Raw genomic sequence first — 115343 nt, forward strand, 5'->3', positions numbered from 1 at the left:
CGGATCTCCCCGGCCAGCAGCTTCTTGGCGAGCTGGTCGCCTATTGCCTGCTGGATGAGCCGGCGCAGCGGACGCGCACCGTATTGCGGGTCGTAGCCACGCACCGCGAGCCACATCCGTGCCGCTCCGTCCACGTCGAGCGTGAGCCGTCGCGCCTCGAGGCGCTTCGCCAACTGGTCGATCTGGATGTCGACGATCTTCTCGAGCTGTTCTTCGGACAGCGGGTCGAAGATCACGACGTCGTCGAGCCGGTTGATGAACTCCGGCTTGAACGCCATGCGCACCGCCGCCATCACGTGGTCCTTGTCACCACCCGCACCGAGGTTCGAGGTGAGGATCAGGATGGTGTTGCGGAAGTCGACCGTGCGGCCCTGGCCGTCGGTCAGGCGCCCGTCGTCGAGCACCTGCAGCAGCGTGTCGAACACGTCGGGATGTGCCTTCTCCACCTCGTCGAACAGCACCACCGTGTACGGGCGACGACGCACCGCTTCGGTGAGCTGACCGCCGGCGTCGTAGCCGACGTAGCCGGGAGGCGCACCGACGAGCCGCGCGACGCTGTGCTTCTCGCTGTACTCCGACATGTCGATCCGCACCATGGCGCGTTCGTCGTCGAACAGGAAGTCGGCGAGCGCCTTGGCGAGCTCGGTCTTGCCGACGCCGGTGGGTCCGAGGAACAGGAACGATCCGGTGGGACGGTTCGGGTCGGCGACACCGGCCCGAGCGCGGCGGACCGCGTCCGAGACGGCCTGCACGGCCTCGGTCTGGCCGACGACGCGATTGCCGATCTCGTCTTCCATCCGCAGGAGCTTCTCGGTTTCACCTTCGAGCATGCGACCGGCGGGGATGCCCGTCCATGCTGCGACAACCTCTGCGACGTCGTCCGGGCCGACTTCCTCCTTGAGCATCACGTCGCCATCGGATGCGGCCCCCGATGCCTTCGCTGCAGCCTCGAGCTTCTTCTCCAGTTCGGGGATGCGGCCGTAGCGCAGCTCCGCGGCCTTGCCGAGGTCGCCGTCGCGTTCGGCGCGCTCCTCTTCACCACGCAGCGCTTCGAGTTGCTCTTTGACCTCTCGGACGGAGTCGATCGCGGTCTTCTCGTTCTGCCAGCGCGCAGTGAGCTGGCTGAGCTTCTCGCGTTCGTCCGCGAGTTCGCCGCGCAGCTTGTCGAGCCGGTCCTTCGAGGCAGCGTCGGTTTCCTTCTGCAACGCCATCTCCTCGATCTCGAGGCGACGGACTATGCGTTCGACGGTGTCGATCTCCTCGGGTCGCGAGTCGATCTCCATCCTCAGCCGCGACGCGGCCTCGTCGACGAGGTCGATGGCCTTGTCCGGAAGGAACCGCGACGTGATGTAGCGGTCGGAGAGGGTGGCGGCGGACACCAGCGCGGAGTCGGTGATGCGCACACCGTGGTGCACCTCGTAGCGCTCCTTGAGCCCACGCAGGATGCCGACGGTGTCCTCGACACTCGGCTCACCGACGAGCACCTGCTGGAAGCGGCGTTCGAGGGCGGCGTCCTTCTCGATGTACTTGCGGTACTCGTCGAGGGTGGTGGCGCCGACCAGTCGGAGTTCACCGCGCGCGAGCATCGGCTTGATCATGTTGCCCGCATCCATCGCCGACTCGCCGGTCGCGCCGGCACCGACGATGGTGTGCAGTTCGTCTATGAACGTGATGATCTGCCCGGCAGATGCCTTGATCTCGTCGAGCACGGCCTTGAGGCGTTCCTCGAACTCGCCGCGGTATTTCGCGCCCGCGACCATCGAACCGAGGTCGAGGGAGATGACGGACTTGCCGCGGAGCGATTCGGGGACGTCGCCTGCGACGACCCGCTGTGCGAGCCCCTCGACGATGGCGGTCTTGCCGACTCCGGGTTCACCGATGAGCACAGGGTTGTTCTTGGTACGGCGCGACAGGACCTGCACGACGCGACGGATCTCGTTGTCGCGGCCGATGACCGGGTCGAGTTTGCCTTCGCGGGCACGCGCGGTCAGGTCGGTCGAGTACTTCTCGAGAGCTTGGAAGGTACCTTCCGGGTCGGCGCTGGTGACGCGGCCGGTGCCACGCACCGTCGTGAACGCCTCACGCAGAGCCTCGGGGGTGGCCCCCTTTCCTGCGAGGAGCTTCGCGACGTCGGAGTCGCCGGCAGGAGTGGAGCCTGCGGAACGACCCGTGTACCCCGCAAGTCCGACCAGGACGTGCTCGGTCGAGACGAATTCGTCGTTGAGTTCGGTGGCGAGCTTCTGCGCCCCCGACAGCGCGGCGATCGCTTCACGGCCGAGCTGCGGTGTGGTGGTCGCGCCGGTCGCGGTGGGCAGCTTGTCGACGAGCTCGTGCGCTTCGTTCCTGATCTGCGCGGGGTCGACGCCGACCGCCTTGAGCAGCGGGCCGGCGATGCCGTCGGTCTGGTCGAGCAGTGCAACGAGCAGGTGCGCAGGACGAATGTCCGGGTTGCCCGCAGCGGATGCCGACTGCAGTGCCGCCGTCAACGCCGCCTGGGTTTTCGTCGTGGGATTGAACGAGTCCACTACGGGCTCCTTCCGTTCTCGAGTGAGTCTGTATCAATTCTGTACCCGCAGACTCCGGTCCGCGGGCACTCGGTCGATTCAACGACTCCAAAGTTGAGTTTGTTCCACTCAACTTTCAATCTACACGTGAGTCACATCACACCATTCGGCGCTCGCTCGCATGCCCGCAGAGCGCATGTGGCCGACCCACAAGGAAACGACTACAGTGGCGGCGTCCGAATCAGCGCATTACGTGGGAGGATGGCGTGGAGGCGTTCGCCATCGCCCGAGTGCAACTCAGCTTCGCATCGATCACCGCAACCCCGACCGGGCCCGAGCGGTTCGCCACGGCGTTCTACACCGCCCTCTGGAGCGAGACTTCGGGGACCCGCGAGCTGTTCCCCGCCGGTATGGAGAACATGCGGCAGCGGTTCACGACCGCGGTCGGATGGGCGGTCGACAAGCTCACCGATGTCGATGGTCTGGACGCCTTCCTCGGCCAATTGGCACGCGATCACCGCAAATACGGGGTACGGCCCGAGCACTTCCGCGCCGCCGGGCACGCACTGCTCGTCGCGGTGCGCGAATGCACGCCGCTGATCCTGTGGACCGCAGCACTCGAACGCACCTGGGCCGAGGTGATCTCGCACTTCACCGAGACGATGGCCGTCGCCGCAGCCGAGGACGATCTGCCGGCCGCATGGGGCGCCACCGTCGTCGGCCACGAACGCGTGCTCGCCGATCTTGCGATCATCCGGCTCGAAACCGACACACCCATCCCGTATCACGCGGGCCAGTACATGAGCGTCCAGATCCCGCAGCGTCCCCAGATGTGGCGATACCTGTCGGCGGCCATTCCCCCGAATCCCCAGGGGCAGATCGAATTCCACGTCCGACGCGTGTCGACTGGATGGGTCAGCGGCGGGCTCGTCAGCGAGGTCGTGGTCGGCGATCGGTGGACGATCGGTCCGCCGCTCGGGGGTTTGCAGGTCGACCAGGACAGCGGCCAGGACGTGCTGATGATCGCGTCGGGCACCGGCCTGGCGCCGCTGCGCGCCCAGATCATGGAAATGGCGATGCGCGGCACGAATCCGCGCACCCACCTGTTCTACGGCGGAAACTACCCGTGCGATCTCTACGATCTGGAAACGTTGTGGCAGATCGCCATGACCAATCCGTGGCTCACCATCACCCCTGTTACCGAGGAGCTCGAGAACCCGTACTGGCATCCTGTCCCCTTACGCGAAACACCCCGGGGTCTGCAGGAGCCGATCCAGGGGAAGCTGGGTAAGGTCGTCGCGAGTTTCGGATCGTGGTCCGATCACCAGATCCAGATCGCAGGGTCGCCGTCGATGATCCGCACAACGCTGTACGCCTTGTCTGCCGGGGGCACGCCCCGGCAGAACATCAGCTTCGACCCACTGTAGATCAGGCCCGCGAGCTGACAGCGCGCGCGAAGTCCGGGTGCGCGTCGCGCACCACGAGCGCCGAACCATCTTCTGCAAGAGTCACTCCTACGCCGGCTCGCCGGTGCTCGATCATCCGCAGCGCGACGTAAAGGGGGATGAAAGACACCGCGAACACCCCGATCAGTGCGAACCCGTAGGGACGAGGCGCACCCTGCAGCAGCGCGAACACCAGCCCGAGGAACAGAACCGCGAGCGCGGAGAACAACGCCGCCGCAGCGATCTGCCAGCGCAGACGCGCCGTGACACACCGAGCACAGACAGGCCATTCCACTGCCGCCACCTGCACCGTGTAGGCCGAGGCGAGCGCCGAACCCAACCGGCTCTCACTGTGCTGCGGCTGCGAGCGATCCGACTTGATCGTCACCCGCACCCGATCGGACTCGGGGTCTCCGTGTCGCGAGCAGATCGGCGGCACCGGTTCCGCCGGCCGCAGTGCGCCTTCTCCGCTGAATGCCGACCCGAAGAGAGCCTCGTCCGCGCTCTGCACCGGCACTCGCACTTCCACCCGCTGGGGTTCCCCGTTCGCCATGCGAGGCAGTATGTCAGGCGAGTCCCTCCCCCGGTAGATCAGGCATATCGGGCGCGTGCTCGATCCCGCCGCAACCTTCCTCCAGTCGTGCGGGTTTCCGTTGTCTCACGACCCACGGAAACCCTTGCGAGGTGGGGAAAGTTCCTCTAGACCTCGTCCCATGCCGCCCCGACCTCTGCGGTGACGGCGTCTCCGAGCACCTCGACGATCGCGTCGAACAGATGCTTGTGAACGATGTCGTATTGGTCGGCGATGATGCCCAGCGACGCGTGTTTGTTCGCGATCCGGGAGAGCAGATCGTCGGGCTCGGCGACGTTCTCGGAGACCAGCAGGGTCGCGTACGCGGTGATCGCGCCGGCGAGAGCACGCTGCTGATCACCCTGCGCCTGATTTCCGCGGTTGAACAGATCTTTCTCGAGCTCGGGATGCGCGGCGAACATCCGGCGGTAGAAGATGGGAGTGATGTCGCCGATGGCGGCCCCGACGACGGGAAGCGTCGCGCGCACGACCTCGACGTTCTGTGCAGACAACATGGTCCAACGGTAGGCCTGCCGCTCCCACGGGGACCCGGCTTCGGGCGTTTCACCAGCAGAAACGAGCATGCAGGATGGTTCTCGGCGGCCGGCCGTGCGGCGTGGCCACCGAGAACCGTCCGGAATCTCCGGCGTGTATCCACCGATCTGTCGATGTCGGCGGCGCCCATCACGCTGCCGACGAGATCCCGATCGAACAATCCTGTGCAGGACCTACTCAGCGGATCCCGACGAGATCAGCTCCAGGATGACGCCCACGAGCACGTCGGTGAGCAGCGATGCGATGGAACCCATTCATTCCCCCTCGGATGGTTGATGCCGTGCACCGCTGGTCGATGCACAGCGGTGATTCAGGGTGATTCGAAATCCCCCGACCACCGGCAATAATCGTCACTCGAGTCGACGGACTTCGCTCGCCACGTGACCGATATCACCTCGCGAACCGGGGAAAGTCGTTTCCTCGCAAAACTTTTCGTGCGTGAACTATCGGTACGACGCGCGCAGCGTCTTCTTGTCGAGCTTGCCCAGCGGCGTCAGCGGCAGCGACTCGAGGAAGTCCACCGACTTCGGCGCGTGCACGGAGCCCTTCGCCGCGCGCACCTTCTCGATGAGTTCGTCGGCCGGCACGTCCTGCCCGTCGCGCAGCACGACGCACGCCTTCACCGCCTCGCCCCACTTCTGATCGGGAACACCCACGACCGCGACCGATGCGACCGCGGGATGCGCCGAGATGACGTCTTCGATCTCGCGGGGGAACACATTGAATCCGCCGGTGACGATCATGTCCTTCTTGCGGTCGACGATGGTGAGGAATCCGTGCTTGTCGGCGCGGGCGACATCGCCGGTGTGCAGCCATCCCCCGCGCAGCGCCTCGGCGGTCTCCTCGGGCTTGTTCCAGTAGCCCTTCATCACCAGCGGTCCCCGCACGCAGATCTCGCCGAGTTCACCCTGGGGCACCTCCTGCAGGTCGTCGTCGAGGAGGCGCACGTCGAGCCACGGCACCGGGCGGCCGCACGAGGCGAGGCGTTCGGGGTCGTCGGCGAGGTGCTCTTCCTTGCGCAGCACCGCGATGCTCATGCCGCATTCCGACTGGCCGTAGAACTGGAAGAAGACCTGACCGAGACGCTCGATGCCTTCGCGCAGCCGTGCCGGCGACATAGCGGAGGCGCCGTAGAAGAGGGTCTGCAGGCTCGACAGGTCGCGGGCGTCGAAGTCCGGATGGTCGAGCAGCATGTAGATCATCGTCGGGACGAGCATCGTGGCGTCGATGCGGTGCTTCTCGATCGCCTCGAGGACGAGTCCCGGTTCGAAGTAGGGCAGCACGTAGAGGCAGCCGCCGCGCAACAGTGTGGGAATGAAGAATGCGGCGCCCGCGTGGGAGAGAGGCGTGCAGATCAGGAATCGGGGCTGGTCCGGCCACTGCCACTCGGACATCTGGATCTGCGGAAGTGCGACACCGGACCGGAACGAGCCCATCACGCCCTTGGGCTTTCCGGTGGTGCCACCGGTGTAGACCATCGACGAGGTGTCCTCGGCATCGACATGCGCTGCGACGAGTCGCTGCTCGGTGAAGGTGTCGGCGAGGGCGAGAATGTCGGTGGCGATCTCCGAGGGACCGAGCGAGAACAGATTCGTCAGGCTCGGCACCTGCGCCTTCAGTTCTGCGGCGCGCTCCTCGAAGTGCACGGGGTCGAATACGAGGGTCTCGATCTCGGCATCGGCGGTGATGTACAAGTGGTCGTCGAGCGACCCCATGGGGTTGAGTGCGCTGTTGCGGCACCCGGCGATCATCGTCGCGCCCATGTTGATGAGGACCTCGGGACGATTCTTCGACAGCACCGCGACCGACGAGCCCTGACCGACCCCGACCGACGCGAGTGCCTGCTGGTAGCGGCTGATGGCCGCGCGCATCTCGGCTCCTGTGAGGACGACGTCGCCCAGGTGCAGTGCGGGGCGGTCGGCGCTGCGGTCGAGTGCGGTGATGAGCAGATCCGGGTTGTAGACGGGGCGATGCAGCTCTGCGTACTCCCCGGACTCTACGGAGTTCTCAGTCATCGGCATCCTTCCGATCGTGGTGGCGGCGACGGTGCGATGGCCGAGACGGGTCGTTATGGCGGCCATCACATGCTGACCGTCACGATAACTGCTCCAGGCCCAAAACTGAAACATGTTCCATTCTGTGACATGTCCGAATTCTGGCCTAGAGTTCATCGAAGCACCGAGCCCTCAGCACCATCGCGCGCCCACCACCCAAGAGGATTCCCACATGCAGTCGGCCACGTCGCCAGCATCCGAAACAGAGATCGCCGTGTCGGCGACCGTCGTCGAGCACCATCGGCTCCGCCACGATCTCGCTGTCATCCGCCTCGAATGCACCGAGGGCATCGTCCCGTTCCGCGCGGGTCAGTACGTCGACGTGACGGTTCCCCAGCGCCCGAATCTGCCGCGACGCCTTTCCCCCGCACTGCCACCGTCGAGGGACGGCAAGCTCGAATTCCACGTGCGCACCGTCCCCGGCGGCTGGGTCAGCGGCGCCATCGTCTCCGACACCCAGCCGGGTGACGTATGGACCATCACCTCACCGCGCGGCGGCGACCTCCATCTCGACGACACCGGACGCATCGCCATCATGGTTGCGGCAGGCACCGGTCTCGCGCCGATGCGCGCACTCGTCCTCGACGCCGCACGCCGCGAGAACCCTCCTCGCACATTCCTGTTCATCGGTGCGCGCACGCCGCGCGACCTGTATGCGGCCGACATGCTTGCGTTGCTGGGCGAGGCGTTGCCATGGCTCACAATTGTCCCCGTCGTCGAATCGGTGGAAGACCCTTCGGTACCCGACCCGTGGCACCAGCGCATTCTCTCGCGCATCGGCGACATCGGCGCCGACCCCGACGATCTGCTCGAGGGCAGCCTCGACGAGATCGTCACGTCCTACGGGGCGTTCGGCGATCACCAGGTACTCGTGTGCGGGCCGGGCGCGATGGTGCAGACGACGGTGCAACGCTTGACCGAAGCGGGCACCCCGATCGAGAACATCCGCTTCGACCCGTACTGACCGCTCTCCCGAGGCCCGCGGTCTACATGCCGATGACGCGGCGGTCGCCCAGTTCGGCGCGGATCCGGACGGTCCGCGCCGCAAGCCGCCACCCGTCGGAGGTGCGGCACCATCGGTCGTCGTAGTCGCCCATGCATTCGTAGGTGACGCCGGTGAGGTCGCCGATCCCGGTGTGGAACGCCCGGAAGCTGCTTCGCACCACCGCATCCGATTCGCCCTGGTCGATCCGGACGTTACCGATCACGTGCTGGGTGGCACCGCACACGTCGAGGCAGTACCGAACGCGTGCAACGGTGTCCGCGACGCCGACGCACCCGTACGAACGGGTGTCATCGGTGAGCGACGCGGCAAGCGTCGCCCAGTCCTTGTCGTCGAGGCAGGTCGCCAGCGCGAACAGGCTGTCCGCGATGGCGACCCGGTCCATGTTCGTCACTGTCACGACGAGACGGTCGAGTTCGCGGCGTCGTGGGCGGCGATGTAGCCGTACACGAGACCCTGACCGATCGTGGCGCCCGCACCCGGATACTTGTCGCCGAACGCGTTGGCGGCGGTGTTGCCGACGGCGTACAGGCCGTCGATGACTTCGCCGTCCTCACGCAGCACGCGACCACGCTCGTCGGCGCGCAGACCGCCGCAGGTACCGAGATCGCTGAGCGTCATCTTCACCGCGAAGTACGGGCCTTGATCGAGCGGCCGCAGGTTCGGGTTGGGCTGCACCGTCGGATCGCCGTAGTACCGGTCGTACGCGCTTCCGCCGCGGGAGAACTCGGAGTCCGTACCGGCTGCAGCGTCGTCGTTGAACCGGCGGAACTGCTCGGTGAACGCGTCGACGGGCACACCCATCGACTCTGCGAGCTCGGCTGCCGACGCCCCCTGATGCGCGATACCGGCCTTGTACCAGGAGCCCGGAATGGGCTGCCGCGGGAACAGCCCGGCCGCGAACATGTAGCTGTTGCGGTACTTCTGGTCGAACACGATCCACATGGACTCCACCGGATCACCCGTGCGCTCACGCTCGAGAACTAGCTGGCCGAAGGACATGTAGTCCGACGATTCGTTCGTGAAGCGGCGACCGGTCTGGTCGACGATGTACGAACCCGGCAGCGACCGCTCGGCGAGCATCACCAGGGGCGCCCGTCCGGACTTCGTCGGTGCGACCGCGGGGAACCACCAGGCCTGATCCATCAGGTCGACACCTGCGCCGATCTCCTGCGCAATCTTGATCGCGTCACCGGTGTTGCCTTCGGCACCGAGGCTCTCGCCCTCGGCGAGCGACTCCGACTGGAACTTGTGCCGCCATGCCATGTCGTGGTCGAACCCGCCGGCCGCAAGCACGACACCACGACGCGCGGTCACCGTCACCTCGCGGCCGTTCTGCTCGAGCACCGCACCGGTGACACGTCCGCCGTCCTCGAGGAGCCGCACGAGTGACGTCTCGGTCCACACCGGGATCTTCGCGTTCAGCACACCCGCGAACAGTCCCGCCGCGATCGCCTGACCACCCGCGACGTACTCCCGCTTGACCGCCAGGCCTGCGACCCCCTGCGCGAGGCGACGGAAGATCCGTGAGAAACCCTTGACGGGAGTACGCGCCATCAGGTTCATCCACTTGTAGTCGGCACCCGTGGTGGGCATCGGCAGACCGGCGTCCATCAGGCCGGGGCGCAGCCGGCCCCGCTCCTCCCCGAGCTGGGAGAGATTGAACGGACGGCACTCACAGGTACGACCGACGGCGGCACCACCCGGCTTCTCGGGGTGGTAGTCGGAGTAGCCCTCCGCCCAGAAGAACTTCATCGGGGTGGTGCGCTGCAGCATCGCCACGGTCTCGGCACCGTTGTCGACGAAGGCGTCACCGCGTTCGACCGGTGCGGTGCCGTCGACCACCGCGCGCACATAGGTGCGGCCGCGCTCTTCCGTATCGCCAGTCCGCGCCTGCTTCAGGACCGGGTTGGCCGGCATCCAGAACGCACCGCCCGACCGGGCCGTGGAGCCGCCCACGTACTTCGTCTTCTCGATGACGAGCGAGGACAGGCCGAGTTCCTTCGCGCTCAACGCCGCAGCCATGCCCGTACCCGAGCCGATCACGAGCAGGTCCACGGTGGTGTCGTGGGCGGGAGTCAGGGGCGGTACTGCGCGTTTCGCCATCGAGGATTCTCCTTCAATTTTCGGTGTCACCGGGACGGTAGGTCGCTGCCGAAAACTCGGATGCGCTCCGTCCCGCCCAACGGGATTCGTACTCGCCGCCGCTATCCGCGATAGCTGTAGAACCCCGGCGTGTGATCGACCCGCAGCCTCGTGAGGTTGCGGTAGCTGATCAGCCATTTTCCGTCGACCCGTCGGTATTGTTCGTGGTAGTGCCCCCAGCCGTGCAGGTGTTCCTCCACATCACCGTTGGTCCACCACAGCACGTCCTCCATCGCCCAGATGCCGGTGGCGGTGGTGTCGGAGGTGAGGGTGATCTCCGGGTTGTGCCCGTGATGGGCCGAAGTGACGGTGACCGCGCCGTCGAGGAACTCCCGGATCATGTTCTTCAGCGGTTCACGGCCCACGACCGCACCGGGACGCTCGGCGGGCGGCAGATGGCTGTGGTCGCCGCCCTCGAGTCGGAATGTCTCACTGACGACGTCCTCGGTGTGCAGCGTCGGGTAGAGCTCCCACTGCTTGGTGTCCATCACCCGGAGCCGAGCCGCGAACAATCGCTTGATCTCCTCGACGGCAAGTGCCTGCTCGGCCGGTGTGAGGGTCGGTTCGGTACCGGACATCAGAGCTGCCGCATATCGGCGGGCGACCAGAACGCACGCATCGAGGTGATGCGGCCTCGGTCGTCGAAGGTCATCACATCGATCGGCTCGACCTCGTAGGTGGTGCCGCCCATCGGGGTGGTGACGCGGAAATGGAATGCGGCGTTCGCCCCGCTGATCTTCACCGCGAGCAGTTCCGTCTTCTGCGAAGTACCGTCGAGTGCGCTGTAGAAGGTCGTGATCGCCTCACGGCCGACCTTCGGCTCGCTGCCGACCGGGTCCTCGAGGGTCGCATCGTCGGCGTACAGCGCGGCAATGGTCGTCGACGAACCCGACTCCAATGCGGCCATGTATGCGGTGACGGTGGCGCGGACTGTATCGGCAGAGGGAATGCTCTCGATTGTGGACATGTGCGCGACGCTACGACGGTCCGATCACCGCACGGATACAGTTTCCCGTTGAGCGAGAGACCGGCGCTTCGCACCGTGTTCGACCACTGATCGGGAGCCCTGTCCACGGTTGTGGGTCGAGTACCGGACACTGGAGGAACGACGATCTCGGAAACGGAGCTGAGTATGACCGCGGAACATGCAGTGCTGGATCCACGCACGATGCGCGATGTGATGGGCAACTTCTGCACGGGGGTCACCGTGATCACCGCGCTCGACGGTGACGAGCCGCTGGGCTTCGCATGCCAGTCCTTCACGTCGGTGTCGCTGGAGCCGCCGCTGGTGTCGTTCTGCCCGGCTCGCACGTCGACGACCTGGCCCAAGATCCGTGAGGTGGGCACACTCGCCATCAATGTGCTCGCAGAGAGCCAGCGCACGCTGTGCGGCGCATTCGCGACGAGCGGCGGAAACAAGTTCCGCGGCGTGCGCTGGTCGCCGGGCGACAACGGTGCGCCCGCCATCGACGGCGCACTCGCACGCGTGGAAGCGACCATCGAAGCCGAGCACGACGCCGGCGACCACACCATCGTCGTTGCCCGCGTCACCGGATTGACCACCCTGGATCCGAACAGCCCGCTGCTGTTCTACCGCGGCAGTTACGGCACGTTCGAGAACATGTGACCTCGAGGCGGAATAGCGGTCGCCGGGAACGGGTTGCACCGAAGGTGTGCCCGGCGGCGGTGCCGGGCCCCGACGCGAAGGATCTCTCGGTGACAGTTCCTCTCTCCATTCTCGATCTGGCACACATCGGCAAGGGCAAGACTGCACGCGACAGTTTCGAGGCGAGCGTGAAGATGGCCCAGCTCGCGGAGAAGTGGGGCTACCGCCGGATCTGGTACGCCGAGCACCACAACATGCCGACCATCGCGTCGTCGGCGACCAGTGTGCTCATCGCGCACGTCGCCGCGCATACCTCGACGATCCGTCTCGGCGCGGGCGGCATCATGCTTCCCAACCATTCGCCCCTCACCATCGCCGAGCAGTTCGGCACCCTCGAGACGCTGCACCCGGGGCGTATCGATCTCGGTGTCGGTCGCGCACCCGGCAGCGACCAGAAGACCATGCGGGCCCTGCGCCGCGACCCGTCGTCGGCCGACAGCTTCCCGCAGGACGTACTGGAACTCCAAGCGTATCTGCGTGGTGATTCCCGCATCCCCGGCGTCGACGCGGTCCCCGGTAAGGGCACCGACGTGCCGCTCTACATCCTCGGATCGTCCCTGTTCGGCGCGAAGCTCGCCGCGCTCCTCGGGTTGCCGTACGCGTTCGCGTCGCACTTCGCGCCACAGGCACTCGAAGAAGCAGTGCAGCTGTACCGGAACGAGTACCAGCCGTCGGAACAACACCCCGAGCCGCACGTCATCGCAGGCGTCGGCGTCATCGCGGCCGACACCGCCGACGAGGCCGCGGAACTGTTCGAGCAGACCAAGCGTCAGCGCGTCGTGCAGATGGTAGGGCGGGGCCGCACCTTCACCGACGAGGAGATCGACATGCTGCTCGACTCCCCCGCCGGAATGCAGGTGCTCACGATGCTGCGCTACACCGCCGTCGGTACCGCCGATGAGGTGCGTGACTACCTCGACCGGTTCACCGAGCGCGCGCAGGCCGACGAACTGATCGTCGTGTCGTCGGCACCGGGTCGTGCGGCGTGGCTGCGGTCGCTCGAACTGGTGGCGCAGGTCAGTGGGCTGGTCCCCGCCTGACCCTGGATCGGATCGGCCGAATGTCACCTTCATGCACCTCGAGTTGCCGAAGGTGACATTCGTCTGTCAGGGGCGGGAAACGGGAATGGGAAGGTGATCCCGCAGAAATCTACTCGCGGGTACACTTTGTCGGCCGGCCGGTCGCCGGCAGCAGGCACCGAGACAACCGCAGGAGCACCATGAGACTTCGCACCCGCGTCATCGCCGCTGTATTCGCCACCGCGACCCTCGCCGCCCCCGTCACGGCGAGCGCCGACGGACTTCCCGACGACGGCCCCACCATCACCATGACCGTCACGAACAACAGTGACGCGCCGATGATCTACGCCGGCGACAGCAACGACTACGGGCAGTGGGTCGACAAACCTGCCACAGTGATCGCAGCGCACGCGACCGAGACGATCAGCGCTGTCGCAACCGACCGGCGTGGGCTCGGAATCCAAGTGGCCTACACGATGCCGGGCGACGGGCAGGTAGCGCTGATGTCGAACAACTACGGCACCGGTCCCGCGAATGCGGACGGCACGCGGATCGACGGCGCCAACCGGCACGGGTATTCCATCGCGCCGCACGTAGAGACAGGCTTCCCGTTCATGAAGGTGACCTACACGGTCGCTCATCCCTGAAACTCCCCCGGCGAGACGACACGGGCCGAACGCCTCCCTCCCGATGAGGGTGAGTGACGTTCGGCCCGTGCTTTTTTGCTGGTAACAGGTCAGCGTGTCGCGGCGTCCTTGACGGCCAGGTGCGCGAACAGGGCGCTCGTACCGATGGGATTGCCACCGCCCGGGTAGACGGTGCCGCTCGGCGCAGCCATCGTGTTCCCCGCCGCGTACAGGCCGGTGATCGGCTTGCCCGCGGTGTCGAGGACGCGACCCACCGTGTCGGTCTTCAGGCCGCCCTTGGTGCCCAGATCGGAAATCCCGAACTGTGCGGCATGGAACGGCCCCTTCTCGATCGGGACCAGTGCCGAGCCCCCACCGGTGAAGGCGAGGTCGTAGGGCTCGTCGCCGCGACCGAAGTCCTTGTCGACGCCCTCGGCCACGAAATCGTTGAATCGTGTGACCGTCGCCTCGAGAGCAGCTGCCGGTACACCGATCTGCTCGGCGAGTCCGGCGAGGGTGTCGGCGGACTTCCACAAACCTTTCTCGACGTACTCCTCGGTCGGCGAGAACGGAACGTTCGTCGCACCGACCGGGGGGACCTCGCCCTTGCTGTCGTCGTAGATCATCCAGAACGGCAGCGTCATCTTCCCGGCGTTCATGCGGTCGATGACCTCGCGACCGAGACGGTCGTAGGGCGCGTACTCGTTCGTGAAACGGTGACCGTCCTGGTCGACGAAGATGCCGGCCGTGAAGCACAGTGCGAACGCGGAGCGGCCGTCCGGATGGGTGAGGCCGGGCGACCACCAGGCCTCGCCCATCAGATCGACGTCGGCGCCGACGGCAATACCGGCCTGGTGCGCCTTGCCGAGGTTGGACCACGGACCCATCGAATCGCGCGCGGCGCCGGGAACACCGTATTTGCTGCGCATCTCGTCGTTCTGATCGAAGCCGCCGGCCGCGAGGACGACTCCCTTACGGGCCCGGATCGCGCGACGCTCCTGTCCGTTCGACACGATCGCACCGACCACCACGCCGTCTTCGACGACGAGCTCTTCGAGCGGGGTGTTGCGGTGCAACTGCACGTTGGGGTACTTGCGCAGCGCGATGAGGAACCGGCCGACGAGGGCGCGACCACCGATGAGCATGTCGGGCAGCGCGTCGCCGTTGCGTTCGCGTCCGAGCGGACCGCGGATCGACTCGTTGAGTTCGGGGTCGCCGGCGATCGGCAGCGGCGTCGGCACGATATGGCGTCCGCCCGCGCGCGCCTTGGGCGCCTTACCGAAGTAGTCGGGCCACGGGTACGGCGTGAACGCGAGATCTTCGTCGGACTCGAGATAGTCGATCAGGGGCGCACCGCCGCGAACGTAGGCGTCCTGCAACTCTCGGGGAGTCCGGTCGCCGACGACGGCATGGTAGTACTCGAGTGCGTCCTCGATGGTGTCGTCGTCACCGGCACGCTTCAATACCGCGTTCGTCGGGAACCAGACACCGCCACCACCGGAGTACGAGGTGGTGCCGCCGAAGTACTCGGAGGCTTCGACGAGTGTGACGGAGAGTCCTTCACGTGCTGCCGTGTAGGCGCCGCAGCACCCTCCGGCTCCCGATCCGACGACGAGTACGTCGCATTCTTCGGCCCAATCCACCATGCTTGATGCCTTCCGCTGCTTCGGTCCTGTGGAACACGCCACAGTGTGCCCGTGCGGAAGACTCTCCGTTCGCGGAATTCCGCTGATCGGGAGGGCGTCGAGGGAGGCGATCGACGTGTCAGTTGTCGCGCTTGCCGCGCGGCTTCCACACCACCAGCGCATTGCTGCGTGGGAGGGGAACCAGGTCGCGCCGGGCCGAACGCAACTGGGCGATCTCCACCGACATCTCCGAGACCCGCTGCTGCAGAGCCTCGACCTGGTTGGTCAGTTCGATGATCCGCTTGATACCGGCGAGGCTCACACCCTCGTCCTGCGACAGCCGCTGCACCTCGCGGAGCAGTTCGACGTCGCGCGGCGAGTACCGGCGACCGCCCCCGCTGGTGCGGTGCGGGGTCACCAGTCCGAGCCGATCGTAGTTACGCAGCGTCTGCGCGTGCATCCCCGCGAGTTCGGCCGCGACCGAGATGACGTAGACACGTGCATCCGGGTCGGGTGAGTTGCGAAAACCTGGCGTCTCGCTCATCGTGCACCTGCCCATCCTTCACGCGGATCGAATCCACCGGCCTCTTCGGCCTGAAGATATGTGCGCAGCGCCTCGGTCGCCTTGTCGTCGAGGTTCTGCGGGATAGCCACTTTGAGGGTCACCAACAGATCGCCCGAGCCGCCGCCGCGCTTCGCGACACCACGACCGCGGACACGCATGACCCGGCCGTCGGCGGTGCCCGGCGGAATCTTCAGCCCGACACGACCTTCCAGCGTCGGCACCGATACGGTGCCGCCCAACACGAGTTCGCCGTAGCTGACCGGAAGCACGAGGGTCAGGTCGTCGCCTTCGCGACCGAACACCTTGTCGGAGCGCACATGTACCGTCACGAACAGGTCGCCCGACGGCGCGCCGCGCAGTCCGGCCTCGCCCTGCCCGGCGAGACGGATCTTGGATCCGTCCTTCACGCCGGCGGGAACGCGGACCGTGATGGTGCGCGTGCGGTTCTGTACTCCGGATCCGTGGCAGTCGTGGCACGGGTTGTCGATGATCGAGCCGCTGCCGCGGCAGTCGTCGCACGGCTCCGAGAAACCGAACGCGCCCTGGTTGCGCGAGACGATGCCACTTCCGTTGCAGCGCGGGCAGACACGCGGGCTGGTGCCCGGTTCGGCGCCGCTGCCGTGACACGTGGTGCACGGCGCGGGGCTGGTCATGCGCAGCGGAACGGTGACGCCCAGAACGGCGTCACGGAAGTCGAGTGTGGTTTCGGTTTCGACGTCGGCGCCGCGACGCGGACGCGACCGGCCGGCACCGCCGGCGCCTCCGCCGCGATTGAACACGCCGCCGAAGAGGTCGCCGAGGCCGCCGTCGCCGGCTGCGCCCCCACCGAAAAGGTCGCCGAGGTCGAAGGTGCTGCCCCCGGAGAATCCGCCACTGCCTGGCTGGAAGCCACTGCCGCCGCCGGGGAAGCCCCCGGAGGCGAACAGGCGACGGGTCTCGTCGTATTCCTTGCGCTTGGCAGGGTCGGACAGCACAGCGTTTGCTTCGCTGACCGCCTTGAAACGTTCCTCGGCGGCGGTGTCGCCGGGATTGGCGTCGGGGTGCAGGTCCCGCGCCAGCTTGCGATAGGCCTTCTTGATCTCGTCGGCCGATGCGGACGAGGAAACGCCCAGATCCTTGTAGAAGTCCTTCTCGATCCACTCCCGTTGGCTCACTGGGCGCCTCCTCCTTCCGTTGTTGTTGTTCTTACTCTGCGCCGGACTCGTCCGACGGCTTATCTTGCGGTGTGTCCGACGGATCTCCGTCGGTCACGGTCACCATCGCGTGTCGCAGGATCCGCTCGTTGTAGCGGTAGCCCTTGCGCAGGACCGTCCCGAGAACGGGATGGTTTCCGTCGCCCTCCATCTGGACCGCCTCGTGGAGTTCGGGGTCGAAGGGGTCGCCCTCGGCTCCGAATCCGGCCAGCCCGAGCGAGTCGAACACGGTGGTCAACTTGTCGGACATGGCCTTCAGCGGGCCCGACTCGAGATCTCCGTGTGCTCGCGCACGGTCGAGGTCGTCGAGCACGTCGAGGAACTTCGCCGCGACCGAGGCCTTGGCTTCCTCCACCGCTGCGGTGCGCTGGGAGTCGGACCGGCGCCGGTAGTTGGCGTACTCGGCCGTGACGCGCTGCAGATCTGCAGTGCGCTCGGCGAGTTCGTCCGATCCCGGCGCCTCCACCGACGCCTCGGCGGCCAGTTCTGCGTCGCCCTCCGAGTCAGGAGCAGGCTCCACCACGTCGCCTTCGAGAGGCTCGGCGTCGCGAACCTCGAAGGTTTCCGGGTCGATCCGTCGCTTGTCGGTGACGGTGACCGGCTCCTGCTCGGGGGTACCCGAAGTCACTTCTTCTCCGTGTCGTTGGGCTCGTCGACAACCTCGGCGTCGACGACGTCGTCGGCACCGGCGGCCGCGCCGTCATCGGCTGCCGCACCCTCGGCGCCCTGCGCCTCGTAGATGGCCTGGCCGAGAGCCTGCGACTCGGTCGCGAGCGTCTCGACGGCAGCCTTCACAGCGGCGATGTCGGATCCGGCGAGAGCGTCGTTGGCTTCCTTGATGGCTGCCTCGACCTTCTCCTTGACGTCGGCCGGCACCTTCTCCTCGTTGTCCTTGATGAACTTCTCGGTCTGGTGCACGAGCGACTCGGCCTGGTTGCGAACCTCGGCCTCCTCGCGACGGGTCTTGTCTTCCTCGGCGTGGGCCTCGGCGTCCTTGACCATCCGGTCGATCTCTTCCTGGGACAGGCCGGAGCCGTCCTGGATCTTGATCGTGTTCTCCTTGCCGGTGCCCTTGTCGCGGGCGGTGACGTGCACGATGCCGTTGGCGTCGATGTCGAAGGTCACCTCGATCTGCGGGACGCCGCGAGGAGCCGGTGCGATCCCGCCGAGCTCGAACGAACCGAGCAGCTTGTTGTGCGCTGCGATCTCGCGCTCGCCCTGGAAGACCTGGATCTGTACGGACGGCTGGTTGTCGTCGGCTGTGGTGAAGGTCTCGGACCGCTTGGTCGGGATCGTGGTGTTGCGCTCGATGAGCTTGGTCATCACGCCGCCCTTGGTCTCGATACCCAGCGACAGCGGGGTGACGTCGAGCAGGAGGACGTCCTTGACCTCACCCTTGAGCACGCCGGCCTGCAGGGCTGCGCCCACAGCGACGACCTCGTCGGGGTTGACACCCTTGTTGGGCTCACGGCCACCGGTGAGCTCGCGCACCAGGTCGGTGACGGCGGGCATACGGGTGGAACCACCGACGAGCACGACGTGATCGATGTCGCCGACAGCGATGCTTGCATCCTTGACGACCTGCTGGAACGGCGCACGGGTGCGCTCGAGGAGATCGTTGGTGATCTTCTGGAACTCCGAGCGGGTGAGCTGCTCGTCGAGGAAGAGCGGGTTCTTGTCCGCGTCGACCGTGATGTACGGCAGGTTGATGGACGTCGACTGCGAGCTCGACAGCTCGATCTTCGCCTTCTCCGCAGCCTCACGCAGACGCTGCAGGGCCATCTTGTCCTTGGTCAGGTCTACGCCGTGCTGCGACTTGAACTTGTCGACGAGCCAGCTCACGACGCGCTCGTCCCAGTCGTCGCCACCGAGGTGGTTGTCGCCGGAGGTGGCACGCACCTCGACGACGCCGTCGCCGATCTCGAGGAGGGACACGTCGAACGTGCCGCCACCGAGGTCGAAGACGAGGATGGTCTGTTCCTTCTCACCCTTGTCGAGGCCGTATGCGAGCGCGGCCGCGGTGGGCTCGTTGACGATGCGCAGGACGTTGAGCCCGGCGATGGTGCCGGCTTCCTTCGTTGCCTGACGCTGGGAGTCGTTGAAGTACGCGGGGACCGTGATGACCGCGTCGGTGATGTCCTCACCCAGGTACGCCTCGGCGTCGCGCTTGAGCTTCATCAGCGTGCGAGCGCTGATCTCCTGCGAGGTGTACTTCTTGTCGTCGATCGCGACGGTCCAGTCGGTGCCGATGTGGCGCTTGACCGAGCGGATCGTGCGGTCGACGTTGGTGACCGCCTGGTTCTTGGCGGGCTGGCCCACCAGAACTTCGCCGTTCTTGGCGAACGCAACAACCGACGGGGTGGTGCGTGAACCTTCAGCGTTGGCGACCACAACGGGTTCGCCGCCCTCCAGAACGGAGACGACCGAGTTGGTGGTCCCGAGGTCGATACCGACCGCACGAGCCATGATTTCCTCCAAATGCTTCGAGAATGTTCCTTGCTCAACCTGAGCCTGTCCGACTCACACTGAGCGCGGTCGACTCGACTTTGCACCCGCAGGACCCTGCAAGTCAAGCAAGTTGAGTCTCATACGCTCAAGTTGTCTGATGGATCCAACGGCAGGTATAGGCGGATTGTTCCGAATGTGATTCAAATCACTCGAAGTATCGACGGAAACGGACACCTACACCATTTCCGAAGCGCGGTATCTGTCTCGACGACGAAGCCATCAGCCACGTCTCGGCTGCCGTCCTACACGGATTCGACTTGTGGGACATCGATCCGACGTGCGTTCACGTCACCCGCGACCGCGCCTCCGGTGGTAGCCGCCGCGCCACCCGGCATATCCACACGACGCCACTACGGCCCGACGAGATCTGCCACGTCGACGGCGTACCCGTGACTTCCGTCGCGCGAACGGTCGTCGACCTGGCACGTACCCTGCCGATCGACCAGGCGGTGATCGCTGGAGACTCCGCGTTGCGGATGCATCCGGCCGCCGCACCGTCGTTGCCCGAGACAGTGGCCGCGGGACGGGCGCGGCAAGGGATCGCGAAAGCCCGTCGAGCAGTGGAGTTCCTCAACGGCCGCAGCGAAAGCCCCGGCGAGTCACCGAGCCGGCTCCGGATCCACACTGCGGGCCTCCCCGCTCCCGCACTTCAGCACGAACTCCGAACCGACTCCGGAGTGTTCGTCGCCCGGCCCGACTTCCTCTGGAAGGACCCCCGGCGTGGTCGGCGAGTTCGACGGACGCGGCAAATACGGCTCCGACGAACCCGGCGCGACCCGCCGAGACGGTCCATCGCAAGAAGCTCCGGGAGGACGCGATCCGGTCGCTCGGCTACGAGGTGGTGCGGTGGACGTGGCGGGAGTTGTTCGAGTTCGATGCGGTGCGCGCACGCCTGGTCGACGCAGCCGGCAGAGCACGTCGACGGTAGTGACAAGAACAGACGGTAGTGACAAGAACAACGGACGGATACAGACCTTCGCGAAGGTTGTATCTGTCCGTTCTTCCGCTTCTACGCCGGCGGAGTCCTACGCCGACCGAGCCTCGTTCGCCTTCGCGATGAACTCGATCTGCTCGGGACTCGGCCCGCAGAACTCCTGTTCGATCCGTTGCGCATTGTCGGTGTGCATGCGGTAGAGGCTCTCCCGTAGGCCGTCGTCACCACCATGGAACTGTTCGAGCAGCCCCATCCACTGCGCCGCCATCTCCTGCGCTTCGGCGCACGTCGGGTCCATCCCCGCGCTCAATGCGGCATCCACGCGTGGGATGAGCACCTTCCACGACGTTTCCGCCGCCGCGATCGTGTCCTCGCCCAGCTCTGCGCGCCGCTCTGCAAGATCGGCGAGCTGAGATTCGTCGAAGTACTGCTTGATCGTGTCGTCCACGTCGATCACTCCTCTGATCACTTCGAGGAAGTCGGCGACCGAGGCGTCCGGCGACGTGCGTACCTTCCGGCCGAGCATCTCGACGTGCGCGCGCAGCATCCGCGTCGCGGCGAGTTGCTCGTCCAGATAGGCGCGGTGCGCATCGAGGATCTCCGACAGCGACGCACCCCCGTCCGTGACCGCGGCGATGGCATCGAGCGACAAACCCAACTGGCGCAGAGCAAGCACCTGATACAGCCGGTGCACGTCCCGGTCCTCGTACAACCGGTGCCCCGTCGAAGTACGTCCCGACGGACGTACCAGACCGATGTCGTCGTAGTGATGCAGCGTCCGCACCGTCAGACCGGTATCCGCCGCCAAGCGACCGACCTTCCACTGCCGGCCGGAATGTGTCGTCGGCATCGTTCACCCACTTCCACCGGCGCTCTCTGCGCCGGCACGCTCGACGCTAGGACCTCACGTGGCGTGAGGATCAAGCCCGGAATCGCGAGGACTTCCCCGTCGGACCTACCACAAAATGGGCAATCTTCTGTACATTTCTGCGAAAACCAGGAACGATCGTCTCGCTCGGTCTCCGGGTGCGATGGCGGAAATCGACATCGAGACACGTCCTGTACGAATGGGGGAAACTCGGCATGTCCGTAGGCGTAGGCCTGAGGGTCGGCACCACTGTGTCATCGGTTGCCGTGACGTCCCCCTCCCCCGGACGGCCCGACCCGGAACCCATCGAGCGGCGCACCGCAGTGCACCTGCACTCCGACGGCACCGCCACACTGGGCGAACACCACGTCGTCGACGGCAGCACCAGTTCGTTCACCGACTTCGTCGACCGGCTGGGACGATCCAACGGCGTCCGCGCCAACGACGGCGCCCTGTCCCGCGCGGAAGATCTCGTCGCAACCGCGATGGAATGCCTCATCGCCGACGCCGGGACCATGATCGGCGACGAGAACTACACCGTCGTCGCCTCCCACCCCACCGACTGGCCGCCGTCGACCGTCGCGCTGCTTCGCAACGCCCTCGACTACGTGGGCCTGCGACACGTCTCCCTCATTTCCGACGCCGAGGCCGCCGCCGCGTGGTTCGAGTCGCAGGTGGCACACCAGACCGGTCGCCTCGTCGCGGTCTACCACATCGACCCGCACGGATCGACCGTCACGCTCGTCCGCTCCGGTGTCGTCGCGGGCAAGGCCTTCCGCTTCGCCGAAGGTGACGCCCCGTCGGTGTCCGCGCAGTTGTCGGCAGCGCTCGGAGCGTTCGGCTGGCTCGTGACCAACCTCGACGCGATCGTCGTGACCCTCGACGAAACTGTCGATACCAGCGCGGCGCAGATCGTCACCCAGTCCATCAAGGCCGGTCTCGGCGTGCGATGCGCACTTGCACCCGACCCCCACCAGACGATGGTTCGTGGCGCTGCGCTCGCTGCCGCCGCGGGGTCGGTGGATCTCCTCGGATCCACACAGGTTCTGCCCGCCACTCGCCCGACCGGCCCGAAGCGCGCCGACCTCGATCCCGAGACCACCGCGGTGATCGCCAAGATCTCGCCTACCGCTGTGTCCGGAGCCTCACCGGCAGCGGTCGGCAGGGACACCGCCCCCGTGAACGCGGCAACATCCGGAAAGGTGGGTCCGACCAAGACCACCGATCCGGACTCGGATACCGATGATCCCGGCAAGAAACCGAAGATCGGCGTCTGGGCCGCAGCCGCGGCAGTCGCGTTGATAGTCGGCGTCGGCGTCCTCGTCTTCACGCTGCGCGACACCTCCACCGCGAGCGCGAACCCGCCGACGACGACCGCGCCGAGCGCAATCATCCCGACCGCCACACAGCCCGAGCCGCGATCGACATCGGCGATACCCACGACCTCGGAAACCGCCGAGACCTCGACGACCGCAGAGGTCCAGGAGGCCGAGTACACGGCGCCCGGGTACATCGCCACGGACGTCCCGCAGACGCAATACGAGACGGAGACCTCGAACAGCGGGTCTTCGACGACCCCGAAAGAGAACACGTCGACGACCACTGCGCCGACGAGCAGCAGCACCGGTTGGTCACGCCGGAACCCGCCGAACGAGCCGAGCAGTGGTTCGGGTGGCGGCGGCTCCAGTTCGTCATCACAGTCTTCACCAGCGCCGACGACATCGCCCGAAGAACCGGGAGAGCCGGTGGAGCCCGAGGACCCAGAAACCACATCCGCAGCCCCCTCTTCGGAGACCACCGCTACAACCTCCGGGGAGATCTAGCCGAATCGGTACTTCCGGCCTATTCAAGATCAACGGCCGGTGCCGTACGCTATCCGAGGACCACACGGACCTCACGGCCAGGGTTTGCAAAACACCAGTTCAGACACAAGATCGACCAATTATGAAGGGCCTTCATGCGTCACTCGCCGGCGTCGCGCGCCGCAGTCCGTACCACCATCCGTCGTGCCGCCACAATCGTGGCTTCAGCGGTGCTGCTGGTCGGACCGCTGACCTCAACCGCGCACGCCGCTCCCGCGGAGACGCCCGAACTTCCGGCGGAACTCGTCGAGGCCGTGCAGCGAGATCTCGGACTCACCCCTGAGCAGTACCTCGAGCGCGCAGCCCGCGCCCAGGAGCTGAACACCTATGCTCGCGACTTCCGCGCCGAGCGCCCCTCCGACTTCGCCGGAGCATGGATGAACTCCGACGGGAAGCCGGTCGTCGCCGTCACCAACCATGACGCAGCACGCCAGGCCGAGCAGGACGGCTACCAGGCCACGGTCGCGCCGATCTCGGCCGACGGGCTCGAGCAGGCACTCGCAGAACTCAACCGCTGGGTCGCTGCACTGCCGCGCGAGGTGTCGTCGCAGGTCAACAACACGTCGATCGATGTGCTCAACAACCAGATCGTCGTCGACATCGTCAACTCGCCCCTCGGCCGCGCGCTGAACCTGCCGTCGCTCATCGCGAACATCCAGGTGCAGCTGTCGCCCGGCTTGCCGGCCAACGACCCGGCTCCGCTCGGCGGCGACACCTACATCACCGCCGACGGCGACGTGCGCGACACGCCGCTCGAGCGCATCGGCATCTGCTCGTTCGGGTTCAACGGTGTCGACGCGAACGGCGACCCCGTCAACATCACCGCCGGCCACTGCGACGCGGTGGCCCGCGAAGACGGCGGTTCCACCGTGTACCTGCCCAACCGCGGGAACATCGACGAGAGCGTGCAGATCGGCTCGTTCACGAACTCGACGGCAGGCACCGACAGCAGCCTCGACTACGGCATCATCTCGCTCAACGATGCGGGTGTCGACGCAGGCCTCAACCGCCCGACGGTCCGTGGCGGAAACGGATCGACCCTGACAGTCACCGGTACCGCACGTCCCGTGGTGGGCGCTCCCGTGTGCAAATCGGGACAGTCGTCGTCGTTCACGTGCGGTGTTGTTGCAGCCGACCACGTCGAGACCCAACTCCTGTACGCCAACGGCAGTGCAACCACCATTCGTGGCTTCGCGACCACCGCGTGCACCCTGTCGGGCGACAGTGGCGGCGCGATTGTCACAGGCACTCTCGCGCTCGGCGTGATCTCGGGGTCGAACAGTGCCGGTGCGCCCGACTGCGTCGAGGCCAACCTCGTGCTCGCCACCACAGGCGGGACGTCGAGCCTCGGGATCGCGGTCGGCGACATCGCAGACGCCACCGGAACCCGTGTGCGCACGGAATCCGCACCCGAATAATCACAGAAGTCACATGCGACACACTGGTAACCAGGAAGTCCGGCTCGGTTACCGGTTTCAACCCATATGATCGTGTCGCCGATCCGCTCCGATCGGCATCTCCACGTCACGCGTGGAGGTCACTGAGAAAGGTATCCATGCGACGCTCCTTCGCACGTCGGGCAGCCGTCCTCGGCTCAGCCGCTGCGCTCCTCATCGGACCCGCAGCACTGGTGGCCCAGGCCGACCCGGCTCCCGTCCAGACCACGGACCTGCCCGCCGAACTCGTCGAAGCGTTGGATCGAGACCTTCAGATCAGCCCTGAGCGGTTCCTTCAGGACGCCGCGCGCAGCCAGGACCTAGCACAGTTCGCAGAGAAGGCCCGCGAGCAGTTCGCGGCCGTGTTCGCCGGTGTGTGGCTCGACGACCACGGCACCCCCACCGTCGGACTCGCGGAAGGTGAGCAGTTCGACGAGGCCCGCACCTCCGCCGAGGACGCAGGCTTCGCAGTGCAGCGGACCGAGGACAGCGAGCACGCCCTCAACGACGAACTGAAGGCCCTCAACGACTGGCTCGAGACGCAGCCGCCGGCCGTCGCCGATGTGGTTCGCGGTGTCGCCATCGACGTCATCAACAACGACGTCATCGTGCGCGCCGAGAATGTCGCCGGATTGGAACTGCCCGAGTTCCTCGCGGGTGTGCGAGTGCTGTTCGCCCCCACCGATCTCACTCCGCAGCCTGCCGCAGACCTGCACCCCGTCGCCGGCACGGCCGCACCCGACGCCCTGCTCGGTGGCGACGCATACGCATCGCTCGGGCAAGGAACGGGTCTGCGCTGCTCGCTCGGCTTCAACGCCGAAGACCGCCGCGGTCCCGTCAACATCACCGCCGGACACTGCGATCCGAACCGCGCTCAGGCCGGCACCCAGTGGGCGTCCGATGTGTACCAACTGAACGGTGAGGCGCTCGGTCAGCACCTCGGCAAGTTCGAGAAGACCAGCCTGGACGACAGCGACTACGCGATCATCCGGCCCACCGGTGAGGCCGAAGGCCGGTTCGAGAACAACGGTGTCCGCGTGCCGGGTGCCGCTCCCCTGCCGATCACCGGCACCGCCGATCCGATCGTCGGAACGCCCGTCTGCAAGTCCGGCCTGCGTACCGGCTACAGCTGCGGCCTCGTGACCGCGACGAGCCAGAACGTCGAGATCGGCCAGCGTGTCCTGCAGAACGGCTTCTCGACCAACCTGTGCGCCCTCCAGGGCGACAGCGGCGGCACGCTCGTCACAGGCACCCTCGCCATGGGTATCTCGAGTGCGTCGAACGTCGGCCAGTACGGCCTGTGCGAGATCGCAACCATCGTCAGCGGCTTGCTGGGTGAATCCCCCGAACTGTTCGCGACGCCGATCAACTCGATCCTCGCCGAGAACCCGGGCCTGACGATCCGCACCGGATAGTCCTCGCGAAGCAACCGCGTAACCAACACAGTGCCCGCCTTCCACACGGAAGGCGGGCACTGTTGCATTCAGCCTCTGGCTGCGCCTCAGCCCTGCCCGCCGTTCCGAGCGAATGAATCATTCGTCTCCGTCATCGACCCCAGTGGCACATTCGCTCAGTCGTGGAGAACGGTGAGACGGGGGCGACGGCGGATGCAGGTGCGGAGTGTCGACGCGGCATCAAGATCGAAGCGGGATACGCTCCTGAAATCTCGTTCGGCCGCGAAACGAACGATGACGGGAATGGTTCCGCTCATCGTCGGCGAACTACAGGGAGGACATGCAAATGTTCGGATCGGTTACGGGTAGCGCTGATTTGGTAGCAGGTTGGGTCAACCTCTTGGTCCGGTTGCTCTGGATGAGCTGACGTTGAACGTCGAACGGCCTCGCCGTCCTATGGATGGCGAGGCCGTTCGTCGATTGAAGAATCAGTTCGCGTACACCGTGGTTCCCGGGGGTGCCGTAAGAGTCTGGATCAGGCCGATTCCAGCGATGGCAAGAGTCGGGCCGCCAACGACGATCGTGCCGATGACGCCGCCGATGCCCGCACCCGCAACAGTGCCGACCGCAGGCATCACGAACGTACCGATGATGGCACCGATGATCGTGCCGGTCAGGCCGCCAACAGCAGTCGCAATACCGAGCTGCGACGCGAAGTTCTGCTGAGCCTTGAGGTTCTCGTCGGGCGAAGCAACGTCGGTGACCTTGAGTGCAACCGGCGTGATCCCCTGGGCGACCTTGTCCTCGGGAGCAACCGGAGTTGCCTGCGAGAGGTCGGTGACCGGCGTCAGCGTCAGAGTCTTGCCGTCTTCGCTGATCTCACGCTCGAACGGCAGCTGGATGTCGCCGAGCTGAACCGCGAGCGGCAGGCTGACGACGGTGTTGCCAGCGTTGTCCTGCAGTTCGACGCTCTGGCCGTCGCCCGAGACCTGGAATGCACCGGCGTCGATGACGGTGACGACGGAATCGCCGTCGACCTTCGACTCGTAGTTGATCTCGTCCGGGGCCGCCGGGGCCGCGTAGGAGGTTCCGGCCGTGATTCCCATAGCGGCGATGGTCATCGTCGCCACGGCGGCAAGCTTCCTGAGCTTCATGTGTTTCCGTTCTGTGACATGGCGCACGCCCCGAGGACGCCCCCAATTTTCCCTAGTACGCGTGCGACTTCCGAACCCCCGACGACATTCCATTTGTCCGAAAGTCACATCCGGATCAGAAGCATAACCGACCTCACAGCAATTTGTTATCCGGGTAAGGCCTGATAGATGCCGAATCGTGTCCTGAAGCGCCACCAAGTCACACATTCGACGAATTGCAGTTAGGGCATCCTGGCTCGAATTGGCGAATTGCCCGACTATACGGTGACTGCCGCACCAGCCCTCAGCACCGCAGCACCTAGTTACTCACCAGTAATTCCCTCCTAGTTACCAGTGGGTAACTTAGCGTGCGTTACGATGCGGAGGCTTATACCAGGCGGGCTGTCCGCCCCCGACACGAAAGGCCACGTATGAATGCCCTGACGATCACGTTGGGCACGATCGGCGTGCTGCTCAGCCTCGTGTGTTGGTACTCCTTCATCGGCGGCGCGTGGAAGATGGTCAGCGCGATCCGGATCGGCCAACCGGCCCCGGATCGCTGGCGTCCGTTCTTCCCGCGCTTCAAGCAGATGGTCGTCGAGTTCCTCGCCCACACGAGAATGAACAAGTTCCGGACCGTCGGCTGGGCTCACTGGCTCGTCATGGTCGGTTTCCTCCTCGGAGCCATCGTCTGGTTCGAGGCATACGGACAGACCTTCAACCCCGAGTTCCACTGGCCCCTCATCGGCGGCACCGGCGTCTACCACTTCATCGACGAGATCCTCGGCCTCGGCACGGTGATCGGCATCGTCGCGCTGATCATCATCCGCCAGCTGAACCACCCTCGTAAGCCCGCAGGGCTTTCGCGCTTCACCGGTTCCGACTTCAAGGCCGCGTACTTCGTCGAAGCCGTCGTGCTCATCGAGGGCCTGGGCATGATCTTCGTGAAGGCCGGCAAGATCGCCACCTACGGCGGCGGCCACATGTCGACCGATTTCTTCACGATGAACCTCGCCAAGCTGCTGCCCGCGAGCACCACGATGGTCGCCATTTTCGCGTTCGTGAAGCTGATGTCGGGCATGATCTGGCTCTACGTCGTCGGCCGCAACATCACGTGGGGTGTCGCATGGCACCGTTTCGCTGCGTTCTTCAACATCTACTTCAAGCGTGAGGACGACGGTGGCGTCGCTCTCGGTGCAGCGAAGCCCATGATGTCGAAGGGCAAGCCCGTCGATATGGAAGACGCCGATCCCGACACCGACACGTTCGGCGCCGGTCGCATCGAGGACTTCTCGTGGAAGGGCTGGCTGGACTTCAGCACCTGCACCGAGTGCGGCCGCTGCCAGTCGCAGTGCCCCGCCTGGAACACCGGTAAGCCGCTGTCGCCGAAGCTGCTCATCATGTCGCTGCGCGACCACGGCAACGCCAAGGCCCCGTACCTGCTGGCCGGCGGCCGCACAGACATGGGCGGCGACGAGGTCGGTCTCGTCGACAGCGAGGGCAACGTCAACGAAGCGGCGCTCGCCAAGATCCCCGAGGCGGCACGTGCCGAAGCGGGACGCAAGCTCGTCGGCGAATCGGCCGAACTCGTCGAGGCCGGCGAGCTCACCCCCGTCATCGATGCCGAGACCCTGTGGAGCTGCACCAACTGTGGCGCATGCGTCGAGCAGTGCCCGGTGGACATCGAGCACGTCGACCACATCATCGACATGCGTCGCTACCAGGTGCTCATCGAATCGGACTTCCCGTCCGAGCTCGCTGGTCTGTTCAAGAACCTCGAGAACAAGGGCAACCCCTGGGGTCAGAACTCCAAGGACCGTCTCAACTGGATCAACGAGATGGACTTCGAGATCCCGGTGTTCGGTCAGGACGCCGACAGCTTCGACGGCTACGAGTACCTCTTCTGGGTCGGCTGCGCCGGCGCCTACGAAGACCGCGCCAAGAAGACGACGAAGGCCGTCGCCGAGCTGCTCGCCACCGCCGGTACCAAGTTCATGGTCCTCGGTGCCGACGAGACCTGCACCGGCGACTCGGCTCGCCGTGCGGGCAACGAGTTCCTGTTCCAGCAGCTCGCGCAGCAGAACATCGAGGTCCTCGACGGAGTGTTCGAGGGTGTCGAGCAGAGCAAGCGCAAGATCGTCGTCACGTGCGCGCACTGCTTCAACGCGCTGAACAACGAGTACCCGGAGGTCGGCGGCAACTACGAAGTCGTCCACCACACCCAGCTGCTCAACCGCCTGGTGCGGGCGAAGAAGTTGATCCAGGTCACGTCGGTCGGTGAAGACGTCACCTACCACGATCCGTGCTTCCTCGGCCGCCACAACAAGGTGTACAACGCGCCGCGTGAGCTCATGGCCGCATCGGGCGCGAAGCTCGTCGAGATGCCTCGCCACGGTGAGCGGTCCATGTGCTGTGGTGCCGGTGGCGCCCGCATGTGGATGGAGGAGCGCATCGGTAAGCGCATCAACGTCGACCGCGTCGACGAGGCGTTGAGCACCGATCCCAAGAAGATCGCGACCGGCTGCCCGTTCTGCCGCGTCATGCTCACCGACGGTGTCACGGCACGTCAGGAAGAGGGCAAGGGCGAAGGTGTCGAGGTCGTCGACGTCGCGCAGCTGATGCTCGAGTCGATCTCCCGTGTCGAGCCGGAGAAGCTCACGGAGAACCTGAAGGTGATCCAGGAGCCGAAAACTCCCGTCGAGGTCGAGGCTGTTGCCGAGGCTGTCGAGGAAGAGCGTGTCGAGGAGGTTGTGGAGGCCGCTGCAGCCCCGGCAGCCCCCAAGACGACGGGTGCTCCGAAGGCCGGTGGACTGCAGATGAAGGGCGGACTCAAGGGCCCCGGCGCCAAGAAAGCAGCCGCACCCGCTGCCGCAGCGGCACCTGCGGCCGAGGCAGCGGAGGCTCCGAAGGCGAAGCCCGGCGGACTGCAGATGAAGGGTGGGCTCAAGGGACCGGGCGCCAAGAAGGCAGCGGCACCGACGGCAGCGGCTCCCGCGGCCGAGGCTGCACCGACCGAAGCTCCGGCCGTCCCGAAGGCCAAGCCCGGCGGACTGCAGATGAAGGGCGGACTCAAGGGCCCCGGCGCCAAGAAGGCAGCGGCACCGGCCGCTTCGGAAGCTGCAGTTCCCGAAGCCGCTGCACCCGCAGCCGAGTCGGCACCTCCGACCGCCAAGCCCGGCGGACTCCAGCTCAAGAGCGGACTCAAGGGCCCCGGCGCCAAGAAGGCAGCTCCGAAGGCTGCGCCTGCACCCGAGGCAGCTCCTGAGGCCGAGGCTCCCGCCGACGCCGCACCCGCTGCAGAGGCCCCGAAGGAGACTGCGATCCCGAAGGCGAAGCCGGGCGGACTGCAGCTCAAGAGCGGACTGAAGGGGGCTGGCCCGAAGAAGGCAGCACCGGCCGCAGCGCCGACGCCTGCAGCGGAGCCGACTTCCGAGCCGGAAACTGCACCTGAGCCCGTCGCCGCCGAGCCCGCGTCGGACGCGCCGGCTCCGCCCAAGGCGAAGGCCGGCGGACTGCAGATCAAGGGTGGCCCCAAGCCTCCCGGCCGCAAGTAGGTAAGCAACGAAGAAGTGAGGCTCGCAACGCCGGTGGTTCGCCACCAGCATTGCGAGCCTCACTTTTGCGTTGCGAGCCTTCTGACTTTGAAGGTTCCCGTCGGACCGCTCCCCCGTTGCGCCAACGCAATCGCACCGCGAATCTTCGCCGCGACCGCACCGGGCGTCTCCACATCTGCCCACGTCCACCGCACCACCACCCAGCCCGCGTGACGTAGCTGATCCTCACGCAACTTCTCCCGATAGACGACGTCCTCCGCGTCGGTCGTAGCGACACCATCGCGCCGATACTTGATCCGCCCGTCGAACTCGCCTATCACCCCGTGTTGAGGTAGCAGAAAGTCGACGCGTGCCAGCCATCGGCCGGCTGAGTCCAACACGTCGACCTGTGTAAGAGGAGTGGGCAGTTGCTCACGGGACATCAGCACTCGGCTGCGCGACTCGCCGACGCTGTCGCTTCGATCGCTCATGCAGCGCACCGCTCGCAACACGCGAGGACGGCCCGGACGGCTGCCCATTCGCCCGGCAGCATGTTCCAGCTCACCGATGTCGACGAGCCCCTGGCGCAACGACTGGTCGCCTAGCACCACGGCCTGCTCGAGCGGCTCCGACGCCGCAAGATCGAGGACGGTCCGAGCCACACCCAGGACACGGGCCCCGTATTTCTCCCTCAGGTCGCACTCATCCACACGCGCCGCGTGCATCACCCTCCCGCGCGACCTCTTGCTTCCGCTCGGCCGGTTCCGGGTCAGGTGGACGTCGTCGAGTGATATCCGCCAGGGTCGCAAGCCGTGGAGCACCGCAGCCGACACGTGGCTGAGTGCGGTGTCCGAAGACGCCACCTGCACTACGGCCAGCGAATGAAAAAGATGGCGGCCGTAATCGTCGGCAGTGTCGTAGGTGTCGCGGGGAAGGAAGATTCCGGCAGCCAACCGCACCCATCGGCCGGTCGAGACGAAGCCGCGGATCTCCCCCGGTGTGTAGCCGAGCGCGAGCGCTTCGCTGCGATGGATGAGTGGTTCGTGTCCCATGCACAACAGCGTCGCGTACCCGTTGGACCACACACCTCGAACGTCTTGTCGCAGCCCGAATCTGTGGATGGATCGACCGCCTGTGGAGAAGTTCCATACAGCCCCCATGTGGAGGACCGGATTTAGGATGGGTCTCTGTGTTCTCTCGTGCCTTACCTGTGCTCGGAGCGACGGCCATCGCCCTCGCGATCACTCCCACCGCACTCGCTCAGGATCCGCTTCCCGTGCCGTACGACCACCACAACGGGGTCGTCGTCGAACTGACGAACCCTGGTGGCTCACCTGCGGGAGCGAACATTCCGTGCACCTCCGCACAGGAACCCGTCGTTCTCGTGCACAACACGAGCGGAAACAAGCAGATCGGCTGGCAGACTCTCGCACCGCTCCTTGCGAACGAGGGCCGCTGCGTCGTCAGCTTCACGTACGGCGAGGTCGATGGTCCGTGGCCGATCGATGCCGTCGGCGGGCTCGGACCCATCGACGAGGCCGCGCACGAGCTGGCTGTATTCGTCGACGAAGTGCTCGCACAGACCGGCGCCGAACAGGTGGATGTCGTCGGCCACTCGCAAGGCACACTCGTCCCGTCGCAGTGGGTGCAGTTCCAGGGCGGCGCCGACAAGGTCGCCGACTACGTGTCGCTGGCACCGATGTGGCATGGCACCGACGTGTTCGGATCCGAGACACCGGACGCCGTCCGACCCGCATTGGAGGCGGCGTGCCCGGCATGCGCCGACATGTTGCCGGGTTCGCCTTTCCTGGAACGACTCCGCAATACGGGGATCTTCGATCCGTCGATCGACTACACGAATATCCTCACCAGCCACGACCAGACCGTCGTGCCCTACACGAGCGGGTACGCGGAGGCACCGAACGTCACGAACATCGTGCTGCAGGACGTGTGTCCGTCGAGCACCGCAGGGCACCTGGGCCTATTGGCGGATCCGACAGCAGCCGAGCTCGTGCTGAGGGCGCTGGACGATCACAGCCCCATCGACTCAGCGAGCTGCGGCCAGGAACGCTGAAGCTCGTCTTCCCAATAGCCCCACGAGTGGGTGCCGTCAGGTCGGAAGTGGAACGTCGCGGGGATCTCGAGTTCCTCCAACCGTTCCTGGAGTCGGTGGGTGCAGATGTTGGTGGCTGCCTCGATGACGCCACCGACGACGACCTGATCGAGTAGCGGCGGGGCCTGCGGCGTCCGCGGAAGTGACGGATCCTCGTACGGTCCGGGCAGGCCGGTTCCGTTGGAGATGTACAGAGATAGACCGCGTAGGCCTTCGGCGTTGACCGTAGGGTCGTTTTCCACCCAGCCGTCACCGTCGTACGGACCCCACATGTTGGTCGCGTCGGTCTCCCCCATGCCCTCGATCACCGACCGCAGGTAGGCCTGGCCGAGCGGATCGCTGGTCTGCGCGCACCCGCTGTACGACGCGACACCACGGTAGAGGTCCGGAGCATGGATCGCCAGCGAGAGCACCGACGTCGCCGCCATCGACAGGCCCGCGATCGCGTTGACACCCGTGGTGCCCAGGGCATCGTCGATCACCGGGGGCAACTCCTCTGTCAGGAATGTCTGCCACTTGGCCACTCCGACGACCGGATCTTCCTCGATCCAATCGGTGTAGTACGTGAACATTCCTTCGGCCGGGATGACGACGTTGACGTTCTTGTCCTCGAGGAAGTCGAGGATCTTGGTCTGGTTGAGCCAGTTCGCTCCGTCCTCGCCTCCACCGGCACCGTTGAGCAGGTACAGCGTCGGGCGCGGAACAGACGTATCTGCAGGCTTGATGACCTGCAGGGGAATGTTTCTGTCCATCGACGGCGAGTACACGTACATGTCCGTGTGTCGATCGTCGATCTGCTCGGTACTGTCCACGTGGGCCGCCGGCGCGGCGGACGCGGGCACGGCCGGCACCGCCAGGGCGACCGCGACCGCGGCGCACACGACCGCTCGACGCAGAACGTTCTTATTCATGTAGCGGATTCGCCCTTATCGGTAGTCGGATGCAGTTCGACGACTCTACGCACTGTCGGGCCGACGACCGCAAGGGCCTCGGGTGACGTCATGTGCCAATGAGTCACGGGCACTGAATGATCATGGATCTCGCCGGTGACGGCGTCGGTCCAACCCGTGGCTCCACGACGACCGTCGGCTGCCGCGGTGAAGTACAGGACGTCGCCGTCGAACACCTCCGGCCGGTGCCTGCTGAGCAGCATCGAGTTGTGCTCTGCCGTGGCAATCAGTCGCTGCACCATCTCTTCGGTGTCGTCGACCGAGTTACCGGTCAGCTCTGCGACGGTCGCGACGAGCCCGGCGACATCCTGCGGCTCGGTGCCGTCGAAGCCGAAGCCCGCAAGCAGGTCTTCCATGGACACCGTTGCCCGTTCGTCGGTCGGAAGCTCCGACGAGCCGCCCACGAAGCTGTCGAGCATCACGAGATGGTCCACCGATTCACCGGCGGCCTGCAGCTGCACCGCCATCGCATGGGCGATCACACCGCCGAGTGACCAGCCCAGCAGACGGTACGGCCCGTGCGGCTGAACGCGGCGAAGCTCTTCGACGTACCGTACGGCGAGGACGTCGAGGGTGGCAGGCACGAAGTCGGCCTCGATACCGGCCGGCGTCTGCAGACCGTAGACATCGGTATCGAGCTGCTGGGACAGGCCGGTGTAGCACCACGACAGCCCGACGATCGGGTGCACGCAGAACACGGGTGTGCCCGAACCCTCCGTGCGCAGCGGCAGCACCGGACGGAGCGCGTCCGACATACTCGCGTCGGAGCCCTCGGAGACCAATCGAGCGAGGCCTTCGACGGTCGACGCCTGGAACAACCACTGCAACGGCACCTGGGTGTCCAACTCTGCACGCAGACGCGAGACGAGTTTCGTCGCGACGAGGGAAGTACCGCCGAGCGCGAAGAAGTCGTCGTCCAGACCCACCTGCTTGACGCCCAGTACCTCGGCGAACACCGCCGCCACCGATTCCTCCACCGGCGACACCGGCGCACGGAACTCACGAGCCTCGAACACCGGCTCCGGCAACGCCTTCCGATCCAACTTGCCGTTCACATTCAACGGCAACGCCTCGAGCACCACGAACGCCGACGGCACCATGTACGACGGCAGACCTGCCGCCAATTCGACCTTCGCGGCCGCCACATCGAACCCGGCCACATCGCCCTCGACACTCGACTCCGGCACCACGTACGCCACCAACTGCGCACCGGTCCGTTCGTCCTTTCGAGCAACCACCGCCACGTCACGGACACTGTCCACACCACGCAGCGCGGTCTCGATCTCACCGAGCTCGATCCGGAAACCACGCATCTTGACCTGGAAGTCGGTGCGGCCCAGGTAGTCCAGTTCGCCGTCCGCGGTGAACCTCACAAAATCACCCGTGCGGTACAGCCGCTCCCCCGCCGCAAACGGCGACGCGACGAAACGCTCCGCGGTCAGATCCACCCGACCGTGATAACCCCGCGCCAACTGCACACCCGCCAGATACAACTCACCCGCGACACCCACCGGCACCGGATGCAACCGCTCGTCGAGAACATAGACCCGGGTATTCCACTCGGGAACACCGATCGACACCGACGCACCCGACGACTCGACAACGTCACCCGCGGTCACCGACACCGCAGCCTCGGTCGGGCCGTACAGGTTCACCAACCGCGCCTCGTTCGACGCCATGAACCGCTGCGCCGTCGACGGCGGCAACGCCTCACCGATCGCCAACACCCGACGCAACGACGACGACAACTCGCCCGACGACTCGACCAGCAACGCCTCGAGCATCGACGGCACCACATGCAACGTCGTTACGCCCTGCTCGGCAATCAGCGCATTCAGATACGCCGGATCACGATGCCCATCGGCAGACGCGATCACCACACGACCACCGGAAACCAGCGCCGACCAGAATTCCCACACCGACAGGTCGAACGTCGCGACGGTCTTGAGCAGCACGGCGTCGCCAGAGCCGATGTCGAAATACGACCGCTTCCACAACATCTGGTTCACGATCGCTGCGTGCGGCACCGCGACTCCCTTCGGGCGGCCGGTGGACCCCGATGTGAAGATCAGATATGCGGTGTTCGACGACCGCAAAGGTGCATGTCGCTCCACGTCCGACACCGGAGTGTCTGCGAATTCCGACAGGTCTGCGATGTCGATCTCGAGATTGGGGACAGAGCCTGCTCCGGGAACAACCACTGCATCACGTTCCGTGGTGAGAACAACCACCGGATCGGCCGCTCCAAGGATGTACGCGTTGCGCTCATCCGGCTGATCCGGATCTACCGGTACATACGCGCCGCCGGCCTTCACTACGGCGTACATGCTCACCAACAGTTCCACCGACCGGCGCATCATCAATACCACGGTCGACTCCGGCCCCACACCGAATGCGATCAGGCGACGGGCCACTCGGTTGACACGCGCATCGAACTCGCCGTAGGTCAGCAGCTCACCCTCGAACACCAAGGCCGTCGCGTCGGGATCGCGTCGGACCTGCTCCTCGAACAGGTCCACCAACGTCGTCACGCTGTCCGCCATGTGTGCGGTGTCGTTCCAACCCTCGAGTATCCGGGACTTCTCTTCCGGTTCGAGCAGCTCGATGTCGCCGAGCGGAACAGTCGCGTCCGACATGATGGCGTCGAGCATCCGAACGAAACGCCCGACAAGTCCCGCTGCGGTCGCCTCGTCGAACAGGTCGGTCGCGTACGTCATCGTGCCGGACAAGCCGAGTTCTGTCCCGTCGGCGTCGTAGAGATCCGACACGATCAAATGCAGATCGAACTGCGAGACATGCGTATCGGCCTCCACTGCCGACAGCGTCAGCCCCGGAAGCTCGAATGTGGACTGAGTCAGATTCTGGAACGACAATCCCACCTGGAACAACGGATGACGCGCCGTCGACCGAGCCGGGTTGAGTACCTCGACGAGACGCTCGAACGGCACATCCGCGTTCGCAAAGGCGTTCAGATCCGTCTCGCGCGTTCGCTCCAAGAGCTCCGCGAAACTCTGATCCGGTTCCACCCGTGTCCGGAACACGAGAGTGTTGACGAACATTCCGATCAGGTCGTCCAACTCGCGCTCGGAACGACCGGCGATGGGGCTACCGACCGCGATGTCATCGGTGCCGGTCATCCGCGCAAGGAATGCTGCCCACGCCGTGTGCACCACCATGAACAACGTGGCGTTCGACCGGCGACCGAGTTGCGCCAACCCACGATGCAGGTCGGCATCGATGGAGATGTCCACGCTCGCGCCACGGAGGGACTGCACGGCAGGACGCGGGCGATCGGCCGGCAGATCCAGCTGATCCGGCAGTCCGGCGAGCTCGCGCTTCCAGAATCCGATCTGGTGTCCTGTGACCGATTGTGGATCGTCCTCCGAGCCGAGAACCTCGCGCTGCCACAACGTGTAGTCCGCGTACTGCACCGGCAAGGCCGCCCATGACGGTTCTTCACCTGCAACCCGTGCGAGGTATGCAGTCATGACGTCACGCGCCAGCGGCCCCATCGAGAAGCCGTCGCCCGAGATGTGATGGACGACGAAAACCACGACATACTCGGATCGGTCGAGCTGGAAAAGCCTTCCTCTCAAAGGGACCTCGGCTGTGACGTCGAATCCGACTGTCACCACGTCGCTCACGACGGTGATCAGCTCCGCTTCGGTGAGATGAGTCGGAGTGAGATCCAAATCGATGTCTGACGTGGGGAGAACCTTCTGGATTCCCACGCCGTCGATTTCGGGGTATACAGTCCGAAGCGATTCGTGCCTGTCGATCACGTCGCGCACCGCAGCCTGCAGCGCGTCGACGTCCAGTTCACCAGACATCCGCAACGCCATCGGGATGTTGTAGGCGGCCGACTCCGGGTCGAATCGGTTGATGAACCACATCCGTTGCTGGGCGAGCGACAACGGAACCAGCTCCGGACGCGACTGTGGAATCAGCGGCGCCGCCCGCCCCGAACCGGCACTCGCCTCAGCACGAGCAGCAAGTTCCGCGACCGTCGACGCCTCGAACAGCGCCCGCACCGAAACCTGCGTGTCGAGCGCCTCACCGATCCGCGCGACGATGCGCGTCGCGATCAGCGAATTGCCACCGAGTGCAAAGAAGTCGTCGTCAAGACCCACCCGCTCGACACCCAGCACCTCAGCAAACACCGACGCCACCGCGTGCTCAGCCGCAGTAACCGGCGCCCGGAACTCGTGTGCCTCGAACACCGGCTCCGGCAACGCCTTACGATCCAACTTCCCGGACGCATTGAACGGCAACGACTCGAGCGTCACGAAATGCGACGGGACCATGTAGCCCGGCAGAACCCGTGACATCGCAGCGCGCAGACCTGAAACATCCGTCTCTCCGGCCGGAACCACATACCCGACCAACTGATCCGACCACACCGCCACCGCGCCCGCGACGACACCCTCGGACCCACGCAATACAGCTTCGATCTCACCGAGTTCGACGCGCTGACCACGCAGCTTCACCTGCTGATCGTTACGACCCACATACTCGAGCTCACCCGCACGGTTCCACCGCACCAGATCCCCCGTGCGGTACATCCGCTCACCAGCAACACCGAACGGATTCGCCACGAAGCGGTCTGCTGTGAGACGTGAATCGACATATCCACGAGTCAGCTGTGCACCTGCGACATAGAGCTCCCCGGGGACCCCGGCCGGGACGAACTGCAAGCGGTCATCGAGAACGAATACCTGGGTGTTCGACACCGGAGCACCGATCGGGACGATCCCGCCCTCGCCGTCGATGCTGAGTCGATGGGTGACCTGGATGGTTGTTTCCGTGGGCCCGTAGAGGTTGTGGACGTCTGCGCCGAGCAGGCTCCGGGCTCGCCGTGCGGTCGCAGCCGACAACGCTTCTCCGCCGGAGAACACCAACCGCAACACATCCGTCGGGTCGTCCACCACGTCGAGGACCGCATCGAGCACCGATGGCACGAACTGCGCTACCGTGACCTCGCCCGAGACCAGCACACCGGCCAGGTACTCCGGATCACGATGGCCCTCCGCTCCCGCGATCACCATACGAGCACCAGAAATGAACGGCAACAACAACTCCCACACCGACGCATCGAACGTCGCCGGCGTCTTCAAGAACACCGAGTCGGATGCGTCCACACCGAACTTCGACTGCATCCACAACAACTGGTTCACCACCGCGCCGTGCGAAACAGCAACACCCTTGGGCCGGCCGGTAGATCCGGAAGTGAATAGAACATAGGCCGTGTTCCCTGGATGCAAAGGCACACGACGTTCGATAGCCGCGATCGGCTCACCCGAGTACCCGGCGAGGTCGATGTCATCGACCTTCACCACGACACGGTCGGCCAGGACCCGTTCACCCGACACCGGCACCGACACCGACAGCACGAGCAGAGGATCAGCCGTATCGAGAACATACGCAATACGGTCGTCCGGCTGCTCCGGATCGATCGGCACATACGCACCACCCGCAGCGAGCACCGCATGGATAGCAACGACCATCTCGATAGAACGGCTCATCGCCACCGCAACCAGCGTTTCCGGGCCGACGCCCAGCGAGATCAGGTGCCGAGCGAGTCGGCCGACTCGCTGATGGAGCTCCGCGTAAGTCTGTGTCAGTCCATCGATAGAAACCGCCACCCCACTGGGTGCACGCTCGACCTGCGCTGCAATCAAGTCCGGAACGACATGCCCGAAGTCCGGCACCACGTCACCGCAACCTGCCTCCACGAGACGACCCCGTTCGTCGCCACCGACCAAGTCGACTTCACCGACGGCGACCGTCGGATCTTCGACCACGGCTTGCAGTAGCCTGACGAACCGATTGGTAAGCGACACGATGGTGGACTCGTCGAACAGATCCGTCGCGTACGTCATCACGCCGCTCATACCCGCCGGATTACCTCGCGGGTCGACGTAGTCCGACAGGCTGACCTGGAGATCGAACTTCGCGAGCTGTAGATCCGCGTCGACCGCCGATAACGTCAAGCCCGGCAGCTCGAACTCCGACGGCGCAAAATTCTGCAACGTCAACATCACCTGGAACAACGGATTCCACGCGGTCGACCGAACCGGATCCAGCACCTCCACCAAACGCTCGAACGGCACATCCGCATGCCCGAACGCCCCGAAGTCCACCTCCGTGACCCGCGACAACAACTCCGTGAACGACTCCCCACCGTCGATCTCGATCCGCAGTACCAACGTGTTGACGAACATCCCGATCAAATCGTCCAATACCCGCTCACCGCGACCCGCCACCGGCGTACCGATCGCAATGTCACCGGTACCCGACAATCGCGCAACCACTACCGAAAGCGCACCGTGCACCACCATGAACGGCGTGACATTATGGTCACGCGCGAGCGATTCGATACCCGACCTCAGCGACTCATCGAGCGCGAATTCGTGTGAGGCACCCCGATACGATGCCACCGCCGGACGCGACCGATCCGCCGGCAAATCCAGCACATCCGGTAACCCGGCCAACGCCTCGGACCAGTACGCCAGCTGACGCGACAGCAGCGACCCGGGATCCGATTCCGAGCCGAGGACCTGACGCTGCCACAACGAGTAATCCGCGTACTGCACCTCGAGCGGCGGCCACGACGGCATCTCGCCCCGAGCTCGCGCCGCGTAGGCCAGCATCACATCCCGCGACAACGGGCCCATCGAAAAACCGTCGGCAGCGATGTGGTGCACCACTACAACCAAGACATGCTCGGTCTCGGACACCTTCAGCAACCGCACCCGAACCGGAGGCTCGGCCGTCACATCGAAACCGGCGCCTACCAGCGCCGCAGCAGCGTCGAAGACCTCATTTTCAGAGACCGTTTCGACCGACAGGAGATCCGAAGCCTCAGATGCCGGCAACACAACCTGGTAGCCGACACCGTCGACCGCCGGATAGACCGTCCGCAGCACCTCATGCCGCCCCGCCAGATCCGCGACCGCGGCCCGCAACGCCTCGGCATCCAGCTGTCCCGACAACCGAATCGCAACCGGGATATTGTTCACCGCCGAATCCTGATCGAATCGGTTCAGGAACCACATCCGAGTCTGGGCAAGCGACAACGGAACCAGCTCCGGACGCGACTGTGGAATCAGCGGCGCCGCCCGCCCCGAACCGGCACTCGCCTCAGCACGAGCAGCAAGTTCCGCGACCGTCGACGCCTCGAACAGCGCCCGCACCGGAACCTGCGTGTCGAGCGCCTCACCGATCCGCGCGACGATGCGCGTCGCGATCAGCGAATTGCCACCGAGTGCAAAGAAGTCGTCGTCAAGACCCACCCGCTCGACACCCAAAACCTCAGCAAACACCGACGCCACCGCGTGCTCAGCCGCAGTAACCGGCGCCCGAAACTCATGCGCCTCGAACACCGGCTCCGGCAACGCCTTACGATCCAACTTCCCGGACGCATTGAGTGGCAACGCCGCGAGTGTCACGAACTGCGACGGAACCATGTACGTCGGCAGTACCTCGCCCATCGCAGCGCGCACATCCGACGTTGAAAGATCGCCGACGAGAACCACGTAGCCGACCAGCTGATCCGACCGCACCGCCACCGCACCCGCGACCACACCGTCCAGGCCGCGCAACACAGACTCGATCTCACCGAGCTCGATGCGCTGCCCGCGCATCTTCACCTGCTGATCATTGCGACCCACATATTCGAGGTCGCCCTCATTGTTCCACCGCACGAGATCCCCCGTGCGGTACATGCGCTCACCAGGATCACCGAACGGATTCGCCACGAACCGCTCGGCCGTCAACTGCGCACGGCCCGCATATCCCCGCGCAAGCTGAGCACCCGACAGATACAACTCGCCGACCACACCGACCGGTACCGGCTGCATCCGAACATCGAGCACCCACACATCGGTATTCCACACGGCCGTACCGATCGGCACTCGAGGACCGGCTACTTCGTCGGCAACTCGGTGTGTCGCCTGCATCGTCACTTCCGTCGGCCCGTACAGGTTGTGCACCTGCGCGCCGAGCAACCTCCGGGCACGTTCGGTGGTCGCCGACGACAGCGCCTCACCACCGGCGAACACCAACCGAAGCGCATCCGTGGGGTCGCCCAGTTCATCGAGCACCGCGTCGAGCACCGACGGCACGAACTGCGCGACACTCACCTCACCCGAGGCCAACACACCCGCCAGATACACCGGATCCCGATGGCCATCTGCTGTCGCGACAACCATCCGAGCACCGGACATGAACGGCAACAACAACTCCCACACCGACGCATCGAACGTCGCCGGCGTCTTCAAGAACACCGAATCCGACGCATCCACACCGAATTTCGACTGCATCCACAACAGCTGGTTCACCACGGCGCGGTGGGACACCGTCACACCCTTCGGTCGGCCCGTCGAACCAGATGTGAACAACACATACGCAGCATTCTCTGGACGCAGCGGCGTGGGACGATCGGCGTCGGTTACCACTGCGGTCGGCTGGTCCGACACGTCCAGAGTGTCGGTGAACACCACAGTGCGATCGGTATCGATGACCTCACCCGACGCACTCAACACGAGTAGTGGGTCTGCGATGTCGAGTACGTACGCGATACGTTCGTCCGGCTGCTCCGGATCGATCGGCACATACGCACCGCCCGCAGCAAGCACCGCATGGATCGCGACAACCATCTCAACGGAACGGCTCGTCGCCACCGCCACACGAGTATCGGGCCCGACACCACGCAGAATCAGATGACGCGCAAGAACTGCGACCCGGTCTCCGAATTCCCCGTACGTCAGCATCGAGTCGACGCCGACAATCGCCACCGCATCGCGTGAACGCTCACCGCCTTGCCTGATGAGATCCGGAACAGTGAATCCGGACGCAGGGACAAGCTGTCCCCTACCCGATTTCAGCGATCGAGCACGTTCGTCCGTGGTCAGGAAATCGACATCACCGACAATCACCTGCGGCTCTTCGACCACAGTCGTCAACACTCGAACGAAGCGCTCGGCGGCAGACACAATCGTCGACTCATCGAACAGATCCGTCGCGTACGTGAACGAGACAGCAAATCCGCCGTCGTCGGGCAGCTCCGACATCGTCACCTGAAGATCGAACTTCGCGAGCTGCAAATCAGCCTCGACCGCCGACAACGTCAACCCCGGCAACTCGAACTCCGACGGCGCAAAGTTCTGCAACGTCAACATCACCTGGAACAACGGATTCCACGCAGTCGACCGAACCGGATCAAGCATCTCCACCAAACGCTCGAACGGCACATCCGCATGCCCGAACGCACCCAGATCCACATCCCTGACCCGTGACAACAGACCCTCGAACGACTCGCCCGCATCGATCCGAGTACGCAACACCAACGTATTGACGAACATCCCGATCAGATCATCGAGTGCCTGCTCCCCACGACCCGCCACCGGCGTACCGATCGCGATGTCATCGGCCCCCGACAACCGCGCAAGAACCACCGCAAGAACACCGTGGATCACCATGAACGGCGTGACGCCGTGTTCTCGCGCGAGCGAGTCGATACCCGACTTCAGCTGCGCATCGAGTCCGAACTCATGCGACGCACCACGATACGACGCCACCGCCGGACGTGGACGGTCCGCGGGCAAATCCAGCACATCAGGCAGCCCGGACAACGCCTCGGACCAGTACGCCACCTGACGCGACAACAGCGACGCCGGATCATCTTCGGAACCGAGCACCTTCCGCTGCCAGATCGCGTAATCCGCGTACTGCACCTCGAGCGGCTCCCACGAAGGCACCTCACCTTGAGTTCGCGCCGCATACGCCAGCATCACATCGCGCGACAACGGACCCATCGAGAATCCATCGGCCGCAATATGATGCACAACCACAACCAAGACATGGTCGGTATCGGACACCTGCAGCAACCGCACCCGCACCGGCGGCTCCGCCGTCACGTCGAAACCAGCGCCCACCAGCTTTGCTGCGGCGTCGAACACCGTATCTTCAGAGACCGTTTCGACCGACAGCAGAGCCGAAGCCTCAGAGGCCGGCAACACAACCTGGTAGCCGACACCGTCGACCTCCGGATACACCGTCCGCAACACCTCGTGCCGCGACACCAGGTCCGCGACCGCAGCCCGCAGCGCCTCGACGTCGAGATGTCCCGACAACCGAATCGCCGCCGGGATGTTGTTCACCGCGGAATCCGGATCGAATCGGTTGAGGAACCACATCCGGGTCTGCGCCAGCGACAACGGGATCTGCCCTACCCGCGGCTGCGGCTCGAGTGGACTCACGCCACCGGAGCCTGCAAGCTCGTCGACGGCTGCAGCGAGCGCGACCACGGTCGGCGACTCGAATAGCATCCGCACCGGAACCAGGGCATCCACTGCCGCACCGACTCGCGACGCAACTTGGGTCGCGTTGAGAGAGTTACCGCCGAGCGCGAAGAACTCGTCGTCGCGACCGACCCGCTCGACGCCCAGGACGGCGCCGAAGATCGACACCACGATCTCTTCGGTCGGTGTCGTCGGCGCCCGGAACTCCCGTGCCTCGAACACCGGTTCCGGAAGTGCCCTGCGGTCGAGCTTGCCGGAGGTGTTGAGCGGCATCGCGTCGAGCACGATGATGGCATCGGGAATCATGTACGACGGCAACTGCTCTGCCGCGGCGTGACGAACGGACTCGAGGTCCACGTGCGCACCGGCAGCGGGAACCACGTAGCCGACGAGCCGATCCGACACCACTGTGACCGCCGCCGCGACGACGGTGTCCATCGATTGGAGCACCGACTCGATCTCGCCGGTCTCGATGCGCAGGCCCCGCAGTTTGATCTGATGGTCGCTGCGGCCCAGGTATTCGAGTTCTCCCGCGGACGTCCAGCGCACGACGTCGCCGGTGCGGTACATCCGCGCACCGCTCGCCGAATACGGGTCGGCGACGAAGCGCGACCCCGTCTGGCCGGGGGCGTTCTCGTATCCGCGAGCAACCTGGGCTCCCGCGACGTAGAGTTCGCCGCGCACACCCACCGGAACCGGCTGCAGTCGCGTGTCGAGCACCAGCAAAGTCGTACTCGCTACCGGCCTGCCGATCGGAATACTCGGGCCCGAAGCGGATGCGCCGGTTCGGTGAGCGACCTGCATCGTGGTTTCCGTCGGCCCGTACAGGTTGTGGATCTGTGCGCCGAGCACATCGCACACGCGTTCGGCGGTAGCGGACCGAAGCGCTTCGCCGCCCGAGAACACATGTTGCAGCGACGATCCGGGATCCTCGTCGAGGACGAGATCGAGCACCGACGGCACGAACTGGGCAACCGTCGCCTTCTCCGAGGCGATCACCGACGCGAGGTAAGCCGGATCGGTGTGGCCGTCGGGGGCGGCGACGACAAGGCGCGCGCCGAGACGCATGGGCAGCAGTAACTCCCACACCGACGCGTCGAATGTCACGGGTGTCTTCCACAGAATCACGTCGTCGCAGGTCAGCTCGAGCGTGTGCTGCATCCAGTCGAGCTGAGTGCTCAGTGCGCGATGTGTGACGGCGACGCCCTTCGGCCGGCCCGTCGATCCCGAGGTGAACAGCACATACGCGGTGTGGCCGGGGCACAGCGGTGCGAGCCGGTCGTCGTCGGAGATCGGTGATGTGCCGTTCGACGCACCGACAGAATTGACGTCGAGCGTCGAGACGGGAAGTACAACGGCAGAAGAACTGACCAGCGCAAGAACAGGATTCGCAGTCTCGATGATATGAGAGACGCGCTCGGCCGGGTGATCGGGGTTGAGCGGGACGTACGCGCCACCGGCCTGAAGAATCGCGTGGATGCCGACGAGCAGGTCGATGCTGCGCTCCATGTACACCGCGACACGTGTCTCCGGCCCGACGCCACGTGCGATCAGTGCACGAGCCAGCCCCGCGACACGTTCGTCGAATTCACGACGGGTCAAGGACATGTGGGCCGAGGTGACTGCGGTCGCCTCGGAACTCGGACCCGTAATCCCCTTGTCTACAACAAGTTCCGGCCCGACAGCGAACGCAAGAACTCGGGCCCGCTCGGCGTCGGCGACCAACGGCAGCGCAGCGATACGCAGGTCCGGATCTGCGACGACCGCCCCCAGCAATCGAGTGAAGCGCTCTGCGAACGTAGCGACGGTCGAGTCGTCGAACAGGTCGGTCGCATATGTCCACTCCACGGCGATGCCGGCGGGTGCGCCGTCGTCGTCGAACATTTCGACCACGGTGATCTGCAGGTCGACCTTGGCCTCGCCGAGATCCGCGTCGATCGCCTCGATCCGCACGTCGCCGAGCTCGAAGTGGCGGCGCTCCATGTTCTGGAGGGTGAGCATCACCTGGAACAGAGGGTTCCGTGCCTGTGACCGCGGCGGGTCGAGAACCTCGACGAGTCGCTCGAACGGCACGTCCGCGTGCGCGAAGGCGCCGAGAGCCATGTCTCGGGAACGTGACAGCAGCGCCGAGAACGACTCCTCGGGATCGACCCTGGTGCGGAGCACGAGGGTGTTGACGAACATGCCGATCAAGTCGTCGAGGGCCTGATCGCCGCGGCCGGCGACGGGGGTGCCTACCGCGATGTCGTCGGTGGCACTCAGCCACGCGAGCTCAGCGCTCAGGGCGCTGTGCAGCACCATGAACAGCGTTGCATTCCGGCTTCGGGCCAGATCGAGCAGGCTCCGGTGCGTCGAGGCGTCGAGTCCGATGCGGTGAGTGGCGCCGCGGTAGGAGGCCACGGCCGGTCGCGCACGATCGGCCGGCAGTTCGAGGACGTCGGGGACGTCGTCGAGTGCGCCCATCCAGTAGTCGATCTGCCGCGAGATGACGCTCGTCGGATCGTCTTCGGAGCCGAGTATGTCGCGTTGCCACAGACTGTAGTCTGCGTACTGCACGTCGAGCGGCGCCCAGGCCGGGGCTTCTCCGGTCGACCTGGCCGCGTACGCGACCATGACGTCGCGGAGCATCGGCCCGATCGAGAAGCCGTCGGCGGCGATGTGGTGCACGACGACGACGAGGACGAACTCGCACTCACCGACGCGGAGCAGGCGTGCGCGGACGGGTACGTCCGCGGTCACGTCGAATCCCGACCGGATGACGCCGGTGACGACCTCGATCGCCCTGCCCGGTTCGACGTCCTCCTCGATGAGATCGAGGGTGACCTCGGAGACAGGCCTGATGACCTGCACTCCGGCACCGTCGATCTCGGGGTAGACGGTCCGCAGGATCTCGTGGCGTGCAACGAGATCGCCGACAGCGCCGCGTAGCGCGTCGACGTCCAGCTCGCCCGTGAGTCTGATCGCCGCGGGGATGTTGTAGGTCGCGGAATCGGGATCGAATCGGTTGAGGAACCACATCCGCTGCTGCGCAAGCGACAACGGGATCCGCTCGGGGCGCTCTCGCGGTACGAGGGCCGGGCGGTCGGCGGATCCGTACCGGAACACCTCGGCGGCCAGGCCCGCCACTGTGGGTGCTTCGAAGATCGCACGAACCGGCACAGCGGTGTGCAGTGCGGCTCCGATACGGGCGGCGATGCGGGTCGCGACGAGGGAGTTGCCGCCGATCGCGAAGAAGTCGTCGTCCAGCCCGACACGTTCGACGCCGAGGACGTCGGCGAATACGGACGCGACGGTCTGCTCGACATGCGTCACGGGTGCGCGGAATTCACGTTCTTCGAACACGGGATCGGGCAGCGCCTTACGGTCGACCTTGCCCGAGGGATTGAGCGGCATCCGGTCGAGCACCATCACGGTCGAGGGCACCATGTACAACGGGACACGCTGTGCCACTGCACTCTTCACGTCGTCGACGTCGAGCGCGGCGTCGTCGTGCGCGACGAGGTACGCGACGAGACTGTCGCCGACGTGGGGATCCTTCCTCAGCACCACGACGACCTGACGCACTGGGAGTTGCGCACCGAACGCGGCTTCCACTTCGCCGAGTTCGATACGCAGGCCGCGTAGCTTGACCTGGAAGTCGGTGCGGCCCACGTATTCGAGTTCGCCGGCACTGTTCCACCGCACGAGATCGCCCGTGCGGTACATACGGGTTCCGTTGGGTCCGTACGGGTCTGCAACGAACCGCTCTGCGGTCAGTTCCGACCGCGACACGTAGCCGCGACCGAGTTGCTGCCCTGCGAGATACAACTCGCCCGCGGTGCCGCGCGGAACGGGCTGAAGCCTGGCGTCGAGGACGTACGCGCCCACGTCGCCCTGCGGTCTACCGACAGGCAGCGACGGCACGCCGGTGTCGGACGCGATGTGGCGGGTGATCGAGAGCGTGAACTCGGTCGGGCCGTATTCGTTGGACACCTCGGCCCCGCTCGCCGCATGCACGGCCTGCGCGAGACGCGGAGTCAGTACCTCACCCGAGCAGTACACCTGGCGCAGCGAATCCAGTTGACCCTCGCGCGCCACCGCGACGACCTCGCTGAGTACCGACGGAACGAAGTATGCCGAGGTCACGCCGTGTTCTTCGATGGCTGCGGCAAGGTAGGACGGATCGCGGTGTCCGTCCGGTGACGCGACGACGAGGCGCGCACCGGCGGTGAGCGGCCACCAGAATTCGCGACCCGACGCGTCGAACGTGAACGCGGTCTTCTGGAGGACGGTATCGCCGACCCCGAGTCGATACCGCTGCTGACGCCAGTCGATCGCGACCGCGGCCTGCCCGTGCGGAACCGACACACCCTTGGGTCTGCCGGTGGAGCCCGACGTGAAGATCACCCATGCAGTGTTCTCCGGACGCAGCGCACCGATCCGCTCCGCATCGGTCACCGTCGTGTCGGCCACATCCGTGAGTTCGACCGTGTCGACGCACAACACCGGTACGTCGCTGAGCGTGGTGAGCGTCAGGTCCGAGGTCGTGACGAGGAGAACGGGTGCCGCCATCTCGAGGACGTACTCGTTGCGCTCGTCGGGCAGGTCCGGGTCGATCGGGACGTAGGCGCCACCGGCCTTGACGATCGCGTACATCGCGATCAGCTGGTGCAGCGACCGTGTCATCGCCAACGCGACGTGGGTCTCGGGTCCGACGCCCAGGGAGATCAGGTGACGCGCGAGCCGGTTCACGCGCGAATCGAACTCGCGGTAGGTGAGGGTGACGTCGTGGGCCACCACCGCGATCGCGTCGGGCGTCCGCTGCACCTGCGCGTCGAAGAGGCTCGGCAGGGTCCCCTGCGGCGCGGTGCCGTTCCAGGTGGTGAGCAGTTCCGCGCGCTCGGTGGGCCCGAGCACGTCGATGGTCGAGACTCTGCGTTCGGGTTCGTCCACCACGGTCCGCAGGACACGTTCGAAGCGCCCGGCGATCGTCTCTATGGTGGAGGAATCGAACAGTGCTGTTGCGTAGGTGAATTCGGCGACCATGCCAGTGATGTCTCCGGCGTCGTCGTAGGTTTCGCCCATCGTGAGCTGCAGGTCGAAACGTGCCTCGGCGAAGTCCACGTCGAGGGCGCTCATCCGTACGTCGTCGAGTTCGAACGCGGTGTGCTGCATGTTCTGCAGGACGAGCATGACCTCGAACAGCGGGGTCCGTGATTGCGAGCGCACGGGTGCGAGGACGTCGACGAGGCTTTCGAACGGTACGTCGGCGTGCGCGAACGCCGTGAGATCGGCGGTGCGGACGGAGTCGAGGAACTCGCTGAACGACCGGTCCGGGTCGACGTCGGTGCGCAATACGAGCGTGTTGACGAACATCCCGATCAGGTCGTCGAGTGCCGCCTCGCCGCGTCCTGCAACGGGCGTGCCGATGGTGAGATCGCGGCTGCCCGACAACGTGGACAGCAACACCGCGAACGCAGCGTGAATCACCATGAACAACGTCGAATGATGCGCTCGGGCAAGTTCGTCGAGCCGGTCGCGTAGGTCGCGGTCGATCGCGACGCTGCGACGCGCGCCCTGCTGCGAGCGGACCGCGGGACGCGGACGGTCAGTGGGCAGGTCGAGTTCCGCGGGCGCTCCGGCCAGTGTCTCGGACCAGTAGGCGACCTGCCGCGACACGACGCTCGCCGGATCGTCTTCGGAACCGAGCAGTTCGCGCTGCCAGAGCGCGTAATCGGCGTACTGCACGGCGAGCGGTGTCCACGCCGGGCGCTCACCGGCAGCGCGGGCGGTGTACGCGACCATCACGTCGCGCATCAGCGGCGCCATCGAGTAGCCGTCGCCCGAAATGTGGTGGACGACGAAGACCAACACGTATTCGCCGCCACCGAGGTGGAACAGCCGTGCCCGCACCGGGACGTCGTGGGTCACGTCGAACGCGCGCGCGATGAATTCGGTTGCCAGCGAGACGACGTCGTCGTCGGATGCCGGAACCGGGTTGAGATCGAGAGTCACTGCGCGCGGGGCCAGAACACGCTGGTGTCCGGTGCCGTCGACCTCGGGGTAGACGGTCCGCAAGATTTCGTGGCGATCGATCAGGTCGGCGACCGCGGCGTCGAGCGCATCGACATCGACGGTGCCGGACAGACGCACCGCGATCGGGATGTTGTAGGCAGCCGAATCCGGAACGAACCGGTTGAGAAACCACATCCGTTGCTGTGCCGGCGACAACGGCACCGGTTCGGGGCGTTCCCCCGCCACGAGCGGGAGTCGGTCTGCACCCTCGGTCTGTTCCAGCACTGCGACGGCGAGGGTTTCGACCGTCGGGTGCTCGAAGAGCACCCGCACCGGGATGGTGGTGCCGAGTTCGGCACCCAGGCGCGCGGTGACCCGTGTTGCACTCAGCGAGTTACCGCCGAGCGCGAAGAAGTCGTCGTCGACGCCCACCCGGTCGAGTTCGAGTACGTCACCGTACACACCTGCGACGATCTGCTCGACGGGTGTGGTGGGCGCGCGGAACTGTGTCGTTCCGAAGGTCGGCGCGGGCAGAGCACGTCGGTCGACCTTGCCGTTGACGTTGAGCGGCAGCGCGTCGAGCACCACCCAGGCCGACGGCACCATGTAGCTCGGAAGTCGAATGGCCAGCGCCTTCTTCAGGGCGTCCGTGTCGAGTGCCCCGTCTCCCACGACGTATGCCACGAGTTGCTCACCGAGGCGCGGATCGCGGTGGGCGACGACCACGGCCTGGGCCACGGTGCTCTCGTTGCGCAGCGCGGTCTCGATCTCCCCGAGTTCGATACGGAATCCGCGCACCTTCACCTGGAAGTCGGTGCGGCCCAGATACTCGAGGGTTCCCTTGTCGGTCCAGGTCACGAGGTCGCCGGTACGGTACATCCTCGTTCCCGGGGTGAACGGATTCGCGACGAAGCGGTCCGCGGTCAGATCGGCGCGTCCGATATAGCCTCGGGCCAACTGTGCGCCCGCGAGGTACAACTCGCCCGGCACACCGACCGGTACCACCTGGAATCGTTCATCCAGGACGTACAGGCGCGTGTTCCATTCGGGTCCGCCGATCGACACAGTGATGGTGTCGTCGTCCGTCACGTCGTGGCAGGTCACCGACACGGCAGCTTCGGTGGGGCCGTACAGATTCGACAGGGTCGGCTCGGGTGCTGTGCTGCGGATGCGCTGCGCGAGATCGGGCGGCAGGGCCTCACCGATCGCGAGCACACGACGCAACGATGCGGGGAGCTCACCTTGCGCTGCGAGTGCTTCGAGCATCGACGGAACGGCGTGCAGGGTGGTCACCGCGGAGTCGTGCATCAGTGCCCCAAGGTAAGCGGGGTCGCGGTGACCGTCGGGTTCTGCGATGACGAGCCGCGCCCCGGAGACGAGCGCCGACCAGAACTGCCACACCGACAGGTCGAAGGTGGCCGCGGTGGCGAGCAGCACGGCGTCGCCGGTGCCGAGCGCGAACTGTTCACGCTTCCACTGCAATTGGTTGGCGATCGCGGAGTGCGACACCGCGACACCCTTGGGGCGGCCCGTCGACCCCGACGTGAAGATCACGTATGCGGTGTGGTCGGGTCGCAGTGGCGCGACACGTTCGTTGTCGGCGACGGGTGTCGCGGGAAGATCGCTGGGTTCGTCGACGCGCAGCACCGGATGTGTTCCGGTGTCGAACGTGTCGTCGGTGGTGAGCACACAGACGGGTGCTGCGATGTCGAGGATGTAGGCCGTGCGGTCGGCGGGCTGGTCAGGGTCGAGCGGCAGGTAGGCGCCGCCGGCCTTCGCGACCGCATACATGCCCACGACGAGTTCGACGGAGCGACGCATACCGAGCGCCACGACGGACTCCGGTCCGACACCCGCGGCGATGAGGCGACGGGCCAGCCGGTTGACGCGCGCGTCGAATTCGGCGTAGGTCAGCCGCGTGCCCGGTGCGTCGAGGGCGGGCGCGTCGGGTGTGGCCGCGACCTGCGCGTCGAACAGTGACACCAACGTTGCCGGCGCAGCGTCGTGGTCGGAGTCGTTGAAGTCGTGGATGATCCGACGGCGTTCGGTGTCGGGAATGATCTGCAGGTCGCCCACCGCGGCGGCCGGATTCGCGACGAGCGCTTCGAGCAGACGCACGAACCGGTCGGCGAAGACGGTCACGCCGGCCTCGTCGAACAGCGCGGAAGCGTAGGTGACGAATCCCGACATGCCGGCCGCGGCGCCCGCCTCGTCGTACTCGTCCTGGACGATCCAGTGCAGATCGAACTGCGATGTGCGGTGCTCGAGTTCGATGGGCGCAATGCTCAGGGCCGGCAGCTCGATGGACGTCGGGGCCACATTCTGGAACGAGAATCCGACCTGGAAGAGCGGATGCCGCGCGGTCGAGCGCGGCGGATCCAACACTTCGACGAGCCGCTCGAACGGGACGTCGGCGTGGGCGAACGCCTGCAGATCGCTCTCCCGCACCGCAGCGAGCAGGTCGGTGAACGACGAGTCCGCCCGCACATCGGCGCGCAGCACGAGGGTATTGACGAACATACCGACGAGATCGTCGAGTGCGGACTCACCGCGACCCGCGATGGGGGTGCCCACCGCGATGTCGCCGGTACCCGACAGGCGAGACAGGAGCACGGCGAGGGCTGCGTGAACCACCATGAACGGTGTCGCGTGGTGGGCGCGAGCGAGGTCGACGAGACGCGCATGCAGTGCCGCGTCGATCGAGAACTCGATCTGCGCGCCCTCGTACGACTGCGCCACCGGACGCGGGCGATCGGTGGGTAATTGCAGCAGGTCGGGCAGGCCGTCCAGCGTGCGGCGCCAGAAGTCGAGCTGCCGGGTCATCACCGAATCGTGGTCGGCTTCGTCGCCGAGTACGTGTCGCTGCCACAGGGTGTAATCCGCGTATTGGACGTCGAGCGGGTTCCACGCCGGAGTGTCCCCTGCGACCGCCGCACTGTAGGCGACGAGGAGATCGCGGACGAACGGCGCCATCGACGAGCCGTCGGCGCAGATGTGGTGCGCCGCCATCGCGAAGACGTGATCACCGTCGGCGCGTTCGAACAGTCGTGTCCGCAGAGGTACCGCGGCGGTGACGTCGAACGGTTGCACCACGAAATCGACCACGGCAGAGAACAGCGAATCCTCGCCGGGACGTACGATATCCAACTCGGGGACCGCCTGCTCCACCGGAAGGATGAGCTGCTGTGGGCCGTCCGCCGTCTCGGGGTAGACGGTACGCAGGGTTTCGTGACGCTCCACGACACGGGTGATCGCGGCCCGCAACGCGTCGATGTCGAGGTCGCCACGCACGTGCAGGACCATCGGCAGGTTGTACGCCGTCGAATCGGGGTCGAACCGGTTGAGGAACCACATCCGCTGCTGCGCGAGCGACAGCGGGATATGTTCGGGCCGATCGTATTTCACCAGAGGAGGCTGTGATCCCTCGCCGGCGGTGTGCGCTGCCACCGCAGCGAGCGCACTCACCGTCGGGTTCTCGAACACGGCCCGCACCGGGACGGTGGTGTCGAGAGCCGCGCCCAGTCGTGCGACGAGTTGGGTGGCGCTGAGCGAGTTGCCGCCGAGTTCGAAGAAGTCGTCGTCGAGGCCCACGCGGTCGGTTCCGAGCAGGTCGGAGTAGACCGCGGCGACGATCTGTTCGACGGGTCCCTCGGGTGCCCGGAACGCACGCGTCTCGAACCCGGGTACGGGCAGTGCCTTGCGGTCGAGCTTGCCGTGCGTGGTGATCGGCAGAGCATCGAGAACGAGGATCTGCGCGGGCACCATGTACGCCGGGAGTTCGCCTTCCAGCCGGTCGCGGATCTGCTGCGGATCGACATCGGCCCCCTCCGCGGGCACGGCGTAGCCGATGACGCGGTCGCCGGTGTGCGGGTCCGAATGCACGACGACGATCCCCTGCGCGACGTCGTCGCCGCGGGTGAGGGCGGCTTCGATCTCACCGAGTTCGATACGCAACCCACGGACCTGGACCTGCGCGTCGCTGCGGCCGACGAAGTCGAGGTCACCGGTGATGGTGCGTCGCACGAGGTCGCCCGTGCGGTACATGAGGTCGCCGGTGAACGGATTCGCGACGAATCGGGAGGCGGTCTGGGCGGGGCGACGATGGTAGCCGCGCGCAAGACCGGCACCCGACAGGTACAGCTCACCGATGACGCGGTCGGCGACGGGCTTCAGCCGGTGGTCGAGCACCACCGCACCCGAACCCGCGATGGGGGTACCGATGGTGATGGCGTCGCCCGGCGTCAGCGGTTCGGTGGCTGTGATGATGATGGTGGTTTCGGTGGGGCCGTAGCTGTTGACGAACCGGCAGGTCGGGCCGAATCGTTCGACGAGTTCGGGCGGACAGATGTCGCCGCCCACGACCACGGCTTCGAGCTCCGGCAGGTCGCCGGCAGTGAGGGTGCCGAGCGCCGCGGGCGCGGTGAGGATGTGCGTGACGCGTTCGCGTCTCAGCAGGTCGGTGAGCTCGGCGCCGCCGACGATCTCCGGCGGGGCGACCACCATGGTGGCGCCGGCGGAGAACGCGGCGATCTGTTCGAACACCGAGGCGTCGAAGCTCGACGACGAGAACCGCAGCATCCGAGAAGTCGTGCCCAGGCCGAGTTCCGATCGATGCTCGGCGGTGAACGCCGCCAGACCTCGGTGCGTGACGACGACGCCCTTCGGGGTGCCGGTGGAACCCGACGTGTAGATCATGTACGCCGCGGACGACGCCGTAATCGGCGGCGCAAGTGGAGTATCAGGCTGGTCGTCCGCCTCGACCGACAGCCACTGCACATCGGAGGGGCCGGCACCGATCCCGACGCTCGCACCCGAATCCGACAGCAGATATTCGATGCGCGCCGTCGGCAACGCCGGGTCGATCGGCACGAACACGGCGCCGGTCTTCACGACCGCCCACACTGCGACGATCGCATCGATCGATCGCGGGAACGACAGTGCCACCACGGTTTCCGGAAAGACACCGCGTCCGAGCAGCTTGTGGGCGAGCTGGGTGGAGGCGCGGTCGAGTTCGGCGTAGGTGAGCGTGCGGGTCCCGTCGGTCGCGGCAATACCGTGGGGGTTCGCAGCGACACCGGCGGCGAAGATGTCGGGCAGCAATCGGACCGGCAGTGCAGCGGGAATCGCGTGCGCGAGGGCATGGACGGTCTCGGCGTCGTCGAGTAGCGGCAGGTCGCCCACGGTGAGCGTCGGGTCGGATGCGATCGCGCGAAGCAGTCGTGCCCACCGGTCCGTGAGGGTTGCGGCGGTCGCGGAGTCGAACAGATCGGTCGCGTAGGTCAGCGACGCAGCGAGTCCACCATCGTGGTCACGGAGGGTGAATTCGAGATCCACCTTGGCAACGTCGATACCGGGGTCGAGGGGTTCCACCGCGAGGCCGGGCAGCTCGAGGATTCCGGTGCCCTGGTTCTGCAGCGACAGCGACACCTGGAACAGCGGTGCGTGTGCCTGCGAACGGACGGGGTCGACGGCGTCGACGATCTCCTCGAACGGCACGTCGGCATGACCGAATGCGGCAAGGTCGATGTCGCGGACCTGCTCGAGGAACTCGGCGAATCCGGTGCCCGGATCGATCCGGGTGCGCAACACGAGGGTGCCCACGAACATGCCGACGAGATCGTCGAGCGCGGCCTCCCCGCGACCGGCGATGGGCGTGCCCACGCTGACGTCGTCGGTGGATCCGAGCCTGCCGAGCAGCACAGCGAGCGCCGCGTGCAGAACCATGAAGCGGGTCGCGCCGTGGCTGCGCGCGAGGTCGTCGAGGGCGCGCACGGTGTGGGCATCGATGCGGAAGTCGGTGCGGGCGCCGCGCTGTGAGGCGACTGCCGGTCGCGGGCGGTCGGCGGGCAGATCGAGCACCGCCGGCGTGTCGGCGAGCGTCTCGGTCCAGTACGCGATCTGACGCGCCGCGATCGACGCGGGATCCGACTGATCGCCCAACAGAGCGCGTTGCCACACCGCGTAATCGGCGTACTGCACGGCGAGCGGCGCCCACGCGGGCTCCGATCCGGACAGTCGCGCCTGGTAGGCGACGAGAATGTCGCGGGCGAGCGGCACCGTCGAGGCGCCGTCGGCGGCGATGTGGTGGACCACGACGGCGAGCACATGCTCGTCGTCCGAGAGCCGGAACAGCGCGCCGCGGGCGGGGGTCTCGACGGTGACGTCGAACCCGCGACCGGCGACGGCGACGATCTCGTCGTACAGCGTGTCGGCGGTGACGGCACGCGGGGTGAGATCGAGCGGTGCGGCGTCGACCACCACCTGGTGTGGGTGGGTCTCGGTCGCCGGGAACACCGTGCGGAGGGTCTCGTGCCGCTGCACGACGTCGTCGACCGCCGCCTGAAGCGCGTCGACGTCGAGGTGCCCGGACAGACGCACCGCGACGGGGATGTTGTAGACCGGCGACGTGGAGTCGAACCGGTTGATCAACCACATCCTCTGTTGTGCGGGCGAGAGCGGGATGTGTTCGGGTCGCGGACCTGCGACCAGTGCAGGACGGTCTCCCGTTGCGCTGTCGCGGGCCGCGACTGCCAGCGCCGAGACCGTCGGGTTCTCGAACAATGCACGTACCCCGAGCGACGAGTCGAGCCGCGCGATCACCCGCGTCGCCGACAGCGAGTTGCCGCCGAGCGCGAAGAAGTTGTCGTGCGCACCCACCCGGTCGAGGCCGAGTATCTCGGCGAATACGTCGGCCACGCGCTGTTCATCCGCGCCGCTCGGTTCGACGAATTCTGTTGCTGCGAACGCAGGCTCGGGGAGTGCGCGGGTGTCGATCTTGCCGGCGCCGGTGCGCGGGAAAGCGTCGACGACGGTGATCGACGACGGCACCATGTACCCGGGCAGCACCTGCGCGGCGTGCTCGGACAGCTCGGCCGGATCGACGGTGCCGGCCACGTACGACACGAGAGTGCCGGTCGCCTCGTGCGGCACGGTCACCGCCGCATCGACACCGGGATGTTCGGCGAGCACCGCGTCGATCTCCGACACTTCGATCCGGTGACCACGCACCTTGACCTGGAAGTCGGTGCGCCCCAGGTAGTCGAGGTGGCCGTCGACCCACCGGACGAGGTCGCCGGTGCGGTACATGAGCCCGCCGTGCAGCGGGTTCGCGACGAATCGGGATGCGGTGAGCGCCGTCCGCTCGTGGTAGCCGCGGGCGAGTCCGGCACCGTACACGTACAGCTCGCCCGGGACCCCGTCGGGAACGGGACGCAGCCGCGCGTCGAGCACTACTGCGCCGGTGCCGATCACGGGCCGGCCGATCCGCACGGGTTCGCCCGTCGTCATCGGCCCGAAGTGGGTGGCCATGATGGTCGACTCCGTCGGGCCGTAGGCGTTGAACATCTCCCGTCCCGGCGCCCACCGTTCGACCAGCGATGGCTCGCATGCCTCGCCGCCGACGACGACTACTCTGATCTGTTCGAGCCGTTCGGGATCCAGGGTCGCGAGGGCAGCCGGGGTGAGGAACAGGTGTGTCACCGACGCGAGGTGTTCCTCGAGTTCGGTGCCGCCGTACACGTCGGTCGGGATCAAGTGGAGTATGGCTCCACCGCCTACGGCCATGAAGATCTCGAGCAGCGACGCATCGAAACTCGGCGACGCGAACGCCGCGACCCGGTCGCCGGGCTGCAGCCGGTAGTGGCGCTGCTGCTCTGCGACGAACGCGGCGAGTCCGCGGTGTGTGACGACGACGCCCTTGGGCACGCCCGTGGACCCGGAGGTGTAGATGAGGTAGGCGCCGGCGTCCGGACACGGCACGCGACCGGTGATCGGCCTGTCGTCACCGCCGGTATGCGGCGACACCCAGGTGATGTCGCCGGGCAGCGCGGAGTCGGCAACACCCAGGCGCGCACCGGAGTCGGTGAGCATGTGTTCGATGCGCGCCGCGGGGTAGCGGGGATCGACGGGCAGGTACGTGGCGCCCGTCTTGGCGACGGCCCACAACGCGATCACCGAGTCCACCGATCGCGGTACCGCCACCGCCACGACCGATCCGGGCGCTGCCCCGGCGTCGATGAGGTTGCCGGCGAGGATGTTCGAGCGCCTGTCCAGCTCGCCGTAGGTCACGGCCGCGGAGCCGGAGACGAGCGCGAGAGCCTCGGGGTCGGCGGCGGCGTCGGCGAACAATCCGGGCAGCGACCTGTACGGGGCACCCTCCGGCGCCTGCAGGAGCGCGATGCGTTCGTCGTCCGTCAGCAGATCGACGTCACCCACTGCCGCCGACGGATCGGTCGCGGCACCCGAGAGCACTCGCACGTATCGCTCGAGCATCGAGGCGGCCGTGTCGTCGTCGAACAGGTCGCGCGCGAACGTCAACGCGACGGTCGCGTGGTCGTCGTGCTCGGTGACGGCGAATTCGAGATCGAACTTGGCGATACCGAAATCGACGGGAAGCACATCGATTTCGAGTCCCGGCAGCGACACGGACGTCGGGCGGGGGACTTCGAGCGCGAGGACGGTCTGGAACACCGGGTTGTGCGAAGTGGCCCGCGACGTGCCGAGTGCGTCTACGAGCCGCTCGAACGGCAGGTCGGAATGCGCGTAGGCGGCGAGGTCGAGGTTGCGCACCCGCGCGAGCACGTCGGTGAACGACTCGCCGGACGCCACCGACACGCGCAACGGGAGTGTGTTGACGAACATGCCGATGACGTCGTCGAGGTTCGACTGTCCGCGACCCGCGACCGGTGTGCCGATGGTGATGTCGTCGGTGCTGCTCAGCCGGGCCAGCAGCGCTGCGAGGGCGGCGTGCAGCACCATGAACAGCGACGCACCGCTGTCCCGCGCGAGTTCCTCGAGCTGCGAGTACAGCCGAGGGTCGAGTTCGGCCGAGACGGTGCCGCCGCGGAACGACGGGACGGCGGGACGGCGGCGGTCGGTGGGGACGTCGGACACCTCGGGGGCTCCGGCGAGGGTGTCGCGCCAGAAGTCGAGCTGACGGGCTCCGAGCGAGTCGGGGTCGTCGACGCTGCCGAGCAGGTCGTTCTGCCACATCGCGAAGTCTGCGTACTGGACGGGCAGCGGTTCCCAGGTGGGGGCGTTGCCGAGGACGCGGGTTCCGTATGCGGCGACGAGATCGCGGGCGAGGGCCTGCATGGACCAGCCGTCGATCGCGATGTGGTGCACCACCAGCACGAGCACGTGGCTGTCCAGGAATGCGCCCTCGGCGCTGCTCTCCCGCAGCACTGTCAACGCGACGGGCGGAGCGAGGGTGACGTCGAAGCCGCGTCCCACCACCGCGCGCAGCCGCTCCTCGAGCGGAACGTCGAGCGGTTCGACCGCGGGAGCCCGGCCGGCCTCGGCAACGGGCAGAACCTGCTGGTACGGGCCGTCTTCGGAGTCCGGGTAGCGGGTGCGCAGCGTCTCGTGGCGGCCGACGATGTCGATCACGGCGGCGCGCAGCGCCTCCTCGTCGAGCGCACCGGTGAGCCGCAGTGCGACCGCCACGTTGTAGGCGCCGGAGGTGGGGTCGAAACGGTTGACGAACCACATGCGGGCCTGCGCGGGCGACAGCGGGATGCGCTGGGGGCGCGGTCGCGCGGTCAGCTGCGGTCGGCTGTCTTCGCGGCGGCCGTCGATGATCTGCGCCAGTCCGGTGACCGTGGGATTGTCGAACAGGTCGCGTACCTGCAGGCGCGTGCCGAAGTGGTCGTCGAGTCGGGCGAGGAGGCGGGTCGCGGTGAGCGAGTTGCCACCGAGGTCGAAGAAGCTCGTCGTCGCTCCGACTCGGTCGTGGCCGAGGAGTTCGGCGATCACCCCGGCGACGAGATGCTCGGTGCCCGACGCCGGTGCCACGTGTTCGGCGGATCCGAACTCGGGTTCCGGCAGAGCTTTTCGGTCGAGTTTTCCGTTCGCGGTGACCGGCATCGCGTCGAGGGACACTGCCAGGGTCGGGACCATGTGTCGTGGGAGTCGCGACTCGGCGTGCGCGAGCGCCGCGTCGCCGTCGCCGACCACATACGCGACGAGGTGTTCGCCGGCGGTGTCGTCGCGATGCAGCACGACGACGGTCTGGGTCGCGGTGTCGTGCTCGAGCAGTACGGCTTCGATCTCACCGAGTTCGATGCGCTGGCCTCGGAGCTTGATCTGGAAGTCGCTGCGGCCGACGTATTCGAGTGCGCCGTCGGCGCGCCACCGGACCAGGTCGCCCGTACGGTACAGACGACCGTTGCCTGCGGGGTCGGCGACGAACCGCTCCGCTGTCAGTCGCGCTGCGCCGTAGTATCCGTTCGCGAGCTGCACACCGCCGAGATAGAGCTCGCCTTCGACCCCGATGGGCACAGGCCGTAGGCGCCCGTCGAGCACCCGCACCGACGTGTTCCATACGGGCGTACCGATGGGCACCGGAGTCTCGCCGGGCACCGTCGCGTGGGCGGTGACGTCGACGGCCGCCTCGGTCGGCCCGTACAGGTTGTGTACGGGCACGCCGAGTGTCTCGGCCACCCGCGACACGCTCGCGGCGGTCAGCGCCTCACCGCTGGTGAAGATCTGCCGCAGACCGACGCACCGCGACACGTCGCCTTCCGCGAGGAAGACATCCAGCCCTTCCGTGAGGAAGACATCAAGCATCGACGGGACGAAATGGACGGTGGTGACCTGATGCTCGTGGATCACCCGAGACAGGTAGCGGGGGTCGCGGTGTCCGTCCGGGGTCGCGAGCACCATCGTGGCGCCGGTGATGGTCGGCCAGAACAACTCCCACACCGAGACGTCGAAAGTCGCGGGAGTCTTCTGCAGGACGACGTCGTCACCCGTCAGCGGGTACCGGCCCTGCATCCACTGCAGCCGGTTGACGATGCTGCGATGCGAGATCGCGACACCCTTGGGCCGCCCGGTGGAGCCGGAGGTGAACAACACGTACGCGAGGTCGCCGGAGTGCAGGGGTCTGCGACGATCGGTGTTCGTGACCGCACTGTCGGAGAACGACAGCGCGTCGGGCAGCGCGTCGAGCACGCGGGCGGGACGCGCCGTGTCGAGCACATGCGCGGTGCGTTGCGGGGGCTGATCGGGGTCGATGGGCACATAGGCCGCGCCGGCGGTGACGATGGCGTGTATCGCGACGAGCTGCTCGAGCGACCGCCGCATCGCGACCGCCACGAGGTCGCCGGAGCCGATCCCGTCGGCGATCAGCGACCGCGCGACCCGATTCACGCGTCCCGCGAACGATGCGTAGCTCAACGCGCCGCCGCCGTCGACGACGACCGCGGTGTCGTCGGGCGTGCGTGCCGACTGCTCACCGAGCAGATCGGGAAGGGTCTTCGCGGGCAGCGCGACGTTCTCACCGCGCTCGAAGTTCGAGATCACATCGAGTTCGCCGGGCACGAACACCTCGACGTCGCGGACGTGCGTGTCGGGATGCGCGACGAACGTTTCGAGTACACCGAGCAGTCGTTGCACGATCCGCTCGACGGCGGCGCGGTCGAACAGGTCGGTGCGGAAACGTACGCTCAACCGCAGGGTGGGTTCGAGGATCGCCATCACGGTGATCGGGTAGTGCGTCGCGTCGCGGGCACCGATGTCCGTCACGTACATCCCGGCGAGATCGGTGGTCTCGTCGAATCCGGCGCGGTCGACGGGGTACGACTCGAAGACGGTCAGCGTGTCGAAGAGAGTTCCGGCGCCGACGCGGCCCTGGATCTCGCTGAGCCCGATGTGGTGATGCTCGAGCATCGCGACCTGGTCGTCCTGCACGCGTCGGAGCAGGCCGACGACGGTGTCGGACTCGTCGAGCCGGACCCGCACGGGCAGGGTGTTGATGAACAGGCCGAGCATGTACTCGACGCCGGGCAGCTCGGCGGGGCGACCCGACACGGTGGCGCCGAACACGACGTCGTCGCGCCCGAGCATGCGCCCGAGAACGAGCGCCCACGCCGTCTGCACCAGGGTGTTGACGGTGACGTCGGTGTCGCGGCGGTCGACGAGGCCCGTGCGCAACCACGCGGGCAGCTCGACGTCGATCTGCTCGGGATCGACGTCGAGCACCTCCGCGGCATGCGGGGAGACGAGCGTGGGTTCGGTGAGCCCGGACAGCGCGTCGACCCAGGCCTGCAGCGACCGGTCGCGGTCCTGGACGCTCCACCACCGGAGATAGTCCCGATAGGGCACGGGTTCGACGAGCGCATCGGGTGAGACGTAGCAGGAGAGCACTTCTCGCACGAGCAGCGGCATCGACCAGCCGTCGAGGACGAGATGGTGGTTGGTCAGCACCAGCACCGAATCCGCACCGGTACGCACGAGAACGGCCCGCAGCAGCGGCGGACGCGCGGTATCGAACGGCGAAGTGCGCTCCGAATCGAGCACTCCCGCAAGATCATCCGGCGCCACCGACATCTCGCGCCACGGCACCTCGACGTGGTCGAGCACGACCTGGGCGGGCACTCCGGTGTCGTCGTGGACGAACGCGGTGCGCAGGTTTGCGTGCCGGGCGACCACGGTCTCGATCGAGGCACGAAGCCGTGCCGCGTCGATGCCGCCGGTGAGGTTCAGGGTGAGCTGAGCGACATAGACGTCGAGCGACCCCACAGCGAGCTGCGAGTGGAACAGCAGGCCCGACTGGAGTGGCGGAAGCGGCCAGATGTCCTGCACGCCGGAATATTCGGATTCCCACTGTTCGATCTGACTCTGACTCACCGACACCAGCGGCACGTCGGAAGGAGTGAGACCACCCGCGTCGGGCCCCTCCACGTGTGCGGCGAGGGCTTCGAGAGCGGTGAGCCAGCGTGACGCGAGGTCGGTGACGAACTCTGCCGACACCACCCGCGGAGCGTACGCGAAGGTCGCGGTCAGATGAGGACCGTCGGGGCCGTCCACCACCATGGCGTTGATGTCGACGGCCGAGGACACCGCGAGCCGGGAGGTGCGTGTCGGGTCGAGGTCGACCTCTGCGGGAACCCAGCCGATATCGCGGATCTCCTCGGGAATGTGCCCGGAGGTCAGGCGTCCGAGATAGTTGAACCCGACCTGCGGGACACCTGATGCGGCGAGGACGGGGCGTGTCTCGTCGTCGAGATGACGAAGGATGCCGTATCCCGCACCGTGATCCGGGACGGCGGCGAGCTCTTCCTTGATTGCCTTGAGCACCGCTCCCGCGGCGGGACCGCCCGCGAATGCGTCGTCGAGGTCGATCGACTCGGGCACGGCGGGACGCACCGGATAGACGCTGGTGAACCAGCCGACGGTGCGCGCGAGGTCGGCACCCTCGTGATCTCGGCCGTGGCCTTCGAGCATGATCGGCACTGCGCGGTCGTACCTCGACAGCGCCAGCGCAAGCGCGGCGATGAGCCCGTCGGCCGTGCCCGAACGGAACACCTCGGGCAATCGAGTGAGCACTGCGGCGGTGGTCGCGGGGTCGAGGTCCACCCGTACGCGCTCGGTGGTCGCGAGTGTGTCCACCCGCGGGTCGAGTTCACCGATTCCCGGAAGCGGCGTCACTGCATCGAGTGTGCGCTGCCAGAATCCGAGTTCGTCGGCGTGTACGCCGTCGCGGGCATCGGAGTGCAACGCGTACGCCCACCGGCGATAGGAGGTTCCGCCCTCGGCCGGTACAGGTTCGGTGTTCGCAACGATCTGCATCCATGCCTGCGCGAGGTCGGGCAGCAGCACGCGCCACGACACACCGTCGACAACGAGATGGTGCGCCACGAGCAGCAGCCGACCGTGGCCTTCGGCAGCGTCGAACCACACGCACTGCAACATCACGCCCGCAGCAGGGTCGAGACGCTGTGCGGCCGAGTCGCAGTGCGCGTCGACGAGATCGTCGGCCGACGCGGCGTCCGGAACGGTGATCCGCTCGATCGCCACCGCACCGCCGGGATTCTCCGCCCAGACCTGCCACGTGTCGCCGGTGAAGGTCGAGCGCAGGATCGGATGCCGTGCCTCCACGGCGGTGAGTGCGACGGTCAGCTGATCGTGGGTCAGGTCGACGGGGGTCGTCACCAGCACTGCCTGCGCGAATGTCGAATAGTCGCCGCGGCCGAGCATCTCGTGCACGATCGGAGTGAGGGGCACCGGGCCCACGCCACCACCGTCGAGTTCACTGAGGACCGCGTCGTCGGACACGGCCGACGCAACGCGGGCGAGCGCCGCAATCGTCTTGTGTTCGAAGATTTGTCGTGCCGTGATGTACAGGCCGGCGTCCTTCGCGCGAGCAGCGAACTGCATTGCGACGATGCTGTCGGCGCCGAGCGCGAACAGCGAGTCGTCGGCGCCCACCCGTTCGACATCGAGCAGTCCCTGCGCAACCTCGACCAGCACGCGTTCGGTGTCGGTGACGGGAGCGCGGAACTCGGCCGAGGCGAACCGCGGTGCGGGCAACGCAGCACGGTCGAGCTTGCCTGCGAGAGTGACAGGCACGTCGTCGAGTTCGACGACGGACGCGGGCACCATGTGCGACGGAAGGGTGCGTTCCACTCCGCGGGTCAAGGCCTCGGCGTCGAACACTGCGCCGGTATCCATCACCACATACGAGACGGGAACGACGGAGTGCCCCGTATCGTGGACGACGGTGACCGCGTAGTCCACCCCGTCGAGTGCGAGCAGCGCCGAGTCGATCTCGCCGAGTTCGATGCGGAACCCGCGGATCTTGACCTGGAAGTCGGAGCGCCCTACGAAGTCGAGTTCGTGATCGGCGGTCCAGCGCACCTCGTCGCCCGTGCGATACAGCCGGCTGCCGGGGTCGAACGGGTTCGCCACGAACCGGTCCGCGGTCTGCCCCGGACGATTCAGGTAGCCGCGCGCGAGCCCGGCACCGCCGATGTAGAGCTCGCCGACGAATCCGACGGGCACCGGCCTGAGCCTGCGGTCGAGGACCACGGCCGTCACCCCGTCGATCGGGCTTCCGATCGTGATCGGTGCGCCGACGGTCAGCGGGTCGCCGGCGGTGACGACGATGGTGGTCTCGGTGGGCCCGTAACTGTTGACGAAACGGCACGTGTCGCCGAAACGGGCGACGAGGTCGGGGGTGCACACGTCGCCGCCGACCACGACGGCCTCGAGATCGTCGAGGCCCGTGGGGTCGACGGTGGTGAGCACCGTCGGCGCCGACACGATGTGCGTGACCCGGTGTCGACGCAGCACCTCGGCGAGAGCGTCCCCGCCCATCACGTCGGCCGGCGCCACCACCATCGTGGCACCCGCGCTGAACGCCTGCAGCATCTCGAAGATCGACGCGTCGAAACTCGCCGACGAGAACCGCAGCATCCGCGATCGGGATGTCAGGCCCAGCTCGGGCCGCGCTTCGGCGGCGAACGTCGCGAGCCCGGTGTGAGTGACGACGACGCCCTTCGGTGTTCCCGTCGAACCGGAGGTGTAGATCATGTAGGCCGTGTGGTCGGGGCGCAGCGAAGGCTGTGCGAACGACTCGACGGACCGATCGGCCGTGATCGGATCGTCGACTGCGATCCAGCGCGGCCCCTCGGGCAGCTCACCGATTCGGGCACGTACTGTAAGCCCCAGCCGCACACCGGAATCGCGCACCATGTAGGCGACACGTTCGGCGGGCAGTGCCGGATCGATCGGCACGAACGCGGCGCCGGTCTTCGCCACCGCCCACATCGCGATGATGGCCTCGGCGCTGCGGTCCATGCTCAGCGCGACGAATTCCTCCGGCCCGGCACCGGCGGTGCACAGTATGCCGGCGAGCCGGTCGGCGCGCTCGTCGAGTTCGCGATACGTCAGTGTGCGATCGCCATCGAGAACGGCGGGTCCGTCGGGATTGCACGCCACACCGTCGGCGAGCAGATCGCGTAGTTGGCGTACCGGCCGAGCGGCCGGCCCGTGCGCGGGGACGAGCGCGGCGCGTTCGTCGTCGTGCAGCACATCGAGTGTCCCCACCGGCCCGGCGGTCGAGACGAAGCCGTCGAGGAACTCCACGAACCGTGCGTGGTGCGACCGCAACTCCGCACGCGAATAGAGGTTCGGGTTGGCCTCGAAGTCGATGTGGGCGGGGACATCGGCGTCGCTCGGATAGATGTTGACCGAGAGGTCCTCGACGGGCCCGGTGCTGAGCACATGCAGCGTGCCGATGGCGTCGCCGAGACGGACCTGCCCCTGGAACATCATGATGTTCACGGCCGGCCCGAAGAAGCCACGGTCGGCACCGCTGTTCCCGGTGTCGCGACCGTAGCCCGTGTCGCGGCGCATGTCCTCGTGCCGGTACCGCTGGTGGCGCAACGCCCCGGTCAGTTCGAGCTGAACGCGTCGCATGAGATCGGCGGCGGTGTCGTCGGGCCCCACTGTCATCCGGATCGGGACCACATTGGAGACCATGCCGCCGGAGCGACGCAGTTTCGCGGTGGTGCGCGCGGAGACGGGCAGGCTCAGCACCACTTCGCGTTCGCCGGTCACCCGAGACAGGAACGCCCCGAACGCGGCGACCACCACCGTCGCGAACGTGGTGTGTTCGTGCTCGACGAGCAACCGGTCGACGGCCTCGGCCACATGATCGGACAGCGGTGCACTCCACCGCACCGGATGCGACCCGACGGGAGCCGCGCGTCCGGCGAGACTGATCGGGTGCGGAAGATTGCGGATCCGCTCGGCCCAGTGGCTACGGTCGGAATCGAACCGGGTGGACGCGCGGTAGCGCGCTTCGTCCTCGACGATGTCGGGCAGCGCGCTCACCCCGAAGGGTGCGGGGTCGCGACCTTCGACCACCGCGGTGTACCGCTCCGCTGTGCGGTTGCTGAAGGTCATCGCGCCGAAGCCGTCGAGAGCGATGTGATGGATGCGGGTGTAGATGAAATGACGCCGGTCGGCGACACGGAGGACAGCGCACACGATGAGCCGGTCGCGGAGCATGTCGAGTGGCGCGGCCCACTCGGCCCGGATCCATGCGATTGCGGCCGCTTCAGGGTCGTCCTCGCCGCGCAGATCGATGATCGTGGCCCGGTCGTGGAGGGTGTCGTCGATCACTTGGAGCGGCTCGCCGTCGATCTCGTAGAGCCGGAGCATGCCCGTGCCGATCTCGCGGGCGGCCTCCGCACCGGCGTCGGCGAAGATCTCGGGCTCGAAGTCGCCGTGGACATCGAGGTACTGGGCGATCGTCAGCGGCACATCGCCGAGTAGGTGTTGCGCGAACCAGATGCCCCGTTGGGCAGTGGAGAGAGGGAAGCCCTCGAGCGAGGTGTTGCCCTCGTGATGTCCATCAGACCCGAAAACCGCTGACACTAGCCTCCCACCCGCGCGTTCCCCCAGAGCTGCGACGCGATCGTTATCGCAAACTCATCTTCCTGTTACAGGATTACTGGGCTGTCCGTACCGCGCAACCAGTGCATCCACTTTATCCGGATCCATATTGATTCGACTCAGATCGTAGTCGTAATGCTCGAGAAGCTTCGGATCGATGACACGACGCCACAACGGCGGGAACAATGCCAGGATGATGAGCACGGCATATCCCGCAGGAAGCTGCGGCGCGTCACCCATCGACCGCAACGTCTGGTAGCGACGCATCGGGTTGGCGTGGTGGTCGCTGTGCCGCTGGAGGTTGTACAGAAACAGGTTCGAGCACACATGGTTGCTGTTCCAGCTGTGCTCGGGAGCCACACGCACGTATTTCCCGTCGTCACGCTTGCGTCGCAGCAGTCCGTAGTGCTCGAGGTAGTTGGCCCCCTCGAGGAACATGATCGCCATGACCGCCTGAACCACCAGCCACGGTGCGATCTGCCACCCGAACGCCGCGATCAGTGCCGCGTACAGGAACACGCTCATCAGCCACGCGCTCAGGATGTTGTTGCGCTTCGGATTCCACATCGACACCCCCCGTCGGGCGAGTCGCGCCTTCTCGTACTTCCACGCCGACGTCAGGCTCCCCACGACGGACCGCGGCAGGAACTTCCAATAGCTCTCCCCGAACCGCGCGGTCGCGGGATCTTCCGGGGTCGCAACACGGATGTGGTGTCCGAAATTGTGCTCGACGTAGAAATGACCGTAGAACGACTGGGCGAGAGCGACCTTCGCGAGTCGTCGTTCGATCTTCGTTCGCTTGTGGCCCATCTCGTGTGCCGCGTTGATTCCGACTCCACCGACGATGCCGAGTGTCGCGGCCGACGCCAAGTGTTCGGCCCAGCCCATCGGCTGCGACACCCACATCCAACAGCCGAAGACCAGGCCCGCGTACTGCAGCGGCAGGTACACGTACGTGCAGCGCCGGTAGTACTTGTCGTTTTCGAGGTCGTGCATGACCTCTTCGGGTGGATTACTGGTATCGAGCCTCGTGAAGCGGTCCACCAGCGGGCAGATGACGGCGATCATGATGGCGCCGGTCGCCCAGAAGACGCCGAGATGCAGATAGCGGACCAGCAGCCACGCCAAGAACGGACTCAGTGGGATGGCCAGACCGTACAGCCACATATACCTCTTGGGATCTCGCCACTGATGCCGACTCGTCCTCTGCTGCATGTCTTGCGCAGCAGAGTTTCCTCCCCGAATTACCGACACGATCAACCCGCTCCATGCCACTCGGGAGAATCCCCCGAGCATGATTTGCTTGCCCACAGAAACAAGCTGGTCTCTGTGACCCCCCGACGCGGGTAGATGTTACCGAAGCTCGCCTCACCTGCAGCAACCTCATGCGGGTTTGTGCGCCAACGCACACAGCGGCCCCACCTCGGCCTACACGACGGCGGCGTTGCATCTCACGATGCAACGCCGCCGGCAGAAAAGCTGTGGGTCGAGTCAGATGACGCGGACGCCCTGAGCCTGCGGCCCCTTCTGTCCCTGTCCGATCTCGAACTCGACGCGTGCGCCCTCATCGAGGCTCTTGAAGCCCGAGCCCTGGATCTCGGAGTAGTGCACGAAGACGTCTGCTCCGCCGCCGTCCTGCTCGATGAAGCCGAACCCCTTCTCTGCGTTGAACCACTTGACTGTTCCCTGCGCCATTCCGAGTACTCCTAAATCGTCCCGCTTCATCACCCCGACGAAGCAGATCTTGCATGGAGCCCCAATCATTGCACTGATACGGACAAACGTCGCCCCTGAGTTTCGACTAATTTCGCGTGTCGCGAAAAACCGGGTGAAAACCGTTTGCTCGACAGTGGCACGATGGTCCCCGTGAACAACGAGGATCAGGGCCAACTTCACCATCGAATGACACGCACACTCGAGCAGTCGTCGAAGCTCCAGAACGTGCTGTACGAGATCCGTGGGCCGGTACACGCCCACGCCGCGCGCCTCGAAGCCGAAGGTCACCGCATCCTCAAGCTGAACATCGGCAACCCTGCACCGTTCGGATTCGAAGCCCCCGACACGATCGTGCAGGACATGATCGCGTCGCTCCCGCACGCGCAGGGCTACTCCGAATCGCGCGGGATCGCCTCCGCGCGCCGCGCGATCGTCACCCGCTACGAGCTGGTGCCGGGCTTCCCCAAGTTCGACATCAACGACGTCTACCTGGGCAACGGCGTGTCCGAGCTCATCACCATGACGATGCAGGCGCTGCTCGACGACGGCGACGAAGTCCTCATTCCCGCGCCCGACTACCCGTTGTGGACGGCGATGACGTCCCTGGCAGGCGGCACGCCCGTCCACTACCTGTGCGACGAGACGAACGACTGGAACCCGGACATCGACGACATCGAGTCCAAGATCACCGAGAAGACCAAGGCGCTTCTCGTCATCAACCCGAACAACCCGACCGGCGCGGTGTACTCGGCGGAGATCCTCGCCCGGCTGGTCGCGCTCGCCCGCAAGCATCAGCTGCTGCTGCTCGCCGACGAGATCTACGACAAGATCCTCTACGACGACGCCAAGCACATCTCACTGGCGACGCTGGCCCCCGACCTGCTGTGCCTGACGTTCAACGGCCTGTCGAAGGCCTATCGCGTCGCCGGGTACCGGTCGGGCTGGATGGTCATCACCGGCCCGAAGGAGCATGCGTCCGGGTTCCTCGAGGGCATCGACCTGCTCGCCTCCACGCGACTGTGCCCCAACGTCCCGGCGCAGCACGCGATCCAGGTGGCGCTCGGTGGCTACCAGAGCATCGACGATCTGGTGCTTCCCGGCGGGCGTCTCCTCGAGCAGCGCGACGTCGCGTGGGAGCGTCTCAACGCGATCCCCGGCGTCAGCTGCGTCAAACCGCGCGGCGCGCTGTACGCGTTCCCGAGGCTCGATCCCGAGGTGTACGAGATCCACGACGACGAACGACTCGTCCAGGATCTGCTGCTGCAGGAGAAGATCCTCATGGTGCAGGGCACGGGCTTCAACTGGCCGAACCACGACCATCTGCGCGTCGTCACGTTGCCGTGGGCACGCGATCTCGCGGTGGCGATCGAGCGATTCGGCAACTTCCTGTCCAGCTACAAGCAGTAGGAATTGTTGCCAAACGGAGATCTAGGCAGTCGTGGTTCGAAAAGTACCAGGTCGGAACGGGTCAGCTCTAGGTCGACATGGGGGATTTGTCCGAGGGTGATCAGACCCACACCCTGATCTGCTTCCCGGATTGGTGAAACTACAAGTAACTTGGTTTCCGGCACCTCGAGTGCCGGGCTCCCTGGCTCACGCCATCCCCCCCCTGTGCGAAGCCAGGTGAAGGTGGCGGGGACACCCCCTGCTCCCCGCCACCACCAGCCCTTTCTCCCCCAGCGCAGAACTCTCGCCGATCTATGGCTAGCCTGTTGCGGTGAGTCACGGACACGGGCACGGACACGGCCACTTCGAAGGCCCGGCTCCCCTGGCCCCTCTCGCCGCCAGGATCGTCGTCGGCCTCCTCGTCGCAATCGGCGCGGTGGTGCTCGTGGGCACAGCGATGTTGTGGCCGAGCGAGCAATCCGTCGACATTCCCGCACCGTTCCAGACCTCCGACGGCGGCGCCGTTGTCACCGAGGCCGGCACCGTCGTCGAACAGAGCACCGGGTGGTGCGGAAGTGCCTCGATGGGCCGGGTGTTCACGGGTCAACCTGCTCCCCCGTCGACCGAATCGTTCGAATGCGAACGCAGTGTCATCGATATCGAGTCGGGCCCCAACACCGGTACCCGCACTCTTCTCGAGGTCATCCCGGGCCCTGGCCAGCCCGAACTGCACACCGGCGATTCGATCCGTCTGGTACGCCAGACCGATCCGTCCGGCGCGACGGTGTACTCGTTCTACGACTTCGCCCGTGGGCTGCCGCTCACCCTGATCGTCGCGGCGTTCGCGATCGTCGTCGTCGCGGTCGCCCGGTGGCGCGGCCTGCGTGCCCTGATCGGGCTCGGTGTGGCGTTCGGTGTGCTCGTGCTGTTCATGCTCCCCGCCTTGCTCGACGGACAGCCTGCAGTCCCGGTCGCGCTGGTGGGTGGCTCGCTGATCCTATTCGCGGTGCTCTATCTCGCGCACGGCGTCAACCTGCGAACGAGTTCCGCGCTCCTCGGCACCCTCGCGTCGATGGCCCTGGCGGCAGTGCTGTCGTACGTCGCGATCGAGATGACGCATCTGACGGGCCTGTCGGAGGAACAGAACACCGACGTGCAGCTCTATATCGAGCAGGTGTCGATCACAGGGTTGCTGCTCGCCGGTTTCATCATCGGTTCACTCGGTGTGCTCAACGACGTGACGATCACCCAGGCGTCGTCGGCGTTCGAGCTCGCAGGCCTCGACCCGCGTGCGTCTCGTCGGGAGATCTTCGTGTCGGCGATGCGCGTGGGGCGCGATCACATCGCCAGCACCGTCTACACCCTCGTCCTCGCCTACGCCGGTGGTGCACTGCCGCTGCTGCTGTTGTTCTCCGTCGCGGGCCGGTCGGTGTCGGATGTGGTCACCGGCGACGCCGTCGCCATCGAGGTGGTCCGCGCGTGCGTCGGCGGTATCGCGTTGACGCTGTCGGTGCCGCTCACCACGGCTATCGCCGCGGTGCTCGCCCGCACCGGTGTCCCTGCCGCTCCCGCCGGCCGTCACTCACGCTGACGAGACAACTTTCGTCCGTGTGCGGGTTTCCTCAGGTCTTGAGGCTACGGGAATCCGGGTGGGTGGTGGAAGGATTTATCCACAGGCGCCCCGGCTATCCACAATGTCGCCTTTGCGCGGTATTTCGCGCGGGATTTCGGGCAGGCTCACGGCATGCCGGAGCCCACACCGCTCACCCGAGCCCTCCTCCGTTCGCGCGGCGTCTCCGACGACCGCATCACCTACGCGATTCGGAACGGACGTCTCGCGCCATTAGCGCGCGGACTGTATCTCCGTCGCGCCGACTACGACGCGCTCGACGCCGTCGGCCACCATCGCGTCCGGGCCAGGCATGAAGGATCCCGGCTCGAACCGGGCCACGCGCTGAGCCACGTCTCGGCGGCACTACTCCACGGCGTCGATGTGTGGGACGTCGACCTACGTCGGGTACACGTCTCGGGCAGCAAGGGGCGTGTGACCGAAATCCTGCATCGGCACGAGACCCAGTTCTCCGACGGAGACGTCGTCGACATCGGTGTTCCCGTCACCTCGATCGAGCGGACGATCGTCGACCTTGGCCGGTCGCTGCCTTTCGAGCAGGCCGTGGTCGCGGGAGATGCCGCTCTGAGACTCGACCCGTCCGCGCGTGATCGACTTCCCGGCGCCGTCGCCGCCGCATCATGGGCCCACGGCGCGGCGGCAGCCCGCGCGGTCGCGTCGTTCATCGACGGGCGTAGCGAGAGCGTGGGTGAGTCCCGGTCGCGTGTGCGTATCGCTGAGTGCGGCCTGCCGGCGCCGATCCTGCAGCAGGCCGTCCAGGCCCGCAATGGATGCACCTACCGTCTCGACTTCTTCTGGAGGGACAGCGGGGTCATCGGCGAGTTCGACGGACTCGGCAAATACGACGACCGCCGCGACTTGGTGGCAGAGAAGCGGCGCGAAGACGCCCTACGCGCCCTCGGATTCCAGGTCGTTCGCTGGACGTGGCGCGATCTATACCGGTTCGACGTCGTCGCAGCCGAGATCGCGCGCGCCGGAGACGGGCGAAAGCGTGCGTGACGGGATTCTTCCACCACCTTCACGGGTTCCCGTTGCCTCACGACCTGAGGAAACCCGCACAAACGGAGGAAACTCTCAGAGCCCGGGTAGCTGGATCTGCGGGAGCGGAGGCAGCTCGATGGTCGGAAGCTGGATGACGGGGAGCTCGACACCAGGGATCAGTTGCGGCGGCGGTGGCGGCGCAGGCTCCGGGGAGGGAGGAACCGGACGCGGCGCTTCCTGCGTCACCGTCGTGGTGACAGGAGGTGTGGTGGTTACGGTCGCCGGCGCGACGGCAGGCTGCGGGCGCGGGACGGTGCGCGACGTCGTGGGTGTCACGAACGTCTCGGTGGGGCTGGTTCCATCGTTGTCGGAAGACCCGGAGAACAGGCTGTTACCGGCGCCGAGTCCCACACCGATCACCGCGACCACGGCCAGCGCGGTTCCGGCGAGCCCGGCACCGGAGATCTGCTTGCCGCTCACCTCCGGTCCCCTCTGGGTCAGCGCGCCGATCCACGACTTCTTCACCGTGGTACCGGCAGATTCCGGCTCGGCCGACGCCGCCACCGGCGCGGTGACCACCGGGATCTGCTCGGTGACCGCCGACATGTCCGCAGTGGGAGGAACGATGCGAGTCAACGAGCTCACCGGCTGCGAGGACTTCGGCTTCCCGGCGAGGATCGCGCCGCCCTTGGCGAGCACGAGTTCGGGCTCGTGCGGCACGACCAGCGGAAGCCCGATCCACGAGCGCAGGACTTCCTGCACGAGCGGGATGTGGGCGCCTCCGCCCAGGAGGACCACCGCTTCCGGATTGCGACCGGACCGCGCGATGACGTGGTGCACGAACTGCGCCGACGACTCGACGCACTGCGCGATGAGGGGATCGAACGTGTCGCGCGACATCAGCACGACGCCGGCGGCACCGGGCACGGCGACGCTGTCGGTCTCCGACAACTGCTCCTTCGCCTGTCGGCACTGTGCCGACAGTTCGTCGTCGGCTGCCGGGTCGTCGGGTCGCCATACTCCGTTGGTATCGAGCTGGTGCTCACGGATCACCTGATCGAATATGCGGCCACCGACGGTGTCGGTGCGTTCGGCCAGGACCTCGCGGAGACCGAGGTCGACGACGGTGACAGTGAGACCCGAGTCGCCGAGGTCGTAGAACACGGCGGTGTCGCTGCCCAGCTCACCGGTCGCCTGCAGGTACGCGAGCGCCGCCTCCGGCTCGGAGACGAGCGTGAAATTGTCCAGATGCTCGACGGACATCGCCGCGCGGATGCGCTCGGCCTGCGCTTCATCGCGGTAGACGATGCCCACTGCCTCGATCGGCTCACCGGCGATACCGGTCTGGCTCAGCACACCCAGCGTGCGGGCAGCGAGCTGAGCGGGCTTGTCCTTGCCCGTCTCGACCACTTGGAATTGGAATCCCGCCGACGGCGCAGTCCGGTCGATCGGACGCACAATCCGGACGGCGCTCTCCCCCACGGTTACCCCGAGAACCGAACTCATCAGCCGCCTTCGACAGTCGTTGTCGCGCCGGCTGTCAGCCACCCCCGGCACCTCGCACCGGATCGATGGTACCCAATGGGATTTTCCATATCATTCGGGTCGGTGTCCTCCCAGGTCGCCACGCCGAACCTCGCGTGACAGTTACGTGACGTGACCGCTAGACCGCGACACCCAGCCTCGAATAGGCCCATCCGGAACGTTCCCACTCCTCGCGGTCGAGGCACGACCGACCGTCGAGCACCGCGCGGGTGTTGACGACCGATGCGATCGCCGTCGCGTCGAGGTCACGGAACTCGGGCCACTCGGTGAGCACGAGCACCGCGTCCGCCCGGTTGCAGGCCTCGATCGCGCTCGTCGCATAACCGAGGGTCGGGAACACGCGCCGTGCGTTGTCCATCGCCTGCGGGTCGAACACCGTCACCGCTGCACCCTCGAGTTGCAGTTGACCGGCAACGTTGAGTGCAGGGGAATCGCGGACGTCGTCGGAGCCCGGTTTGAACGCGGCCCCGAGCACCGCGATTCGTGCGCCGAGGACCGAGCCGCCGCACGCCTGCCGTGTCAGTTCCACCATCCGCGTCCGGCGACGCATGTTGATGCTGTCGACCTCACGCAGGAAGTGCAGCGCCTGGTTGGCGCCCAGCTCACCGGCACGGGCCATGAGAGCGCGGATGTCCTTCGGCAGGCAGCCACCACCGAATCCCAGGCCACTGCCCAGGAAACGTCGGCCGATCCGGTCGTCATGACCGAGGATGTCGGCGAGCTCGACGGCATCGGCGCCTGAGACCTCGCAGACCTCGGCGATCGCGTTGATGAACGAGATCTTCGTAGCAAGAAAGGCATTCGCCGACGACTTCGCGAGCTCCGCGGTTGCGAGCTCGGTGACGAGGAAGGGCACGCCGCGGTCGATCAGCTCCGCGTACACGTCGCGCAGGATCGCTTCGCCACGTCCTTCTCCCTTTCGCTCCACTCCGCACACGAGACGATCCGGCGACAGGGTGTCCTGCACCGCGAAGCCTTCGCGCAGGAACTCCGGATTCCACACGAGTTCGACGTCGGCGTGCGCGACAGCGCGGACCCGCTCGACGAGGTCGACCGCCGTCCCGACGGGCACCGTCGATTTCCCGACGATCAGCGCAGCCCCGGTCAAGAGCGGACTCAGTGCATCGACAACGGCGTTGACATGCGACAGATCCGCCGCGTACTCACCCTGCTTCTGCGGGGTGCCGACACAGATGAAGTGGACGTCGGCGAATGCTGCCGCGTCATGGTAGGAGGTTGTGAAGGCGAGACGACCGGCCTCGAGGTTCCGGCGGAGGATCTCGGCCAGGCCCGGCTCGTAGAACGGTACCTCGCCTGCTTCGAGCTTCGCGATCTTGCCTGCATCGACGTCGACTCCGAGCACGTCGTGCCCGAGTTCGGCCATGCAGGCCGCATGTGTGGCTCCCAAATACCCTGTTCCGAACACTGCGCAGCGCATACCCGACTTACTACGCAGCGGATGTGAGCGACGGGCAAACCGTGAGAAGCACCGAGCGAACGGCCGATGTACATCCCCGCCGGAAACAGCCGGGTGCCGGTGCCCCTTCGGGGATCGAAGAGTCGGAGCCCCTCTCGTACGAGCGCCGGAATGTTGTCCGACGGTAGGTGTAACTTGGTGCGTCTGGGCCTCCGTGGCCGGGTGCCGTTGATCGTTCCGGACGACCTCCATGCTCGCGGGTGGCCGATAAGAGACGAACGGTGAGGAACAGCACGTGACCGATACGAGCCAGCAGCACACCTACGCCAGGCCCTGGCCTGCACTGTGGGCGTTGTGCCTGGGCTTCTTCATGATCCTCGTCGATACCACCATCGTTGCGGTCGCGAACCCGGCCATCCTCGAAGCCTTCTCCGCCGATATCAACAGCGTCGTCTGGGTGACCAGCGCCTACCTCCTCGCGTATGCGGTGCCGCTGCTGATCACCGGGCGTCTCGGCGACCGGTACGGCCCGAAGAAGCTGTACCTGACAGGTCTCGCCCTGTTCACGGTGGCGTCACTGTGGTGCGGTCTGTCCGGCAGCATCGAGATGCTGATCCTCGCGCGAGTGTTCCAGGGCTTCGGCGCAGCCATGATGACCCCGCAGACCATGGCCGTCATCACCCGTACCTTCCCGCCCGACAAGCGCGGCACCGCGATGGGACTGTGGGGCGCGACCGCCGGTGTCGCGACACTCGTCGGCCCGCTGGCCGGTGGCATTCTCGTCGACGGACTCGGCTGGGAGTGGATCTTCATCGTCAACGTGCCCGTCGGTGTCATCGCGTTCCTCGCCGCGATGCGGTACGTCCCCGCCCTCGAGACACACCCGCACAAGTTCGACATTCTCGGAGTCGTCCTGAGCGCTGCGGGCATGTTCCTTCTGGTGTTCGGTCTGCAGGAGGGCAACACCTACGACTGGTCGCTGCGGATCTGGCTGATGATCGGGTCCGGGCTCGTGTTGCTCGCGCTGTTCGTCTGGAACCAGTCGCGCAACAAGGACGAGCCGCTGCTTCCCCTCGTCCTCTTCCGCGACCGCAACTTCTCGATGGCCAACATCGCGATCACGTCGATGGGCTTCTCGATCACCTCGATGATGCTCCCACTGATGTTCTACGCGCAGAGTGTGCGTGGGCTGTCCCCGACCGGGTCCGCTCTGCTGATGGTGCCGATGGCCGTGCTGTCCGGTGTGCTCGCCCCGTTCGTCGGCAAGCTGGTGGACCGCACCCATCCGCGCTACATCGCGGCACCCGGATTCCTGATGCTCGCGGTCTCGCTGGCGTGGCTGGCACTGGTGATGACACCCCACGTCGCGATCTGGGAATTGCTGCTGCCGATCTCGTTGATGGGCATTGCCAACGCCTTCATCTGGTCGCCGCTCGCCGCGACCGCGACGCGCAATCTGCCGCCGCATCAGGCGGGCGCGGGGTCCGGCATCTACAACACAACCCGGCAGGTCGGCGCGGTCCTCGGCAGCGCGGCCATCGGCGCACTCATCACCGCACGCCTGTCTGCCAACGGGCTGTCCGGCGAGGGCGGCGGCATGGAGGGTATGTCCGGTGAGATACCCGAATTCGTCCGCGACGGTTTCAGCTCGGCGATGGCCCAGTCGACGCTGCTGCCCGCGGCGGTGCTGGCCATCGGATTCGTTGCGTCACTGTGTTTCACCCGCCCCATTCGTGCGGACGCGCAACGTCCCGGTTCCCCGGGTGACCTTCCCGCGCGCACACCAGCTTCCGACACCCACGATCGCACGCGCGGTTAGCCGACAAGGACGCGGGAAGCCGGCGTGTCAGACGCCGGGCATGGCGGTGATCCTCCCCTGATCGATCGCGTCGACCAGCAGCGCGTGATCCTTGACGTTGCGCGCTGCGTACGTCTTCGCGAAGGCCATCATCGATTCGTCGAATTCGGTGCCCGATCCGAGGTACTCGGCGATGGCAATGCGGTCGCCGCTGCGGGCATGCGCATAGGCCAGCGTCCGTCCGCACAGCCGTCCGTACAGTGTCATCCCCGCCGGCGACATCACCTCGATCGCCGCTGATCCCTTGCCGTCGCGCAACTGCCGCAGGTAGAAGTCGCGGTCTACGCCGTCGACGCCGGGCCCTTGTTCCCAACCGAGGAAGATGTCGCTCGTCGCCTGCATCAGCCGCTGGCCGTTGACGACCCGCTCCCCTTCGTTCTGGAACGTCGGCCCCTCGACGTATCCGGACAGCACCGACTTCTGCGCTTCCTTCGCCTGCAGGAACAGCGGGTCTTCGTCGTCGGCACCGAGCAGCAGGAAGATGAACGCTCGGGTGCCGACGCTCCCGACCCCGACCACCTTGCGCGCCGCCTGCACGAATTCGAACCCTTCGAGCAGGACCCGACGGTCCCACTGCAGCGTCGACCGGTACGCGCGCATGCGGCGATGGAGCTCCTCGTACAACATCGCGGTGTCGCCCACGGCCAGTGCTTCCTCCAACGGGACCACCAGCGGCGGATTGTGGATGATCTTCCGCTCCCCGTTCACGACCTCGGTGAGTTTGCTCAGCGCCTGCACGCTGTCGCGGGTCTTCGACTTCTCGAGCATCTTGCGGGTGCGTTTCCTCATCGTCGCGTCGAGTTCGTTTCGCAGCTCGACGAGTTCGGTCGTCGGCTCGATGTGCGAATACCACACCGCGAGATTTCCGCGCTCCGCCTGGATGAGCATCGTCTCCCGGTACTCTGCTGCGCACGCCCGCGTGATCCGTTTGACCTGTTTGCCGCTGTACCCGTTCTCCAGGCCTGCGACGGCCAGGCTCGCCACCAACCGCTTGACGTCCCATTCGAACGGGCCGGGGTAGGTCTCGTCGAAATCGTTGACGTCGAACGCCAGCTTGCGTTCCGGGGTCGCGAAGATCCCGAAATTACTCAGATGCGCGTCGCCGCACAACTGCGTATGCAAACCCGAGTTCGGGGTACGCGACAGATCGTCGGCCATCACCAGTGCCGCGCCCCGATAGAACGGGAACGGCGACGACGACATCCGTCCGTACCGCACCGGCACGAGATCCGGCACCCGCGACTTCGCCTGCAGTTCGAGCAACCCGATCGGGTCGCGCGCGGAACCCGTGTCGACTTCGGCGAGCGCCTCCAACGGCGTCACGTTCCGAGCGGCGCGACCGCGCTCCGCTCGTTCTTCACGGGTCGGATGCGCAATCACACCGGACGCGGACATCGCCACTCGCCCCTGTCAGACCCGCTCCGGATTCCATGTCACGATCGCCCAGATGACGACGATGTCGACAGCGATGATCAGGATCGACCACCACGGGTAGTACGGCAGCCACAGGAAGTTGGCGACGATCGACAGCGCGAGGATGCAGATTGCCGCGAACCTCGCCCAGGTAGCGCCTGTGAACAGAACCAGGCCGGTCAACGTGACGAGGATGCCGAGGATCAGGTGGATCCATCCCCACGTGGTGAAGTCGAACTTGTAGATGTACTCGATGCCGGTGACGAACACTTCGTCCTTGGCGATCGCCGCGATGCCCTGGAAGATCTGCAAGACACCGACGGTGACGAGGAGAATTGCTGCGCCGAACGCGGTTCCCTTGGCGACAGCCTGCTTGGTATCCGGATCGTGGGACATGGGTGTTCCCGTCTCGAAAGGGATAGGACAGGTTTCAGTGTGCGCCTTCGTGGAACATTCGACGGGAGAACGGCGCAATTCCGACGTAACCCGGGATTCGGGTAACTACCGTGAGATCACCCGCGTTCGAGAGGTGGACCGGCATGCCCGAAGCTCTGACCGTCGAGGACGCCACACCCGGCCGACGCTGGTGGGCGCGCGCCGCCTTCACCCTCGCGCTGCTCACCGTCGTCGTTCCCCTGCTGTTCGCCGGACTTCTGAGCACGATGGGGATACTCCTCATCGGGTTCGGCGGCGCGGTGGTCTGCGTGGCTGCCCTGTACTGGTTTCTCGCCGGCCGTGCCCCGCTGCGCTGGGCGGCGCTTGCCGTGGCAGTGCTGGCGCCGCTGACGGTGTTCGTGTTCTTCGTGCGGGCCCATCTGCTCGCGGTGGTGATCGCGTCGCTGATCCTCGCGATGCTCGCGACGGCCTGTGGTCGCGCGGCGTTGCGGCGCAGGAAATCTGCCCAGGCGATGCTGGAGATTCCCACGACACCACCGAGTCGCCCGTTCCTCATCATGAATCCGCGATCCGGGGGCGGGAAGGTCGCGAGATTCGATCTGCAGCACAAGGCCGAAAAGCTCGGCGCCGAGGTGGTTCTGCTCGACGAGACGAACTTCGCCGACATCGACGAACTCGCCCGCCGAGCGGTCATGGACGGCGCGGATCTGCTCGGCGTGGCCGGCGGCGACGGGACGCAGGCGCGTGTCGCTGCGATCGCCGCCGAGACCCGGGTGCCGTTCATGGTGATCAGCGCGGGGACACGTAATCACTTCGCGATGGATCTCGGGCTCGATCGCGACGATCCGGCACGGTGCCTCGATGCACTCCGCGACGGCGTCGACATCCGCATCGATCTCGGGCGGATCAACGGGCGGGCGTTCGTCAACAACGCGTCGTTCGGTGTGTATGCCGAGGTGGTGCGCAGCCCCGCCTACCGTGACGACAAGACCCGGACAGTGCTGAAGATGCTTCCGGATCTGCTTGCCGGACAGTCCGGTCCGGACCTGGTCGCGCAGATCGGCGACGTCACCGTCCGCTCCCCGCAGGCGGTACTGGTGAGCAACAACCGATACGGCGGAAGCGACCTCGCGGGCATGAATCGTCGGGATCGGCTCGACCGGGGTTTGCTCGGCGTCGTGACGGTGTCGGTCATCGGTACCGGTCAGGCAGTCTCGCTGCTGCGACGAACCCATGCGCGTGGTCTGTCCCAGCACGAGACGCCCGAGGCGATCATCGACGCCGACGCCCCCGAGATCTCGGTGGGGGTGGACGGCGAATCTCTCCTGCTGACCACCCCGGTGCGGTGCACGATCGAGCCCGGCGCGCTACGGGTGCGGGTGCCTCGGGTGCGCCCGGGCACCCGGACGTCGCCGCCTCCAGTCGACTGGGTGCGGTTGCGTGCGCTGGCACGCTTCTGACGAGGGCGTTCCGGCGGCTACGCGAATCGACCTTCGCACACTCGGGGCAGTACCTGACCCGCGATGTCGGCCATGAGCCGGTGAGGAAGATCGTACGACCCGACATGCTGGAGAAACACCGCGTCGGCGCCCGCCTCGTGCACGTGCGAGAGCCGCTCGACGATCTCGTCGGAGGTGCCGTAGAGACAGAACTCCCGAGCGAATGTGGCAATCGCGTCGTCGCTGATGTAGGGATCGCACGCGCGCACTGCGGCATCCCAGTCTTCTGCGTGGACGAGGTCGGGGTAGACGTCGGGTAGATGGTCCGGGACATCCACGTGCACCCCGGCGAGTGCGAGGAACGACGTGCCGCCGTTCTGGGCGATGCGCGCGCAGATCGGCTTGAGTTCACGCGCGTCTCGCGGCAGGTCGTCCGTGACGCGGCAGAACGCCGACACCGTTGTCTGTACCCCGGTTCTGGTTGCAGCCGAGGCCCCGTCCCGCACACGTCCGATTGCTGCGGTGAGTGGAGCAGACGCCACACCGGAGAGCAGAATCGCTCCGTCGGCCAGCTCTCCCGCCAGGCGCAGATTGCGTGGCCCGCTGGCGGCCAGGTGGATCGGCACCAGAGCTGGGTCACGCATCCACGACCGCGTTCCGCCGAAGTTCACGTCCCGACCGGCGAGCAGCTCCCGCACGACCGCGATCCCCTCTCGAACCTGAGCCCCGGTGGATTGCCGTATCCCCACCGGCCCCACAGCGCTGTCTCCCACACCGACGCCGAGAACGAACCGTCCCGGCGCGATTTCGGCCACCGTACGTGCCGACGACGCGACCACACTCGGGTGTCGGGTCGCGAAGTTCGTCACGGCCGTGCCGAGCGTGATCCGTGTGGTGGTTCCGGCAGCTGCTGCGGCAACAGCGAATACGTCTCGCCACAGCAGCTGCGAGTCCGGGAACCACACTTCGTCGAATCCGGCCTGTTCGGCGTCGTGGACGAGTTCGGCGATCTGCCCCAGCGGCGCGCACGGCGGAATCCGGAGTCCGACTCTCACAGCAGGAACTTAAGCGCGAGTTCGTTGAACTTCTCGGAATGCTCATGCTGTGGCCAGTGCCCGCATTCGGGGAAGATCTCGAGGGTCGCTCCGGGGATCGACTGTTTCATCCGCTGCGCTTCCGGGACATCGCCGAACGGGTTCTCCGCACCCCACACGATCAAGGTCGGCGCGGTGATGCGTGCCATCTGGTCGGGGTTGAGCAGGTCTTCGACGCGGTTTTCCATCTGCTGTAGGCAGAGGAGGTGATCGATGCCTGCGACGAACTCCGGGCGGTGGTAGATCGTGTGACGCACATCGACCAGTTCGTCGGACACGTTGGCCGGATCGTGCATGAGCAATTCGAGTCGCTGGCGGGTCAGCGCGCGGTCGTCGCTCGACACAGCTGCCTTCGTGCTGGTCCGGATTCTGTTCATGACCTCCGGATTGGCGACGGTCCCACCCGGTGCGACGAGGACCAGCCGACCGACGCGGTCGGGGTGATCTGCCGCAAGCCTCCCCGCGACCCAACCGCCGAGTGACTCACCGATGAAGTGTGCTCGCTCGATACCGCGACCGTCGAGGTAATCGAGCACGTGCTGCACGTAGCGCGGAATTCTCAGGTCTCCGCCGGGATTCTCGGTGTAGCCATGGCCCAGCATGTCGAGCGCGTGCACCTCGAAGTGCGACGAAAACGTGGGCACGTTGCGGACGAATGCCTCGAGGTGGCCGCTGGTGCCGTGCAGCATCACTACGGCGTCGCCTTCACCGGCGCGCAGGACGCGGGTCCGCGCGCCGTTGACGGGCGCGTAGGACATCTCGAATGCGGTTCCGCTCAGGTCGGTCCAGATGGTCATGCGGGTGTCTCCTCGTTCGTGGGGGTGATCAGGCTGACGCCCATACCGGTCAACCAGTTCGGGACGGCTCCATAGGCGACGGTCCGGGCCTTCGCCGGGCCGAAGGAAGCCAACGCCGACGACATCGCGATCCAGGCACGAAGTTCGTGTGCGCCGTTACCTCCTTCCTGTTCGATCTGTTCGTTGCTCTTGTCCAGCAACGCTGTGAGGTCGCCGGTTTCGAGCAGGTCGAGGAACCATTCGTCGAACTGCTCGTTGATGTTCGATTCCGCCGCGCGGATGATCTGCCTGCGACGGACCTCGTACTCGTTCCAGGACGTACGCCCGTTGAGCCAGGCCTGCACCAGGAATCGGTCGTCGTCCGTGAGCGCGGAAAACCATTTGGGCCAAGGTAAATGGTGCGACAGGCCTCCGGAGGCGATCACGGCGACGCGCTTGGATTCACCGTCCCCGGCGATCGCTCTGCCGATCGCCGCTCCCAGGTCATGACAGCGCCGGGGCGAAGGCAGCGGTGGGGCGAACATGTTGATGACCACCGGCACGATCGGTATGTCGAGGGCAGGAACGAGATGTTGCAGGGAGTGCGTGATCCCGTGGTCGACGGTGAGCCGCAGGGAGAAGGCCGGGTCGAATCCGTCGTCCACGAGGCCGTCGACCATGCGGCGTGCCAGTGCGGTGTCGACGAGGAGCGGCCCACCGGGTGTGCCTGCCTCGCCGGCACCGATGACCTCCGCAACACCGATCGTGAACGCAGGCATCAAATCCAGGAACATGCCGCGGAAATGATTCGAGCCGATCACCACGAGCGCATCGGGGCGCACCGCGGCGATCTCGCCGCGAGCGGCGGCGAGCCCTTCACGGAACCGGTTCGCGGCCGGTAGGTCGGCCACCTCGGACCAGTGTGTGTTCATCAGCGTGCTGTGCGAGGCACCCACGCCGAGCACGAGGTTGCTCATGGTGTGCTCCGTTCCCTGGTGCACAGCGTGATCACGGTGTGCACGAGTGCCTTGGTCAGCCGCATCGCTTCGCGGATGTCGACGACGTTCATTCCGGAAGGAAAATCGAGTGCAAGGGGAGCGTCCGGACCGATGCGATCCATGCCGATGCGCGCGGTCGGTATTCCACGGTTGCGCAGGATATTCGCGTCGGTGGCACCGCTGTTGGCCAAGATCGGTTCGTGTGTGTGTCCGGCCACCTCTTCCCACGCAGCCACAGCTGCCACGACGACCGGCGCTTCCTGCGCCGTCTCCGTCCCGGGGATGGACAGGATCATGTCCCAGTCCACGTCGATGTCAGGATGTTTCGTCGAGATGGACCGGATCGCCTGGGCGAATTCGCGACGCACGTGCGCGGGCGTGGAGCGGGGACTGGTGCGCAGGTCGATCGTGAACCTGCACAGGGCCGGCGCGACCGCCGCCATACGCGGCCAGCCCCCCTCCACCGACGCCACGATCCCCTGGGGAGCGACGAGACCGTCGGTGTGTCGGGCGGAATACTCGGGAAACCAGCGTTCCAGCTCCGTGATCACCGTCGCCGCGGCCGCGATGGAGTTCCGGTACGGCATCCGGTGGCGACTGCCGACGTATGTGTAGGTGCCGCGCACACGAACCTCGAACCAGCACAACCCGACCTCCTCCCATGCGACGGCCCAGCCTGGTTTGGCGATGAGCGCATGGTCTGCCCAGACCCCCTGCTCGACCATGAACGAGCAACCCGCGCCCTGTCCCGTGTTGCGGCGGGACAGGGCGCCGACGATCCGGCCGTTGGTCGGCATGCCACCGGCACCGAGCCCGACGATCAGGTCGCCGCGCAGCGGGATTCCCGCTCTGGCGATGACCTCTGCGGCAGCAACAACGGCTGCCGCGTGTCCTTTCGGGTTGCTCGCGCCGAGACCGACCACGTGGTCGTCGTGAACCTCGGCACGAGGGCGCATGTCTGCCCGCAGTTCCGGCCCGATCCACGGTACGTCTTCGTCGGGATCGCCGACCGTCAGCGTGTCGATCGGTGCGTAGAGCAGGAGGTCTTCGCCGCTTCCATCACCACGCACGCGTCCGATCGCGTTTGCTTGACGATCATCGATCTCCTGTACGCGGGCGTCGAGGCCGGCTTCGTCGAGAGTCGCGGTCAGCCATCGGGCGAGTGCGGCCTCTTCGCCGGTAGGGCTGGGAATATCCACCATGCCGACGACGAGGTCGGTGAGCCGCCCCGGCGCGATGAGTGCGCACGCTTCGTCGAACCATGCCCGCTGTCGGGGCGTGAACGAGGCTGTGGAAATCGATGTGGTCATCGTGCTCCCACGTCGACGCTGCGGACGGTCGTACCGCGCCCCAGGCGGGCGAGCAGCCGGGTGCGTTGCGCTGCAACGAGGGCGGCACCGGTGGTGAGGGCGGTGATCGCGATCAGAGTAAGCGTGCGGGACACAGAGATCAGCTCCTGTCGGTGAAGAAGGCTTCGGCGAGCGCGGCGACCATCTCGGGGCGCTCGGACTGAGGATGGTGGGCAGTCCGGCAGATGACGGCAAGGTCGCCGCGGGGCAGCGCGTCGGCGAACGCGGCCGCGTAGTCGGGGCCGGCGAACGGGTCGTGGCGTCCCCACAGCACGAGTGTCGGGGCCATCACTGCAGCGAGATGGTCGCCGAGATCTTCGCCCGTACGATTCGCGGTGGCGGTGGTGCGCGCCGTAGGCGTGGTGGCGGCGGAGTGCCGTGCCCGTACCATCGGCTCCGGAACGAGATTCGTTTCGTACCACTCCAATTCGGCGATCATTTGCCTCATCTTGTCGAGATTCGGCCCCGAGCCGCCGTAATATGCGGCTCGGGCGCGGGCGCCGAGACCCGGGTCGCGAGTCGAACCCGTCCGGTGTGCAGGGGCGGCCGCGGGTTGACTTCCGATCGCCACGATCCTGCGGAACACGTTCGGTCTCTCCGCCGCGAGCCGCAGTGCCACCGACCCGCCCAGGGACTGGGCGAGTACGTCGATGTTGCGGACTCCGATGTCTGTGAGCAGGCAGTCGAGTGCGTGCGCGGCCGTCGTGAGCGGAGGAGCATCGGCGTCGGATTCCGGGGCAGATGCCCCGTATCCGGGCAGATCGACCCAGAGCCACCGACGTTCCGGGCGGTGTGCCATCACCGCCGCGAAATCCGATGTCGCGTGGCAGCCGGGGCCTCCTCCGTGCAGCACGAGGGTGACGGGGCCGCTCTCGGTTCCCGCCCAGCCGTGGGCCAGTTCCCCGGTGACCATGTGCCGGGTCAATGACCGATACGTCGTTCGGTCGGCTGCACCACGGGCGCGACCTTCTCGACGTGCCGTCGCCACGCGGTGATCGAGAGGTCCGGCCGGTAGAGCCGCTCCGGCGGAGCATCCGTCACGTTGACCATCCATGCGTCCTGGCGGGTGAACTGACCGTGGAACAACCAGCGGAACGCCGCAAGGTATTTCGCCTTGAACGCCAGGCCGGTGAGCCCCTTCTCGAAGCGCACCATCAGCTGCACGTACCGGACGTGATCTGCGTCGACCGGTACGTACCACTCGTAGTGGATGAATGTGGGATACGCCACCCGCAGCAGCCCGGGCATCCGCACCGATACGAACCCAGGGATGTTCATCGCGGCAATCACGGGATTCGCGTCGCCGTTCTTGCCGGGGTGGTCGGGCAATGGGACACGCTTCCACCAACGCTTGTTGGTGAAGGTGCCGACACCGGGAAATTCCGCTTCCCAGTGCAGCTTGTCCTGTACGCGCACGAGCCATCCGCCCTGTTCGACGATGCGCGTCTCGTTCCACGTGGGCATCACCTTGAAGAGACGCCACAGCGCGGTGTTGTGGAGGTACTTCGCATGCCCTTCGTCGAACCCGTTCTCGGTGGCGAACCGCCAGTTGCCCTTTCGGACCTCGGTTCGACCACCCATGACGAACGAGTTCTCCGTGAGCTCTGCGGGGATGTCGCGCTCGACGGGCGGTAGCGGGGTCTCGGGGGTCACCTCGCCGATGTAGACCCACAGCAGGCCGAGGCGTTCCTCGACCGGGTAGGTCGCGACCGACAGCTTCCCGCAGATGGGACTGTCCGGGCCGTCGGTGATGACGGCTTTCAGTTTTCCGTCCTCGGTGCCGAAGGTCCAGCCGTGGTACGCGCAGCTGATCGTGCCGGGGAATTCGCGTCGACCGTGCGACAGCGGTACGCCGCGGTGCGGGCACCGATCGTGGAGGCCGCGGACGACGTCGCCGTCGCGGACGAGGACGATTCGTTCACCGGCCAGGGTGATGGGCACGGGGTCGTCGCCGACCTGGTGCGCCCAGAGGGTCGGGTACCAGTAATTTCGGAACCCGTGTGCGGCCGCGTTGTAGGTAGGCCACGACGTCCAGTCCGCTCCCTCCTGTACCGGGGGGCCGGGCTCCACGGGTGTGTCGGCGGACTTCGCCTTGCGCGATCGCGCCGGTCGCCGAGGCGCGGCGTCGGGGGTCGGAGTGGTAGGTGCGCTCACAATTCCTCCAGGATCGGTTCAACGCAATGGGCTGTGCACTGGGTGAGAGTGCTGTGCGGGTCGCTCACAGATCGAGGACCAGTTCCGCGCTCTGTGCCCGCGAGACACACGGATAGACGATGTCGGTGCGGTCGGGGTCGGCAAGCGCGTCACGGTGCAGCGGCAATCCCGCCAGGACGCGGGTCTCGCAGCTTCCGCACACTCCGTCTCGACACGCGTTGGGCAAGGCGACACCTGCGGCGTCGAGCACATCGAGGGCAGAGGATTCGGCCGGTACCGTGAATCGCTGACCCGACCGCGCGAGTACCAACTCGAACGCGTGCAGATCGTCTTCGTCGTCTCGCGGGCGAGCCGAGAAGCGTTCGACGTGAAGTGCCCCTGCCGGCCATGACTCACACAGTTTCTCGACTGCTGATATCAGACCTTCTGGGCCACAACAGTATACGATGTCGCGGGCGGATGGGTCGGCGAGTTCGAAAGCCAGGTCCAGGTGGCCGTATTCGTCGAACGGTCGCACATCCACCCGGTCTCCGTAGGCTGCCAGTTCCTCGAGATAAGCCATCGACCGGCGTGATCGACCCCCGTAGAGCAGCCGCCAATCTTTTTGCTGCGCATGCAGATCCCGGATCATCGGCAGAAGTGGCGTGATTCCGACACCTCCGGCGATCATCAGGTAGCGATCGGCATCAGCGAGCGGGAAGTTGTTGCGGGGGCCCCCGATCTCGACGAGTTCGCCCGGACGCAGCTCTGTGTGTACGTACTGCGAACCCCCGGACGACTCCGGCTCCCGAAGTACTGCGATGCGGTACCTGTGGCAGTCCCGCGGGTCGCCGACCAGCGAGTACTGACGGATGTGTTCCGGTAATCCGAGGTCGATGTGAGCGCCGGGCTTCCATTCCGGCAGGGCACGCTTTTCCGGGTCTGCAAGCTCCACACTGAGCACACAATCCGATTCCCGACGAAGAGCGATGACCTCGAGTTCCAAAACACCGGTGTCGCCGTCGTTCATGTCCACCTCCAAAGGTTCGTACTTAGTACGGTACTAAGCCATCACTATCTCGGCAAGGGTTGATTTCCGGACACCGAACTGCTGTGATGCACGGCCCCTCATCGCAGTGGACAATGTCCGATACGCTGTACCCGCGAATCAGACGAGGAGAGTCATGCCCCGGCCACAGACCCGGTCCCAGCGCCGCGACACGCCGCTCACCACCGAGCGGATCATCGAAGCCGCTCTCCGCTTGTCCGACACGGACGCAGACCTGGACCGCTTGACGGTGCGCCGCCTCGCCACCGAACTGGGCGTGGGCACGATGACTCTCTACAGCTATTTCCGCAGCAAGGAAGACATTCTCGACGGAATGGCCGACCACGTCCTCGGCCGGATGTCACTGCCCGACGAGCCCGACCACAACCCTGCGGAGGCCCTTCGCACCGTCGGCTACGCCTTCCTGACGATGATGCGCGAGCATCCGAGCGTCGTTCGACTGTTCTCGAGTCGGGTCACGGACAGCCCCACAGCACTGCGCGGCGCCATGGAAGCGGTGCTGCAGCGCCTGGTCGACGCGGGGATTCCCGGGCCTGACGCCGTTCGCTGCTATGGCTTCCTGATCACCTACGCGATCGGCTTCGCCAGCTACCAGGCGCCGCGCCAATGGGGCCGACTCGACGACGAGGACGGCATCGAAGCGCGTCGGCAACGCAGCCACTTCTACGCCGGGCTTGCGAAGGACGAATTCCCTCAGGTCGTCGCACTCGCCGACGAAGTCGCAGAACTTCCGTACGACTCGCAGTTCGAGGCCGGGCTCAGCGCGTATATCGAAGCAACGGTGCGGTCGCTTTCCGACCACGCCTGACAGTTCGCGCTCCACTACTGCGCAGTCACTTCGAAATTCGACCGTGACAGGAGGTCTCCCCTACCCGTGAACACTGGGTTACCGCGGAAAACCGCCTGTAAATTCCGTCGCAGCTATTGACACCGAACGCAGCACCGTACAGAGTACCAATCAACGTACGGCCCAAGTCGATACCGTGCGCGACATCGCCGGCCCGCGAAGATGACACGCATCCTCGACTTATTCAGAGATGTATCAAGCTTGCCCGCAACGGATTTCATTCCGACCAGGAGGCTTCGATGGAACCGAGGCCTCTGATCGCCGGCACGCAACACCACGCATCAGCCCGTCACCCGGAGGACACCTATGTCCCACTCGCCCCAGCCCAACGTCGACCCATCCACCGCTGTACGACGAAGGAAAGCCGTCTTCGCGAGTTGGATCGGCACGACCATCGAGTACTACGACTTCTCAGGCTACGGCCTGGCCGCATCGTTGATCTTCCCGATTCTCTTCTTCCCGACCTCCAACCCGGCTGTGGCCACCCTGCTGTCGCTGTCGACATTCGCAGTCGGCTATATCGCCCGGCCCGTCGGTGCCGCCGTGTTCGGACACTACGGCGACCGCATCGGGCGCAAGAAGGCACTCGTCGTCACGCTCGTGCTGATGGGTGCGGCAACCTTCGCCATCGGCCTTCTGCCTACCTACTCACAGATCGGTTTCATCGCCCCGGTCCTGCTGGTGGTCGCTCGACTGCTCCAGGGTTTCTCGGTCGGAGGCGAATACGGCGGTGCCGTCCTCATGACCGTCGAGCATTCCGGTGAACGTAAGGGCCTGTTCGGCTCGCTCGTGAATACGGGCGCAACCGCCGGACTCATCCTTGCGAACGTCGTCTTCCTCGCCGTCTTCCAGCTCCCCGACGACCACCTCTACACGTGGGGTTGGCGAATCCCGTTCCTGCTCAGTGGCATCCTCGTCATCATCGGGTTGGTCGCTCGCGTCGCACTCGAGGAAACACCGGATTTCGAGAAGGTCAAGCAGCACAGCGAAATTCAGGACCGGCCCCTCGTCGACGTCTTCCGCAACCACGCCTCGACCGTACTGTTGCTCGCACTCGGCATCATCGCGGCAGGAACAGCGTTCACGATGACGACGGTGTACTCCCTGAGTTACGGCACCGCCGTCCTCGGACTCAGTAGCAGCACCATGCTCGCGGTGCTCTTGCCCGCCACCGTCACGATCCTGATAGCTCTTCCGCTGTTCGGGTCCCTCGCCGACCGGATCGGTGTGCGGAAGGTGTTCCTCGGTGGCGCAGCCTCACTTGTCGTCCTGCCGTTCTGTTGGTTTCCGCTCATGGAAACGGGCCGGTACATCCCGATGCTTGCAGGGTTCGTCCTCGTATTCCTCGGTTACTCCGCCAACTACGCGGTGGTGCCGGCGTACTTCTCCCAGGTCTTCCCTCCCTCGGTGCGGTTCACCGGCATGTCCATCGGGCTCACGATCGGCCTCATCGCAGGCAATGCGATCGCACCATCCGTCTCGTCACTGCTTCAAGAGATGACCGGAGGCTGGGTGGGTGTCGCCATCTACATGGCGATCGCCGCGATGGTCTCTTTCGTTGCGGCACTGTTCCTCCGCATCCCCCGGGCCGACGGCCTCATCGACGATCCCGCGACCACACCCGTGGCCGTCGAAACGAAGTGACAGATGACCACTACAAACCTCGGGCGTCACGGATTCGCCGACACCCGGCACGGACAGGCGCACTACGTCGAACAGGGACACGGCTTCCCGGTACTGCTTCTCCATCAGACCCCACGATCGTGGGACGAATACCGGGACGTCATTCCGATCCTCGGAGAGTCGTTCCACGTCATCGCGATGGATACCATGGGTTTCGGATCCTCTGCACGACCTCCGATGCCGTGGTCCGTAGAGATGTTCGCGGAGAGTGCCATCGACCTGTGCGACGCGCTGGGACTCGGCAGAGTGTCCATCGTGGGCCACCACACGGGGGCAGTGGTTGCGGTCGAGATCGCCGCCGCACATCCCGATCGCATCGAAGCCCTTGTGCTGTCGGGTATGCCGTTCGTCGACGCCGCTCGGCGACGCATCGTCGCCGACCGGGCGCCGATCGACCACGTCGTTCCGAAAGCCGACGGGTCGCACCTCGAACGGTTGTGGAACAACCGGGCCCCATACTACCCATCGGACCGACCGGATCTGCTCGACCGGCTGGTGCACGACGCTACCGGCGTGCTCGACAGTGTCGAGGAAGGTCACCTTGCGGTGAATCGCTACCTCATGGAAGAACGGATCGGCCTGATCACCGCACCGACACTTGTATTGTGCGGGGAACTGGACACGTTCTCACTGCCCGACCAACCCGCGATCACTGCGGCGCTCACCGGCGCACGTTCCGACGTCCTCCCGGGAACCGGTGTCCCCGCAGTCGATCACAAACCCGAACAGTTCGCTTCAGCAGTCCGTGGTTTCCTTGCCGGCCCGGCATTGCCGGCGGCAGCAACCTCGCAGCACACCACGCCCCGGGAGACAGAGATGGACATTCGAAGCCGGTCGCTGACGATGGACGGCACCACGCTGTCGTACCACGTGAGCCGTTCCGCAGCGGCGGGAGTCCCCACGGTGTTTCTGCACCCGTGGTTCGGGTGCTGGCAATTCTGGATCTCGACGATGGACGGACTCGCAGACCGCCCCTGCTTCGCAGTCGACTTCTATTCCCCGGCCGGCGGGGATTGGTCGTCCGTCGACGGTCCGTCCGGTCTCGCCGACGCCGTCCTGCACATGCTCGATTCGGAGGGGCTCGACCAGGTCGACCTCGTGGGCAACTCCGTCGGCGGCATCGTCGCTCAGATCATCGCATCGACAGCACCCGACAGGGTCCGCCGGCTTGTTCTCGTCGGAACCGGAGCGAACACTGCCGGTGCGCTTCCGGCCTTCGCCGAAACAGTCGACCGCTGGACTGCGGGCGTAGGAGACAACGGGGGTCCCTCGCGCGAGGCGATCGCCGACACCGTGGGCATGCTGTTCACCTGCAGGCCGGAGCCCGAGGCCTGGGAAACATACGTCCAGGCCGTGTCGGACACCAACGCCGCATACATGGGCTCAGTTCTCAACGCCGCGAGGCGTCTCGACCTCACTCCGGATCTTCCCCGCATCACCGCTCCGACCCTGATCCTTCGAGGCACCGAGGACTGTGCACGCACTGCCGCGCACGCTGCAGCGCTGGCCGAGGGAATCCCCGTTGCGCACGCCATCGAGATGGACGGTGCCGGTCACTCCCCCATGATCGACCACCCGGACGAGTTCCTTCGCCTGGTCACCGAGCACCTCGACAGCGAATTCGCCGTACCCTACGCAGAAAGCAACGGCTGATGAGTCTCGGGTTCGGCCACCTCGCCCGGATCGGTCACTTGTATCCCTCGGGTGGGCTCTGCGACTACGAAATACAGCGCATGTCGCCCGACGGCGTGCAGTTCGTCACCACCCGGCTCCCGTTCCCGTCCACGGGCATCGAGGATGATCGGCTCCTCGTCTCGAACATCGAGAGTCACGCGCGATTGCTGGCCGATGCGGAAGTCGACATCGTCGCGATCAACTGCACGGCCGCCACACTGCTCGCGGGACCGGATGTGCTCAATCAGCGGGTACACGATGCTACCGGAATCGAGTCGGTCACCACCATCGAGGCCGTGGTGGCGGCGCTCGCCGCCGTGGGGATCAGCCGTCCGGCAATGCTGACTCCCTATCCTCACGAGGTCGTCCGCGCCGAAGTCGAGTATCTGCGTACACACGGCATCGATGTCGTGACGAGCCTCGGCCTTCCACGCTCGACACCGGTGGAGCAGGCACGGATAGAGCCACAGCAGTGGCAGGATCTCGCCGATACCGTGGACCCCAAGGCCATCGACGGGGTGCTCTTCAGCTGCGCGGGCATCCGGATTTCCGACAGGATCGAATCCGTCGAACGTCGCCTCGGGCTCCCGGTCGTTGCGAGCAACCAGGCACTGTTGTGGCACCTGCTCACGAGATTGGACGTGCCCGCGAGACCTGACGGATACGGTTCGCTGTTCTCAGTATCAGCGCCGGTACCTGCCGACACCTCCGCTCCCCGAGTTCCTGACGCAGGTTACGCGGTGTGCCGACCCGGTTTCTCCGCGCCCATGCCTGAGAATCCGACCGAGTAACCTCCGTCGGCCGGCATCAGAACGCCGGTGATGTACGACGAGGCGTCGCTCGCGAAGAACAATGCGGCCGAAGCAATCTCGTCGGGCTCGCCCCAGCGGTCCATCGGGATGCCGGGCACCCGGTTGACGCCCGGCGGGGGCGTCGGATGGTCTTTCGAGAGAGCCACGAGACCGGTCCACACGGTTCCCGGGCATACCGCGTTGACCCGGATGTTCTCGTCCGCATAGTCGAGTGCGGCAGTCTTGGTGAGCTGGTTGACGCCTGCCTTCGCTGCGCCGTACACGCCGTGGTGTTTGAAACCGACCATCGCGGTCATCGAAGAGATGTTGACGATGGAACCGCCGCCGGTGTTCAGCATCGACCGGATCCCGTACTTCATGCACAGGAACGCACCGCGCAGGTTCACATCGTGGACCTGATCCCAGTCATCGAGCGACTGCTCGTGCAACGGCTTCATCGGCCCGCCGAACCCGGCATTGTTCACCAGCACATCGACCCGGCCGAACACGTCTTCCGTCGTCGCGATCATGCGCACGACATCGGATTCGCTGCTGATGTCGGCCTTGATTCCGATGGCGTTGTCGCCGATCTCGTCGGCGACGTCGATGGCGCGTCCGGTGACACTCACGCACACCACGTTCGCGCCTTCCGCGGCGAACCTGCGCGCGATCGACTTGCCGATCCCGGAACCCGCACCCGTGACCACAGCGGTTCTGCCGTCGAGTTGCATCTCAGACCCCGACCGTCGCCTGGCGCAGGCTCGTGATGGGCTCGTCGCCGGCCAGGGTTGTTCGATGCATCCGACGTGCTTCGGAGCGGTCGAACGGGCAGGCGCGATGCAGTAGTCCGAGGTTGTCCCAGATGACGAGGTCACCCACCTGCCATTCGTGCCGAAGCACGCGGTCGGGGCCGGTGGCGCGACCGATCAGGTCGTCGAGCAGTGCGCGACCCTCGTCGAAATCCATCCCCACGATGTGAGAGGCGCTGTGTCCGAACACCAGCGACCGCCTGCCCGAACGGTGCTCCCAGACCAGCGGGTGTTCGCGCTGCGGCCACTTCGCCCAGTCCTCGAGCTGTTCCGGCGTCGGGTTCGGATAGCTGAGGCGTTGGATCGCCTCGAACGTGTGCACCACCTGCAGTTCTGCGAAGCGTTCCTTCTCGTCGTCGGAGAGGGCGTCGTAGGCGGCGTAGGTGCTCGCGAATTCGGTCTCTCCTCCGTCGCTCGCGAGGACGCGGGCGCTCAGGGTGACGGCCTTCGCGGGTATGTCGTCCATCGACCCGTCGAAATGCCAGTGGTCGTTACTCGGGAAGTAGTTCACGTTGGGATTCGCCGGGTCGAAGCTGATCACCATGACGTTCGGGTTCTCGTACTTGGGAAACTGCACCACCTCCCCGAGCCTGCGGCAGAAATCGACCTGCACGTCGTCGTCGATGGGTAGCCCTCGCAGGAGCAGCACACCGTACTGCTCGAGGGCCTCCATGCACTCGCGTGGCAGGTCGTCGTCGTTGAGGAGCCGGTGCACGTCGATATCGACGAGCTCGGCCCCCACGGTGTCGGTCAATCGGCGCGCGGTCAGCGTGGCCATCGGGAACTCACCTTCCATCGCACAGCTCAGATACCAGCATGGTGAAGGGAACTTTTTGCAATATAAGGGTTTTCATCTATACATGCAATCCTTGCGAGGATGGTACTCAGGAGTGTATGCAGGAATGGGCGGCACTTGCGTGCGGGCGCTCATTCGACGACATACGGGAGATCGGCATGACCGACGCGCTGGGCTACAGACTCAAACTCGGAGTGGTCACGCCCTCGGTGAACACCATCGTCCAACCCGAATACGACGACATGCGCCCCCGCGGTGTCACCAACCACATCGGCCGCATCCACATCCCCGACCGCGCCACCTCCGACGACGACGACTTCGAGGAACTCGTCCGCGACATCGACCGCGGGGTCGACGACGCCGTGGAACGTGTCCTGACCTGCAGACCCGACTGCGTCGTCCTCGGCGTCTCGATCGAATCGGTCTACGGCGACCCGAAGGCCGGCGAAGCGATCCAGCAGCGACTCCGCGACAAATTCGGCGACGACCTGCGTCTCATCCACGCCGGCGAAGCGATCCCTGCCGCGCTGAGCGCTGTCGGGGTCGACGACGGGCCCATCGCACTGCTCACCCCCTATCAGCCCGTGTCCGAAGGCCACCTGAAGACGTTCGTCGAGACCTGCGGTTACCGGTTGCACGACGCCATCCACCTGCGCGCCCCCAGCGCGGTGGGCATCGCGCACATCACGCGGGCGACCGTCGAACGCGGATTCACCGATCTCGCCGCGACCCGTCCGCGCGCGATCGTCCAGTTCGGCGCCAACATGTGCGCCGGCCGCTACGCCGCCGAGGCCGAACAACGACTCGGCCTCCCGGTGATCGCAGTGAACACCGCTACCTACTGGCATGCGCTGCGCAGCAACGGGATCACCGATCACGTCGAGGGTTACGGGCAGCTACTGGAGCGGCACTGACCATGCACGCCTACCCCACCCTGTTCTCCCCGATCGCGCTCGGGCCGCGCACGGCCCGCAACCGAATCTGGATGACGGCCCACGCCACCGAGTTCTCCACCGACGGCACGTTCGCCGATGCGAGCGCCGACTACTACGCGACACGCGCCCGCGGCGGTGTCGGTGTGATCACCATGGAAGCGATGGCCGTACACCCGACAACCCAGCCTCGGCGCGGCGTGATCCACGCCTACGACGAGGCCGTCGTCGACAGCTACCGGAAGGTCGCCGACGCGGTCCACCCGCACGGAACGCTGCTGCTGGCGCAACTGTGGCATCGGGGACGCCAGACCGACGGCATCATCTCGCGCCTGCCGACGTGGGCGCCGAGCGCGATACCCGACACCGTCTATCGCGAGATCCCGCACGAGATGAACCACCGCGAGATCGATGAACTGGTGGAGCATTACTCACGGGCCGCGAAGTATGCGATCGAGGGCGGCGTCGACGGGATCGAGGTGCACGGCCTCGCCCACGGCTATCTGCTGGGTCAATTCCTGTCGCCGGCAACCAATCACCGCCGCGACGAATACGGAGGCTCCTTCGAGAACCGGATTCGGATCGTGCGGCGGATCGTCGACGAGGTCCGGCGCGTTGTTCCGGAGGATCGAGTTCTCGGCATCCGGCTCAACAGCAACGACGGCGGCATGCCTGGCGGCCTCACCAACGCCGACTGGGTCCGGATCGCGGAAGTCATCGATGGCGACGGCATCGACTACATCTCGACCAGCCAGGGCACGTATCTGGACCGCATGCAGATCTACGGAACGTCGACGGCGCGCCCCGCCGGATACGAACTCGCCGATACCGCGGCCATCACCCGCGCTGTCTCGGTGCCCGTGATGGCCGTCGGGCGCATCACCACCCCCGAGATGGCAGAGGACGTTCTCGCCACCGGCAAGGCGCAGTTCGTCGGCATGGCCCGTCAACTCATCGCCGACCCGATGTGGCCGGAGAAGGCCCAGCGAGGCGAACCGGATTCGATCCGCCCGTGCATCGGATCGAACTGGTGCGTCGCGTCGTTCGCGCGCGGTCCACTCTCGTGCATCCACAATCCGAAAGTGGGTCGAGAGCGGGAGTTCGACGGCGACGACACCCGGCCGAGGTCGCGCCGTACCGTCGCGGTCGTGGGCGGTGGCCCGGCAGGATTGCGTGCCGCGTTGACGGCCCACGAATTGGGTCATGTGGTCACCCTTTTCGAGCAGGATTCCGTACTCGGTGGGCAGGTACGGTGGATCGCCGCCGCCGAGCCGTATCGGGAATGGTCGGGGGTCACCGACTGGCTCGCAACGCAGCTCGACGATGCGGGCGTCAAGGTCGAGCTCGGCCACCGCGTCACGGCGAAGGAGCTCACGGGCAGATTCGACGCCGCGGTGATCGCGACCGGATCGTCGCCCGTGCGGCACGGGTGGACCGCGCGCCGACCTGATCTGTGGGATGGCGGTTCGTTGCCCGGCTCCGACCAGTGGAATGTGTACACGCCGGAGGAGGTGCTGAGCGGCCGCGCCGAACTCCCCCGCCGCATCCTCGTCGTCGACGACACCGGCGACCGGCATGCCTTCATCACAGCCGAATACCTGGTGGCGCGGCGTCACCCCGTGCACATCGTCTCGCAGTATCCGCAGCTCGGGCACGCTTTCGCCGACGCCCACGACCTGCCCTTCGCGTTCGGCCGATTGCGTCGCGCCGGGGTCGCGTTCACTCCGCACGTGGAGGTCGCGGCGATCGACGGCGACACCGTCACCCTCACCGACGTGTTCACCTCCGAGACCTCGACGCTGACAGACATCGACGCGGTTGTGCTGATCCACGGCAATGCCGCCGACGATCAGCTGGCCCGCGACCTCGAAGGCAGCGCCATCGAGGTTCATCTCGTCGGCGACGCGCACGCCCCGCGGCGGATCTTCAACGCGATCTGGGAGGGAGAGAACGCCGCCCGGCTACTTTGAACATCCTTATACACCTACGGATTCATTCACGCGAGAACTCAGCGAAAGTAGGAACATGACCGCATCACAGAAATCCCGGATAGCAATCGTCACCGGCGGAGGCTCCGGCATCGGACTGGCCATCGGTCGTCGGCTCGCCGCCGACGGCAACCCGGTGGCACTGTTCGACCGCGACGGCGACAGCGCGAAAGCGGCTGCTGCTCAGATCGAATCGGAGGGCGGAACCGCCATCGGGGTGCCGGTCGATGTGACCGACCGCGCCGCCATCGACGCCGGCGTCGATGAGGTGAAGACCCGGCTGGGCGCCCCGCAGATCCTCGTCAACAGCGCGGGTGTCACCATTGCCGGTCCGGCCCTCGAGGTCACCCGCGAGGTATGGGACACGGTGCACGCCGTCAACCTCACGGGTACCTTCGACTGCTGCCAGGCCGTGCTGCCGCACATGATCGATTCCGGGTGGGGAAGGATCGTCAACATCTCGTCGTCGAGCGCACACAGCGGAGTGGCGGGGATGTCGGCGTACGTGTCGTCGAAGTCGGCGGTGATCGGCCTGACGAAGTCGCTCGCGCTCGAATTCTCGAAGCACGGCATCACCGTCAACACGATTCCGCCGGGCTTCATCGACACCCCGATGATGCGTGACCACGCAGGTCAGGGCCTGATCTCGGTGGAAGACCAGATCGCGCGCACGCCGGTGGGCCGTGTCGGGACAGCGGAGGACATCGCCACGACCACCTCGTTCCTCGTCAGCGACGGCGCGAGCTACATCACCGGCCAGGTCATCGGCGTCAACGGCGGACGCAACACCTAGCGATCCGGCTCAGATCCACCCGTTCTGCTGGGCTCGCCGGGCCGCTTCGACCCTCGTCGTCGTTCCTGTCTTCCCGATCGCCGACGACAGGTAGTTGCGCACCGTCCCCTGCGACAGGTGCACAGCGGATGCGATTGCGGCGACGGGCACACCGTCCAACGCCGCGCGCAGCACGTCGCGCTCGCGGTCGGTGAGGGGATTGTTGCCTCCGGCGATGGATTCGGCGGCCAGAGCCGGATCCACGACACGTTCGCCTCGCCGAACTCGCCTCACCGCTTCGGCGAGTTCGGTGGCGGGGGTGTCTTTGACGACGAACCCCGACGCACCCGCTTCGAGCGCGGAGCGCAGGTAGCCGGGGCGGCCGAAGGTGGTGACGATCAGCGACCGCACGTCGGGGAGCTCGCGGGCGAGTTTCCCGGCCACCTCGATACCGTCGAGTCCGGGCATTTCGATGTCGAGCAGGCACACCTCGGCGTTGCTCGACCGTGCCGCGTCGAGAACTTCGTCGCCTCGCCCCACTTCGGCGACGACGTCGAGGTCGCCTTCGAGGCCGAGCAACGCAGCCAGCGCACCCCGGACGAGGGCCTGATCATCTGCCAGCAACACGCGAATCATCCGAACACCACTTTCAGGTCTGTGCCCGCGCCGTCGGGTCCGGCGCCGACAGCGAATCTCCCGCCGGCCGAACGAACCCGGTCGCGGAGCCCTCGCAGGCCGTTGCCGTCGCGGCTGCCGTCGATACCCACACCGTCGTCGACGACGCTCAACGATTCTCCGCCGAGGTCGATCACGCAGGTGCGGGCGTTGCTGTGCCGGACCACATTGGTGACCGCTTCCCGCAGCACCCAACCGAGCACGAGGCGGTATCGGGGGTCGACGACCGACGCGTCGCCGCGCAGTTCTACGCGGATGCCGGCGTCGTCGAGCGCGGTGCGAGATCGGTCGAGTTCGTCGGCGAGCCGCGCGACACGCAGCCCGGTGACGGTGGCCCGCACTTCGCCGAGGGCTTCGCGGGTGAGCGCACGGATCGCGGCGAGTTCCGCTTTGGCGCGTTCCGGGTCGATGTCGATGAGGCGTTCGGCGAGTTCCGCTTTCACGGTGACCGCGGTGAGGCTGTGTCCGAGGACATCGTGCACGTCGCGGGCGACACGGTCGCGCTCGTCGGCGATCACGAGTTCGTTGCGCAGTGCGTTGTATTCGTCGTCGCGGTCGCCGACGGCGCGGATCACCGCGGTGATCGCACCCACCAGCACCACGATCAGCGTGTAGAAGAAGTCGTCACGAAGGGTGCCGTTCAACCACGGCACCAGCAGGCATGCGGTGGTGACGACGGCGAGGACGATCATCCTGGGCACGAACGTCAGCGTGAACATCGCGAACGACACGACGAACGCGCCCATACCCAGCGCTGCCGGACCGATGTGCAGGCCCACGGCGCAGATCAGGAGGACGAGCAACGGCAGGTGGATCGCTGCGATCCGTGAGGGCGGCGCGAGCTCCTTGTAGAGCGTACGAAATCCGTGGATGTAGACGAGTGCGAATGCGGCGATGCCGACCGTGCCGAGGGTCTTGCCGAGTGCCGACCCCGTGGTCAGTACCTCGGCCAGCGGGTAGATCAGGAACAGGAGCCAGACGGTGGCCATGAACCATCCGAACCGGATCCACGGGTCTTCCGCTCGGGGGTCGGTCGACCGCTTATCTGTCACTGCCATCCCCCTGTCACTGCAATCCCCCTGTCACTGCCGTCCCCGCCCTCGCTTCACCAGGTATGTCGAGAGAGTCACGAAGATCACTGCCCACACCGACAAGTTAAGCATCGGCACCCACAACGGTTCGGCAGGCAGGGGGTTGCCGTTGCTATCGATCAGGACGCCCTCGGTCAGCGGATATCGGGCGAGTGCCACGTAACCGTAGAGCGGGGTGAACTTCGCGATGGCAAGCATGGTGCCCGACAGCGGAATGAAGATGTTGCCGAGGAACGCGAGAACCACCAGGCTGCCGCTCGCGGCGCCGACAGCGGCTTCCGATCGGAATGCGAGCCCGAACATCAGTCCGTAGACGGAGAACACGGCCGCGCCGACGAGCACGGCGATCGAACTCAGAATCCAGGCGCTCCACTCCCCCGACGCTCCCGTGAACACACCGAGGATGAAGATCAGAGCGATGGGGATCGCGGCGAACACCAGCGCGACGGTGGCCTTCATCGCGACGAACCCGGCGTCGGTCAGCGGCGTCAGACCGAGTTGACGTCCCCATCCCTGCATGCGCTCGACCGCGGCCATCCCGCCGATGCCGGTGGTCGCGGTGACGGCGCCGTACGCGGCCATCGAAATCATGATGTACATGGCGACGTTGCCGTGGCCGGCCGATTCCGACTTGTACGACTGTGACGCGCCGAAGATGAGGTAGAAGAATGCGGGAAGGACCGCGATGAAGAAGACGCTCACATAGTCGCGGAAGTGGCGGCGCAGTTCGAGACAGATGAATGTGGTGGTCATGCCGGCACCTTTTCGGTGAGTGCGAGGAACGCGGTTTCCAATGATCCACTGGCGATTTCGAGGTTGGTGGCCCCGAGGTCGACGAGGAGGGTGCGGGCCACGTCGTCGGAGTCGGTTGCCCGGATCTCGATCCGGTTGCCCATCACCGAGATGCCTGCGACACCGGGATGCGACGCCAGCGCCGCGCGCACGTCGTCTTCGCGTCCGTGGGTGATGTCCGCGGAGACGATGCGGCCGGTGGCGAGCGCGCGGATCTCGGAGGTCGGGCCGTCGGCGACGACGCGTCCGTCGGCGATCATCACTATGCGGGCGGCGAAGGAGTCGGCTTCTTCGAGGTAGTGGGTGGCGAAGACGACGGTGCGTCCTGCGTCGGCCTCGGCGTGCATGGTCGACCAGAAGTCGCGGCGGGCGCCGACGTCCATCCCTGCGGTGGGTTCGTCGAGGACGATCAGGTCGGGGTCGGGTAGCAGCGCGAGGGCGAAACGCAGCCGCTGCTGTTCACCACCGGAACATTTCGACACCATCCGGCCCGCGAGTGCGGTCACCCCGGCCCGTTCGAGGACCTCATCGACGTCGCGGTGTTCGGGGAACGTCGAGGCGATCATCTGCACGGTCTCGCGGACGGTGAGGTCGCGTAGCAGCCCGCCGGTCTGGAGCACCGCAGATACCTGGCCTGCGGCGATGGCGTGTCGTGGTGGTTTCCCGAACACCGACACCACCCCCGCGGTGGGTTCGGTGAAGCCCAGCACCATGTCGAGGGTGGTGGTCTTCCCGGCGCCGTTGGGGCCGAGCAGCGCGACGACTTCGCCGCGCTGCACGGTCAGGTCGAGGTGGTCGACGGCGCGCACCTCGTCGCCGCCTCGGGGTCGGAAACTCTTGACGACGTCGAGCAGCTCGACGGCTGCGACCTCTGTGTGTTCCATGATCGGAAGTCTTGTGGTTCACGGGGCGCGACGCGATCCCCGGCTGTCACAAGATCACCGTGACAAATGTCAGACGGAGACGGCGCGGTACTTCTCCAGCACATCGTCGGTGTGCTCGCCGTGCGCCGGCGGCGCCGAGCGCAGCCTGGGTCGCGCTCCGCCGAAGTTGACGGGGAACGCGATCTGTTCGAGCGGACCCGACGCGTGATCGACGGTGCCGATCATGCCGATCGCGGCGGTGTGCGGGTCGTCGTAGATCTCGTCGAGGTGCCGGATCGGTGAGACAGGCACAGCGTGTTCCTCGAGCACCCGGCACCAGTACTCGACGGTGTTCGCGGCGAACACCTCGGTGAGCACCTGTTCGAGATCGTCCCGGTGCTCGATGCGGTCTCGGTTGCGGAGGAACCGCGGGTCGGTCGCGAGTTCGGCGCGACCCATCGCCGTGCACAGGTCGTCCCACAGAGAATCGTTGCCGACCGCGACGACGAAGTAGCCATCGCTGGCCGGATATGCCTGGTAGGGAGCGAGATTGGGATGCGCTGAGCCGAGGGCGTGCGGGCGTTGCTTCGTTGCGAAATAGTTGGTGGCCCAGTTCACGTGCATCGCGAGCTGGCATTCGAACAGCGAAGTGGTGACGTACTGCCCGCGACCGGTTCGGCCGCGTTCGACCAGCGCCGCGAGCACACCGATCACACCGAACAGCGCCGCACCGAGGTCACCCATCGCGTACCCGGACTTCATGGGTGCGCCGCCGGGTTCGCCGGTCAGCGACATCAGCCCGCCCGCTGCCTGGGCGACCATGTCGTAGCCCGGCTGGTCGGACAGGGGCCCTTCGTCGCCGAACGCGGAGATGTGCAGGACGACGAGGTGCGGGTGCCGTTCCGACAGTGCTCGGTAGTCGAAGATCTTCTGCAGTCCGCTGCCCGGCTTGAAGTTCTCGACGACGACGTCGGCGTCTTCGAGCATGCGGTGGACGATCCGCTGCCCTTCCTCCGATTTCAGGTCGAGGGTCACCGACTTCTTGCCGCGGTTGACCGCGAGATAGTAGGTGGCGTCGTCGCCGACGAAGGGCGGGCCCCACATCCGCGTCGGGTCGCCGCCCTCGGGATGCTCGACCTTGGTGACCTCGGCACCGAGATCGGCGAACGACATCGTCGCGTAGGGCCCGGCGAGGATCTTCGACAGGTCCACGACTTTGACGCCGGCGAGCGGGGCGGGTCCGGTGATCGGGTTCTCGGTCATTTAAGTGCTCCTGCGAATGAGGCTCCTGCGAGCGCGTCCGGTGCCGCGGCGTGCGCGAAGGACGGGTCGATGTGGGTGCCGTCGACGACGACGTCGAGGTGTGCGAGCGCAACGGCGTTCGGTTCGCCGCGGAGCCCGGTGAGATAGGCGTTGGCGACGAGCAGCGACCGGTGCCCGCGACCGTGCTCGGCGCTGTGCGACGCGAGGTCGACGAGCAGGGTGGCCATCACCGCGCGGGCCAGGTCGTCGGTGTAGGCGGCGCACAGGGTCTGCGCGCGCACGTCGTCTCCGGCCAGCAGTTCCTCGCCACGCTCTTCGATCACATCCCACCGTTCGCACAGGTCGGCGACGGCCGGCGCGCATTCCTCGGAGGCTGCGTCGAGCATCATCCGCATCGCGGCCGCCAGGTCGCGGTGCGCGCCGTTCTTGCGCATGGAGCGCAGTACGTCGAGCGCGATGACGTTGCTCGAGCCCTCCCAGATCGATCCGAGGTGCGAGTCACGGACGAGTCGCGCGAACACCCGGTCCTCGATGTAGCCGCTGCCACCGCGTACCTCCATCGCCTCGCCGGTGACGGTGCGTGCCCGCTTGCAGATGTAGTGCTTCGCGACGGGGGTGAGGATCCGGACGATGCTGCGAGCTACGTCGTCGCCGCGATCGGCGCGATCGAGTGTGGATCCGCTGTAGGCGACGAGCGCGAGCGCTGCCTCCGCGTCGAGGGCGAGCGGCAGCAGTGTCGCGCGCATGAGCGGCTGGTCGAACAGAGACCTTCCGAATACTTCGCGAACCCGTGTGTGCGCCACCGCGTCCCGCACGGCTCGGCGCATGAGTGCGCTCGAGCGCATCGCGTTGGAGAGCCGGGAGGTGTTGAGCATCTCTGTCATCTGCCGGAAACCGCGGTCGAGTTCGCCGACCTGCAGCGCGTAGGCACCGTGCAGTGTGACTTCGCCGCTGGGCATCGAGCGGGTTCCGAGCTTGTCCTTGAGGCGATCGATCGTGTACGAGTTTCGAGTGCCGTCCGGAAGTCGTTTGGGCACCATGAACATTCCCACGCCGCGGGTGGAGTTCTCGGCGCCGCCCGGGAAACGAGCGAGTGTGACGATGACGTCGGCATCCGGGTTGGAGGCGAACCATTTGCGTCCTGTCAGGCGCCATCCGTTGCCGTCGCGCTCGGCGCGGGTCTCGGTCTGGGCGATATCGGTTCCGGCCTGCGTCTCGGTCATGAACATCGCGCCGGTCAGCGCCGCGGCCGGATCGGTCGACGTCAGCCCGTCGACGTAGGGTCCGAATACGTCGGGATCGCCGAACATGCGCAACGTGCGCGCGGCGGCGTCGGTCATCGACACCGGGCACGCCAGCCCGAACTCGGCCTGCACGAACAGGTACGACGCAAGGTACTTGACGAGGTGTGGCGGCACGTCGGTCCAGCCGTGGACCGGGCGATGCGACAGGGCGGATAGCCCGTATTCCGAATAGGCGGCGCGGCACAGTTCCAGATATGCGGGGTGGTAGTCGATGGTGTCGATGCGCTCGCCATCGCAGTCGTACTGGCGCAGGGTCGGGGGGTTCGCGTTCGCGGTGGCGGCGAGGCCGTCGAGTCGCTGTGCGGCGTCGGCGCCCAAGCGGTCGACGAGACGCTCGGTGAGTTCACGATCGGATTCGTCGATCCACCGGTCGAGCACTGCCCGGAGTGCGGGGTCCTCGTGTGCGTAGTTCATCGTCGTCCTTTCGGCAGTGTGTTCTCGGCGGAAGTCAGTGCGTGGCAGCGGGGGCGCGGGCGGGCGCGGGGTCCGCAGGCTCGGGCTCGGCACCGGAGGCGGTAGCCGATCGGCGCAGGAGCGCGGTCATGCAGATCATCGAGAGCAGGACGTATCCGAGCCCGAGTCCGACGACCGGCCAGATCGAGCCGGTGCGATTGAGCAGGAACTGGCTGACCATCGGAGCGGTGCCCGCGAAGATCGCCGTCGACAGCTGGTACGACAGCGAGATCCCCGTGTAACGAATGTGGGTGGGGAACACCTGCGCGAGGATGCCTGCCAGCGCCGCGTAGTACATCGCGTGCGGCGCCGTCGCGAGGACCATGCCGATGATCGCCCAAGTGAGCGAGCCGGTCTGGATGAGTACGAACATCAGCGGCAGGACGACGAGTTCGGGGATCAGCATCCACAGCACTGCTCGACGCACATCGATCCTGGTTGCGAGGATGGCACCGAACGGCTGCACGATGACCTGCGCGACCAGCGCGAGGGTGATGACGAGCAGGAAGTCGCCCCGGTCGAACCCGAGATCCGTCGTGGCCCAGGCCAGCGCGAAGGTCGTCTTGACGTACGTGATCGCGACACCTGCGACCACCGCACCGACTCCGAGCAGCAAGACCGTCTTGTGCGTGCTGAGCACCTCGGCCAGCGGAAGACGCTTCTTCTCCTGGGATTCGACCGCCGCCTTCATCTCGGGGGTTTCCTGGATCCGCAGCCGGATGTAGAGGGCCACAACGACCAGCGCGGCGGAGGCAACGAACGGGATTCGCCAACCCCAGCCTTCGAAGGCGGCATCGGACATCGCCGTCAGTCCGAGGAAGGCCACTGTCGCAAGGAGATTGCCCACAGGCGACCCTTGCTGCGCGAACGCGCCGTAGAGCACTTTCTTGCGTGGTGGGGCAAATTCCGTGGCGATGAGGACGGCACCTCCCCATTCCCCGCCCATCGCGATCCCCTGCAATACGCGCAACAGGACCAGGAGGATGGGCGCCCAGATACCGATCTGGGCGTAGGTCGGCAGCAGGCCCACACCGACGGTTCCGATGCCCATGATCGCGAGGGTGGTGATGACGGCGTTCTTGCGTCCGAACTTGTCGCCGAAGTGTCCGAAGACGATGCCGCCGAGTGGTCGCGCGATGAATCCGACGGCGAATGTCGCGAATGCGGCCAGCGTACCGATTGCCGGGGAGACGTCCGGGAAGAACAGCTTGCCCAGCACCAGTGCGGACGCGGTGCCGTAGATGTAGAAGTCGAACCACTCGATGGTGGTACCGACGAAAGCGGTGACGCCGGCTCGGCGCGCGGCCTTGGTGTCGTGCGCGGTGTGCTCTGGGTTTGGATTCACGATGCACTCCGGGGCGTGTCGTGCGGGCCATGTCCGCGAATGAATGAGGCGTGTATCACTATCGGCCGGCAACCGTGTAAAGTCCAAGACCTAATCCGACATGATTATGTGGATAATCCACTGAGTTGAGGGCGATATGGAAATCCGTCAGCTACAGGCATTCCTCGCGGTCGCCGAGGAACTGCATTTCGGACGCGCCGCGGATCGACTGCACATCGCCCAGTCGCCACTGAGCCAGATGATCCGCGCCCTCGAACGCGAGCTCGGCGCCCGATTGTTCGAGCGCACCACCAGATCGGTGCAGCTCACCGCCGCAGGCACCGCGTTATTGGCCCCCGCGCGGGTGATCGCAGCGCAGGTCCAGGTCGCGCGCGCGGTCGTGCGATCGACGGCAGCCGGAGAGACCGGCGTGGTCAGCGTCGGGTTCGGCGGCGCGAGCGGCTACGCCGTGCTGTCCGAGCTGACCCGTGCGCTCGCAGATCGCCATCCCGGCATCGAACTCGATCTGCGTCCGCAGACCTATTCGGGCGAGGTGCTCGACCTCGTCGCCCAAGGCCTGCTCGACATGGGGATCGTCGGCCTTCCCGTCTCCGACGACTTCGCCACCGAGACCGTCCGACACGAATCCCTGATGGTCGCGGTACCGACCGGGCATCAGCTCTCCGACCGCGGCACCCTCGAACCCGCTGATCTCGCAAGTGAGCGGCTGGTGGTCTATCCCGCCGCGCACGGCTCGCTCGTGCGCGACGCCACCTTCACCGTATGTGCGTCGGCGGGCTTCGCACCGACCGTCGCCCGCGAGGCCCCCGACCCGTACAGCCTCCTGGCCCTCGTCGGCGCGGGTGTCGGGATCGCGGTCGTCGTCGCGTCGACCGCGCACATCACCGTGGACGGCGTGCACTACATCCCCCTCGACGGCGGCCCGGTGCTGCCGATCGCGCTCGCGTGGCGACGGGACAACCCCGCGCCCGCCGTCCACCGGGTGCTGGAGGTGCTGCGCGAGCTGCCCGGCCCCGATGGCACCGAACGCCACGAATCGGGTAGACAGAGTTCGGCTCGCACCGGAGAACCTCGCACCGAGAACACTGAGGAGAATTCGTGACGGAATCGATCCTGCTCGTAGAACAGCGTGGACCCGTCCGGGTCCTCACGTTCAACCGCCCGCAGCAGCGCAACGCACTGAACTCGGCTCTCATCGACACGCTTCGCGCGGAGTTGGCCGCCGCGGACGCCGACGAGCAGACCAGCGTCGTGATCCTCACCGGCTCCGACCCTGCCTTCTGCGCGGGCCTCGATCTGCAGGAACTCGGATCGGGTGGCAACACACTCCTGAAGGTCGAGGACGAGAGCATTCCCGTCGGGCATCCGTGGGTGCCGCTGTCGAAGCCGATCATCGGGGCGATCAACGGCGCCGCCATCACCGGCGGCCTCGAACTCGCACTCGCGTGCGACATCCTCATCGCCTCGGAGCGAGCACGATTCGCCGACACCCACGCTCGCGTCGGTGTACTCCCCGGGTGGGGCCTCACGTCGCGCCTGCCCGCAGCGGTGGGACGCGGGTTCGCGCGGCGCATGAGCCTGTCGGGGAACTTCGTCGATGCCGAAGAGGCACTGCGGGCCGGGCTGGTCACCGAGGTCGTCGAGCACGACGCCCTCATGAACGCTGCACTCGCGCTTGCGGAGACGATCGCCGGCAACGATCAGCCCGGCGTGCGCACGCTGCTCGCGTCGTACCGTCGGGCCGAGGAGCACGTCGTCGACCCGGCTCTGCAGGCGGAGAAGCAGACGTCACGGGCGTGGTTGGAGACCTTCACTCCCGACCGGGTCGCGGATCGGCGTGCGGATGTGATCGGGCGGGGTCGCGCGCAGAATGCCTAGGCCTGCCGTTCCGTGACCGCGCATCTCGAAACGATGATTTCCACCCGCTCCTGAAGTCGATACTGGGGACAACAACGTCCACTCGACGAGGGAGAACCATGGCCAAGGTGTTGTACTCGGCGACGATGTCGCTCGACGGTTTCATCGCCGGACCGGGCGGCGACATGTCGTGGATGAAACCGTTCTTCGAACCCGACGAGGAAACCGACGAACTCGCGGCCGATATCGGTGCGCTGCTGGTCGGCAATCGCACCCACCGAGGGGACGACCCCAATCGCGGCACCGAGAACGAGGGTGCCTTCGGCGGCGCGTGGGACGGCCCCTATTTCCTGCTCACCCACCATCCGCCCCCGAGCACGCCGGAGCCGGGAGTGACCGTCGTCCACGATCTCGAGTCCGGACTCACAGCCGCCAAGGCCGCGGCCGGCGACAAGTACGTCGGCATTCTCGGCGCCGACGTCGCACGCCAATGTCTCGAGATCGGTGCACTCGACGAGGTGATGGCGAACATCGTGCCGATCTTCCTCGGCGACGGCACGCCCCTGTTCTCCTATCCCGGCGGCAAGCAGGTGCGGCTCGAGCAAACGAAGGTGTCGCACACTCGGACCTGGACGACCATCCGGTCGAGGGTCGTCCGCTGGATCCCGTCCGAATGATGTTCGAATGGGGAGTATTTCACACCCTCGAGCGCGTGGTCGGGCAACGAAGCCCCTTGGACGCTTCCCCGCCCGACCCGCACCGAGGTCACTGCGTCAGGCGGCGATCGAAGTCGAATGCCCGCTGCTCCTGCTGGAGCTGCCGCTCTTCCGGATCGACGAACACAGTACCGTCCGGCAGTTCTGCCGCCAGGTCGGCGACCTTCACCACCGCCGAACTGCGCAGTGCGGCTTCCACATCCGGCTCGCCCGACATCGACTGCCAACGCAACGCGATCATGCCGGTGTCGTGGCCGTTCGGGTCGAGCCAATTGTGGACACCGGGGTCGTTACGAGAGATCACGAACGTGTATGTGCCGTCCTGATCGGATTCCGCCTGCGTCATATTGAGGCTGCTGGTGCCCTCCCGGTACGGATACGCGACACCCCACGGGTCGGAAATCTGCACACCGAGGGACTTCGCGCCCACCGGATCAACGGTGAAGACGAGTGCTTCGTCGTCCGCCAAGGCGAAGCGACCGCCGGTAGCCAGTCCCCGACCGCCCGGACGCTCACGCACCGGTCGAATCCGGTTCTCCGGCGCCGTGTAGTAGTACTCGTTGAAGTATTCCATCCAGAACGGCGCGATCTGCCCGAGGATCTCCGCGGTACGGGCCGCTTGCTGGTCGACGGACGCTTCGGGCGCGACCGGTGGGCCGTCCACTCGAACGATGTCGAGGCGGGAGGGTGCCTCGGTCGACCAATCGTTCAGCAGGTCACGTACGAGCAACAGCGAGGTGCCGTCAGCCGGGATCTGCAAGTGGTTGGCACGACCCTCGGCCGGGTCGGAATCCACTGTGACGACGAAGGCTCCGTCCGGACCGGTCTCGATCGCGTCGCTGCTGAGCGTCGCCATCGGCGTCCCACCCTCCGCCGTCAGGGCCGCGGTCCCGGGGATCGAGTCGCGCATCTCGAAATGCACTTCGGACGGCGCTTGTTCCGGCATGAGCCCGCGGATCTCGTACCGCGCATCACCGGCTACGGTGGCCTGCCGATAGACGTTGTCGGGATTCTCGATCCCGTATCCGGAATTGGGCATGTCCAGCCCAGCGAACTTGTGCTGCAGATTGACGACCCACATCAGCACCGGACGGTCGGGATCCTCGGTCACGGCATACTGCGTGGCTGCCGCGCCGATGGCGGACGCGGCCGCCGCCGCGGTGGTTTCGCCCGTCGACGTCGTACCCTGTGTGTCACTCTCGTATAGTTCCTGAACCTGTCGAATCTGCTGCTGGACAACATCGGTCGCAAGGATCTGACGCGCCCTCGTCTCGAGTGCCCGCTGCCCCTCAGTGGCGAGCGCACCGCCGTCCTCGGCGGGGTGCGCCTGACTGTTCGATATCGCCGACTCCGTTTCTCCACCTTCACCAGCGTCGCTCTGGGCCATGCCACATGCGCTGCCGACCACAGCGAGAACCGCAGCGACTGTCAGCGCCATCGCCGATCTCATGAGACGCCGTCGCCCCGCCGCGACAACCGCCTCGGGATATTCGTTCCTGATCTGTTCCTGCATGATCGCCCACTTTCTGCCGCCGACATTCGTGCCCGGACGAATGCGATTCGGAATCACCGGGCCCGCGAAGCATCGTCGGGATCGAGGACGCCATGCTCCTCGCGAGCCGTAAAGAGCATTCGGCGCAAGAATTCCGCCGTCGACCGGATGAGGAGGGGCCTGATCCGATCGATGGTTGATTTGACCGTAGACAAGCGTCTACTGTCAAGGGGTGGACACATCGGGATCGACACCGCAGGCCTGGGGCCGCGACGAGGTGCGCCGGGCAGTTCTCCGTGCGGCGCGCTCAGGGTTCGCCGCGAAGGGCACCTCGGTCACCATCCGTGAGATCGCTTCTGCCGCCGGGGTGAATCTCGGATTGGTCCACAAGCATGTCGGAAACAAGGAGGACATCCTCCGCGCCGTTCTCGAACGCGACACCGAGGTTTCCACGGCTGCGATCGAGGCCGGCGGTTCGGTGCCGGACGCCGTCCGTCGCCTGTTCGACATCGGTCTTGCCGATCGCGAGTACGTACGCATCTCGGCATGGCTGTTACTCGAGGGGCGGACCGATCTCTTGCTGGGCAACCAGGTCCGAGGGATGGCGGCGGTCCGCGGTGTCGATCCTCACTCGCACACGGCGGATGTCCGGCTCATGACGGCGCTCGCCGCGATCTCGGGTTGGTCGCTGTTCAGTGAGGGCATATTGGCATTCACAGAGGCCGACAATGCCGATCGAGACAAGTTGGAGGGGCAGATGTCGGAGTTGCTGGCGACAATTCTCGAGCTCCCCCAGTTCGCACCCGAGCCCCCGTCTAGTCCACTTCGGTGAGGGCCAGCAGTTCCGCTCGCGCGAGTTCGAGGTCGTCGCTCGTCAGGTACGGGCTCGGCGCCGAGAGTGCGAGTCCTTCCGCCGCGAACCGGATCATCAGCACACGCGACCAGGGCAGGCCGTCCGCCGCGAAGGCGGCGCTCAGCTTCTCGGCATCGCAGGCATACAGCGCCTCGATGCCGGGCGGGTTCCCGAGCGTCGCGAGCAGTGTCCCGGGATTGAAGGTGTCCATGAGATAGGCACTGCCGCCGGTGAGGGCGCGCACGTATCCCCGCGTGAACTTCCCGGGCCTGTTCTCCGATAGGTCGATGTGGGCGTGAATCTCTTCCCACATCCGAGTGATGCAGTGTTCGATGACTCCGTAGATCAGCGCGTCTCGGTTCGGAAAGTGATGCATGAGACCACTTTTTGTGACACCCGCCGCGACGGCGATATCAGCGAGACTGGCCTTCGACCCGCGATCGGCGAACATCTGTTCGGCGGATTCGAGGATCGCTCTGCACGTGCGTTCCTTGTCGCGGGTGACGACCTGATCAGTGCGCTTCATGGGCACCTACTGTGGCATCTCGCGGAGACGGGATCACGCGCCAGGCCACCACGGCCGAGACCGCAAGGATCACCGCGGCGACGACCGAGGTGGTCTGTACCGCCGACACGAAGGCAGCCTGGGCATGGTCGACCACGACCGGATCAGCAACATCGGTCACGGTCGAGGCCAGCGAGCTTTCGGCGATCGCGGCATCGGACGGATCGGTGCCGGCGGGCAGATCCAGATGCGAGTGATACATCGCCAGATGGACAGATCCGAGCACGGCAATACCCAATGCCCCGCCGAGCTCGTAGGCGGTTTCCGCAATCGATGACGCCGCTCCGGCGCGTTCCGTGGGGACGGCGGAGACCACGGCATCGGTCGACAGTGTCATCGCGATGCCGATACCGAGGCCGAGTAGGACCAGCGAGATACCGAGGCCCCAATAGGTGGACATCGAGACGGTCATGCCGATCCCGGCGAGGCCGACCGCCCCCAGCGTCAGACCGAGCCCGATCGAGCGCCCTGCCCCCACGCGTGCCACGAGCGCACCGATGAACAGAATGACGACCATCGACGCGATCGTCGACGGCAGTTCGGCCAAACCGGCCTTCAGCGGGCCGTATTCGCGGACCAGCTGCAGGTACTGCGAGAAGAAGTACAGCAGCCCGAGGAACGCGAAGATCGCGAGGCCGTTGGCGGCCACGGCACCCGAGAAGGCGGGCATTCGGAACAACGAGAGGTCGAGCAACGGATTCGGCAGTCGCATCTGCCGGCGTACGAAGAGGTATCCCATGGTCAGGCCGAACGCCGCGGTGACCGGGACACTCCAGTCCAGCCCGCTACCGGCCCAGTGCTTCACGGCGTACACGACCGGGACGATGGCGAGGATCGACAACAATGCCGAGATCACGTCGATCGTCCGAGCGGAGCTACCGCGCGACTCCGACAGCAGGATCGGTCCGGCGACAAGCACGATCACCATCACCGGCACATTGATCAGGAACACCGAGCCCCACCAGAAGTTCTCGAGCAGAACCCCGCCGACGAGCGGACCGACCGCGGCACCTGCGGTGGCGCCCATCGCCCAGATCGCGATCGCTGTCGTGCGTTGTGTCGCGTCGAGGAAGGTAGCGCGGATGATCGCCAGCGTCGAGGGCATCAGCGTCGCCCCCGCCACGCCCAGCAGGACGCGCGCAGCGATGAGGATCTCGGGGTTCGGGGCGAACGCCGCGATCACCGATGCGACGCCGAACCCTCCGGCACCGATGAGCAGCAACCGTTTGCGGCCGATGCGATCGGCCAGGTTACCCATCGTGATGAGCAGGCCCGCCAGCACGAACGAGTAGATGTCGCCGATCCACAACAATTGGGTCGAACTCGGGGCGATGTCGGCGGCCATCGACGGCACAGCCAGGTAGAGCACTGTGTTGTCGACCGCAATCAAGACCACGACGAGGACGAGGACGGTGAGGGCCGACCATTCGCGACGCCCGGCGCGCGGTGCAAGGGTCTGTTCTTCGGTCACGCGCACCACAGTAACAGTCCATATGGACGGTTGTAGAACCCGAAAGGGGGGTTGCGATGACCATCTCCCGTGCGCAGGGCCGGCCGATGAGTTTTGTCGTCGAACCAGGTCTGTCACGGCATGACCACACTCGATCGCCCCGTCATCACTGCCACCCTGGACGTTCCCGGCGCCACCCTCACCTACGACGTCCGTGGCGACGTGCAGTCCGGAACTCCCCTGCTGATGGTGGGGTCGCCGATGGATGCGGGAGGATTCGCGGCGCTCGCGGCTCAGTTCGTCGACCGCCCTGTCGTCACCTACGACCCGCGCGGCGTGATGCGCAGCCCCCGCGACACCCCCGGGGTCTCGACACCCGACCTGCACGCAGGCGACCTGCACCGCCTCATCGACCGACTCGGCGTCGGGCCGGTGGACCTCTTCGGCAGCAGCGGCGGCGCGGTGAACGGCCTCGCATTGGTCGCGAAACATCCCGCGCAGGTCCGGACGCTCATCGCGCACGAACCACCGGCGTGCCCGCTGGTGCCCGACTTCGCGGTCATCAAGGCGGTGGTCGACGACATCTGCGCCACCTACCAGCGCAGCGGACTGGGTCCGGCGATGGCGAAGTTCATCATGATGCTCTCGCAGACGGAGCCACTGGAACCCTCCTACCTCGCCGTGCCCGCCCCCGACCCGTCGATGTTCGGCATGCCCACCGAAGACGACGGCTCCCGCGACGACGCTCTGCTCAGCCAGAACCTGCAGTCCTGCACCGGATACGAACCCGACTTCGCCGCACTCTGGAAGGCGTCCACCCACATCGTGATCGGAGCGGGCACGGAGTCGACGGGCGAGGTCTCCGCTCGCGCAGCAGCGGAGGTCGCGAAGCGACTCGGCGTCGAACTCACCATGTTCCCCGGAGGGCATGCCGGGTTCACTGCCGACGGATACGGTGTGCCCGGCGACCCGGAGGGCTTCGCGGCGGTGTTACGCAAGGTACTCGACCGCTGAAGCAAGCAGACCTGATGCAAAGCTCGCAGGGCCCTCGGTCAACCACCAGGCCTGCGAGCTTCACATTTGCCCTGCCTACTTCAATGGTCGGGCGCGCACGGTAGTGGCGGGAGTCAGACCCCACTCTGTTCGGCCGAGGCGGGAGGGTGCCGCCAGTTTCGCGAAGTCAGGTAGTCCGTCGTCGGCGAGAACCTCGTTCCGTATCGACGCGTGCACCACGCGGCCCAAGATCAGCGAGCAGTTGCCTACGTCCAGTATCAGATGCTTTTCACACTCGAACGCGATCGGCGCTTCGGCAACCCGAGGTACCGACACCACGGTGCTCGCCTGAGGCGTGAGTCCCACCGTCTCGAACTCGTCCACCGCCGAATCGTATTCGGCAGAGGTGTCGTTCATTTCGTCGATCAACGACTCGGTCCCGATGTTGACGACGAACTCACCGGTCTCGGTGATATTGCGCCAACTGTCCTTGTGCCCCATGGAGGTGAACTGAAGGATGGGAGGCTTGGTCGACGCAACAGTGAAGAAGCTGTAGGGCGCGAGATTGAGCACCCCGCCGCCGGATCGGGAGGAGACCCACGCGATCGGCCGGGGCACGACCGAGGCGGTGAGTAGCCGGTAGAAACTCGAAGCACGCATCGCCGAAGGATCGAAGGGTGTGCGTTCATCAACTCGATTACTGCCCTCGTGCATGGTGAACCCACCTTCGGTAGCGAACCTGGTCATCCAATGTCCACCCTGCCACCTGGTTTGCCGATGCCTCGAATGGACAGACCGCTGTCGACGGTCACCATGGATCCGGTCATGGCGGCCGAGTCCGCACGGGACGCGAGCATGGTGAATACACCGTCGTAGGCGGATACCGGCGCGATCTGCTGTGTCGGCAGTGCACGTTCGGTGCCGTCGAGGACCGAGTCCGCGGACGTCTGGCCCAGCGCAT

The 115343-nt window shown here is 66.1% G+C and carries 72 protein-coding genes and 1 pseudogene (1 of these 73 running past the window's edge); 27 read left to right on the top strand and 46 right to left on the bottom strand.

Annotated features, from left to right (window positions below; genetic code table 11):
* The coding region (gene clpB / locus Q7514_RS22385; protein WP_330135464.1) for an ATP-dependent chaperone ClpB at positions 1 to 2525 on the bottom strand (2525 nt) is incomplete at its 3' end.
* A gap of 245 nt (positions 2526 to 2770) precedes the next feature.
* On the opposite strand from clpB, the gene Q7514_RS22390 reads away from it, so the two are divergent.
* Positions 2771 to 3931, top strand: coding sequence for a globin domain-containing protein (locus Q7514_RS22390; RefSeq protein ID WP_330135465.1), 1161 nt, complete (start codon positions 2771 to 2773; stop codon positions 3929 to 3931).
* A gap of 1 nt (position 3932) precedes the next feature.
* Here the strand turns inward: Q7514_RS22390 and Q7514_RS22395 are convergent, their stop codons facing one another.
* The 3 genes and pseudogenes from Q7514_RS22395 to Q7514_RS22405 form a co-directional block, all read right to left on the bottom strand.
* On the bottom strand, positions 3933 to 4502 hold the full coding sequence (locus tag Q7514_RS22395) for a hypothetical protein (RefSeq protein ID WP_330135466.1): 570 nt from the start codon (positions 4500 to 4502) through the stop codon (positions 3933 to 3935).
* A 149-nt stretch (positions 4503 to 4651) separates the two neighbouring features.
* Positions 4652 to 5035, bottom strand: a pseudogene (locus tag Q7514_RS22400) (globin domain-containing protein); the annotation flags it as partial.
* Positions 5036 to 5518: 483 nt separating this feature from the next.
* Positions 5519 to 7090, bottom strand: coding sequence for an AMP-binding protein (locus Q7514_RS22405; RefSeq protein ID WP_330135467.1), 1572 nt, complete (start codon positions 7088 to 7090; stop codon positions 5519 to 5521).
* 211 nt (positions 7091 to 7301) lie between these two features.
* Between Q7514_RS22405 and Q7514_RS22410 the strand changes: the two genes are divergently transcribed.
* Positions 7302 to 8093 carry an FAD-binding oxidoreductase gene (locus tag Q7514_RS22410; RefSeq protein WP_330135468.1) on the top strand — a complete coding sequence of 264 codons (792 nt, stop codon included), beginning with the start codon at positions 7302 to 7304 and terminating at the stop codon, positions 8091 to 8093.
* A 22-nt stretch (positions 8094 to 8115) separates the two neighbouring features.
* On the opposite strand, the gene Q7514_RS22415 is transcribed toward Q7514_RS22410, so the two are convergent.
* The 4 genes from Q7514_RS22415 to Q7514_RS22430 all read right to left on the bottom strand — a co-directional run bounded on the left by Q7514_RS22415 (position 8116) and on the right by Q7514_RS22430 (position 11244).
* A complete protein-coding gene (locus Q7514_RS22415; RefSeq protein ID WP_330135469.1) occupies positions 8116 to 8532 on the bottom strand; it encodes a nuclear transport factor 2 family protein in 417 nt (138 codons plus the stop codon).
* Positions 8529 to 10238, bottom strand: a complete 1710-nt coding sequence (locus Q7514_RS22420) for a 3-ketosteroid-delta-1-dehydrogenase (protein ID WP_330135470.1) — start codon at positions 10236 to 10238, stop codon at positions 8529 to 8531. Before Q7514_RS22420 ends, Q7514_RS22415 begins: the two co-directional genes overlap by 4 nt.
* Before the next feature lie 101 nt (positions 10239 to 10339).
* Complete coding sequence (locus Q7514_RS22425) at positions 10340 to 10855, bottom strand: nuclear transport factor 2 family protein (RefSeq protein WP_330135471.1); 516 nt, start codon at positions 10853 to 10855, stop codon at positions 10340 to 10342.
* A complete protein-coding gene (locus tag Q7514_RS22430; RefSeq protein WP_330135472.1) occupies positions 10855 to 11244 on the bottom strand; it encodes a nuclear transport factor 2 family protein in 390 nt (129 codons plus the stop codon). Before Q7514_RS22430 ends, Q7514_RS22425 begins: the two co-directional genes overlap by 1 nt.
* 165 nt (positions 11245 to 11409) lie before the next feature.
* On the opposite strand from Q7514_RS22430, the gene Q7514_RS22435 reads away from it, so the two are divergent.
* The 3 genes from Q7514_RS22435 (at position 11410) to Q7514_RS22445 (ending at position 13609) form a co-directional block, all read left to right on the top strand.
* Complete coding sequence (locus tag Q7514_RS22435) at positions 11410 to 11904, top strand: flavin reductase family protein (RefSeq protein WP_132474779.1); 495 nt, start codon at positions 11410 to 11412, stop codon at positions 11902 to 11904.
* Positions 11905 to 11993: 89 nt separating this feature from the next.
* Positions 11994 to 12983, top strand: a complete 990-nt coding sequence (locus Q7514_RS22440; RefSeq protein ID WP_330135473.1) for an LLM class flavin-dependent oxidoreductase — start codon at positions 11994 to 11996, stop codon at positions 12981 to 12983.
* A gap of 179 nt (positions 12984 to 13162) precedes the next feature.
* Positions 13163 to 13609, top strand: a complete 447-nt coding sequence (locus Q7514_RS22445; protein ID WP_330135474.1) for a hypothetical protein — start codon at positions 13163 to 13165, stop codon at positions 13607 to 13609.
* Positions 13610 to 13698: 89 nt separating this feature from the next.
* Here Q7514_RS22445 and Q7514_RS22450 read toward each other — a convergent pair whose 3' ends face one another.
* The 6 genes from Q7514_RS22450 to Q7514_RS22480 form a co-directional block, all read right to left on the bottom strand.
* Positions 13699 to 15234 carry an FAD-binding protein gene (locus tag Q7514_RS22450; protein WP_330135475.1) on the bottom strand — a complete coding sequence of 512 codons (1536 nt, stop codon included), beginning with the start codon at positions 15232 to 15234 and terminating at the stop codon, positions 13699 to 13701.
* A 118-nt stretch (positions 15235 to 15352) separates the two neighbouring features.
* Complete coding sequence (locus Q7514_RS22455) at positions 15353 to 15757, bottom strand: heat shock protein transcriptional repressor HspR (RefSeq protein WP_330135476.1); 405 nt, start codon at positions 15755 to 15757, stop codon at positions 15353 to 15355.
* A complete protein-coding gene (dnaJ, locus tag Q7514_RS22460) occupies positions 15754 to 16932 on the bottom strand; it encodes a molecular chaperone DnaJ (RefSeq protein ID WP_330135477.1) in 1179 nt (392 codons plus the stop codon). The genes Q7514_RS22455 and dnaJ overlap by 4 nt, the downstream gene beginning before the upstream one ends.
* Before the next feature lie 31 nt (positions 16933 to 16963).
* Positions 16964 to 17599 (bottom strand): nucleotide exchange factor GrpE, encoded by a 636-nt coding sequence (gene grpE, locus Q7514_RS22465; RefSeq protein ID WP_330135478.1) that lies wholly within the window; start codon positions 17597 to 17599, stop codon positions 16964 to 16966.
* Positions 17596 to 19437 (bottom strand): molecular chaperone DnaK, encoded by a 1842-nt coding sequence (gene dnaK, locus Q7514_RS22470; protein WP_330135479.1) that lies wholly within the window; start codon positions 19435 to 19437, stop codon positions 17596 to 17598. The genes grpE and dnaK overlap by 4 nt, the downstream gene beginning before the upstream one ends.
* Positions 19438 to 20504: 1067 nt before the next feature.
* Positions 20505 to 21263, bottom strand: a complete 759-nt coding sequence (locus tag Q7514_RS22480; protein WP_330135480.1) for a MerR family transcriptional regulator — start codon at positions 21261 to 21263, stop codon at positions 20505 to 20507.
* 233 nt (positions 21264 to 21496) lie between these two features.
* Between Q7514_RS22480 and Q7514_RS22485 the strand changes: the two genes are divergently transcribed.
* From Q7514_RS22485 to Q7514_RS22495, 3 genes are all read left to right on the top strand, one after another.
* Positions 21497 to 23104 (top strand): hypothetical protein, encoded by a 1608-nt coding sequence (locus tag Q7514_RS22485; protein ID WP_330135481.1) that lies wholly within the window; start codon positions 21497 to 21499, stop codon positions 23102 to 23104.
* A 134-nt stretch (positions 23105 to 23238) separates the two neighbouring features.
* Positions 23239 to 24561 (top strand): S1 family peptidase, encoded by a 1323-nt coding sequence (locus tag Q7514_RS22490; protein WP_330135482.1) that lies wholly within the window; start codon positions 23239 to 23241, stop codon positions 24559 to 24561.
* Between the two features lie 137 nt (positions 24562 to 24698).
* Positions 24699 to 25994 (top strand): S1 family peptidase, encoded by a 1296-nt coding sequence (locus tag Q7514_RS22495; RefSeq protein ID WP_330135483.1) that lies wholly within the window; start codon positions 24699 to 24701, stop codon positions 25992 to 25994.
* A gap of 467 nt (positions 25995 to 26461) precedes the next feature.
* Here Q7514_RS22495 and Q7514_RS22500 read toward each other — a convergent pair whose 3' ends face one another.
* Positions 26462 to 27127: an ammonium transporter gene (locus tag Q7514_RS22500; protein ID WP_330135484.1), complete on the bottom strand. Its 666-nt coding sequence runs from the start codon at positions 27125 to 27127 to the stop codon at positions 26462 to 26464.
* Between the two features lie 410 nt (positions 27128 to 27537).
* On the opposite strand from Q7514_RS22500, the gene Q7514_RS22505 reads away from it, so the two are divergent.
* Complete coding sequence (locus Q7514_RS22505; protein WP_330135485.1) at positions 27538 to 30660, top strand: (Fe-S)-binding protein; 3123 nt, start codon at positions 27538 to 27540, stop codon at positions 30658 to 30660.
* Between the two features lie 59 nt (positions 30661 to 30719).
* Here the strand turns inward: Q7514_RS22505 and Q7514_RS22510 are convergent, their stop codons facing one another.
* Positions 30720 to 31691 carry a hypothetical protein gene (locus Q7514_RS22510; protein WP_330135486.1) on the bottom strand — a complete coding sequence of 324 codons (972 nt, stop codon included), beginning with the start codon at positions 31689 to 31691 and terminating at the stop codon, positions 30720 to 30722.
* Positions 31692 to 31828: 137 nt separating this feature from the next.
* Here Q7514_RS22510 and Q7514_RS22515 point away from each other — a divergent pair, with 137 nt between their 5' ends.
* Positions 31829 to 32713 carry an esterase/lipase family protein gene (locus Q7514_RS22515; RefSeq protein ID WP_330135487.1) on the top strand — a complete coding sequence of 295 codons (885 nt, stop codon included), beginning with the start codon at positions 31829 to 31831 and terminating at the stop codon, positions 32711 to 32713.
* Here the strand turns inward: Q7514_RS22515 and Q7514_RS22520 are convergent.
* From Q7514_RS22520 to Q7514_RS22535, 4 genes are all read right to left on the bottom strand, one after another.
* Positions 32671 to 33663, bottom strand: coding sequence for an alpha/beta hydrolase (locus Q7514_RS22520; RefSeq protein WP_330135488.1), 993 nt, complete (start codon positions 33661 to 33663; stop codon positions 32671 to 32673). The genes Q7514_RS22515 and Q7514_RS22520 overlap by 43 nt on opposite strands.
* Complete coding sequence (locus Q7514_RS22525) at positions 33660 to 67160, bottom strand: non-ribosomal peptide synthase/polyketide synthase (RefSeq protein ID WP_330135489.1); 33501 nt, start codon at positions 67158 to 67160, stop codon at positions 33660 to 33662. The genes Q7514_RS22520 and Q7514_RS22525 overlap by 4 nt, the downstream gene beginning before the upstream one ends.
* Positions 67161 to 67214: 54 nt before the next feature.
* A complete protein-coding gene (locus Q7514_RS22530; protein WP_330135620.1) occupies positions 67215 to 68393 on the bottom strand; it encodes an alkane 1-monooxygenase in 1179 nt (392 codons plus the stop codon).
* A gap of 276 nt (positions 68394 to 68669) precedes the next feature.
* Complete coding sequence (locus tag Q7514_RS22535) at positions 68670 to 68873, bottom strand: cold-shock protein (RefSeq protein WP_054717809.1); 204 nt, start codon at positions 68871 to 68873, stop codon at positions 68670 to 68672.
* Between the two features lie 162 nt (positions 68874 to 69035).
* Here Q7514_RS22535 and Q7514_RS22540 point away from each other — a divergent pair, with 162 nt between their 5' ends.
* The 3 genes from Q7514_RS22540 (at position 69036) to Q7514_RS22550 (ending at position 72909) form a co-directional block, all read left to right on the top strand.
* The gene (locus Q7514_RS22540; RefSeq protein WP_330135490.1) at positions 69036 to 70301 is read left to right on the top strand and encodes a pyridoxal phosphate-dependent aminotransferase; all 1266 of its coding nucleotides are present in this window, start codon (positions 69036 to 69038) and stop codon (positions 70299 to 70301) included.
* Between the two features lie 310 nt (positions 70302 to 70611).
* The gene (locus Q7514_RS22545) at positions 70612 to 71871 is read left to right on the top strand and encodes a YibE/F family protein (protein ID WP_330135491.1); all 1260 of its coding nucleotides are present in this window, start codon (positions 70612 to 70614) and stop codon (positions 71869 to 71871) included.
* A 153-nt stretch (positions 71872 to 72024) separates the two neighbouring features.
* Complete coding sequence (locus tag Q7514_RS22550) at positions 72025 to 72909, top strand: hypothetical protein (protein ID WP_330135492.1); 885 nt, start codon at positions 72025 to 72027, stop codon at positions 72907 to 72909.
* Between the two features lie 75 nt (positions 72910 to 72984).
* Here the strand turns inward: Q7514_RS22550 and Q7514_RS22555 are convergent, their stop codons facing one another.
* Positions 72985 to 74397, bottom strand: a complete 1413-nt coding sequence (locus Q7514_RS22555) for an Hsp70 family protein (RefSeq protein WP_330135493.1) — start codon at positions 74395 to 74397, stop codon at positions 72985 to 72987.
* A 157-nt stretch (positions 74398 to 74554) separates the two neighbouring features.
* A complete protein-coding gene (locus tag Q7514_RS22560; RefSeq protein ID WP_330135494.1) occupies positions 74555 to 75874 on the bottom strand; it encodes a UDP-glucose dehydrogenase family protein in 1320 nt (439 codons plus the stop codon).
* A gap of 274 nt (positions 75875 to 76148) precedes the next feature.
* Between Q7514_RS22560 and Q7514_RS22565 the strand changes: the two genes are divergently transcribed.
* Positions 76149 to 77672 (top strand): MFS transporter, encoded by a 1524-nt coding sequence (locus Q7514_RS22565; protein ID WP_408016161.1) that lies wholly within the window; start codon positions 76149 to 76151, stop codon positions 77670 to 77672.
* Positions 77673 to 77699: 27 nt separating this feature from the next.
* On the opposite strand, the gene Q7514_RS22570 is transcribed toward Q7514_RS22565, so the two are convergent.
* Positions 77700 to 79106 carry a DUF2252 domain-containing protein gene (locus tag Q7514_RS22570; protein WP_330135495.1) on the bottom strand — a complete coding sequence of 469 codons (1407 nt, stop codon included), beginning with the start codon at positions 79104 to 79106 and terminating at the stop codon, positions 77700 to 77702.
* Between the two features lie 15 nt (positions 79107 to 79121).
* Positions 79122 to 79520 (bottom strand): DUF7144 family membrane protein, encoded by a 399-nt coding sequence (locus Q7514_RS22575; RefSeq protein WP_054719567.1) that lies wholly within the window; start codon positions 79518 to 79520, stop codon positions 79122 to 79124.
* A gap of 143 nt (positions 79521 to 79663) precedes the next feature.
* On the opposite strand from Q7514_RS22575, the gene Q7514_RS22580 reads away from it, so the two are divergent.
* A complete protein-coding gene (locus Q7514_RS22580; protein WP_330135496.1) occupies positions 79664 to 80980 on the top strand; it encodes a diacylglycerol/lipid kinase family protein in 1317 nt (438 codons plus the stop codon).
* 17 nt (positions 80981 to 80997) lie between these two features.
* On the opposite strand, the gene Q7514_RS22585 is transcribed toward Q7514_RS22580, so the two are convergent.
* The 8 genes from Q7514_RS22585 to Q7514_RS22620 form a co-directional block, all read right to left on the bottom strand.
* Positions 80998 to 82014: an LLM class flavin-dependent oxidoreductase gene (locus Q7514_RS22585; RefSeq protein ID WP_330135497.1), complete on the bottom strand. Its 1017-nt coding sequence runs from the start codon at positions 82012 to 82014 to the stop codon at positions 80998 to 81000.
* Positions 82011 to 82850 (bottom strand): alpha/beta fold hydrolase, encoded by an 840-nt coding sequence (locus Q7514_RS22590; RefSeq protein ID WP_330135498.1) that lies wholly within the window; start codon positions 82848 to 82850, stop codon positions 82011 to 82013. Before Q7514_RS22590 ends, Q7514_RS22585 begins: the two co-directional genes overlap by 4 nt.
* Positions 82847 to 83806 carry a DODA-type extradiol aromatic ring-opening family dioxygenase gene (locus tag Q7514_RS22595; protein WP_330135499.1) on the bottom strand — a complete coding sequence of 320 codons (960 nt, stop codon included), beginning with the start codon at positions 83804 to 83806 and terminating at the stop codon, positions 82847 to 82849. The genes Q7514_RS22590 and Q7514_RS22595 overlap by 4 nt, the downstream gene beginning before the upstream one ends.
* Complete coding sequence (locus tag Q7514_RS22600; RefSeq protein ID WP_330135500.1) at positions 83803 to 85137, bottom strand: M20/M25/M40 family metallo-hydrolase; 1335 nt, start codon at positions 85135 to 85137, stop codon at positions 83803 to 83805. The genes Q7514_RS22595 and Q7514_RS22600 overlap by 4 nt, the downstream gene beginning before the upstream one ends.
* Positions 85134 to 85271: a hypothetical protein gene (locus tag Q7514_RS22605; RefSeq protein WP_330135501.1), complete on the bottom strand. Its 138-nt coding sequence runs from the start codon at positions 85269 to 85271 to the stop codon at positions 85134 to 85136. Before Q7514_RS22605 ends, Q7514_RS22600 begins: the two co-directional genes overlap by 4 nt.
* Before the next feature lie 5 nt (positions 85272 to 85276).
* Positions 85277 to 86089: an alpha/beta fold hydrolase gene (locus tag Q7514_RS22610; RefSeq protein WP_330135502.1), complete on the bottom strand. Its 813-nt coding sequence runs from the start codon at positions 86087 to 86089 to the stop codon at positions 85277 to 85279.
* Between the two features lie 8 nt (positions 86090 to 86097).
* Positions 86098 to 87330 carry an aromatic ring-hydroxylating dioxygenase subunit alpha gene (locus tag Q7514_RS22615; RefSeq protein ID WP_330135503.1) on the bottom strand — a complete coding sequence of 411 codons (1233 nt, stop codon included), beginning with the start codon at positions 87328 to 87330 and terminating at the stop codon, positions 86098 to 86100.
* Between the two features lie 64 nt (positions 87331 to 87394).
* Positions 87395 to 88339 (bottom strand): PDR/VanB family oxidoreductase, encoded by a 945-nt coding sequence (locus Q7514_RS22620; protein WP_330135504.1) that lies wholly within the window; start codon positions 88337 to 88339, stop codon positions 87395 to 87397.
* A gap of 154 nt (positions 88340 to 88493) precedes the next feature.
* Here Q7514_RS22620 and Q7514_RS22625 point away from each other — a divergent pair, with 154 nt between their 5' ends.
* The 4 genes from Q7514_RS22625 to Q7514_RS22640 all read left to right on the top strand — a co-directional run bounded on the left by Q7514_RS22625 (position 88494) and on the right by Q7514_RS22640 (position 93373).
* Positions 88494 to 89186: a TetR/AcrR family transcriptional regulator gene (locus Q7514_RS22625; RefSeq protein ID WP_330135505.1), complete on the top strand. Its 693-nt coding sequence runs from the start codon at positions 88494 to 88496 to the stop codon at positions 89184 to 89186.
* A 345-nt stretch (positions 89187 to 89531) separates the two neighbouring features.
* Positions 89532 to 90869, top strand: coding sequence for an MFS transporter (locus tag Q7514_RS22630; RefSeq protein WP_330135506.1), 1338 nt, complete (start codon positions 89532 to 89534; stop codon positions 90867 to 90869).
* A 3-nt stretch (positions 90870 to 90872) separates the two neighbouring features.
* Positions 90873 to 92561: an alpha/beta fold hydrolase gene (locus tag Q7514_RS22635; RefSeq protein WP_330135507.1), complete on the top strand. Its 1689-nt coding sequence runs from the start codon at positions 90873 to 90875 to the stop codon at positions 92559 to 92561.
* The gene (locus Q7514_RS22640; RefSeq protein ID WP_330135508.1) at positions 92561 to 93373 is read left to right on the top strand and encodes a maleate cis-trans isomerase family protein; all 813 of its coding nucleotides are present in this window, start codon (positions 92561 to 92563) and stop codon (positions 93371 to 93373) included. Before Q7514_RS22635 ends, Q7514_RS22640 begins: the two co-directional genes overlap by 1 nt.
* On the opposite strand, the gene Q7514_RS22645 is transcribed toward Q7514_RS22640, so the two are convergent.
* The gene (locus tag Q7514_RS22645) at positions 93316 to 94104 is read right to left on the bottom strand and encodes an SDR family NAD(P)-dependent oxidoreductase (RefSeq protein WP_330135509.1); all 789 of its coding nucleotides are present in this window, start codon (positions 94102 to 94104) and stop codon (positions 93316 to 93318) included. The genes Q7514_RS22640 and Q7514_RS22645 overlap by 58 nt on opposite strands.
* 1 nt (position 94105) lies before the next feature.
* Positions 94106 to 94960, bottom strand: coding sequence for a TauD/TfdA dioxygenase family protein (locus Q7514_RS22650; RefSeq protein ID WP_330135510.1), 855 nt, complete (start codon positions 94958 to 94960; stop codon positions 94106 to 94108).
* Between the two features lie 176 nt (positions 94961 to 95136).
* On the opposite strand from Q7514_RS22650, the gene Q7514_RS22655 reads away from it, so the two are divergent.
* The 3 genes from Q7514_RS22655 to Q7514_RS22665 are packed head-to-tail and all read left to right on the top strand — an operon-like array spanning position 95137 to position 98691.
* Positions 95137 to 95892 carry a maleate cis-trans isomerase family protein gene (locus Q7514_RS22655; RefSeq protein ID WP_330135511.1) on the top strand — a complete coding sequence of 252 codons (756 nt, stop codon included), beginning with the start codon at positions 95137 to 95139 and terminating at the stop codon, positions 95890 to 95892.
* Between the two features lie 2 nt (positions 95893 to 95894).
* The gene (locus Q7514_RS22660) at positions 95895 to 97880 is read left to right on the top strand and encodes an oxidoreductase (RefSeq protein ID WP_330135512.1); all 1986 of its coding nucleotides are present in this window, start codon (positions 95895 to 95897) and stop codon (positions 97878 to 97880) included.
* A gap of 55 nt (positions 97881 to 97935) precedes the next feature.
* A complete protein-coding gene (locus Q7514_RS22665; protein WP_330135513.1) occupies positions 97936 to 98691 on the top strand; it encodes an SDR family NAD(P)-dependent oxidoreductase in 756 nt (251 codons plus the stop codon).
* Between the two features lie 9 nt (positions 98692 to 98700).
* Here Q7514_RS22665 and Q7514_RS22670 read toward each other — a convergent pair whose 3' ends face one another.
* The 7 genes from Q7514_RS22670 to Q7514_RS22700 all read right to left on the bottom strand — a co-directional run bounded on the left by Q7514_RS22670 (position 98701) and on the right by Q7514_RS22700 (position 106456).
* On the bottom strand, positions 98701 to 99306 hold the full coding sequence (locus tag Q7514_RS22670; RefSeq protein WP_330135514.1) for a response regulator transcription factor: 606 nt from the start codon (positions 99304 to 99306) through the stop codon (positions 98701 to 98703).
* Positions 99303 to 100403: a sensor histidine kinase gene (locus Q7514_RS22675; RefSeq protein ID WP_330135515.1), complete on the bottom strand. Its 1101-nt coding sequence runs from the start codon at positions 100401 to 100403 to the stop codon at positions 99303 to 99305. The genes Q7514_RS22670 and Q7514_RS22675 overlap by 4 nt, the downstream gene beginning before the upstream one ends.
* Before the next feature lie 24 nt (positions 100404 to 100427).
* Positions 100428 to 101189 (bottom strand): ABC transporter permease, encoded by a 762-nt coding sequence (locus Q7514_RS22680; protein WP_330135516.1) that lies wholly within the window; start codon positions 101187 to 101189, stop codon positions 100428 to 100430.
* Entirely contained in the window at positions 101186 to 102112 is a 927-nt protein-coding gene (locus tag Q7514_RS22685) for an ABC transporter ATP-binding protein (RefSeq protein WP_330135517.1), read from the bottom strand. Before Q7514_RS22685 ends, Q7514_RS22680 begins: the two co-directional genes overlap by 4 nt.
* 69 nt (positions 102113 to 102181) lie before the next feature.
* Entirely contained in the window at positions 102182 to 103354 is a 1173-nt protein-coding gene (locus tag Q7514_RS22690; protein ID WP_330135518.1) for a CaiB/BaiF CoA transferase family protein, read from the bottom strand.
* Positions 103351 to 105072, bottom strand: a complete 1722-nt coding sequence (locus Q7514_RS22695; protein ID WP_330135519.1) for an acyl-CoA dehydrogenase family protein — start codon at positions 105070 to 105072, stop codon at positions 103351 to 103353. The genes Q7514_RS22690 and Q7514_RS22695 overlap by 4 nt, the downstream gene beginning before the upstream one ends.
* 34 nt (positions 105073 to 105106) lie before the next feature.
* The gene (locus Q7514_RS22700; RefSeq protein WP_330135520.1) at positions 105107 to 106456 is read right to left on the bottom strand and encodes an MFS transporter; all 1350 of its coding nucleotides are present in this window, start codon (positions 106454 to 106456) and stop codon (positions 105107 to 105109) included.
* Positions 106457 to 106592: 136 nt separating this feature from the next.
* Between Q7514_RS22700 and Q7514_RS22705 the strand changes: the two genes are divergently transcribed.
* From Q7514_RS22705 to Q7514_RS22715, 3 genes are all read left to right on the top strand, one after another.
* Positions 106593 to 107558, top strand: a complete 966-nt coding sequence (locus tag Q7514_RS22705; RefSeq protein WP_330135521.1) for a LysR substrate-binding domain-containing protein — start codon at positions 106593 to 106595, stop codon at positions 107556 to 107558.
* Complete coding sequence (locus Q7514_RS22710) at positions 107555 to 108334, top strand: enoyl-CoA hydratase (RefSeq protein ID WP_330135522.1); 780 nt, start codon at positions 107555 to 107557, stop codon at positions 108332 to 108334. The genes Q7514_RS22705 and Q7514_RS22710 overlap by 4 nt, the downstream gene beginning before the upstream one ends.
* A gap of 98 nt (positions 108335 to 108432) precedes the next feature.
* Complete coding sequence (locus Q7514_RS22715; protein WP_330135523.1) at positions 108433 to 108990, top strand: dihydrofolate reductase family protein; 558 nt, start codon at positions 108433 to 108435, stop codon at positions 108988 to 108990.
* Between the two features lie 88 nt (positions 108991 to 109078).
* On the opposite strand, the gene Q7514_RS22720 is transcribed toward Q7514_RS22715, so the two are convergent.
* A complete protein-coding gene (locus tag Q7514_RS22720; protein ID WP_330135524.1) occupies positions 109079 to 110542 on the bottom strand; it encodes a hypothetical protein in 1464 nt (487 codons plus the stop codon).
* A gap of 211 nt (positions 110543 to 110753) precedes the next feature.
* Here Q7514_RS22720 and Q7514_RS22725 point away from each other — a divergent pair, with 211 nt between their 5' ends.
* A complete protein-coding gene (locus Q7514_RS22725) occupies positions 110754 to 111353 on the top strand; it encodes a TetR/AcrR family transcriptional regulator (protein ID WP_330135525.1) in 600 nt (199 codons plus the stop codon).
* Here the strand turns inward: Q7514_RS22725 and Q7514_RS22730 are convergent.
* Positions 111337 to 111900 (bottom strand): TetR/AcrR family transcriptional regulator, encoded by a 564-nt coding sequence (locus Q7514_RS22730; protein ID WP_330135526.1) that lies wholly within the window; start codon positions 111898 to 111900, stop codon positions 111337 to 111339. The two genes, Q7514_RS22725 and Q7514_RS22730, sit on opposite strands and share 17 nt — an antisense overlap.
* The gene (locus tag Q7514_RS22735) at positions 111887 to 113410 is read right to left on the bottom strand and encodes an MFS transporter (protein WP_330135527.1); all 1524 of its coding nucleotides are present in this window, start codon (positions 113408 to 113410) and stop codon (positions 111887 to 111889) included. The genes Q7514_RS22730 and Q7514_RS22735 overlap by 14 nt, the downstream gene beginning before the upstream one ends.
* A gap of 120 nt (positions 113411 to 113530) precedes the next feature.
* On the opposite strand from Q7514_RS22735, the gene Q7514_RS22740 reads away from it, so the two are divergent.
* Positions 113531 to 114403, top strand: coding sequence for an alpha/beta fold hydrolase (locus Q7514_RS22740; RefSeq protein WP_330135528.1), 873 nt, complete (start codon positions 113531 to 113533; stop codon positions 114401 to 114403).
* A 75-nt stretch (positions 114404 to 114478) separates the two neighbouring features.
* On the opposite strand, the gene Q7514_RS22745 is transcribed toward Q7514_RS22740, so the two are convergent.
* Positions 114479 to 115096: a flavin reductase family protein gene (locus Q7514_RS22745; protein ID WP_408016165.1), complete on the bottom strand. Its 618-nt coding sequence runs from the start codon at positions 115094 to 115096 to the stop codon at positions 114479 to 114481.
* A gap of 29 nt (positions 115097 to 115125) precedes the next feature.
* Positions 115126 to 115343, bottom strand: partial view of an SDR family NAD(P)-dependent oxidoreductase gene (locus Q7514_RS22750; RefSeq protein ID WP_330135529.1) — the end only. The gene runs 583 nt beyond the window's last position; the window shows 218 of its 801 coding nt (coding positions 584-801); its start codon lies beyond the right edge, outside the window — the gene reads right to left on this strand; the stop codon is at positions 115126 to 115128.

It is taken from the genome of Rhodococcus artemisiae (assembly GCF_036327795.1).
GTDB lineage: Bacteria > Actinomycetota > Actinomycetes > Mycobacteriales > Mycobacteriaceae > Rhodococcus > Rhodococcus artemisiae.

Coding starts and splice junctions, on each gene's coding strand:
- Q7514_RS22395 (WP_330135466.1), bottom strand. CDS start 4,502: ATGGCGAACGGGGAACCCCAGCGGGTGGAAGTGCGAGTGCCGGTGCAG.
- Q7514_RS22405 (WP_330135467.1), bottom strand. CDS start 7,090: ATGACTGAGAACTCCGTAGAGTCCGGGGAGTACGCAGAGCTGCATCGC.
- Q7514_RS22410 (WP_330135468.1), top strand. CDS start 7,302: ATGCAGTCGGCCACGTCGCCAGCATCCGAAACAGAGATCGCCGTGTCG.
- Q7514_RS22420 (WP_330135470.1), bottom strand. CDS start 10,238: ATGGCGAAACGCGCAGTACCGCCCCTGACTCCCGCCCACGACACCACC.
- Q7514_RS22425 (WP_330135471.1), bottom strand. CDS start 10,855: ATGTCCGGTACCGAACCGACCCTCACACCGGCCGAGCAGGCACTTGCC.
- Q7514_RS22430 (WP_330135472.1), bottom strand. CDS start 11,244: ATGTCCACAATCGAGAGCATTCCCTCTGCCGATACAGTCCGCGCCACC.
- Q7514_RS22435 (WP_132474779.1), top strand. CDS start 11,410: ATGACCGCGGAACATGCAGTGCTGGATCCACGCACGATGCGCGATGTG.
- Q7514_RS22445 (WP_330135474.1), top strand. CDS start 13,163: ATGAGACTTCGCACCCGCGTCATCGCCGCTGTATTCGCCACCGCGACC.
- Q7514_RS22450 (WP_330135475.1), bottom strand. CDS start 15,234: ATGGTGGATTGGGCCGAAGAATGCGACGTACTCGTCGTCGGATCGGGA.
- Q7514_RS22455 (WP_330135476.1), bottom strand. CDS start 15,757: ATGAGCGAGACGCCAGGTTTTCGCAACTCACCCGACCCGGATGCACGT.
- dnaK (WP_330135479.1), bottom strand. CDS start 19,437: ATGGCTCGTGCGGTCGGTATCGACCTCGGGACCACCAACTCGGTCGTC.
- Q7514_RS22480 (WP_330135480.1), bottom strand. CDS start 21,263: ATGCCGACGACACATTCCGGCCGGCAGTGGAAGGTCGGTCGCTTGGCG.
- Q7514_RS22485 (WP_330135481.1), top strand. CDS start 21,497: ATGTCCGTAGGCGTAGGCCTGAGGGTCGGCACCACTGTGTCATCGGTT.
- Q7514_RS22490 (WP_330135482.1), top strand. CDS start 23,239: ATGCGTCACTCGCCGGCGTCGCGCGCCGCAGTCCGTACCACCATCCGT.
- Q7514_RS22495 (WP_330135483.1), top strand. CDS start 24,699: ATGCGACGCTCCTTCGCACGTCGGGCAGCCGTCCTCGGCTCAGCCGCT.
- Q7514_RS22500 (WP_330135484.1), bottom strand. CDS start 27,127: ATGAAGCTCAGGAAGCTTGCCGCCGTGGCGACGATGACCATCGCCGCT.
- Q7514_RS22505 (WP_330135485.1), top strand. CDS start 27,538: ATGAATGCCCTGACGATCACGTTGGGCACGATCGGCGTGCTGCTCAGC.
- Q7514_RS22510 (WP_330135486.1), bottom strand. CDS start 31,691: ATGGGACACGAACCACTCATCCATCGCAGCGAAGCGCTCGCGCTCGGC.
- Q7514_RS22520 (WP_330135488.1), bottom strand. CDS start 33,663: ATGAATAAGAACGTTCTGCGTCGAGCGGTCGTGTGCGCCGCGGTCGCG.
- Q7514_RS22530 (WP_330135620.1), bottom strand. CDS start 68,393: ATGCAGCAGAGGACGAGTCGGCATCAGTGGCGAGATCCCAAGAGGTAT.
- Q7514_RS22535 (WP_054717809.1), bottom strand. CDS start 68,873: ATGGCGCAGGGAACAGTCAAGTGGTTCAACGCAGAGAAGGGGTTCGGC.
- Q7514_RS22540 (WP_330135490.1), top strand. CDS start 69,036: ATGGTCCCCGTGAACAACGAGGATCAGGGCCAACTTCACCATCGAATG.
- Q7514_RS22550 (WP_330135492.1), top strand. CDS start 72,025: ATGCCGGAGCCCACACCGCTCACCCGAGCCCTCCTCCGTTCGCGCGGC.
- Q7514_RS22555 (WP_330135493.1), bottom strand. CDS start 74,397: ATGAGTTCGGTTCTCGGGGTAACCGTGGGGGAGAGCGCCGTCCGGATT.
- Q7514_RS22560 (WP_330135494.1), bottom strand. CDS start 75,874: ATGCGCTGCGCAGTGTTCGGAACAGGGTATTTGGGAGCCACACATGCG.
- Q7514_RS22570 (WP_330135495.1), bottom strand. CDS start 79,106: ATGTCCGCGTCCGGTGTGATTGCGCATCCGACCCGTGAAGAACGAGCG.
- Q7514_RS22575 (WP_054719567.1), bottom strand. CDS start 79,520: ATGTCCCACGATCCGGATACCAAGCAGGCTGTCGCCAAGGGAACCGCG.
- Q7514_RS22580 (WP_330135496.1), top strand. CDS start 79,664: ATGCCCGAAGCTCTGACCGTCGAGGACGCCACACCCGGCCGACGCTGG.
- Q7514_RS22590 (WP_330135498.1), bottom strand. CDS start 82,850: ATGACCATCTGGACCGACCTGAGCGGAACCGCATTCGAGATGTCCTAC.
- Q7514_RS22595 (WP_330135499.1), bottom strand. CDS start 83,806: ATGAGCAACCTCGTGCTCGGCGTGGGTGCCTCGCACAGCACGCTGATG.
- Q7514_RS22600 (WP_330135500.1), bottom strand. CDS start 85,137: ATGACCACATCGATTTCCACAGCCTCGTTCACGCCCCGACAGCGGGCA.
- Q7514_RS22610 (WP_330135502.1), bottom strand. CDS start 86,089: ATGGTCACCGGGGAACTGGCCCACGGCTGGGCGGGAACCGAGAGCGGC.
- Q7514_RS22620 (WP_330135504.1), bottom strand. CDS start 88,339: ATGAACGACGGCGACACCGGTGTTTTGGAACTCGAGGTCATCGCTCTT.
- Q7514_RS22625 (WP_330135505.1), top strand. CDS start 88,494: ATGCCCCGGCCACAGACCCGGTCCCAGCGCCGCGACACGCCGCTCACC.
- Q7514_RS22630 (WP_330135506.1), top strand. CDS start 89,532: ATGTCCCACTCGCCCCAGCCCAACGTCGACCCATCCACCGCTGTACGA.
- Q7514_RS22635 (WP_330135507.1), top strand. CDS start 90,873: ATGACCACTACAAACCTCGGGCGTCACGGATTCGCCGACACCCGGCAC.
- Q7514_RS22640 (WP_330135508.1), top strand. CDS start 92,561: ATGAGTCTCGGGTTCGGCCACCTCGCCCGGATCGGTCACTTGTATCCC.
- Q7514_RS22645 (WP_330135509.1), bottom strand. CDS start 94,104: ATGCAACTCGACGGCAGAACCGCTGTGGTCACGGGTGCGGGTTCCGGG.
- Q7514_RS22650 (WP_330135510.1), bottom strand. CDS start 94,960: ATGGCCACGCTGACCGCGCGCCGATTGACCGACACCGTGGGGGCCGAG.
- Q7514_RS22655 (WP_330135511.1), top strand. CDS start 95,137: ATGACCGACGCGCTGGGCTACAGACTCAAACTCGGAGTGGTCACGCCC.
- Q7514_RS22660 (WP_330135512.1), top strand. CDS start 95,895: ATGCACGCCTACCCCACCCTGTTCTCCCCGATCGCGCTCGGGCCGCGC.
- Q7514_RS22665 (WP_330135513.1), top strand. CDS start 97,936: ATGACCGCATCACAGAAATCCCGGATAGCAATCGTCACCGGCGGAGGC.
- Q7514_RS22670 (WP_330135514.1), bottom strand. CDS start 99,306: ATGATTCGCGTGTTGCTGGCAGATGATCAGGCCCTCGTCCGGGGTGCG.
- Q7514_RS22675 (WP_330135515.1), bottom strand. CDS start 100,403: ATGGCAGTGACAGATAAGCGGTCGACCGACCCCCGAGCGGAAGACCCG.
- Q7514_RS22680 (WP_330135516.1), bottom strand. CDS start 101,189: ATGACCACCACATTCATCTGTCTCGAACTGCGCCGCCACTTCCGCGAC.
- Q7514_RS22685 (WP_330135517.1), bottom strand. CDS start 102,112: ATGGAACACACAGAGGTCGCAGCCGTCGAGCTGCTCGACGTCGTCAAG.
- Q7514_RS22690 (WP_330135518.1), bottom strand. CDS start 103,354: ATGACCGAGAACCCGATCACCGGACCCGCCCCGCTCGCCGGCGTCAAA.
- Q7514_RS22695 (WP_330135519.1), bottom strand. CDS start 105,072: ATGAACTACGCACACGAGGACCCCGCACTCCGGGCAGTGCTCGACCGG.
- Q7514_RS22705 (WP_330135521.1), top strand. CDS start 106,593: ATGGAAATCCGTCAGCTACAGGCATTCCTCGCGGTCGCCGAGGAACTG.
- Q7514_RS22715 (WP_330135523.1), top strand. CDS start 108,433: ATGGCCAAGGTGTTGTACTCGGCGACGATGTCGCTCGACGGTTTCATC.
- Q7514_RS22720 (WP_330135524.1), bottom strand. CDS start 110,542: ATGCAGGAACAGATCAGGAACGAATATCCCGAGGCGGTTGTCGCGGCG.
- Q7514_RS22730 (WP_330135526.1), bottom strand. CDS start 111,900: ATGAAGCGCACTGATCAGGTCGTCACCCGCGACAAGGAACGCACGTGC.
- Q7514_RS22740 (WP_330135528.1), top strand. CDS start 113,531: ATGACCACACTCGATCGCCCCGTCATCACTGCCACCCTGGACGTTCCC.
- Q7514_RS22745 (WP_408016165.1), bottom strand. CDS start 115,096: ATGCACGAGGGCAGTAATCGAGTTGATGAACGCACACCCTTCGATCCT.